Source organism: Aquimarina sp. AU474 (genome assembly GCF_900312815.1).
In the GTDB taxonomy this organism is placed as follows: domain Bacteria; phylum Bacteroidota; class Bacteroidia; order Flavobacteriales; family Flavobacteriaceae; genus Aquimarina.
Window position 1 is genome coordinate 57,672 of sequence record NZ_OMPE01000009.1, and the last position, 115,343, is coordinate 173,014.

The following is a 115,343-nucleotide window of genomic DNA, read 5'->3' on the forward strand; positions in this document are numbered from 1 at the left end:
TAATTTGTTCATTCAGATTTCTGAACTAATTGTTCAAGAACAAACAAATATCGATGCCAATTTTAAAAAACTAAAAGTAGTCAAACATAATACCAAAAAAGAGCTATATAAATTAGTAACAGAAGCTAAAGAATATATAAATGACAACCTTAATGAAGATATTTCTCTTGATATAATTAGTAGAGATATTGGGATTAGCAAATATTATTTACATCGACTATTTACTGAAATTAATGGGAAAACTCCTCTAAGTTATCTTACAACTGTGCGCTTAGAAAAAGCAATAACAAAACTTCGATATTCGAAAAATTCTATTTTTGATATTGCTATTGCTTGTGGTTTTGATAACGTTTCTTACTTCTCGAATATATTTAAAAGACATACAGGATTTTCTCCTACTCAATTCAGAAAAAATTTATAAAATCCGCAAGATTTTGTAAATCCATCATAAAACTCAACATTATTTTTGTTCTTGATAGAATCAAAATAAATGATTGAAACAATAGCTCATATTACAGACTTACATTTGGATGAATCGTATCCTTTTAACAATTCTGTTTCTGCAAGAAAACGATTTGACCTTATTTTAAAAGATATTGAAGCCAAAAACATAACTCAAATTATATGCACTGGAGATATTGGAGAAAATAAAGGGGTTCAATATTTTTTCAAAAAACTTAAAACAAAAACTTTATCCCTTGCACTAGGTAATCATGACAAGTTTATTGAAATTTTAAAATATTACAATCACGGAGCGGATTATCATTCACAAAAAATCTATAATAGCGTTCTAAAAAAGCACCATAAATTCATTTTCTTAGATTCTTCTGAAGGGATCATTGACAATCGGCAGTTAATTTGGCTAAAAAAAGAACTCAAATACCCTAAACCTATACTTATTTTTATTCATCATCCTATCCTTGGTCTTAATTTAAAAGTTGATGAAATCGGTAAGCTTAAGAACAGAGATAAAGTACTCTCAATGTTAACAAAAACTACAAATAAGATAACAATTTATTGTGGCCACTATCACACAGAAAGTTCTTTAATTCATAAGAATATAACTCAACATATTACTCCGGCTATTGCGTTTCAAGTTAAAAAAAGTTCTAAAAAAATAGAAATAGAAACTACTACTTCGGGTTACAGAATTATCCAAATAAATAAACAAGATATATCATCAAAAATTCAACTACTTCGCAATGCAGACTAAAAAACAATCGTTGCTAGAAAGTTTGGCTAATGTGAGCATTGGTTTTTTTATTACTATGATTTCATTACACATCATATTTCCGATATTAGGTATAGAAAATCACTCTGGAAAAAATATAGTAATAACATTATACTTAACCGCTTTGAGTATTTTGAGAAATTATGTCCTAAGACGATACTTTAACAGGAAACAAAGGTGAAATTAGAATCTAAACAACATAGTATTAAAATACCTCATCTATAATCTATAAAAATTAGTCATCACCTTGACCGGTTATATATCCTCTAGCAATTAGATACTTATCTCTAATAACATTCAACTTTTCACGAGCGTTTTTATCCCTAAAAAAATGTCCAACTCCCTCAAAAACTTGAAATTGAAAATCGTTCTTATGGGTTTCCATGGACGTCTTAAATTGAAAAAATTCATAAATGGGAGCCAAATAATCTTCTGTAGTATGAAATGAAAGAAAAGGCGGTAAACCTGTTTTTACATTTTGAAGTAACGATATAGATGTAGCATGCCCTCTAGAAACCCCATCAAACCAACCATCTCCTTTGGTCAAATCATAACTAGAGGATTGAGTAATCACTAGATTTGGTATAGAACTGAAATCTTTGTTATCTTCTGAAACGAAATCATTAATTATTGCAGTCGAAGCTGCCAAATGAGCCCCTGCCGAAAAACCTGCTGCCACAATTTTATCCGGATTTATGCCTAATACCGAAGCCTGTGATCTCACCCATCGTATTGCCGATTTTGCATCTTCTAAACTTTTCTGAATATCGTTTCCATAAACATCAATTAACCTGTACTCAAATGAAATAGCAACCATCCCTTTCTCAGACATTCTTTTACAAGTGTTATATCCAGATTCTGCCATACCCAAACTCCAACCCCCTCCGTGAAAATAAATATAAACAGGACTAGCATTATCTTTTTGATGTTCTTTTGGATAGAAAATATGAGCGTCAAGATTAGTATCATTCACTTGTTTATATTTTCTAATATCGTTAGGTTCCTTCCTTAGTTCACTTGATTTCTGATACTGTTTTTTGATTTTTGATACTAATTTTATGTTCTTGTTAGATTTTTCAAGATCGTCCAAAATACCTTTCCAATGTTTAGAGCTATAGTTTATAGCACATATTTTAAAATGTTGTTCAAACAAATAGTCCTTAATCTCATCATTTACTGAAAGGTTTTTAATTGTGTAATAACGTGCACGTATTTTTTCTGTTGGCAAATTATCATACCTTCTTTCTTTTAAATCGCCCGCAGACATCACCTCAACATATTTATCGAGATAAGTAACATACTTTTCATCGTTTAGAAACTGAAACTTATTCAACCCTTCAGACATTTCATTAAGGTAGTTCTTAGGTAAATTAGCCTTTTTACCGGTTACAATTTCATGACCCGATGGATACAGAAGTTGATAATATTTATAGAGGTAATTAATGTTAGCCATACAACGTTCTTTAAACTCTGAAGGAACATTTTCATAACCATTAATGAACGTATGATACTGTCTTATATTAGATTCTTTTAAAGAATCCAATTGCTTTCTAAAATTAATTTCATCCAAGGCATATATACTAGCCAGGTTTTCTTGAACATAATGTTCTGATATATCCAATTCTTCCTTTTGTTGTAGAAAATAGTTGTTCAAATGAGCATTAGAGCCATTTATACGTATTACAGAATCTAGGGTTACTGATATACTATCATTGGGGCTTAAATAAAGTGGTATTGTTCTATCCCCAAATATTATCCTTTGAAAGTTAGGTTTATCGACCTCTATTTCAAATCTAAAATCCCCTTCTTTATCAATGATCGTAGCAATCCCTGAAGTATCGGTGGCCACGGACCATTCGTTTTGTATTGGGATTGGCTTATTTGTCAATCGAATTTTGTTGTAATGCGATGAACTCACATTACCGGTAATAATCACTCTGTTTTCTTTTGTTGTTGTTGATTCGTAACAACCAGAAACAAATACTAAGAGTACTAGAACTAATCCTTTAATTATTATTCTGTTCGTCATAACATAAACTTGATTGATGTACTATCTTTTTTGGAGAAACAAAAAAAAGAGAAATCCATAAACCAATCGCTCCAATTTATAATATGACACTACATTTTTTTAAGTTCTTCTTTGTATGCTATAGGCGTTTTACCCTTTGCTTTTTTAAATACTCTATTAAATGTTGTTTTAGAGCTAAACCCACAATCAAATGCTATTCCTAATAAGGTGATTTTGTTATACTGGGTATCGCTCAACTTTTGAGTTACTGCATCAATCCTATATTCATTCACAAAATCTGAAAAGCTCTTTTGCAATCCTTCATTAATGATACGAGAAACATTGTTTGGATGAAGACTTAATTCCTTAGCCAAAATACCAAGGGTTAATTCAGAATTTAAATAAAATAGATTTGTTTCCATTTGTTCCTTTAGCCATTTTGCCTGTTCTATTATTTCATTAGAGCGAACGACATCTTTTCGTAGCGATTTTCGTAACGAATCTAATAAAATAACCTCGGGACGTAAAAAACCCTCGGCACTTATCCATATGGTGATTATGGCCATTAAAATATAGAGTGGATAATAATGTCGTACTCCCAAACCATAATCAAAAACAACATAATCAACAATGGTATATGGAACCCATAACAGCCACAGGATAGAAAAAATACTGATTAATCTATATAACCAATTTAGATTGTAACCATGGCTATTACTGTAATTATTATTTATCCAGATGTGATAATTCCGAATAGCCTTTAACGAGTATAAACTATAGAGAACTACAGAGATTATTGAAGCTAATTGCAATAATGGACTGAAAATAAAGAAAGTGGCTGTCTCATAATTAGGTATACCTTTTTTTATGCTTTCAAATCCTTGCACTATTGAGACAATTACTTCAATCAATACCGGAGTAAAATGGAATAAGTATTTTTTTTTGAATTTAAAACTTTGATCCGTAATGTATTTGGTATAATAAAATATACAAGGACCAAGAGCCAATGAATATTGAAATGGTATTAAATTTAAAGACGGAAAAGACTCATAGAGTTTAAAATCTATTCCTAATACCCAACAATTCCACAGCGCGATAATGATCGGTATGCATCCTAAAAATCGATTCCCTTTACGGTTTATTCTCTTTACTAAAATTAATAGTAATCCAAAGGTGAGACCAATGATTAAAGAGGAAAAAATTATGAAATTAAAAATATTGATTGGTAATTCGATCATAAGATAACTAGAACTAACTCTTAGTAAAATTACATAATTAGTTTGGGTAAACACCAAATTAACATCATGACAAACAACAACATACTTATTTGGTCATAAACGGATCTATGTAGTAATTAAATAAAATACAGAGGTATTAACATCACTGTCTTTTAAAAAAATTTATAAAGCGTAGTAACTATTACCTCTTTATCATCATTTATGAGAACAGACAATAATTGTTTTTCTTCTTTTACTTTTAAGCTAAATGGCGGAGCTACTACATCTAAACCACTTTGTTTTTTTAGTCTAATTCCTTGCCCCGAAATAATATCTTTATTGGGTATAAAATCTCCTTCTGGCATATGTTCTGTTATAATCACATATTTAAAATCACTTAACTTTTTTAATATACTTTGTACTTCCGTATTTGATAAATGTTGTAGCACTTGCCTTAATACGGCACAATCTCCAGAAGGTAAATTATCTACAGCAATATCCAAACAACGAAATTCTAAGTTTTCTACTTTAAATTTTTCTTTATTATAATCTATAAGATCTGTTACAATATCTACAGCTATATATTTTTTGGTATGTTGCACCAGTTCTTTCCCAACATTAAAATCTCCACAACCTAAATCACATACTGTAAGAGGCTTTTTAAAAGACATTAAAAACGATGTTAAAACATCTACATATGGATTTACCATCTCGGGATGATGTGAGCCTGTTCCTGAATAAAATTTGGATGTATTACCTCCCCAAAGTTTTTTTTCGTAAACCTGTTCCATAGCCTCTTTAGTGGGCCAAGGCTTTTTTACTCTTTTATTTTCATTTTCTTTCTTCTTCATAAATAGCTTATCCTTTTTCTAACTTAGCAAAACCTACTGTTTTTCTATAAGTATCAGGTGATACACCAACTTTTTTCTTAAAAAATCGACTAAAATAAAACTCATCCTCATATCCAAGGGCAGCAGCTATTTGCTTTACAGGCTTGGAGGTTAAATAAAGTTCTCGCTTGGCTTCTATTACAATTCTATTGGTAATTAAAGATGTTGGAGTTTGATTAAGATATTTTTTTACGATTCCGGCAAGTGTTTTGGAACTCACACATAACATATCGGCGTATTCTTGTGGTGAGTGTATCCTAAAATAATTACTCTCGATTGTATCTACGAGATGTTGTAAGACTTCTGATTTTCTATTTGTGGACTTCGGCACGGTATCCTTGTCGAATTTCTTCTTTTGTCTCACAGATTCTATAAGAAAAACTTTCAGAAACGCTACAAGAACTTCATGTTGAGCAATAGATTCTCTATTCATTTCTCTAGAAATTTGATCTATTAAGTTAGAAAACAATTCTTCCTCGAATATTTTAAAAAAAGGACGAGAATGGAAATTACCAAAAAGAACACCTTCTGTTTCAATTTCATTCTGATGCCTATAGGTACAAAAAAAATCTGGATGAAAATTTAATAAAAAACCAGAGCATTCTTCTTCTGACGCTAGCATAAATGGTTGATAAGGAGATAGGCAGATCATGTGATGCTCTTTGAGTTGATATTCTGAAAAATCTACCACCAACTTAGATAGGTTACTTCTTAGTAATATAAGAGAGTAGTAATTTTTTCGCTGTAAATGATCAAACTGATTAAGCCCATTAAACTGCTCTAATCTAAATGCTAATTCTCCATTTTGCTTATCAATAATAATCTGTGTCATAGGTCGAGTATTGTAAGTATATCTTTCTTAAAATAATTTAGAATTCAGAATTAAAAAAGAAAGGAGTGTTGCTGCACTCCTTTCTAAATGTAAAAAAATTATTTCGAAGCTAAAACATCTATTTTTTGTATAGCGGTTGTTTCAAAACCTTCGAGAATTGTTGGAGCATTTTCCATAAGAGCAGCAGCCACTTGTCCATTTAAGTGTTCATTTCTTCCTTTATCATTAGCAAATGTGTCGAATATTGCAAAGGTATTATCATCCAACTGGATTGCATACCAAGATATAGTTTTGGGTTCATCGTTTACCATTTCCTTTCCTGCTAATAGAAAATTTTCAACATCTGCTGATTTACCTTCTTTAGATTTCATGATCACAAGTAAACCTTTATGTTCCTCTCCATTAATTAATTTAGAAGCTAGCAAATTAAACGGTTGGATATTAGTGGTTACTTCAAAATGCTCTAATAGGCTGTCGGCATTTGCCAAAAGTGCTTTAGCTACCTCTCCAGATAAATGTGCCTGTCTTCCTTTCTCATTTTCAAAAGTGTCAAATATTCCAAATGTTCTATCGTCTATCTGAAATGCAAACCAAGATTCTGTTTGTAACTCTTGGTTAACTAATGCCAACCCACCAATTAGAAAATCTTTAACTTCTTGTTCTTTTCCCAATTTGGCTTTCATTGTTACTAATAATCCGATTTTTTCTTTTGTTGTCTCTTTCATGTTGTTGTTTTTAGATTTAGAAAATGTTTGAGTCGAAAGTCCTATAACTAATCCTAGGGCTGTTAACTGTAAAGGGATTTTTGTTTTCATCATTTCTTATGTTTTGTTACAGTGCAATTTTAGATAGAAATGAAAGACTGTGGAATGGATATTTATTACTAAGGCATGGACAATTTTCTCATTATCAAAACAACACTTAATTATAAAAAAATAAAAGAACTTCTGGGTACCTATCAAATGGCAAATCATTCTAAAGTCGTAGAAATAAGATTATTTGAAGACATTTTAATGGTATATTTTCCTGAAACACAAGGAACAGAAGTGCAAATAAAAGCGATTGATCAAGACAAATTTAAATCAACTGAGGCCAATATAGAACCTACATTTTTGCGCAACGACAAAGATGAAGTTATAGGTATTACGGCGAACCAGAACGGAATTACTAAATGGTTGAAAATAAAATAACACCTCATATTAAAATCCGATATCAAAAATGATTATAGTTCGAGGTTGAACCAGAATAACTAGATTTAATTTTTATGAAACTATAAAACTTGTTTTCTGCTTTACTTGCCATATATTTAACGCAACAGGACATTCAAAAATGTAAAAATGACTGCTAGCAAAAAAAGATTAATCTATTCGTTTTTAATTGCCTAATACTTTATGAAAAAAATACTCCTATTCTTATTATTTTTTGTTTTTGCTATATCGTTTGCTCAAAATGATAACATTTTTGAAAGATTACAAGCCATCAATACTACTGGATTGACTTTATACAACATCGATGGATATACAATAAGCAGTCAAACTTTAAACTATCCTTTTACTGAAAAAAGCTTAAAAAAAGTATATCGTAAATATGCTATAAAAAAAGATGAAACTAAAACTCAAGACGAGCAATTGAATTATAATAACTACTATGTAGGCAATGATAAAAAACTTACTGAGGATTTGGTTCAAAACAATTCACATTATTTTATAGAAAACCAAGAGAAACGAATTACAATTATTCAATTTAGTTCTATTAATAAAAGGAATAAAGAATTAGAACGAACAATTATCAATTCTATAATTCAAAAAAGAATACCAAAAGAAAATTATGCGTCAAAAAACATGGACAGTATCAATTTTGCTGGTAGAAAAATTAAATTAGGGATGAGTTGTAATTGGACCAATGTAAATGCAGTACAATGTCCTTATAAAGGAGAAATGAATTGGTCTGTACATAAGGGCTTAGAAGATGCGAAAAATACCATAGAACAACAATTAACGATAACAAAATCAAGAAAAAACGGAAAAGTAATTTCGGAAGAAACTGTAGAAATAGAATTTGAAGGAACACAAACTAAAGCCAAAAAAGTGATTTATGATTTTACAGGAATAACTTCTCTTTTGGCAAGTGCATCTGGAGGAAAAACATTGACCATTTACTACGTGGCTACTCAAGTGAGAAATAATTATGTTAGTTGTGTTTTGAGTTTTTGGAATAACGACACCGTAACAGAAAACGAACTTGCTCCATTGTTAGAAAAAGTAATGAAACTAAAAACATAAATCCCGATGTAGGCTTATTTATGTAAACGCTCATAGGTTTTTTATTCTGTTCGTATGTAGTACATTAGATGTTTATACACCTCAACTAAGCTTACAAAAATATAAGTAACATCTAATCAAACTTGAAAAATGAACAGGAGTGAATTTATTGCAAATAGATTACAAGAAGTATTACTAAATGGACGTTGGGTTGCTAATACCAACATAAAAGAACAAGTAGAAAGTGTAACCTGGAATCAGGCTATTCAAAAAGTTGAATCTCTAAATACAATAGCAGCACTAACCTTTCATATCAATTATTATCTAGGTGGATTAATAAATGTATTCGATGGTGGAGAACTCGAGATTAGAGACAAATTCAGCTTTGACATGCCTCCAATAAATTCAGAAACAGATTGGAAAAATCTAGTTGCCGATTTTTTATTTAACTCCGAAAAATTTGTTCAATATGTTCAAAAAATGCCTGACTCGAAATTTGATGAGCCATTCGTTGATAAAAAGTATGGAACATATTTAAGAAATATTGAAGGGATTATAGAACATAGCTATTATCATCTCGGGCAAATATCACTTATAAAAAAAATGATCAAATCGAAAGTTAAAAAATGAAATTAAAGCCTGTTGAAAAAATCATAAAAACATTACTTCTTAGCACATCACTAATAACATTTATGGGATGCGCTTCTTTTAAGGAGAAATATAGTGTTGATAAAAATATTGGATTAACTAAAAATAACATACAATTAATAAACAAAAACTTTGCTATTACCGCTTCAAAAGAGGTCCGGAAATATCAAGATTATAACCTGGAAATAATAGAAAATGACACTGTATTTAATCTCTTTGCTCGTTTAAAAATTATTGATACTACTTTTAGAAAAGAGATAGCTAAGTATAGGAATAATTACGTTGTTAATCTTAGGGTAAAAGAAAAAAATACTCTTGTATGTTCGTTAATTAAAAACACTAAAATAGTCGATAGCACTTCTCTACGCTACAAGTTAAAAAATGGATACCTCTACATAAAAAATTCTAATGTTACCATTAATGATATACCACTAATATATGGAGGTTTTGAAATTGATAGATTAAGATTGGGCATTAATAAAAATGGGGATTTAATTACAGATTCTTCTCATTATTTTATAGCCACAGCCATGATTGTACTTGGTGATGACAGAAAATTCTATAGTAGTTCATTATATAAACAAATAATAAAACCAACCTCTGATTAGTCACTTTATCATGATGTCTTTGTTCGACTTAGATTCATATATTTGAATCAAGAACAATTCAACTTATTAAAAAAAGGTGATATATATTATGGGAATAACATTAGAATATTGGAATACTTTGGCTAATCAAACAATTTTGATTAGTGCTCTATTAAGTGGTTTTTCTATTGCTATAGTGGCCAATATATTAGTTTCAGATAAAAATGATAAACTAATAAACAGGATTTTAAAACTCGGAACTATATCTGCAGGATGTTTTCTTGTTTCTGTTTTTGCGATGACACAAATTTCAATGATAACGACTCCAGGAGGGTACATAAAAAACGTGACTATCAACGATTTTTTAATACCACGAATAATAGGCCTGTTTACTTTTATGATTGGACTTTTGGCTTTATCAGCCATTATATCATTATCCGGCTGGGTAAAATCTAAAAGAACAGGAATCTTTACAAGTACCATTGGTATATTGACACTTATATTGATTTTGTTAACGATGGTTAGGGTAAACTTATAGGCAGTAAAAAAAGTATGGGGTTTTTCTAATGACTCCATTTTTCATTTTTGGAGTTTCAAGAATCCAATTATACTCCTCCTGTCATTATAATTCTTATCGTTAGCATATTTCTAATCAATTAAAAAAGTAAAAAATATTTGCGTAACTGAATAGTTACATTTATATTTGTAACCAATTGGTTACATTAAAATTATGAGAAGAGATGTTTTTCAGGCCATTGCCGACCCTGTGCGAAGGGATATAATTCAATTAATATCAAAAGAATCTTTAACGATTAATGATGTAGCCGAAGAATTTGATATCAGTAGACCTGCAATATCAAAACACATTAAAATACTTAATGAATGCGGCATAATTGAAATTTATCAAAAAGGAAGAGAACGGTTTTGTAAAATTCAACCACAAAATTTATTACCTGCATTTTTGTGGATAGAACAATACAAGAAGTTATGGGAAGATAAAATCGATTCCTTCGAAAATTACCTAATAGAATTACAATCAAAAAATAAAAAAAATGGATAAATCAAACAGAACAATAACGATTAACCGAACATTTAACGCACCAATAGAACTGGTTTGGGAGGCATGGACAAAAGCTGAGCATATTGTTAAATGGTGGAATCCTCAAGGCTCGAATACAAAAATAATAGCGCACACTTTTAAAGTTGGTGGTAAATGGAAATATGCAATGCCAATGCCCAATGGGCAAGATTTTATTGCCGAAGGAGAATACATTGAAATCGTCGAACTAGAAAAAATTCTTTCGCTTGCAAATTTTAGGCCCATGACAGAAGGAGTTGAAATAGAATCATTGTTCAAAAAAAAAGGAGATAAAACCGACTTTACGTTCAATGTCATTCATCCAACTGAAGCATACAAAATAGAACAAGAAAAAATGGGCATTTTAAATGGTTGGGGTTCTGTATTTAATAGATTAGATGAATTTCTAAAACAACAGTTGTAGTGCCACCAATTGATCACGGTAAAAAAACTAGTAACTTTGGTTTTATAATAATTCGCTTTTACCCAAAAGTATTATTAAGAGTATACCAAAATAAAACCAATGATCTATAAAGGAAAGTCACTAGAATATTTACAGTTAGAAAAAATTCATAGTAATAATTGTTATTCTCAAACAGAAACACTCGAAAATCCTTTGACATTTCTTTGGTTTGAAACAAATAACAATAGTATTACTATTGACAATATCGAAATTAACCCTTTGGCTAATCAAATTATTTGTTTAACAGAGTTTCATAAAGTAGATATTTCAAAGGTTTGTAATGCAAAAATGCTTAGATTTAATAGACCTTTTTATTGCGTAGTTGATCACGACAGTGAAGTAGGCTGTAAAGGAATATTGTTTTTTGGAGCTTCTCAATTACCAATATTTTCCATACCTAATGAAGAATTAGAGACATTCCAAACCGTCTGGAAAATGTTCGAAATAGAAATACAGTCAAATGATGAATTACAACAAGAAATGTTGCAGTCTATGTTAAAACGTTTTATTATTCTTTGTACACGTATCTACAAGTCTTCTCATAATTATGATAAGCTAGAAAATAATAAAACAGATATCATAAGAGAATATAATTTTTTGGTAGAACAGCATTTTAAAACCAATCATACGGTAGCTGAGTATGCCGCGATGTTGCACAAATCTCCCAAAACTCTTTCAAATTTATTTTCAAAACTATCTCATAAATCACCTTTGCAATATATTCAAGATAGAAAAATGCTTGAAGCAAGAAGGTTATTGACCTATACCAGTAAAAGTATAAAAGAAATTGCCTATGAAATAGGTTTTGAGGATTTACAGACTTTTGGGAGATTCTTCAAAAAAAAACAAGGAATATCTCCTACAGAATTTAAAGAAAAAAAATAAAGGGAAGAATTACATACTCTTGAGGTATTGTTGTCTACCCAACTGCTCCATTATCGTTGCAACTTTGTATTGTTAAAATTAATTAATAATAATTTAAAATATAAAGACTATGACAACGACAACAAATTTTACAGTTCCAACAAAAGGAGAAGTTTCTGAAAATAATCAAACTATTTTTGATAACCTTCAAAATGCCCTAGGTTTTGTACCTAATATATATGCGGCAATGGCTCATTCTAATGATGCTTTAAAAAACTACCTAGAATTTTCTAATGCCAAAACTTCCTTTTCTAAAAAAGAAAAAGAAGTAATCGATTTGGCTGTAAGTCAAGTTAATGATTGTAGATATTGCCAATCAGCCCATACAGCTATAAGTAAAATGAACGGTTTTAATGATGATCAAATCATTGAACTAAGATCAGGGAAAGCAAGTTGGGATCATAAATATGATACGTTAGCTAGTATTTCAAAATCCATCGCAATATCCAGAGGAAAAATCAGTGAAGAAGAAACTGCAAAATTCTATGAAGTAGGATATACAAAAGAGAATTTGGTAGACTTGGTAATGGCTATTGGTATTATAACCATTACAAATTTATTTCATAACATCACCCAAGTTGATATTGATTTCCCTGTGGCACCAAAATTATAATCAATAGGCAAAATTGCATATATGTAAGGAAATTAAGTCTATCTATTCCCTCCTTTGCATTCGCATTTTTGTAATACAAATTAGTAATAACTTCAAAATTAGAAAAAATGAAAAATTTAAAATTAGTAGTAGTTGCAATGGTATTTGCAATAACAAATCAAACATTTGCACAACTCCCTGTACCAGGTTTTACTTTTGATGATAAAACTGCAATCGTAATAACGGATCCTCAAAATGACTTTTTAAGCGAAAAAGGTGTTGCATGGGGAGCAGTTGGAGAAAGTGTTGTGGCAAATAAAACAAGAGAGAATTTAGAAAAGATATTTAATATGGCCGCTGAGAAGAACATTACAGTTTTTGTTTCTCCTCACTATTATTATCCTCATGATCACCAGTGGAAATTTGAAGGTACTCTAGAAGTACTTATGCATAACATTAAAATGTTTGATAGAACAGATGCGTTAAGCTTAGAAAAATTTGAAGGATCAGGTGCAGATTGGTTACCTAGGTATAAAAAATATATTGATGGTAAAAATGTGATAGTAACATCACCTCATAAAGTTTACGGCCCAGAGAGTAATGATTTGTCTCTACAGTTAAGAAAAGCTGGTTTCGACAAAGTAGTACTAGCTGGGATGTCGGGTAATCTTTGTGTTGAATCGCATTTAAGAGAACTTTTGGAAGATGGTTTTGAAGTAGCTGTTGTTAATGATGCTACCGCCTCTGCAATACTACCAGGATTAAACGGTGCAGAGTCGGCTTTGGTAAACTATACAATGTTATCTAGTAAAGTATACAATACTGAAGAATTTATTAATTCTATAAAATAACTAGAATATCAAAATATAACAAGCCGCTATAGTTAAAAATATCTATAGCGGTTTGTTCTTTTGTACAAACCAAAAAAAGAAATATCTAAAATGATCGTATAGATTTTTAAAATTTCAATGATAAATTATAGAACAACTTATTGCATAAAATACAGAGTTCAACTATAAAAATTAACAAGTACGTATAAGTTATATTAAATTTCAAATCGGTTCTGCCTTACATCAAAAATGTAGTATCTTTTTGTACCTTACATTTTTCAGGTATTAGATTATTAATTTTGAAAATCATTACAAAAGTGTAATCTATTAACACAACCGTGTTTTATGACTCGAGATTTTATCCATATCAATGACTTTATCATTTTGGTAGAAGAAGCTAGTGCAACTACTCCCGAAATTGATGCTTGTTGCTTTGAAGAACCGTTGATTGCTATAGCTTTTTATGGTTCTGGAAATGTAGATTTAGCGGTTAAGTATGATCAAAAAAAGAAAAAGTTTCATTACACCAAAGGACTTGCACTCTCGTTTTATGCTAATGAAAAGGTAGAATTTGAACATACCGTTTCGCCAAACAAAAACCTAGAATGTATTGTAGTAGCTACTGCATTGCGAAACCTTAATCAATTACCCAATCAGGAAGGAGAAATTTTTAAGGATTTACTTAAAGAATTAGTCAACCCAAAAGATCACTATGTAGAAGGGGCTAGTTTCTTTATGACCCCAGAGATGGTACGCATTGTTGATGCTATTTTTGCAAACCAATATTCTGGAAAGACTAAGATGATGTTTTTTCGTAGTCAAATTACAGCTTTACTTTCTCATTTTTTTGGGCAATTAGCTATATTACATGATACCGATACAAAACCTCATCATAGAGACAAACTTAACGAAGTCAAGGAAATCTTATTAGCTAACTTAGAAAACCCTCCTTCTCTTACCGAACTTTCTAAACAAATTGGTCTTAACACAACCAAATTAAAAAAAGAATTTAAAGCTGTTTTCGGGGTTCCTGTATTCAAATACCTTCAGAATGAGCGATTATCATCGGCACACAAACTAATACGCGAAAAAGAAGCTACTGTACAAGAAGCAGCTTGGCAAGTAGGCTACGATAGCCTTAGTTCTTTCTCTAATGCTTTCGCAAAAAAATTTGGGTACAGGCCTAGCCAAATCAAATAACGCACTTTTCGAACAAATCGAACTTCTTCTCGAATAAATGATTCGGGTTACTATACCGCACCTTTGTTTCATCAAATTATAAACTTTATAAATGGATAACTTCCCTAGTAAAATTCATAATTATGAATAGGGATTATTTCCATCAAAATTATACACTATGGAACTCTCAATTAAATCTTGGGTGCTTTTTACGAGTATCTTGTGTACAGGTCTAACCGCTGGTTTATGTTTCACTTGGTCAAATTCTATAACACCTGGTATAGGAAGATTGAATGATCTTGCATTTTTACAATCATTTCAAGCAATGAATCGGGTCATTATCAATCCTAGTTTTTTAATCGTATTTTTTAGCCCCATCCTATTACTTTTTCTAAACACTTATTTTTTTAGAACAACTAATTCCATCACATTTTGGTCATATCTAATAGCGGCTATTATCTTTTTTGTTGGTGTAGGTTTGATTACAGTAGTTAAGAATATTCCCCTCAACGAAATCTTGGATCCTATATCTCTTGAAACACTCACTGCAATAGAGTTAAAAGATTTACGTGAAATTTTCGAAAAACCCTGGAACCGCTGGCACACATATCGAACAATTACCTCCTTTACAGCATTTGCATTACTCTTAAATGGATTAATTTTTTCAAAATAACAATTAACTAACGATCATACTTTTTCAAAAAGATAAAACTCAAAAGCTTCAATTCTTTGAAGCACAATAAATACTATTAACTAAAACATAAATAAAAATGAAATCAGAAAACATTTTAGTACTTGGAGGAACTGGAAAGACAGGAAGAAAAATTGTCGACCTCCTTGGTAAAACAAATCATAATGTACATATAGGGTCCAGATCTGCTAAGCCATCATTTGATTGGCATCAACCCGAAAACTGGTCGCACTCCCTAGTTGGCATGGACAAGGTTTACATTACATATCAACCCGATCTAGCAGTTCCTGGAGCATTGGATGCTATCGAACGATTAACCAAAGAAGCCCAAAAAGCTGCTGTCAAAAAATTAGTACTCCTTTCTGGCAAAGGTGAAAAAGAAGCTCAATTATGCGAGCAGGTGGTCATTCATTCTGGAATTGATTACACGATTGTAAGAGCTAGCTGGTTCAACCAAAATTTTAGTGAAAACTTTTTGCTAGATTCAATTTTAGATGGTTTTGTTGCGCTCCCACAAGCCGAAGTACAAATCCCTTTTGTAGACACAAATGATATTGCACAAGTAGCCGTAAGAGCGCTTTTGGGAAATGAACATAATGGGAAAATCTATGAACTTACCGGTCCCGAAACAATTACATTTAAACAAGCGGTTACTATCATTGCAGAAGTCACTAATCGTGCTATAACTTTTGTACCTATAAGCATTCAAGAATATATTGAAGGTATGAGAAGAATAGATCTTCCCGAAGATTTTATATGGCTTATTGAGTATTTATTTACTGAAGTTTTGGGCAACCCTAATAATTCAGAGATTACCAATGATATCGAAAAAATACTCAACAAAAAACCAATTAGTTTTAAAGAGTATGCCCAAAAAGCCGCAATTGTAGGAGCTTGGAATATTCCTATTAAACAACATAGTTAAACAATCTCCTTAAAGTTAGTTTATCTTGTGTAATTTCAATTTATATAAAATGAGCGCAAACCTTTTGTTTGCGCTTTTTCATTATCTTTCGGCTAATCTAAAAAGTATAATTTCTAAACCTTTTACTTTTATCACCTACAAAACTATTGTTAGTAATCATATCAAACTATGAAGCACTTTTTAAAAAGAATGACAGCATACTTAATTGACTGTATTATATGCTATTCTTTGGTAATGTTAGTCATACAATGGGCTATTTTAAGTAACATTAGAGAATCATTAGGAATAACCGAAGAATGGTTTAAAAGCAGTCTCAATATGGAATTGTATGTTCTAATTTCAATTTCAATTCCTGTTTGGGCGTATTTTGTTTATTTTGATAGTAACAAGACAAAAGGAACTTTCGGAAAAAGAATATTGAAACTTTCCGTTCGTGATCAAGAAAATAAAACGATGAGTTTAAGTAAATCTTTTCAAAGGACTATTTTAAAATTAGCTCCTTGGGAAATAGCGCACCTAGGCGTAATATTTCCTACTCCTATATATTTCGAAAATGAACCTGATATTAGAATATTGACTATTGTTGGAATTTTATTATTCTCAATCTATATGATAAGTATAGTGTTCAATACAAATGGACAATCGTTGTACGATAAATTAATTGGAACAAAAGTAATTGAAAAATAATAATGGAAAAAGACGATTTAAAAAGTAAAACTAATGAGAGATTAAACTCAGAGTTAAAAGGGCTTAAAGTAATAACAGGAGCATTAGTTGTAGTTCTTTCATTATTATTTGCGATAACTATATATGGGGTATTAACCAAAGAAGATAATACAGTATTTATTGCTCTGATGGCGGTTGCAATTTCTTTAAGCGCTATGATTCCTATTAATTATGCAAAAATTAAGGGAATTAATAAAGAATTAAAACTGAGAAAAAACAACCAAGGTTAACCATAAACATCGTCCATTGAAAAACGAAAAATCTTATGAATAAATTAATCTTAATTTTCTTTATTTCTTTCTTCATAATTTCTTGTCAACAAAATAAAAAGAAACTCCTCGAACCTCAAAAAATTAGTCTGAATGGAAATTGGGAATATAATGGATTTGGCAAAGCTATTACGATCAGTGATAGCATAATTAAAAGCTACCATATTTCGTCTGCTGGTAATGTTTCTCTATCAGATAATAACTCAAAAGAGTATTTTGATTATTACACAATCGATACACTATCAAAAGACACCATACTTTTAAAAGATGGAGTAAAAATCTTTAAACTTTATCGAAGTAACAAGGATTTTAATCAAAAGATAAATGTCAATTTAGCAAACGATCCAAAATATAATTTTGAAGTTTTGTGGACTACTTTTAATGAACAGTATTGTTATTTCAAAGAGAGGAACGTGAATTGGGAGACTCTTTATAAAAAATACGAACCACAAATCGATTCTGGAACAAAACCTATAGAATTATATCTAATATTTGAGAAAATGCTAGAAGAAATAAACGATTCTCATATCTCTATTGATGTCCCAGATGATTTAAAGGAAGACTACAAGTCGGCAAAAAACAATGTAGCCTCTGAAAATCAAAATGAAAACAATGGTGCATTAGAAAACAAGGTTAAATCGAACATTATTGAACAATACCTAGAAGAACCAAAAAGCTTTAATAAAGGCTCTCTCACCTATGGGAAAATAAATAATGATATCGGTTATCTACAAATACAAAATATGGTAGCCATGGCTCATTATAATATTCCGGATAGTTTATCGAATAAAAAATTCTGGGATAAATGGTGGGGCAATCTAAATGAAGCAAAAAACTATCATGATGATGTAAGAGAAGGTACTCGTTTGATGATGGATTCAATTATTGATGATATTGGTGATGTAAAAGCATTTATTATTGACTTACGATTTAATGGTGGTGGTTTTGATGATGCATCTGTTGAAATTTTAAATCATTTCGTATCTACTAATACTGACTTTGCAACAAAAAAAGTGCGTTTAGGTAATGGATTTACCGAAAAACAGATAATGTCATTGTATCCATCCAAAAACACATTTAATGGAAAAACATATGTTTTAACCAGTCACCAAACTGCAAGTGCAGCTGAAGTATTTGTTTTGGGTGCAAAAAAATTGTCGAATGTAAAAACTATTGGCTCTACAACAGAAGGTGTTTTTTCTGACATTCTTAGAAAAAAATTACCCAATGGATGGACTTACGGATTATCCAATATGATTTATGAAACTATGGCCGGTATTAGTTATGAAAATGTGGGTATCGAACCAGATCACACATTAAACTATCCCAAAGATTCCAAAGAATTTTATGAATACCTTTATGAAGATCTAAAGGATGGAGATGAAGCCATAGAAAGGGTAATTTCTGAAATAAAAACAATTAATAATGATATTTAAATACCCTATTAAGTCAAAGAATAAAGTTATTTATTGATTGTACGCATCGCCCTTTTAATAATATAAGTAGTCTCTTTTGTTGGTGATTCGTTTTTCCACTTATTACAAACAGATTGCACCCATTCTGGTTGTGATTTACTGGCATCATTAAGCCAATTACCAACCGAATCTCGAACATATTTAGATGCATCTGATTTTAGCGGTGTTATAAGCTGTAAACCTTTTGATGGGTCATCTTGAAAAGCAGATATCTTTTTTGTCCATACCCCTACAGGTCTTAAAGCTTCTACAACATAACGTCGTATATTTTCATCAACATCGCCAGTCCACTTTGATAATATAAGTATCGCTGTGTCTAAATCCTCGATCATTCGTTCTTTACTTGCAAAAATCACAACTTCGCGAACACCAAAATGTGTATCGGCAATATAAGGTTTCATTACATTTAACAAGTCAGGAACAGTATCTTGTTGTGTGCTTTGAGCCCAACAGGACCAACAGCGAACTATATCTGAGGTATGTGTTTTTAAGGTATTATAAATAGTGGCATCGGTGGTAAGCAAACCAAAAGTTTCTCCTATAATTTTGGTGTTACTATTCGATGTTGGTTTTTTTTGTGCATTTACGGCTATTTCAAAATCAGAAAACCATTCGTTTTTATCAATTTCTTTGAGTATTATTTTTAATAAAACTAATTGATCAGTGGCTAACCACTCCATTAGATTTTTAGTTTCAATTATACCTTTATTAAGATACTCAATAACTTCTGCATTAATATCTTTTAAACTTCTAGCGCCTTTTCGGTTGACTATATGTTCTGGTATCATAATCTATCTTTTATATTTTGTAAATTACCTTGCCACAATTTAAACATAAACGCTATATATAAAATTTGAAAAACATGAAATTGTTTAAATTCTTACTATTTCTATTATTTCCTATCATATGCATCAGTCAAAATAAAAAGCATTCATCACTTCGAGACGCTCTCAATAGTCAAGAAGAAATAAAGTGGTTAGAATTACCTTGCAAAGAAGTAACTCATTTATCTAAACAAACTGATAATCTAAAAAACCTAGAATTACTATATATAACTGGATGTGAATTAAAGGGAATTCCCTCTGGGATTTCAAATTTACAAAGATTAACCTTATTAAATCTACAAGGAAACAATATAAGTTTCCTTGGAAAGGAAATGCAAAAACTTACCCAATTAAAAGTTCTTAATTTACGTAATAACGACTTCGAAAAACTACCCGAAGTATGCGTTCAATTACCAAAACTTAGAGAAATCGACTTGGCCAATAACCCAAAACTGGACATGAAACAAACGAGTGAGGTTTTATCCCAAATTGAAAATTTAGATTTCATTTACCTGAGTAATAATGAACTCACCGAACTCCCAGAAGAGCTATCAAATATTAGTAAATTAAAAGAACTTCATTTAGATAATAATCCAGAATTAAATTTTAAGCAAGCATTTTTTGTTCTTTCCAAAATCCAAAACTTACGAATTTTGGTCTTGTCGAACAATACATTAACTGCATTACCTAAAAATGTAACTTCATTAAAACAAATTGAAGGATTTGTCCTTGATAATAATCCTAATATTTCTTTAAAACACTTAGGAAATCATTTACAAAGTATTCCTAATGTAAAGGTTCTATTGCTTAGGAATAATAAACTAGAACGTTTACCAGATCATTTGATTGGTTTTTCAAATCTAAAACTACTAGAGTTAAGCAATAATCAATTTTCTGAACAAGAAAAACTCAGAATCAAGAATGAATTACCCAAAACCAAAATCATTTTTTAATACAAAATAAGAGATTTACTGCCCGTGCTAAATATTTATATTTGCCAAATGCCAATTTAAATACTTTAGTAATAATTTAGCTTACATCATATAAACTACCCTCGGGAATAAAAAAACCATACATTGAATAAACAACCAATTAAAGGCAAAAAACGAATTGATGTATTAGATGTCTTCCGTGGGTTTGCAATTCTTGGAATTTTTGTTGTCAATATTGTAATCATGCATTCAACATTTCTTAATCAAGATGAATTTGCAAAGCAATGGACTTCAAATATAGACCAGATTTCTCAAAAAATATTACAACTTTTCTTTTACACCAAGTTCTTTCCTATCTTCTCTTTACTTTTTGGTTTAGGGATTTCTATGCAAGCATTAAAAATGCTTAATAAAAATAACCTTTCATTTTCATTTTTTGCAAGGCGTATGTTGATACTGTTTCTTTTTGGAGTTTTTCATATTGTATTTTTATGGTCTGGAGATGTCCTAAATCTTTATGCAATACTGGGACTCTTAACTACCTTGATGATAAAAAAATCAAACCAACTAATTCTATCTCTGTCCATAATTTTCTTCTTCTTTCCTTTTTACGATCAACTTCTAGAATACACATTCAATCTTTTAAATTATAAGCCCGAAATTTATTTGAGTACTCATACAGGAGAGACAATCAATCAAGTCATAACAAATGGAAGTTATCTAGATGGCATACAACTTAGATTGTTAGAGTACCTTTCCAACATACCTATGTTATTTGGTTTTTTGGCGCCAATAGCTATCTCAATGTTTCTACTTGGGCTTTATCTTGGTAAAAACAAAATTTATAATTCGTTGGATATATTTATTCAAAAAATTAAAAAACCAGTATTAATCATTGCTATAGCAACCAATATATATAGAGTTTTATTTTTATTTGTAATTCCAAAGTATGAAATATATTCTACGGATACTTTTAGATCAATATTTATCAAATTAATGATTCTTTCGGATACTGCAATGGGATTATTTTATTTATGGTTGATCGGTTGGCTTTGGTATAACTCAAAATTTAAAGCTGTTTTGTCTCCTCTTAAATATGCAGGTAGAATGGCTCTAACGAACTACATTATGCAGAGTCTTATCGGTTTAGTTTTATTTTCTTCTATTGGCTTTAAGCTTTATGAAACACTAAGCCCTTCTGCGACTTTGCTAACCGCTATTGTAGTTTTTATTTTTCAGGTAATTATAAGCAAAATTTGGTTAACATATTACCAATATGGGCCTTTGGAATGGGTTTGGCGATGCTTAACGTATAAAGAATTATTAAAGATCAAAAAACGGTAGTCTTCAAGGCACTTAAAAATAATTTATCTCTAGGATAGTAATCCGAAAAAAGAATATTGATAAAGCATAGGTTTTAACTTTTAAAAATATGGTAATAGGTAACATTTTACTACTATGTGAACATAGATACAAAGATCAAAGACAATAGTGTCTATTTAAAAAATCAAAAATTAATATGAATCGTATAATTATTTTAACCGTACTTATATTAAGTTCAATTACTTCATTTGGTCAAGAAGAGTATGATGAAGGAAAACAAATCGAAAAAATCAATACTATTTTATCTTCTAGTATTGGTAAAACAAAATATAGGTTTTCAATATCCGGAGATGATTTAGTAGTTTCTAGTAATGGTAGTCAGATTTTTCCGATCAGTAAAATTTCAACAAAAAAAATAAAGTTTAAGAAAAAAGGAGAAGTAAAGTTCAATGGTAGAAAAGGTATTTCTTATCATGTTTATTTAAATCCAAATGAGAAAGGGCTTTTTGTTTATAATTCAATATTTAAAAAACAGAAGAAATTTCTAGTATTCTTTTTTAGTCACGAAAAAACAGAAGTTGCTGAAGAATTGAAAAAAGTAATTATTGATGTAATCAATAAGCACTGAGTATTAACTACATTAAAAAAAGGTGACATCTTAATGATTCGTGACAGAATATTTAAAAACAGATATGGAGACGTAAGTGGTTTACACTTGCGTTTTTTTATTATATTTACTACACCTCATAAGACACTAATATTCAATGCCCTAATTTAACTTATAAATGATTTTGGGTATAATGATAGTCATTCTAAATATGCTGTTGTGTCGTTTATTTGTTCCCCTTTTAATAGAACTTAGTATGAAGACTTAAGAAAAGATAATGACTTTACATCCACAGGGAAAGCAAGGGGTAAACATTCTAAAAAGAAGATACGATCAGATAAAATCTTTTATTCTAGCAACAATAATAGATCGCCAAGAAATCTCATATGAAGATTTAACAGATTTAGCAATTAACAAACTCACAGATACATTTGACGGAAAAGTAGTTTGGTATATTGTGACGGTCAAACTTGACTTAGAAGCCAGAAAAATAATTGAACGAATACCAAAAACAAGCCCGCATCGATTACGAATTAAAAATAATCAAGAAGTAATACCTTAATACAAAAAACTTGTTCGAATTGATAATTCATACTACAACCTTAAGATTTCCAGAATTGTATGTGGTTTGAATAAATTAAAGCCTACACCCTCTACTCGCCATTCCTTCATTTTATTACATCATTATTTAGAAATTAATTAGAGTGCATTACAAATTTAAAAAGTACAACTCTTAGTCCTTTTTTTGTAGCATTAAAATGTGAACTCTAACCCATCTTTGCAACATAATAATTAGTAAACATTTATTGAGTAACACTCAAAATTAGTTAACCAAATAATCATCTATAAATTTAAAATTATGAAATTTGTTACAAAGAGAATACACGCATTTTTAGATTATCCAGTCGCCATTGCATTAATAATACTTCCTTTCTTAATTGGTTTGGGAAGTTCAAATCCAATAGCTTTACAGTTATCTGTGGTTACAGGGATTGCAGCTTTTATTTTAACGTTATTAACCGATCATCATTTAGGCGCTTTCAGAGTTGTACCCTACAAATTCCACTTAACAGTTGATTTTTTAGTGGCAGTAGTATTTTTAATTGCTCCATTTATTTTTTCTTTTGAAGGGATCGACGCATATTACTATTGGATTAATGGCGCTGCTGTGTTTATAGTAGTAAGCTTACACAAACCTGAAGTAATTGCTTAATTCCCCAGTAAATTAGTTTTTTACTGCATCAAGGATAGAGCTAATAGCGATATGAATTTTAATTCATATCGCTATTGTTTTTTATTTTGTAAATTACTTAACCTTAAAAGAAGTAAAAAATTACCCCAAAAGTTGCTTTATAAAAAATCGACAAAAATATACTAAAACAACATTTTGAAATGCGAATTAAAACAAACCCACAAACAAAATACGGGTCTATACAATCTAGTGCCTATTAGTAAGATTATAAACATTAATTATGTATAACAAAGAAAAAATAGTTGTTAACGGATTTGAACATATAGGTTATGAACCAGAAACCTATACCGAAGAAGAAATGATAAGCCGTAGTGCTTCTTTTTATAACTGGTTAGACAAGCGTCGATCGGTTAGAGAGTTTTCTGATAAACCTGTTCCAAAAGAAATTATAGAAAATTTAATTCTCTCTGCCTCCACGGCTCCTTCTGGCGCCCATAAACAACCTTGGACCTTCTGTGCCATATCAAATGCAAAACTAAAATCCAAAATTAGAGTCGCAGCAGAAGTTGAAGAAAAATTAGGTTATGAAAGCCGAATGAGTGACCGTTGGAAAAAAGATTTAACTCATTTGGGAACAGATATGCATAAGCCTTTTATAGAGACTGCACCTTGGATTATTGTAGCTTTTAAAAGAGTATACGAATTTGATCAAGATGGTACCAAACATAATAACTACTATGTAAATGAATCTGTAGGGATTGCCTGCGGAATGTTTATTTCTGCTATCCATAATGCTGGATTAGTAACACTAACACATACTCCCAGTCCAATGAATTTTCTTGCTCAATTACTAGGCAGACCATCAAATGAAAGGGCTTATATATTATTCCCTGTGGGATACGCAAAAAAACAAACCTTTGTACCAAAACTCGATCGGAAAAAAATAGAAGAAGTATCTCTTTTTTTTGAATAACACAAATACTAAAATAGAAATATATTCTGATTACTAATAGTATTTTAAATACATTAGATTAATGAAACGTTACACACAAATTCTGTATTCAATGAAAAAATTATACGTCTTATTATTTTTAATAGCTTTCAACTCTGTATCTGCTCAATCTAATACTGAGGTATATCTTCTTGACATTGAAAATAACAATGAAAAAATTGAACTCGTCAACCTTAAAAACATTTCTAACAACAAAGGCTATGACAACCAACCTTCGTTTTACGATGATAATACAATAATTTTTTCTTCTACTAGAGAGGGGCAAACAGATATAGCACAATATAATATAGAGGAAGGAAATATATCCTATATCACAAATACTACCTCAGGAAGCGAATATTCGCCTCTTAAAATACCTGGAAAAGAAGCAATTTCTGCTATTAGATTGGATACAACAGGATTACAACGGTTATATCAATATGATTCAAAAAAACAAAAATCCAGTGTCTTATTAGAAGATCTAAAAGTAGGTTATCATGTCTGGTATAATGAACATATAATAATTTCATCTGTCTTAGTAGATAATAGAATGGATTTGGTAGTTTCTAATTTAAAGGATAAAACCAATCATACATTACACAAAAATGTTGGCCGTTCTTTACATAAAATCCCAAATACAGATGTAGTAAGTTTTATAAGCAAAGAAAAAGATACATGGGTTATAAAATCTATCCATCCTATATCTGGAGCTATTCAAGAGATTAAACCTGTTCCATTAAAAATTGAAGATATGTTTTGGTTAAATGATGGTACTATGATAGTTGGGCTTGGAAAAATTATCGCCAAATTTAATCCCAAAAATGATAAAGATTGGAGTGTATTACATCGTTTTACTCAAGATGAAATCAATGAAATATCGCGAATCGCCGTAAGTAAAGATGGTAACCATTTGGCTATCGTTTCTGAAGAATCTCCTGCCATCATCGTTCAAAAACAAGTAGATACTTTTAATAAAGCAGATCTTGACGGTTTTGCTTCTTGCTATTCAAAAAATGTCGTGGTGTGCAACTTTCCTAGTGATACACTATATACAGGAAATGAAACATTAAAATCAAATTATAAACGGTTTTTGGCTAATAACCAATCAAAAGTAACCGTTACCAAACGTATTGTAATGGGAAACAAAGTGATTGATCAAGAAAATGCTGTAGTCAATGGAAAACAAAAACAGCAGGTTGCGATTTATGAAGTGAAAAACGGAAAAATTATTAGCATGTCTTTTATCCCCCATAACGAAGATCATCCTGAAGCCGAAAAAATAGTTCAAGAACAATTAGAAGCATATAATGCCAGGAACATAGATGATTTTGTAAACACCTTTAGTGATACAGTAAAAGCATATGATTATCCTACTAAACTAAATATGGATGGGAAAGAGCAATTACAAAAAATATTCTCTGGGTTTTTTTCACAAACCCCAGATTTACATTGTGAAATAAAAAACAGAATCGTTATCGGCAATATGGTAATCGATGAAGAATTTGTAACTGCAAATGGGGATAATTTTAGTGCTGTGGCCCTTTATAAAATTAATGGGGACAAAATTGATAAAATGTATTTTATAAGATAAAATGACATATAACATATGAGGCATACTACCCTCCTAAAATTATCAAAAGTAAAAAAATTACTATTCTGAATATCAGGTATGATAAGGCCATATAAAACATCTGACAAAGAGCAATTGATTGAGGTTTTTAATCTTAATATCCCAAAATTTTTTGATCCGAAAGAAGTTCTTGATTTTAAAGAATATTTACAAAACCATAGTGATACATACTTAACAATTGAATATGATAACAAAATTGTTGGAGGTACGGGGTATCACATCAAAGAAACTGATAAATCAGGAAGAATAACTTGGGTATTTTTTCATCCTAATTATGCTGGGCGTGGATTAGGAAAAAAGTCAATTGACTATTGTTTAGAAATACTAAAAACTAATCAATTAATTGAAAAAATAGTAGTAACTACCTCCCAATTAGCTTATGCTTTTTTTGAAAAATTTGGTTTTCAACTTATGAGTATCGAAAAAAATTATTGGGGACAAGGATTAGATTTATATGTGATGGAGCAACAACTGAATCAAGATACTACTACCACATAAAACTATTTACAAAATCAAAGTAATTAGTATACTTTTAAAACGCTAAACCCGATTAAACAAAAACATATGAACTTAATAAAAAACAAAGAAAATGCAATAGCGTTTTATAAAACAGCATACTTAGGAAATCCTAAAACTGCAATAGCTCAATATGTGGGTAATGAATATATACAACATAATCCTGATGTAGCAGATGGAACCCAAGGTTTTATTGACTATTTTGAAAGAATGCAGAAGGAGTATCCTGATAAATCAATCGAATTTGTTAGATGTATTGCCGAAGGAAATACTGTGGCACTGCATACACACCAAACTTGGCCCGGGAATGACCAATATGTGACAATGGATTTTTTTAGATTTGATCAAAACGGAAAAATATGTGAGCATTGGGATTCAATACAACAAATTCCTAAAAATTCTGCAAATCCAAATACAATGTATTGATTTACAGTAAATATTTTTTCTATATTTGTGTTATTGAAATTTAGTAATCCGCGTATTACACACTTATTTTTCAGCTTTAAGGAAGAAATTGGAAAAATAAGTGAGATTTCTACGGAGAACCTCCGTATACCTTAAATCAATTTTAATTGATTTGGTATACGGAGGTTTTTTATTTCCAATAAGCTATAAACACAATACTATTATGAGAAAAATTGGTGCAATTTTAGGAATCACTATTATCATTTTGATGATACTTGTTTTTTTCTTTCCCAAAATGCTATATAGCACTGCTTTTGGGCAACAAATCTTAATGAGAATAGAGGGCGAAGAAGTGGCCACATTTTATTACAAAGGCAATCAAAAAAACAGAGATACAATCTACATGAAAGGTGTTATTTATACAAATACATTAGAGGATCTCAAACAAGTATTATCCAAGAATCCTATGATTACCACTTTAGTGATGGAAAATGTTCCAGGTTCTATAGATGACGAAGTTAATCTTGTTGCCTCAAAAGAGATTAGGAAACATCATATCAATACGTATATTCCAAAAAATGGTATGGTAGCTTCTGGCGGAACCGATATGTTTTTGGCAGGTAAAGAAAGAGCTACACATCCTACCGCAAAATTAGGTGTTCATTCCTGGTCCGGAGAAGATCAAGTAGCTTTAGATTTCCCAAAAGATCATCAAGAACATAAAAAGTATCTCGAATATTATAAAGAAATGAATATCCCAGTAGATTTTTATTGGTATACTCTAGAAGCTGCACCTGCGGAAGATATACATTGGATGACCCCTAACGAGATTAAAAAATACGTCGTTACAACAACTAATAATGAATTTACGCAGTTGTTAGAAATTCAACAAACATTATCATCAGATATGTTCAAAGGTCGTGGTAGTGGTAACAACAAAGAAGCGCAAAACTTAATAAACACATATTTCGATAATATTGACTTATTAAAACTAGCAGATCGTTATACTATCCCATTCACTTTTACAGATCAAAAAACCAAAAAAGAAAGACAAGGCATCAATATCGTAGGATATGTAAAAGGTAAAAATTATCCAGATCAATATATTGTTATTGGTGCTCATTATGATCATTTAGGAATCGTTAATAACACTATTTATAATGGTGCCGATGATAATGCCTCTGGCACTTCAGCTTTATTATATTTAGCCAATTATTTTACAAAAAATCAACCAGAACATTCTATCATTTTTGCAGCTTTTGATGCCGAAGAACTTGGTCTTCATGGTTCTAAGGATTTTGTAAACAAATCATATATCCCATTAGCAAATATTAAATTAAACATCAACATGGATATGATTAGTCGTAATCCTCAAAATGAAATATACGTAGTGGGTACTTTCCCTTTTCCTCAATTTAAAAAGCCTATTGCAAATGTTGCCAAAAACAGTTCGCTTATGGTTTCTTACGGTCATGATGACCCTAATGATAAAACAAAAGATTATTGGATGCATTCCTCAGATAATGGTCCTTTCTTTGAAAAAAATATACCCAACATTACATTTAGTGAAGAGGACCATCCAGGTTACCATAAATCAACAGATGATATTGAGTTTACTCATCCTGACTTTTATATTAACGTTGTAAAACTTATCACAGCTTCCATTCAAGAAATAGATCAAAATTTCCCAACATCGACGCAATGATTTCTAGAAAAGACATTGAAAACACCTATAATATCATCAAAAATGATATTGATAAAACGCCTTTGGTATTCTCTTCAGAATTAAGCAAAATTTCTGGCGCAAATGTGTATTTAAAAATGGAAAATTTACAACGTACAGGTTCTTTCAAAATACGTGGTGTTTTAAGTAAAATATATGCTATCGACCCAAAAGATTATAATAGACCATTCGTAGCAGCATCAACCGGAAATCATGCAGCTGCTTTTGGATATGCTGCTTCAAAATTTGGATATAAAGGGATTTTATTCTTACCTGAAAAAACAAACACGGTAAAAATTACTGCATTGAATGAGTATCCACTAGAAAAACATTTATACGGTAAAAACAGTATAGAGACCGAGGCCAAGGCAACAGCTTATACTCAAGAAATTGGTGGCATTTTGGTCCACCCTTACAATGATATTGAAATTATAAAAGGGCAAGGAACAATAGCACTCGAAATCCAAGAGCAACTCCCTAATGTTGATACTATTTTAACACCAATTGGAGGGGGTGGATTAATATCTGGAATTGCCTCATATTACTCAAATGACACTACAAATGTCATCGGTTGCCAACCCATTAATGCAGCCGAAATGTATCATTCTATCCAAAAAGGAAAGATTGTTCCCCCAAGTATCTTGGAGACAATCGCAGATGCTTCAGCTGGCGGAATAGAAGCTAATGCCATTACCTTCGAAATTTGTAAAAACTTACTGTCTGATTTTGAACTTATCCAAGAAGAAGATATAAAAAAGGCTTTGGCTTTTGTCGTAAAGTACCATCAAACTATTATAGAACCAGCTTGTGCTTTACCTGTTTCTGCCCTACTTACTACAAAAAAATATGAAGGTAAAAATGTAGTCTTAGTACTTACCGGAAAAAAAATAAATATCGATTTACTAACCGAAATATTATGCGATTATGGTAACTATTATTCTTAAAAAGGAAATCGAACATATTATCAAGGATATCGATTTAGTTGCAACAATGGAAAAAGGGTTTATAGCATATAGCAACGGAAATGCAATAGTGCCCCCTGTTGGCGAACTACTTTTTGATGCTCCAAAGGGAGAAACACATATCAAATATGGCTACATCAAAAGTGAGGACTATTATGTTGTTAAAATTGCATCAGGTTTTTACGAAAATCCAAAACTAGGCATTTCTTCTAGTCAAGGATTAATGTTACTATTTAGCCAAAAAACAGGGCAACCTATATCTATTTTGTTAGACGAAGGTTATCTTACCGATATTCGTACTGCTGCAGCTGGTGCTTTGGTTGCAAAATATTTTGCTCCAAAAAACATTTCTTCGATTGGGATTATCGGAACCGGCATTCAAGCAAAATTACAATTACAATACCTTCAAAAATACAATCCATGCAAGAGCGTTTGGGTTTGGGGAAGAACATCAGAAAGCACTACACAGTTCAAATCAGATTTGAGCGATGATTTTAATATTCATATTGCAAAAACTCCAGCACAGGTAGCAGCAAATTCAAATTTGATTGTTACTACTACTCCTTCGCCAACACCTCTTTTATTTTCTAAAGATATCTTACCAGGAACACATATTACAGCTGTAGGTTCTGATACTTCTGAGAAACAGGAACTCGATAGTGATTTACTTCGTAAATCAGATCTACTCATTGCAGATAGTATTCCTCAAAGTAAAAGCAGAGGCGAAATTTATCGTGCCGTAAAGGATAACAAAGTACTACCCGAAAAGAGTATAGAATTAGGCACGGCCATCCAAAATAAAACATTACAAAGAAATAACAATAACCAAATTACGGTAGCCGATTTAACAGGAGTCGCTGTGCAAGACATAATGATTGCCGAAACTGTTTACACAAAATTTAAAAACAATATATTATGAATATTCCAATTTTTGAACTTGAAAGAGTACAGTCATTATTCGAAAACACTGTAGATTATAATTTAACCGAAAGTGGTTTTCATCCTTATACCTTAAACCAATTATTAAATAAGGATCAAATACATACACTCACCAATACGGTCTTAGGTTATGGGCAAACTAATGGTTCAATCCCATTACGAAAAAGAATAAGTGCAATGTATACAAATGCCAACGAAGAACATGTATTAGTCACTAATGGTTCTTCTGAAGCCAATTTTATTGCTTGCCATACACTTTTAGAGAAAGGAGATGAAGTAGTTATGATGGTTCCAAATTATATGCAAATTTGGGGTATTGCAGAAGAAATGGGGTGTTTTCCAAAGGCATTTCATTTAAAAGAAAATAATGAATGGAAACCCGATTTGAACGAATTAAAATCTTTAGTTACTCCAAAAACAAAAATGATCGCTCTTTGTAACCCCAACAACCCAACGGGATATACACTTACAAAAGATGAAATACAAGAAATTATTGCCATTGCAAAAAGTGTAGATGCATGGGTATACTGCGATGAGGTTTATAGAGGTGCCGAATTAAATGGAAAAACCATTGAAAGTTTTATTGGTATGTATGACAAAGTAATGGTTAACGGTGGTCTTTCAAAAGCATATGCTTTACCTGGATTACGTTTGGGTTGGCTTATCGGTCCTAAAGAACATATTGCAGATACATGGGCATACCACGATTACACCTCTATTACGGCTGGAATAATGAGCCATTATATCGGAGAAATTGCATTGAGAACAGAAAAAAGACAAGAAATCTTAACTCGAAACAGAACCATGTTAAACGAAAACTTAATTGCCGTTAAAGCATGGTTAGATCAATACGGAGATTTGTTTGAGTATACATCTCCTAAGGCAGGTGGAATGCTTTTTATAAAGTACAATCTGGATATTAATTCTACTGAGTTAGCTAATTGGTTACGTACCGAAAAAAGCGTGTTCATTTTGGCAGGTGATTGCTACGGCATGGATTATCATTTCAGAATTGGAATAGGTGAACGCAAAACTTATATCCTAGAAGGCTTAGAGCGTGTAAAACAAGCGTTAAAAGAAAGATTTAATGTATAAAAACATTATGTTGAATGTTATTCTCTACACTCGACAAGTACCAACTATTTGTATCTTGCAAATACATATCTTTAAACAAGAGATGCAGAAGCGATGAAAAACATGCAAATAAAAACAAATCCTGAAGTAGAGATCGTTTTCGATAAGTATCCTCCTCATGTTAGAAAAAAAATAACTCATCTTCGTAATTTAATTATCCAGACAGCCAATGAAACTAAAGGGGTTACTACTATAGAAGAAACTCTAAAATGGGGTGAACCTAGTTTTTTAGTTAAAAAAGGCAGTACAATTAGAATCGATTGGAAAACCAAAAAACCTAATCAATTTGCTATTTACTTTCAATGTACCAGTAAATTAGTTCCTACATTCAAAATGGTATACAGAGATACATTTACTTTTGAAGGAAATAGGGCGATAATTTTTCAATTAGAGGATGCTATACCAGAAAATGAATTAAAAAACTGTATTACCGCTGCACTAACATATCATACCATAAAGCATTTACCAACATTAGGAATTTAAAAAATGGCAGGAGAAACAAATTTAGCAGTATTAATAAAAGAAATGACTCCTCGACTCAATGCGGGAGAATATGTTTTTATAACCGTTAAGGATACGAACAAAATTGATAGAGAAATTACGCTATTTGAATTTAAAGAAAAGGAAGGAACTACCGTGGTATTAGAAAAAAACAAAGCAGATGCATTAAATTATTCCTATGAATATATCACTTCATGGATTACATTAATGATTCACTCTTCTTTAGAAGCGGTAGGCTTGACCGCTGTATTTTCTACAGCTTTGGCAAAACATAATATTAGTTGTAATGTTATCGCCGGATACTATCATGATCACATTTTTATAGATAAAAAAGATTCAAAAAAAGCAATTGAAGTTTTAACCAATTTATCAAATAATCAAACTTAAAATATGATCAAATTTTGGAAATCATTAGCCTACACTACAAAATTTTCTATTATTGCTTTTATAATAACATTTGTCTTAGGTCTTGTTAGTATAGGAGTTTTAGGTATTGCATTATACTATGCAGTTTCTTTTCTTTTTATCTCTTATCCATCACTTAATGATTGGCATGGGGATTGGGTATGGCCAGCAGTAATACTAGCAGGAATGACATGGTCTTTTGGTTTTGTATTGGGAGGGTTCGCTTGGCACTATCTTTCTAAATCAATTATATCTAAAATAACGCTCCGAATAGTTTATGTATTTATACTTTGGGTATGGGCCGCTTTTATCTGGCACATAATTCTTAGTAACAACTTAGGGTCATAATTACAAAAAATTAAAAATCATTCATCAATCAAATATGCAGCATAAAACAATACTAAACACACAAAGGCTCTCTTTACGTGAATTCGATCTACATGATTCCGAATTCATATTGAAACTAGTTAATTCAGAAAATTGGTTGCAATTCATAGGAGATAAAGGAGTAAGAACGGATAACGACGCAAAAGACTACTTAAAAAACGGACCTCTAAAAAGCTATAAGGAAAACGGATATGGCCTTTGGTTAGTTGCAATAAAAGAGTCCCAAACTCCAATCGGCATGTGTGGTTTGGTAAATAGAGCAACACTAGATCATACCGATATTGGATTTGCAATGCTCCCTAATTATATGGGACAAGGTTATGGATATGAAATAGCTAATGCAACAATGAATTTTGCAAAAAACAGCTTAAATCTAAAGAAAGTGATAGCCATTACTGATCCCAATAATCATGCTTCAATTAAACTATTGAATAAAATCGGATTGGACTTTGAAAGAACATTAGATTTATCAGAAAATGATAGTGTTCTTCTTTTTTCACCAAACACTACAACACAAGATAGAGATGAAATCAATACGATAGCCTCTTCTTTTTTTAACCTTTTCACGAATGTTGAAGGAAACATACCCAATCTTGGAGAAATCAAAAACATGTTCATTTCTAACGGAATAATTACAAACAATACATCTGGATTACCTATATATTATGATTTAGAGAATTTCATCGATTCAAGAAAGCAAATGCTAATTGACGGGACTTTAACCAATTTCATCGAAGGAGAAATTTCGCATAAAACGGAGGTCTACAGAAATATTGCACATCGATTTAGTTTTTACAAAAAATCAGGTACTTTAAAAGGTGTACATTTTGAGAATATAGGTATGAAAACCATTCAATTCATAAAAGCTAATGGAAAATGGAAAATCTCTTCGGTGGCATGGAGTGATGAACATTAAAATCTAAGCTTCATAGTCCTAAAATACTTTATGGCAAATACAAGAACCTTACTTTGAATTTACTGCTGGGCATTTACAGTTCCAACGTTCTTTTTGTTTTCCAAAATCATAACCCAAAGTTATCTGATGAAATCCGCCATCGCTTAGCACTATAGAATTAGACTGATAGCTATACGTATACCCAACCATCCATTTTTTATAATTCACACCCAAAAAAGGGGTAATATATTGCAATTGTTGATTTTCGACAGAGGTTCCGTCTTGAGAAAACTCAGCTCCATCCAAACTACGTCTATATGATAATCCTCCCCATAAAGTAGTTACTTCTCCCAGGTCTTTATATACCTTTACATTACCGTCGATAGTACTTTCTTGAGTTTCATCTGTTGCTTGATACAATAGCGAAGGTTCAAGACCCCATTCTCCATCTCCATTACCTAAACTAAATAAATATCCTAGAGAGAAAATATATCTACGTTGATTATTTGATTCTCGAATAGGAGTATTATTATCAAATATATCCCGTACTGTAGGTAAAAGATTCTTTATCGTAAAATGGGCGTACCATTCTAAGTAATTATAGGATAACCCAATATCTACATTATAATAAAAGTCTTTTTGTACTCTATCCAAAATCACAGGGTCTGGATCAAAAATATCGTCTAGTCCTCGTAGATCTACATTAGATTGAATAAATCCTGTACTTGCTCCAAAAGAAAGCATATTTAAATCTGTTCTATCTCTTGAGAATAAAAGGTGGTAGGCAAAAGTTAAATAAACTCCAGTTTGAGAAAACCGACCGTTTTCGTCTCTGTAAATCACCGCTCCAAGACCAGTTTTTTCACCTGCTCTAAAATTGATATTCATGGTTTGTAAATTGGGTGCATTATCTACATCAAACCATTGTTTTCTAGCAGTTAGTCTTATTTTATTGGCGTTTGCAGCTCCAGCCATGGCTGGATGTACCAAATATAAATTATCAGAAAGATAATCGGCAAATACTGGAATTCCCTCTTGCGAAATAACCAATTGGGAAATAAACAGTAAACATGCTACATAAATTGTTTTTAAGTTCATTTAGGTACTGTCATTTTTTATGGGGACAAACAGATTTTGTGAATTTAATCTAAACTATTAAAAACAGTTTATATTGTGGGGCTTCACTATTAATTTTCGATAACATCATAAAACATGATCGTTCCAAAGATATAAATTTTTGCTAGAATCCAATATTTTAGAGTTTTTAAGTAAAATTCGTTAAAAAGTGTTACGAGATTCAAAACAGTAATGATATCGCATTGCTTTTTAGTAAATTTGCCAAAAAATTAGAGCATGGAAAAGAATTTTGAGATAAAGATAGAAGCTACTTCAAATCCTGGTATTGTAAAGTTTGAGGCTAATTATTTTTTAACACAACATACAAGTTATGAATTTGAGAATATTGATCAAGCCAAAAACTCTCCTCTAGCACAGCAGTTGTTTCACCTTCCTTTTGTAAAAAGGGTATTTATTGCTCAAAATTTTGTAGCCATAGATAAATATGATATTGTAGAATGGGCAGATGTCGAGAAAGAAGTAGCAGAACAAATCAAAAACTACTTAAATACTGACCAACCTATAATAATCGAAACTGAGTCTTCTAACAAAGTTGCAATTACTATTTATGCAGAAAGCACTCCCAATCCTGCAGTTATAAAATTTGTTGCCAACAAAAAGTTAGTGACAAGTGGGCATGAGTTTAAAAATATTGATGATGCTAAGGAATCACCTTTGGCTCAAGAACTTTTTCATTTCCCGTTTGTAAAAGAGGTATACGTAGATGAAAACTATATCTCTATTCAAAAATATGATATGGCTGATTGGAATGATATCACCTTAGAGATTAGAGAGTTTTTAAAAACCTATTTAGAACAAGGAAAAGAAATATTATCAGCCAATGCTACAGTATCTAAGAGTGAAAAAGAAAAACAGGCAGATGTAGATTTTGATAAATTAGATGATGTCTCGAAAGATATTGTAAATATTATAGAAGAATATATCAAACCAGCAGTTGCTAGTGATGGGGGTAATATCCTTTTTGATTCATACGATCCAGAAAGTAAAGCGGTAAAGGTTATTTTGCAAGGTGCATGTAGTGGGTGTCCATCCTCTACATTTACTTTAAAAAATGGAATCGAAAACATGTTAAAAGAGATGCTAAAAGACAAAGTAGCATCTGTTGAAGCTATAAATGGGTAGTTCAACGAAAAACATTTCATTACATCGGAAATACTCTTAAAATATTCGTCATTTTTATTTAAATAAATTGAAGTATCTCGTATCTTAGAGATTCTTTTAAAATTTTAACTAAAAAAATCACAAAATGGCAATCATTAAAGTAATTGAAGTATTAGCAAATTCTGAAACAAGCTGGGAAGATGCAACAAGAAAAGCAGTAAAACAAGCTGGAAAAACAGTGAAGAATATTCGTTCTGCATGGGTATCAGACCAAAGTGTTGTAGTTAAAGACAATGATGTAACAGAGTTTAGAGTAAGCCTTAAAATTTCTTTTGAGATAAATTAAAAATAATTTATCCACCATATAAAAAGCATCTTAATTACTGTAATTAGGATGCTTTTTATATTTTTAGGTCTATTTAAATATCTAAGCTCAAACTGCTATCCAGATACTGATAATATGATCTTAAAAAATAAATCAAAAACTGTAGTACATAATATGATGAGATATTGGTCAATTCTTATAATAATTATGACTACTTCTTGCACAAGTCAAAACAAACCTCCTATGGAATATGCATATACTAATGATTTGGTTAATGAAACCAGTCCTTATCTACTTCAACATGCACATAATCCTGTAAACTGGAAACCTTGGGGAGAAAAAGCTTTGGATCAAGCAAAAAAAGAAAACAAACTTATTATTATTAGTATAGGATATGCTGCCTGCCATTGGTGCCATGTGATGGAGCATGAAAGTTTTGAAGACCCAGAAGTTGCCAAAATAATGAATAGCAACTACATTAATATTAAAGTAGATCGTGAAGAAAGACCTGATGTAGATCAAGTTTATATGAATGCCGTACAATTAATGACCGGTAGTGGTGGATGGCCTCTTAACGTAATTACTTTACCCGATGGGAGGCCTGTGTGGGGAGGTACTTATTTCCCAAAAGGAAATTGGGTTGATGCCTTGAAACAAGTTTCAGATTTATATCAAAAGCAGCCCGATAAGCTTTTAGAATACGCCGATAAATTAGAGCAAGGCATAAAAGCAGTTGATATTGTAGAAGTCAATACTGATGAAATTAATTTTGATAAAGAATATATTGCAACGGCAGTAGACCAATGGAGTAAAAATTTTGATCATCAAAAAGGAGGAACAAAGCGAGTTCCAAAATTTATGATGCCAAATAACTATACGTTTTTACTTCGCTACGCGCATCAAACTAAAGATAAGGACCTATTAGATTTTGTGACCAACACCTTAATAAAAATATCTTATGGTGGTGTTTATGATCATGTTGGAGGAGGTTTTGCTAGATACTCTACAGATGGTAAATGGCACGTTCCTCATTTTGAAAAAATGCTGTACGACAATGCACAATTGGTAAGTTTATATTCTGACGCTTATCTGGTTACTAAAGACCCTTGGTTTAAAGAGGTTGTATATGAGACTTTGGAATTCGTTTCAAGAGAACTTACAAATAAGGAAGGAGCTTTCTATTCATCTCTGGATGCCGATAGTAAAACGCCAACAGGAGAATTAGAAGAGGGAGCATATTATGTGTGGACCAAAGAAGAATTAAAAACGTTAATAGGCAACGATTATGACTTATTTGCCAATTATTATAACATTAACACCTATGGATTGTGGGAAAAAGGAAATTATGTTTTAATACGAAAAGATGACACTGAAGATTTTTGTAAAGCACATAACATAGAAGGTCAAAGTTTATCGAAAAAAATTGAAAATTGGAAGGAAATATTATTAAAGCATCGAGAAAAACGTTCTAGGCCAAGATTAGATGACAAGACGTTAACCTCTTGGAATGCATTAATGGTTAAAGGATATTTAGATGCCTATAGAGTTTTTGGAGAAGAAAAATTCCTAAAAGCTGCCTTAAAAAATGGAAACTTCATCAAAAACAAACAACTCAAAAAAGATAATTCTCTATACCACAACTACAAAGATGGTAAAAGCACCATTAATGGATATTTAGAAGACTACGCCATGGTCATCGAAGCTTTTATAGAGCTATATCAAAATACACTAGATGATGAATGGTTAGACATTTCAAAAAATCTAACAGAGTACACATTGAATCATTTTCTTGATAAAGAGAAAAATATATTTTATTTCACTTCGGATGAAGATCCTGCACTTATTGCAAGAACGATCGAATCTAGCGATAATGTAATCCCAGCATCCAATTCGGTAATGGCAAAGAACCTATTCTTGCTATCCCATTACTATGATGCCAGCGATTATAAAAAGTTAAGTGAACAAATGTTGCATAATATACAACCGCAAATAACATCCTATGCTTCGGGATATTCTAATTGGTTGGATCTTATGGTAAATTATTCTTACAATTTTTATGAAGTCGTTGTTGTTGGGGATGATGCCAAAGATAAGTTACAAGAATTTAATACAACATATGTTCCTAATAGATTATTGGCAGGTAGTACATCTGAATCTGAAAAAGCATTATTAAAAAACAGATTTGTTGAAGATGAAACTTTATTCTATATCTGTGTAAATAATTCTTGTAAATATCCTGTGGATACACCAGAGGCTGCTTTAAAATTATTGGATTGATTCTTTTTATATGAAATAGATCTGTTTTTGCAATAAAACGCAAAAAACATATGTCTTAAAACACCTTAAATTGGATAATATAAAATGATCAAAATAAGCTAATTAGAATGTTTACGTAGTCAAAATCTTACAATATTTACGGTTTTTCCTCAAAAAAAATATGTGGATTATACATTAAAAAGCCATTTTCATTGCAAAAAAAAGGTGCATAATCCTTAGAAACTAAAAGATTCGTAAAAATTTAATCAAAAATCCGACATAATTGCATTTAATTCGGTATTTGGTTACATTTATCGTACCTAAATCTTTAAGACATGAGAAAAGTACTACTATTGTTATTTCTAACAATTTCATCCACATTGTTAGCACAACTTCCGCGAAGCTTACTGAAATCTACCGAAAAAATTACCACATTTAGTGAATATGACGGTTCTATGTATATGAAAGCTAGATATAAAGAATCTAGTGTTATTAATGAGAAAACTGGAACCTACGATGTCAAGTTAAAATATAACATATATACAGATGCATTAGAGCTTACTCAAGGGTCTAAATTATATGAAATTATTAAGAGCCCTACGATTCATGCAAGAATAGATGGTGATTATTTTTATTATTGTGATTTTAAGAGTCAAAGAGGTCTTAATAGAGATGGGTATTACATCTTAGTAGAGCTAAACGATAAATATCGTATCTATAAAAGATTAACACTTAAAATAAAGGAACCTGAGAAAAAACAACACGTAAATAGTGGACTTACCGACCCAGGTGAGCTTAGAACTGTTACCTCATACTTCATTGAAGAAGGCGGTATAATCGTAGAATTACCTTTGAATAAAAAGGATATACTTGCCATATTTACCGATAAAGGAGCAGAGCTAAAAGAATATTTAAAGAAAGAAAAAATAAGACTAAGAAAAGAAGAAGATTTAATCCGGTTTGTTGCTAGATATAACGCACTTAAAAGTGCAGAGGATAATCCATCACAAAGTCTTTTGACCAATATAAGTGGACGAAATTAAATTTTCTCTATTTAAAATTTAGGATATTTAAAGAAACCATCTCTTGTGAGGTGGTTTTTTATGTTTAATCTTTTACTATAAAATAATAAAAACAAAATAAAACGAATATTCCTATAGTTAAAATAAAATTAAGTATCCATAAAAAATTACCTCTTAGATATCCATTTCATTTGCCTTTAGAATTTGTAATTTAGAGTTTCTCAAAATTGATTTACACTTCAAAAACAGGTGTTTTGATAGTATTCTGTTTTAAAAATTAAAGCAGCTTAGATTTCAACAAAGAATAACTTACTTTAAAAAAATATTAATAATCCATTTCTGCATATTCTAACCTCTCTTTTCATAGTCTTTTTGAATATTTTTGTACTGCAAAACGACATACCCTTTAATAAAATATGAGAAAACTATTACTTTTCGTAATTGTAGTAATCCCTTTTATTGCATATGCTCAATTACCAGATTCTATACTACAGTTTAGCCAGAAATTTCCGAAATATGAAGAATACGATGGTTCTATTTATCTAAATACAAAATTTATAGAATCGAGCGTAATTGATGAAGCCACAGGAACCTTTGATTCTAAATTAAGATATAACATATATACAGATGCCATCGAATTAAAAGAAGACTCTGAGTTATATGAAATAAGTAAACGCCCAACAATACAGGCAAGAATTGGCAAAAACTATTTTTATTACTGCCATTTTAAAACGCTACGTGGAGTAGAAAAAGATGGATATTATATCCTCATAGAGCTAAATGACCAGTATCGCATCTATAAACGTTATGAAGTGAACATAAAGGATCCTATAAAAATGGACGTTTATAATGGAAATCCATCTCCCGGTACTATTAAGAAAATAGTTACTTACTATTTAGAAGAAAATAACATCATTCAAGAATTGCCCCGTGATAAAAAAGTTATTCTATCCTCTACATTTGAAGATAAGCAGGATGAACTAAAGCTATACATTAAAAAAGAAAAAATAAAACTGAAAAAAGAAGAAGATCTTGTAAGACTGGTGGCAAAATATAATGCGTTAAAAAATCTAGATACAGATAGACCTACAAGTATGCTAAGTAAATTTTAATAACCAATACGTCGTCTCCCACGGTCTTTTAAAATAAAACCTCTCCTATTTGTCGTGAAGAATAGAAATAACACCTAAACTACTCATGTAGATTATGGTTTTAACGTATTTAAATTTGCGTTTAATCGTATTTTTTAATACTTTAGGCGGTATACACCCCCATTCTTATGAGAAAAATACTACAAATACTGTTTTTTTTAGCTACCCCAATTGTATCCGCTCAGTTTTCACAAGTTATAGAACCCTCAAAAAAAATGTCTGAATTAAATAAATATGTTGGTTCGGTCTATCTAAATAAAGATTATCAAAAAGCAAACGTGATCGATGAAAAATCAAGATCATATGATGCCAGGCTTAAATATAATATCTATACAGATGGATTAGAGCTTAAAGAAGGAGGGCAATTACGTGAAGTAATTAAATCATCTACTACCTATGCCCGTATTGATAATGATTACTATTACTATTGTAATTTTAAAAACACGAGAGGTGTTAAAAAAAACGGGTATTATATCCTTGTAGAGTTAAACAACAACTATCGTGTGTACAAAAAGTACAGTCTTAAGATAACAGATCCTCAAGAAATGGACCCTATGACTGGTAGTTCCGTAACCGGAAAAATCAAATTAATAACTACATATTATCTTGAAAATGCTAATGAAATCCAAGAACTACCCTTAAACAAAAAAGGAATATTATCGGCTTTCTCTGATAAGCAATCAGAACTTAAAGAATATATTAAAAAGGAAAAAATAAAACTTAAAAAAGAAGAGGACTTAATACGATTAGTTGCTAGATATAATGCATTAAAAAATATCGATCTTAACCAACCAGGAAGTCTTTTAAGTAATAGGGTTCAAAATAACTAACATCCTCGAAATCCTCTTTCAAAAATTTAGCATAACTTATAATCGCCATCTCATTTGCAGATGGCAATTTATTTTGTATAAATATTGCCTGATCATTATCGCATATGGCAGCAAACTTTTCAACACCATTTCCTATAAAATAGACTTTACTTTTTTCTAAATATTCAGAAAAAGAGCGTTCATCTAATATCTCAGCCTTCGTTGCTCTAAGCAATTTATTATCACTCGAGAATACAGCAGAATATACTTCCATTCTTCTAGCATCTATCATCGGGATAACGACAGACCCATTCTCTTTGACTTTTACTTGCAACGCAAGAGATTGCAGTGTGGGTACGGATAATAACGGCACATCAAGTGCATAGCACAGTCCCTTTGCCGCTGATACTCCTATTCTTAATCCTGTATAAGATCCTGGGCCTTTACTAACGGCAACAGCAGAAATGTCTTTTAAACCAATTCCAGCTTCTTTGATAACTATCTCTATAAAATTGTGCAGTCGCTCTGCATGAGAATATTGAGTATCATAGTCTTCTTTAAGAGCTATAACAGCATTATTTTTAGCTAACGCTACAGAACAATTTGTTGTAGAAGTTTCAATACAAAGAATATAAGCCATTCTTAAAAAAATTTGCACAAAGATAACTCAATTATACAAATTATAAACTTGTGAACTTTAAATCACAAAGAAATCCGATCCAATAAGTAATCAAAAAAGTCTTATGCTTTATTCAGGATTTTTATCTGATTCTTTTTCGCTTTCAACAGCTACTTTATCATCTGTTTTAAGAGTCTTAGTAACCAAATTATAAGGCCCTGTGATGACTTCATCTCCTTCAGATAATCCTTCTAAGATTTCAATATTGCTATCATCCTGGATACCTGTTTTAATGACTCTTAATTTTGCAGTCTCTCCTTGTTTAAGAAAAACACACTCAAACTTTTCTTCGATCGCACTTTTGGTAGTTAAAACTTTTTCTTTTGAAGTTCCTTTTTTTCGCACGTTAGAAGTATCTGTTTTAATTACTATAGCACTAATAGGCACACCAATTATACTTTCTCTCTTATTTGTAATAACATCTACTGTAGCAGTCATACCAGGTCTAAAAGGAGAGAAGTTTTCAGGTTTACCTTCTATCAAATCTTGGTACGATTCTTCAAGAATTCTCACCTTTACTCTAAAATTGGTAACTTGATCAGCACTGATAGCATTTTCGGCAGAGTTAGCAATCTCGGTCACTAAGCCTTTAAATTCCTTTTTAAGGTAAGCATCAACTTCTACTATAGTAGAGTCACCTATAGAAACCTTAACAATATCATTTTCATTTACATCAACCTCTACCTCCATATTATTAAGATTAGCCACTCTCACAATTTCTGTTCCCGCCATTTGTTGTGTCCCCACAACTCGTTCTCCTAGTTCTACAGATAGTTTAGAAATTGTTCCACCCATAGGAGCATATATTGTAGTTCTGCTCAAATTATCTTTAGCCTCATTTACTGTTGCTTGAGCGCTTCTTACACTATAATAAGCCGACTGTTTAGCAGCTTCGGCTACTTCGTAAGCAGACACTGCTCTATCCCAATCTGCCTTAGAAATAACTCCTTTATCAAATAAACCTTTATTTCGGTCATAACTCAGTTTAGCCTCTTTAAGACTTGCTTCAGCCTGTTGCAGTCCAGCTCTTACATTTTCTAACGAAGCTTGAGATCTATTCAATCCGGATTGAATAATATCTGGATTAATACGAACCAGCAGGTCTCCTTTTTGAACTTGTTGACCTTCTTTAATAGGTAGATCTATAATTTCTCCTGATACTTCAGACGAAAGTTTAACTTCTACTTCTGGTTGAATTTTACCAGTAGCAGATACCGTCTCGATAATATCTATCTTTTCTATCTTGGTTGTAGATACTTGTTTCGCATCGCTATTTTCACCAAACCAACCAGCTTTTTTACCGTAAACGAGGGTTCCAATTAGCAATACTACGACACCTAAAATAATAAGTAGTGTTTTTCTATTCATGACTTATTTTAATGTTAAAACTACGATATAAATTATAATTCTGTCACGGCAGTCAAAAATAGAAACTACTATTTATAATTTAATATCTGCGATTTTTATCCCAAAATAAAGTTCTAATACCTTTAGTTTGAATATATAATCAAATTTATTTTGTACTTCTTGACTTTGAGCATTCTCCAACCTAAACTTAGACTGACTAAAATCGAAAGAATTAATCAATCCTCCATCATACCGATCCTTAGCATAGTTATACGCACCCTCTTGTGCTTTTACCGATGCTTGAGAAGCTTCGTATGCCTTAGCAGCTCCTTTGGCATCTAAATATGCCTGATATATATTACTATCTAGATCTAATTGCGCCTGTTCTAATTGAAACTCTGCTCTTTTTACATTAATCTTACTTCTCTTTACTTGGTTTCGTGCGGTAAATCCATTAAATACTGGTACATTAAGAGATAACCCATAAGATATACCGTCGTTTAGATATAATTGTTTGATAGTTTTTTCTGGCGTAATCTCTTGATCATTTAAAAATCTTGGAACTATTACATTTTGATTAGTACCTTCTACAACCCCTATTACTCTTGTAGGGTTATCAGGATTTAAACTTCCTGGAACGAATACACTAGCACCTGATTCTCTGGTGTTATAATTAAATCCTGCACTCAAGGTAGGATAATATGCTCCTCTAGCAATTTCTAAATCCTTTTGAGCTAATAATCTATTCTGTTCTGCAATTTGTACTTCATATCTAGCTTCTCTAGCTCTAGAAATAACCTGATCTATAGGCGTACTAAGTAGTTCGGATCCTGGCACTAAATATTCTTGCTCTGCAATATCAAATTTCTCATAATCTTTAATCAATAAAGTTTGAGCCAAACTTATTAAAGAAATTTGAATTGCGTTTTCTGCTTGTATTATTCTTGTCAATTCATCTGCCGATGTTGCCTCAATATCCAATATATCATTTTCTGGCAGCACTCCTGCCTCTACCAAATCTTGAGTTCTTTTTAGTTGCTCTAAAGTAATTTCATGTTGCTTTTCTACAACTTTCAAAGATTCTTTATTTAGTAGCGCTTGTAGGTAACTGTTTGCCACAAACAATGCTATATCATCTTTGGATTTACCTAGGTTATATTGACTTAATAATTGATTTAATTTGGCTCTCTGAAATCGTTTCACGTTTCTTAAACCATCAAACAATGTTAATCCAACATCTATTCTATATGAAGAACTTCTAAAAGTTAAGGTCTGGTTTGTACCTGTAATTGGGTCCGGACTCAAACCTGAACTCCAAAAATTGGATCCTGAAGCGTTTAAAGTTGGTAAAAAATTACCAAAAGCATCATTCTTATCAATATCTGCTGCCTCAATGTCAAGTGCCGATTGCTTTATAGTAATATTATTCTCTAATGCGTATTCTACACATTCGCGCAAGGTCCATTTCTTATCTTGCGCTTGCGTGCTCAATACACTTAAAAGTGTTATTAATAAAATTGAAATTTTAATTCGCATAATGCCTATATGTATATAATTGATTATGGTTGTTACAGTTTTTTTAAAAAAAATTAATTATCAAATTCTGGTTTTTTGATTTGATTCCAAACTTTGATCTTATCATCCTTAGTAATTCCGCTTTTTATTTCCACGTTTATCCCATCACTAATTCCTAATTCAATATCTCTATTTTCAAACTTTTGCTCTCCAACTTCAATTTCTACAAACGGCTTTTGGTCATCAGGGTTATATTGGATTAATGCTTCTTTAAGAGCCATAATGCTATCAACACGAGCCAAAATGATTGAAGCATTAGCACTTAATCCAGCACGTATAAATGTAGTATCTTTTTTATTTAATGTTCCTTTGATTTCAAACTGGATGGCTCCATTCTCTTCTTTTCCTTTTGGAGCAATGTAATCTAAAATTGCATCAAACTTTTTATTTTCTATAGCTCCTACAGTAATCTCAAGCGGTAAATTTTCTTTGATTTTCCCTACTTCACTTTCGTCTACCTTACCTTCAAAAATCATTTCTCCTACATCTGCTACTGTGGCGATCGTAGTTCCGTCATTAAAATTATTTGCTTCTATCACTTGATTTCCTGCTTTTACAGGGACTTCTAGAATCATTCCTGTTACCGTAGAACGAATAAGTGTATTTGCCACACTACCCAAACCTCTCGCGGTTCCTGTTCTCACAATTTGATAATTTTGTTGAGCAGATTCATAGGTTTGTTTTGCTTGTTTATATGCTACATCTACCCCATCAAAATCATTTGCAGAAATAACACCTTTATCAAAAAGATCTTTCTGTCTATTATAAACTTTATCTTGGTTATCAAGGGCTATTTTTGCAGTTTCTACCGCATTTTGTGCGCTTTGCAATGAAGATACATTTGGTACTACTCTAATTTTTGCAATTAAATCGCCAGATTTAATTTGATCCCCTGCCTCGATATAAATTTCCTCAATGATTCCAGATATATTTGGCTTTATTAAAACTTCTTCTTTGGGAACTATGCTCCCTGTAGCTACTGCTTTCTTAATAATAGTTTCAGTAGTAGTCTGCTCGGTCTCGTAGGTTACTGGATCTTCTTGATTTTTTTGATACAAATAATATAATGACCCTCCAAATACAACAGCTATAAGAAGTAAAATAATAATCGTAACGGTTTTTTTCATTTTAATATATATTGATTAATGCTATCCCTTAAATAGGATTATAAAAATTTGATTGATTCCTTTATTCTGTTCGTAATGCATCTATTGGTTTAGTTTTGATAGCGACTTGTGCGGGAATTAGTCCAGCCAGTAAACCACTAGTTACTAATATAAAAAGCGCTACAAAAACTACTGTTAAGTCCACACTTGGATTGGCAAACATACTATCTTCACTGGGTGGCGCCCCATCCAAGATTTTATTAATTATAAAAATTATCCCTGTAGATACTGCAATACCCATCATACCAGAGATTATAGTTAAGAAAATAGATTCTAGTAATATTTGCCCCCTTACTGCCCATGGTGATGCACCTAATGCTCTTCGGATTCCTATTTCTTTGGTTCTTTCTTTAACCACAATTAACATAATGTTACTAATACCAATTATCCCCGAAAGTAAAATTAGTGTCCCCACGAAATAAGCTACTCCTTTTAGGGCTATAAATAATCCATTTATTTTATTAAACTCTTCGTACAAATCAAAATTACCAACTGCACGATTATCCTCTGGATGAATGGTGTGATTTGTTTTAACCACTTCTATAATATCCTTTTTTAAACTAGTAATAGATTGATTATCTTGAGCTGTAATAGCCATCCAACCTACACGTTCTCCATAATTAAAAGCTTGCGAAAAAGAAGTAAAAGGCACATAAATTTCTTTTTGACTTTCTTCACCATCTCCATTATTAGATTTCTTAGAATAGGTACCAATAACCATAAAATTAACTCCCTGTATTTTAATATACTCTCCCAAGGGGTCTTCTCCATCGGTAAACAATTCTTTTTTAACCCCTTCACCTATTACAGCAACCTTTCTTTTATTATCGATATCACCATAATTCATAAATCGGCCTGAAGTAATATTAATAGGATCCTGCCTTATAATCTCGGGATAATCACCATATACATTAAATGCTCCTGTATTTAATCCTCTAACCACATTATTAGAACCTCTAAAACCTCCAAGTTGATTTCTTGGAGAAACATATAACAATCCTGGCACTTGAGCCCTAATAGAGGGTACATCGCCAATTTTAAAATTATATCTTCTCCCTTTAGGCAACCCTTTATACGGTTTGGATGCAGTTTGTGTCCACATAAACATAGTATTGGTTGCAATATCTCCAAACCCTTGTTTCACTCCGTTTTCTAACCCTTTTCCTGCGGCCAATAAAATTACCAAAATAAATATCCCCCAAAACACACCAAAGGCGGTTAATAAAGTTCTAAACCAATTCGCCGTTAGGGCTTCAAGTATTTCGTTCCATCGATCTCTGTTAAACATATTATTCGTCTCTTAGTGCAACAATCGGTTTAATTCTAACAGCTCTCCATGCAGGGAAAAACCCTGCTATAGCCCCTGCAAAAATAAGTATAAAGACCGTGGTCAAAGCCACATTGAAATCTACAGAAGGGTTTGCTATAAAATCGGTTTGAATCATAGGTCCTGCAAGTTCTAGTAATGCTAAGCCCAAGACTAATCCTGCAAATCCTGCAATAGCAGTAACAAAGATTGCCTCGTGCAAAATCATCCCTATTATAGAACCTGGCTGAGCGCCTAAAGCTTTACGGATTCCAATTTCTTTCGTTCTCTCCTTTACGATAATAAGCATGATATTACTAACTCCCACTACTCCAGCAATAATGGTACATATCCCTACCCACCAAAAGAAGGCTCTAATCATAAAGATTAACTTATAGAATCGTTTTGCTCCTTCGAGAGAATTATTAACCCCAATAGCACGTTCATCTTCTGGTGCGACAACATGCTTGTTTTTGAGGTAAGTTGTCATAGATTCTACAAATTCTTCAGATTTTTGAACAGCTATTTCAAAATTAGCTTCTGGTTTCAATGTGTATGCAAAACCATCCACCTTATGACCTTTATTAAATACTTGTTGAGCTATGGGAGAAGGAATGAATACTCTATTCTCTTCTCGTTCAGCCATTTTTTCAGAAAACACACCAACAACCTTAAATGGGATGTCGTTTATTTTTATAAATTCTCCTACTGCTTCTTTATCATTTTTGAATAGCTCTTTTCTTATTTTGTTTCCAATGACTGCTACTTTGGTTCGCTCATCGATATCGTTTTGATTAATAAATCTTCCAGAAAACATTTCTTCATTTTCAAGCATCTGAAAATCTGGATGTATCCCTTCAATACCGTAACTTCCTGATTCTTTACCATAAGTAACTAACACTCCCCATCTTCGAGCTCTAGAAGATTTATACTCTAAATACTTATCATTTTTTTTATTTATAAAACTATAATCTTCATTGGTGAGTTCTATTCTTCTTCCTGGATTTAATCCCTTATATTCTACTGAAGTAGTTCTTGTCCAAACCCAAATACTATTAGATGCATCGGATTCAAATTCTTTAGCAATTCCATTTTCCATACCTTGACCAACGCCTAAGAGCAGTACAAGAATAAAAATTCCAGAAGCTACAGATACACCTGTAAGAAATGTACGAAGCTTATTTTTTCCGATTGTTTCGAATATTTCCTGCCAACGTTCTAGACTAAACATTTGCCATAGCTTTTACCTGATTAACTAATGTATCATCTATAATTACCCCGTCTTTTAGGTTTACAATACGTTTTGTCATATTGGCTATATCGGGTTCGTGTGTAACAATGAGAATTGTTTTTCCTTCGTCATTAATACCTTGTATCAATTCCATCACTTCATATGAAGTCTTAGTATCCAAGGCTCCAGTTGGCTCATCTGCAAGTAATACTTTAGGCTCTGACGCCATTGCTCTTGCAATTGCGACTCTTTGTTTTTGCCCTCCGGATAATTCATTAGGAAGATGAGTAGCCCAATCAGCCAAACCGACTTTTGATAAATAGTGCATTGCTTTATCCTGCCTTTCTTTTCGCTTAATACCCTGATAGTATAACGGCATCGCTACATTATCAACGGCATTTTTATACGTTATAAGATTAAATGATTGAAAGATAAACCCAAGAAATTTATTACGATATCTCGCGGCTATTTTTTCATTAAGGTTTTTAATGGGCATATTATCTAAGAAATAACTCCCACTATCTGCCTCATCCAGCATTCCTAAAATATTAAGTAAAGTAGATTTTCCCGATCCCGAAGAACCCATAATAGAGACTAACTCTCCTTCTTTTACACTAAAATCAATTCCCTTTAGTACGTGAAGCGAATTGCTCCCCATTTGGTAAGATTTATGTAAGTCTTTAATTTCAATCATATCAATTGATTAAGATTAACAAGGCACAATAAGTGTACCTTAAATAAAACTCAGACTCACTAAATACTATAAAAATCCCTAAGTTTTCCCTTTAAAGACTTGTGATTGGTTAGTGCAGCCTCCTACATAAGACTATGAAGGATCTATTTTTGTTACATTTTTACGTGTTATGAAAATGTTAAAGTTAAAAACCTATGTACTTTGGTTTTCAGAAACTATAGGTTTCTTTTTGTTTCGATATATAAAATATCCTACAAAAGCAATCAAAACATAGGGGATAATCATGAGGTAAACGATTCCATCATTAATACCTTTGGCCGTTTTTTGTCCTTCTTCACTTTCTAAAACAGCTCTGCACATAGAACATTGAGCTTCTACCGAAACGGTAAACAACAGAAAAAGAATACACAAATAAACAATTTTCACTTTCATCTGTATTAATTTTATTTTCTACAATTACTGAAGCAATTAAGACGATACTCAGTTACGAATAATAAGGCGATATCATAATATAAACAATTACACCACTAATAGCCACATACAGCCAAATAGGAAATGTGATTTTGGCTATTTTTTTATGTTTATCAAAACGTTGTGCAAGGGCTCGCACATAGGTTACTAATACAAACGGAATAACAACAACCGATAACACAATATGAGTTATTAAAATAAAATAATATACGTATTTAATAATCCCTTCACCCCCAAAACTTGTAGAATCACTTGTCATATGATATGCCACATACATTACTAAAAAGAGTATTGAACACAAAATAGCCGTTTTCATTAATCTTTCGTGCAACTTTATCTTTTTATTCATTACCGCCCATAATGCGGTTATCAATAAAACTGCCGTTAGTGCATTTACAGATGCATAAATTGGTGGTAAAAAAGAAAGGGGTTCTACATCAAATCCCATCCTTTTTAAATTAACTCCAAATAGCACAACAACTGCCAATGGAATAATAATAGATAAGATGATAATCCATTTGTTATACTTCTTTTCTATTTCTGATAGGCTATTCATCCTTTTTCAATAATTTTTTAATATCCTTTAATAATACCGTTATTTGTTCTTCCTCTCCGTTTTTATCTACCCTTTCTTCTACACCAATAGTACCTCTATAATAAATAATAGGGTTGCCAGAAGCATCATATCTTGACCTTATGTATCCTTCTTGATCAATTAAGGCAAAATAACCATTATGTTCAAAACCTCCAGGAACATCAGGGTTTTCGGCTGCATAGATATTAAACCCTGCATTAGCCAAATCATAAATATCTTCTCGGTCACCAGTTAAAAAATGCCAATCAGGATTAGTAACCTTATAATTTTCGGCATATTTCTTAAGCCTAGTGGGAGTATCAAACTTGGGGTTAATAGTAAATGAAGCCACCCCAAAATCTACATAATCCTTTAACTCATTTTGTAAATACACCAAATTTCTATTCATCTTTGGGCAAATGGTAGGACAGCTAGTAAAGAAAAATTCTGCTATATATACTTTACCTCTATAATCATGATTAGTAATCAAAATACTGTCTTGATCTAAAAAAGCAAATTCCGGAACTTTTTTGGGCTCTCCATTAATTTTGATATAAGCAAGTTTTTCATTAGCAATAGGATTGCTAGCACTCATTCGGTCATTTTTAACCACCGAAGTCCCTTTAACTCTGTTTACTATCTTGGGAACAAAAATAATCCCAAATAGTAAAATGATAAACGAAATACCAACGTATGAATATTTTTTCATGACTACTATTTATCTTTACGGTCTGCTTTGTATTTTTTTAAGGCCAAACGATACTCGGCTAATATTACTTTGATATCATCAACCATTACATTTGATAAATCCGCAACAGAACTAGCATCGTAACCATATACTTTTGGCTCATTTTCTTTTAAATTCTCATCCCTACCCCTTAAATTTCCATCTTTATCAATAATATAGACAAAGTTGGTTGCTAAATTAGCATCCAATCGGTGAGGTGTCTTAAGTGTAGCAAAAAGGCTTTTAATACTTTCTGGCGTACCAAAAACAAATTTCCATTGAGAGACATCAGTTATGTTATCCAACTCATCAAGGAGTTCTTTTACAGCCGTTTCACTTCCATAAGGCAATACCATTACGAATTGAAAATCTTGAAAGCCATGATTTTTTTTATAAATCTTCTGATTTAAATTGAAAGCGTTACCTTGTTTATTGTGTACATCTTTACCCAGAAATCCTAGTACGGTAATCTTATTTTTTAAAGTAATATTTTCTTTAGAAAGTTCTTCTAAATTTTCAACTCCTCCCACCTCATTATTCAATACTGGAAGTTTTGCAAAATTGTGTACTCCTGAAGCAAAAAATAAATACGCTACCAGAGGTAATACAAATAAAATACCTAAGACAAGAAACTTTTTCATTACCCGTATCTTTTTACTTTTTTAAACATGAATAAATTGCGTACAAAAATAGAAAAAGACGGTTTAAAAACCGTCTTTTTACAATGCTTTTAACTAAACATACAAAGGATTAAAAGTCCCAGGCTTTATATCCTCCTTTAAACACTTCGTATATATAATCTCCTTCGGTAAGAAGGATAAATATCAAATAACAAATTAAGAAGATTGCCGTCCAAACTACAGATCTTCTTAATCCTTTAGTTTCACCTTCCATGTGCATGAATGCCCAGGTGATATAATATGCTTTCCAAATAGTAAGAATAATGAAAATCCAATTTAGTAATTTCATACTAATTACTGTCGTTTCTATCAAAAACGCAGGTTTTATAATACCCAAAATTACTTCTACTATTGTAATTACTGAAAGTAAAAAAAATACTTTCCAGATTCTTCCTATGTTTGATTCGTGATGTGCTGTATCGTGTGCCATGTTATCTAACTACTAATTTTTATTAAACCAGGTAAAAGAATGTAAATACAAATACCCATACTAAATCGACAAAGTGCCAGTATAAACCAACCTTCTCTACCATCTCATAATTCTTTCTTCTTTCATAAGTACCAAGAATAACATTGATAAAGATGATGATGTTAATTATCACTCCAGATAATACGTGAAAACCATGAAAACCTGTAATAAAAAAGAAGAAGTTAGCAAATAACGGAGTCCCATATTCATTATGGATTAGGTTAGCACCTTCTACAACCCCTATAGCATCTGCTTTTAATCTTCTTAAAGATTCTTCTCTTGATAAAATCGTTTTCTCTCCTTTTTCGGTTAAAAGTTGAGTTCTAATCAATAAATCTTTATTCTTGGCAAAACCAGCTCTTATTTCTTCAACGGTATATGTAGGAAGCGCAGCTTCTTTATCAAACCAAATTCCGTTTTTTCTTTCGTGCTGTGTTCTATCTTTATGCGAATCTACAATAGCAATATCTTTTAATGCCACTCTATGACCGTCGGTATCCAAAAATTGTAAAATCTGCCCCCCTTTAGTCTCTACTGCACCGTACTCACCTTTAATAAAGTTTTTCCACTCCCATGCCTGTGATCCAACAAAAATCGCTCCTCCTATAATAGTAAGGAACATATATAAAATTACTTTTTTCTGTTTCATGTGGTGACCCGCATCAACTGCTAACACCATTGTAACCGAAGAAAAGATAAGTATAAACGTCATTAAAGCCACATAATACATTGGAGCATCAACTCCATGCAAAAATGGAAAGTGATTAAATACTTGATCTGCTATAGGCCATGAATCAATAAATTTAAATCTTGAAAAACCATATGCGGCAAGAAAACCTGAAAATGTAAGTGCATCTGAAACGATAAAAAACCACATCATCATCTTACCGTAACTCACTTTGAGTGGCTCGTTCCCACCCCCCCAGATCTTATCCTCTGTACCTGTTTTAGTAACAGCTGTTTCCATATAAAGAATTTGGTATTGTTAAATTTTCCACAAAAATAATCAATTTTATCATTTCACCTCCCCAAATCTATTTTTAATTAAATCAAATGTGATTCAATTTGCAAATACATTTTTATAGTACTGAATATACAGATTAAGGCTTATTTCACGAAATACAAAAACAAAAACAGATAAACCCACAGGAAATCAACAAAATGCCAATACATAGCACCGAGCTCAAGACCAAGTGTCTGACCTATTTTATATTTTTGTTTAAAATGATTATAAATTACTACTAAAAGAACTAAAAGTCCTCCTACAATATGCGCTAAGTGCGTTACCACAATGATAAACATAAAGGTAGAAATGATATTTGAAGTAGGGCCTGTAAAATGATACCCTTGATTAACAATATCATTAAAACCTTCAAACTGCAAGAAAACAAATAATACACCCAAAGCCAATGTCGTTAACAACAATGCCGTAGCCATACCTCTATTATTATTCTCTATTGCTTTCTTAACCAGATAAAATGTAACACTACTTGCCAATACAACTAATATACTATATATAAAAGGTTGAGGAAAAACCAAATCGGTAGACCAATCCTTTCTAGTTTTACTAACCACATAAGCACTAGTAAGACCGGCGAACACCATTGCCATACTAACCATAGCAAACCACATCATCGTCTTTTTCGATCTATCTATTTTCTCTTGTGTAGTTCCTTGTGTTAAATCCATACTCTAATAAATTTATCTGCAACATATATAATCTGTAACAGTGTTATATACAAAACACTCATCAACATCAATTGTTTAGCCGCTTTGGCATCTCTAATTTTATATAATCGAATTGCAGATCTTAATAAAATCAGTCCTAAAATTAAAATAATAACCCCAGAAACGGGTGTGAGATATAATTTACCTGTCACACCAAATACTGGCACTACTGAAGTTACTACGGTCCAAAGTGTATAAATAATTACCTGTACGGCTGTACCTTGATCTCTTTTACCCGTCGGAAGCATAAAAAAGCCGCCTTTTTTATAATCCTCATACAAAAACCATCCAATCGCCCAAAAATGCGGGAATTGCCAAAAGAATTGCACCATAAACAAGGTGCCTGGTTCGATTCCAAAATCATTTGTAGCAGCCACCCAACCTAACATAAAAGGAATAGCACCTGGTATAGCACCCACAAAAACAGATAGAGGTGTTTTTGTCTTTAAAGGAGTATATAAACTAACATAAATAAATATTGAAATTGCCCCAAACATTGCAGTTTGCGGATTGATAATATACAATACAATAATACCAGATATAGTAAAAACAGTTGCGATAGCAAGTGCTGTATTCACAGACATTCTCCCTGATGGGACCGGTCTGTTTTTGGTACGACTCATAAGCTTATCCAAATCTCTTTCGATGACTTGGTTAAATGCATTAGAAGCTCCTACCATAAAATACCCTCCTACTGCCAAAAGTAAAAGAGTACTCCAAGACACCGTTTCTACACCTAACAAATATCCCGCTACCGAAGAAAAAACAACACTTAACGCTAAGCGCATTTTTGTAATTTCTTTAAAATCCTGAACAACAGAAATTTTTGTAGTATCGACTTGGGTTATGCTCAAATCTTGCACGTTTTCTAAATAGCTTTTTTAAAAGTGGTGCAAAGATATATCTTAAAAGCTTTTTAGACAACTTATAACTCTCTATAATTCACCTTTTAACACCTATCATCTTTCTAATTCGTTTTTAACGACCTTACAAATAAGCAATTTCTAACAGAACAATTTGATTATCAAAAGAGTAATAGGTTGTAATTTTTGTATTTTCCTCGCGACAAAACGAATTAAAACACACAATAACATTTATGAAAAAATTATTTATCCTAGGATTATCCCTGATTTGGTTTACTTCTAGCGCACAACAAAAAGAGGTTACTATCACCATAGATCCTGTTTCTGAAAACATATATATGCTCACTGGTCAAGGGGGTAATATTGGTGTTTTTAAAAATGAAAAAGGATTATTTATTATAGATGACCAATTCGCAAGGTTATCCGAAAAAATTCTTACTGGACTTAAAACAATAAGCGACAACCCCGTAACTATGGTAATTAATACACATTATCACGGAGATCATACGGGAGGAAACGAAAATATGACCAAACAAGGCGCCACAATCTTTGCTCAAAAAAATGTACGATCAAGAATGGAGAATGCACAAAAAGAAAAAGGGAGTGTTAACTCAAACACTTTGCCTGTAATTACCTTTGATGAAGGATTGCAATTATACTTTAAAGATGAAAACGTTAAAGCATATCATGTACATAATGCACATACTGATGGAGATGCGTTGATCTATTTTGCAAACGGAAATGTCCTACACATGGGTGATACGTTTTTTAATGGTCGCTACCCGTATGTAGACTTAAACTCTGGCGGAAGTATCAAAGGATATATCAAAGCCTCAGAAAAAGCATTACTTATCGCAAATGATGACACAAAAATCATCCCAGGTCACGGAGCGTTGGCAAGCAAAAAAGATTTACAAGGTTTCTTGACAATGCTAAAAGAAGTTACAGCTAATGTTCAAAAGGAAATAGACGCAGGTTCATCTGAAGATGCAGTCGTTAAAAACAAAGCGCTAACTGCAAAATACGATGCAAAAGATTTTGGAAGCGGTTTTATAAATCCAAAACGAATGCGAAAGACAATTTATTTAAGTCTTACCAAATAAGATTAAATACGCTATAAAATTCAAAGAGCCTGTCAATACATTGACAGGCTCTTATTTTTTTAATCCTGTATTTTAAACACAATAGGCAATTGATATTTTACCTTTACAGGAACTCCTCTTTGCATACCAGGAGTCATCTTTTTAGGAAACAAATCAATTACTCGCTTTGCTTCTTTTTCTAGTTTAGGGTGCGCTGCTCTCACTCTAATATTCTTAATCACCCCATCTACATCTACTTCAAATTGCGCATAGATTCTTTGCACGCCGGTTAATCCATATTTTTGCCCTAGTTCTGTGTTAAACTTTCTAGAAACAATTCTTTTAACCTTATCAGAAAAACATGCTGCTCTTTCTTTATTAGTTTCTAAAGTTTCGCATCCAGGAAAAACAGGCACCCATTCGATCTTGGTAAAAGGAACAGCCTCGACTGGCACATCCTCTGGAGCATCAATTATCTCACTAGGATCAATCGGGTAAGATTCGGTAGGCTGCACTGCTTTGAACTCCTCTTTAGCCTCATTAATAGCCGCCTTATCATCGACAATTTCGAAATCATTTGGATTAACAACTGGTTTAGTTCGTTTTTCGGCAACTACCTTTTTCTTCGGCTCTTGATACTCAATAAAATTACCATCCCATACATAAGATGGTTCATTATCAATGGTAATAGGAGGCACATGATTCGCTATAGGCTCAGCCGTATACACCTCAAACATAAAATACGTAAATAATAGACTTGCAATAAGTCCAATCTGGAAGTTCACCAATGTACTTTTTCGTACATTAGCATCGTGCTTGTTACTCATAATATTTTGTTTTAACGTTACAATTAAAACTGAATCAACAAGCATACCAAAAAAAGAATCCCGTCTACATTACTGTAACGGGATTCTGATATTTTAAAGTATATTTTTCCTTAGTCCTGAACCTGAAAAACAATTGGTAAAGAATACAGTACACCTACTGCTTTTCCTCTTTGTTTTCCTGGAGTCATCTTAGGAAGCAACTTAATTACTCTATTTGCTTCTTTTTCTAATCTAGGATGCGGTCCTCTAGCCTGCACACCTACAATATTTCCTCCTCTATCAATTTTAAATCTCACATAGATTCGGTTTACACCTGATAATCCTAATTCACTACCAAGCTCTGTATTAAACTTACGGTTAACAAATTTCTTAACCTTATCACTCATACATTTTTTCTTTGCTGCATTTCCTCCGGCATTTTCACAACCAGGGAAAATTGGCACATTTTCGATAACTGCAAATGGTACATCTGCAATCTCTTCTTCTTCTTCAACATCTTCTACTTCTTCAACCTCTACGATTTCCTCTTCCTGATTTGTTTCAGTAGATTCGATAATAGTCTCTTCTACTTCTTCTTCATCCTCTACTACATCAATAATTTCTGGTGCAGGTGGAGGTGGAGGAGGTGGAGGAGGTGTATTCAAATTTTGAGTAATTGGCACATCTTCCTCTTCCAATTCATCAAGGTTTACTTGACCAATATCGATATTACTTCTATCATACGTTTTCCACTCTATTCCTCGCCATGTTATAAACAACACTAGAATAAGACCAAGTTGAAGGAACAAGGTACTTCTTCGGCTTAAATCGGATTTAGGATTTTTCTTTGGTTCCATAATTATATTACGTTATAGGATTGCTAAAATAGCTAATTTCTTTTGTAATTTCCAATTAAAGATTGAAATGTAAATCAAAAAATAGGTTTTTTAACTTTTACACTACCTTTTATTGAAACAAAAACTTTTTTAAAAAGTGCCTATTTAGGCTATTAGCGGCTTCTCCTTGTTAAATCTAATCAATTTATTTTCAAATACTTTCAATAAAATTACCGCAATAATTATACCGCTTGTATTTGCCAACACATCATACCAATCAGAACTTCGATAATTAGTTAGTGTTGCTTGCAATAATTCCATAAGCCCCCCGTAAAAGAAACATATAACCGAAGCTTTAACCACACTTTGGGTAAAATTCTCACTTCTTCTTTCTGAAAAAAAGAAAAACAAAAACCAAACTACAGTAAAAATAAAATAAGCAATAAAGTGACCTATCTTATCACTTCCTTTTACTTCGACATCTACAGGCACAACAAATTTTGCTAAAGATGCCCAGGTTATGACTATGGTGTATAAAACAACTTGTGCTACAAGGTATTTATGCGCCAATAATTTCTTTATACCCATCTGCAGATAATAAGTCATCGATTTGAGAAGTATCAGACATTTTGATTTTCACCATCCATCCTTCTCCATAAGGATCATTATTTACCAATTCTGGATCACTTTCTAATCCCTCATTAAATTCAACTATCTCTCCCGAAAGTGGTAAAAACAAATCTGAAACTGTCTTTACAGCCTCAACTGTACCAAAAACCTCTTCACGGTCAAGTTCTTCGTCTAACGTTTCTACCTCAACATAAACGATATCTCCTAATTCGCCTTGTGCGAAATCTGTAATGCCTACTATAGCAATATCACCATCAATTTTGATCCACTCGTGATCTTTGGTATATTTTAATTCTGAAGGAATATTCATCTGAAAAAAGTATTTATGAGTTTTTATTATTTCCGACGAAAATAATTCTATTTTATTAGATTTAAAGAAAACCGTGCTAAAAAATTATTAAAAAACAATTGTCAACAACCTTCTTGAAGAAGAAATTGCAAAAAACCTAATTTCCGAAATTATATCTTAAGGTAAATCCGCCTCTAATCGTAGTCTGCGGAAATGCTGTTGAAATTGAATATTCAGAGAACGTATGGTCATAAAAGAACAGCGCTGTAAGGTTTTTACTTAAAGCATAGTCTGCGGTAAGTTTTAACCCATAAATATCCTGACCCGCTGTTATTTGAGTATTCTCCAAATCTAAATAACGGATTAACGTTTCGTTTTGGCGCAGTGATAAATCTGCTCTAAGGTTAAGATCACTTTTGATCACTTGTTTCCTTCCGGCAATCCTTGTTGCAAAAGTAAGATCTTGTAACCTATACCCTAATCCAATAATATATTCATTACCCTGAATTTCGGTTAACAAATTATTATCGAAACTTAAAGACAATGCCCGATCTTTTTTCCACTCTGCCAAAATCTTAATCGAATTTTTCATTTCCATGTCCAATCTCACCAGAGGACTAAACTGTTCTGTAAGATTAACATTAGAGTACAACTCAGGGTTTCTAAAATTACCTGCCTGATCAACTACAGATGGGTTGTTTTGTTCAAATTCTAAGTTTGTTCTAAATTGATTTATAGTATAATTGGCTCGATATCCATGGGCTACCGAAAAACGCTTAAAACGCTTCTTAAACCATTTCAAATTCATTAAACCGGTATACTTTACGTCCCAATTTGGTAATGGCACATCTCTAAAAGCTCCTTTTCGAACTTTATCTGGACTAGATCCTGAATACGCAGATAAAAATGCAGGTAATAATACTGCCTGATTTGTTTTTCCAAACCCTACAGGATAACGATATCCATTAGGTTCTTGTTCTGCGCTTCTTGGAAACGAAGGCGTACCATAAAACTCGGTTGCCAAACGATCTGCTATCACCTGTCTGTTATCCCTAAAGTCATCAAAAGCTTCAGAAGTAAATTCGTCACTTTTCTTAAAAGCTGTACTAATAAGTAAGGTAGAAATTGTAAAGTTTCCAAACACATTAGGTGTTAATGATTCATATTCTAAATCACTATTAACCCTATAGTTTTCAGTAAAGGTTTCAGAATAGTTTCTATTGGCACTGATATCTACTTTTAGATCTTTAATCAAACCTAATGAAGCCTGGATATTAAGCTGTCTCCCTTCGACCTCTTGATATTGTTGATTAAAATCTTGATATAAGGTAAGCCAACCGTTACGTGCCGCTATATCTCTTATTTCGGCCTGACTACCAAAAGTAAATCCTACGGTAGGCTTTAAAGTACCCACAAAACCTGGTTCTCTTATATACCCTGGTAATAATATCCCATTATCCTGTTGATAATTAACATTTACCTTTTTTACAGAAGTAACCAAACCTATCAAAGTATTGTATGCCATATCTCCTATACTTAATTTACTTTTAGGTTTTTTAGTTTTTACTTTGGTTTTTGCTCCTTCTTTATTTTCTAATTTTGGTCCCTCTTTTTCTTTTGCTCCCTTTTTCGATTTGGCATTTCTTCTACCAGCTTTTATTTTAGTTAAACCAACATACTTATATAAAGTATTCATATCGAGAGAACTATTAACCGTATGCACATTTGCATTTTGAACAGTATTCCCTAAATCAGGGATTCCTTCTAATGTTTTTAAAGCTTCACTTCCTTTTACCCATTGAAAATCTGCGTTGTACGTATACGTTCCTCTTATAAACTTAAGCGCTGGGATTTTCTTAAAAGGAACTTCATAATTTACTTGCAACTGCTGGTTATGCGTATTGGGATCTCCTATCTCAAAAAATCCACTCCACACATCTATCTCATTATCAACAACATTATTCTCATCAATAAAGTTTTTTACAATCCTATTGTTTGCCGAAGTAAAACTAAAGTTTAGAGATTTTGTCAAGTTGTAATTAATCCCAAATTGCCAATCAAAAAGAAAATTACGCTGAAATAACGCTGGTAATCTAATATCATCAGGACCTAAAGTAATATCTCTAAACACCTGCTCATTATACTGTCTATTAATATTCGAATTTACAGAGATACTGGTAGGTAGTAAATTGAAATTAAAATCCTTTATCAAATCGAAATATTTACTCTTCCCTAAAAATTTAATTTTCTTGAAAGGTTCAATCTCTTTTGGCTGAAAATTAAAATCATAGGTTCCACCTAATCTTACATTTTGATCTAAAGATTTCTCTATTTCAAAATCACGATGATCTGTTTGATTATAGGTTCCCGAAAATGTAAAGTTCTCCACATCATAAGGCATAGGCTTACCTTCTCCCGTGCGTTCTTTACGTAATCCTATAAGATTAAAACTTTGTCGTTTGGTATAATCGGTAGACTGTCTTTCAACCCTTTCTTTTTCATCTGGATCGGTAATACCATCAAGTCTATCCTGAAGTTCTATATCTTGAAATTCTGGATCAAACTGCGGTGTTATTAATTCTTCTCCTCTACTATAATTAAAAGGGATTTGAACACCCCATTTTTTTGGAAGCAATTGACCAATATTAACATTTGTCGTTAAATCGTATTGCCTAAGATCTTCTCTACTTCTTTCATTAGGACCCTGTTCTATACCACCAAATCCAATAGTACTAATTCTTCCTGATGCACTAACGTTTGCAAAATCCGCAATATTAGCATCCATATTAGCAACAGCAGCCCATCCACCTCGATTTTTAAGATCTGTAAGACGCATTTCATTAAACCAAACTGTCCCAGTCTGATCACTCCCGCTATCGTTTTTAACCCCAACCATCATCACTCTTATATCACCAAAATTTGGATTACCCTTAACACCAACTCTAAGACCATTTGGCCCTGCGAAATAATTAAGTTCTCCTGGACTTAAGGCATCATCACCCAAAACATTTGACTTAATTTCCTGAAGAAATTCTAATGGAAGATTCAACCTATTTCCTTCTGGCCAAACGGCATCTTGTGATACATCACTTAAAGCCGAAACCGTAAGCGGTAATTCGACCTGGTAGAAATTATTGGTAAAATCGTTACCCATTCTAATAAATGCAGTAAGATCACCATCTTGAACCTCTAATTGATTAAGCACAGGCTCGGCATGCAAGAACATTTCGAGGTTTTCATATTGCCTCATGTCTACATTGAAATTCTTATATACTCCTCTGGCATCACCCGAACGAAGATTGTTGACTGTTAAAGCCAACGATCTTTCATCTTCTCTTATGATATTATTGTTGTTATTTAATTGCTCTCTCACTACACCTGGAGGTGTAACATAATTTGGAGTTTCCTCTTCACTAACAGAAGTTACTATAACTTCAGTATCTCCGAAAGCATTTAAACCACTGGTTGGATCGTTAGTTTGGTTCCCTTCTACCACGTATCTTCTATAATCACCTCTTACCAAATCCAAATTCCCAAATCTTAACAAAACAGGCTGATCAAAATCCGTTAAGAACATTCTCATGAAACGTATAGACCTAAAATCACTAACATTAAATTCACTAGTCGGCTCATAAATAGGCACCTTAAATCTCACCCATCTTGTTTGAATAACTCTTCCCTCTACTTCGACTTCCTGTATAGGAGCAACATCAGATATATAACCTGTACCTCCATCATTTCCTTGCGCCATTCCTTCAAAAATCGGAATCTCATATTGGAAATAACTATTGATGGTATTCATCGTGTTATCTCTATTCACATCTTCTGCAGTAGGAAAAGTTGTATTTCCTCGATCATCGTTGGTTACATCTGTTGGTGAATTTCCTTGAGTACCGTTGTAATCTTTATATCTATCCAAAATATCTCCACTACCTTGAAGAAAATATCTATAGTTATCTCCTGAAGGGTCATCAAGTGACTGGAAGTCTGCAAATTCTGGTTTCAATTTTTCATTTGCATCACTAAGCCCATCAAATCCAGCATCCTGATCGGTTCTTGCCTGACCTTCGGTATCAAATGCATAAATCAATGATTGATTTACAGGAACTCTGGCATATTCACTATCAACAGTATTACCATCAGTTCCTTGAGATGGTAATCCATTTTCATATTGCTTTCTACCATCTTTTAATACATCCTCACTAATATTACCTAAGTTGAACACTATGGTTCCGCTTGAAGATTCTGTTAATGCATCTTGATTACCTGTTCCTTCAAAAAATGGATCCATCAACCAGAATTCAATAAATTCTACATTAGCTTGTTCAAAATTAGTTGATGTTAGTTGTCTTGTTATACCTGCAAAGTTATTACTAGGGTCAGGTAAAGGCAATGAACTTCCTGGGGCATAAGCCGGGTTAAAGTTATACTGCCCTCTTTCGTTTGGGTTATAATTTAAATCCAACGTAAATAATGCCAAGGATTGCCCTTGAGCAATATCGGTATTAGGGAAAATCTCATCTATAAACACCCTTCTTGTAGCATTAGATGCTAAATCTTCATCTGTTATTCCGCTAGGTCTATTATTACTATAAAAAATTGGATCAATAGAATACCATGCTAATTTTGCACGCTGATAACCCGATTGAATTCCATCAACGACAATACCACTATTTGGAGCACCAGGATCACCAAAACCAATTGGAACACTAGATAGTTCCCAAGACAAAGGAGAACCTACATCGATTCTGGTTTGCGCACCTTCAAAATCATCGATATAAGTCGTTACTTTACCATCAAACTCAGCTCCTTTTGGCGCCCCTGCAATTAGATAGGCACCTTCTGCTCTAACAGACACATTAGAGGGCACATCTGTATCGATATTAGGTAACTTATTTACCATTCTAGTTAAGAAAGGAACTTCAGTCGAATAGCTTAAATTAAGTCCTAAAATCGTATTATTAATAGGCTCAAAATCATAACTAGATTTTTGCGTAATTGGTCTCTCATTAAGATTCAAATAGGTACCTCCAATAATAAAATCATCACTAAACTTATGCTCTATGTTAAGCCCTGTAAATCGCTTTGTTTGCTGCCCAAAGACCGCATTATTCTCTGTCGAAACTTGTATTGGGGTATTTGATGCTAATAATGCTTCATCCAATATATTCACTCTACCTAATTGATAATTCACAGAATAATCCACCCCTTCTTGCAATACTCTACCTCCTGCAGTAACAGTAACCGATCCTTGTGGCACATTAAAAGCCCCTAAAGGAATGCCATCTTGTCCAGATGACTTATACCTTCCTTTAAGCTGAAAATAGTTCTTATCAGCCGATCTTTGCTCGGCTACAACTTTAGTTTGTGTATAAAGATCTCTAAATACGTACTCGGCCTGGTTTGGGTTATATGAATCTGGATTGGTATAAATAGATCCCGCTGGACCATTATCTAATCGATCAAATAAATGCTCCCCAAAAGGTTCGATAGATGTAAAAATTATACGACCATTTTCTGTATCCACAGTTACTCCAGGAACATAATCAAAAAAACCATCCCCACCAGCTACTGGGTCATTATTTGGGTTAAGCCTATCTAAATTAAATACTTTTAGAAGTGTTGTTTGTTCTACATCATCCGGTAAAGGTAAAGTAGACCCTTCGGCTGCAGTTATATAATTTAAAGGAGAAGGGTTTGTATATAAAATGTTTAATCTAAAATCATTTTGTTCAAGTCTAAATGCACCTGTACTATAGATGTTTTTCATCATTAAATCCCAAATCGGAAGATTTACATTAGTGATTGGGCTTTTTAACATTTTAACCACCAAACTTTGACTAGAACCGACATCAACTGTACTATCCGTATTGTCACCTATTGTGGCATCTACACCATCATTAGCAAACTCCCCTACTTGGAATACCTGGCCACCTACGGTATATTGATAAGCAACTGCCAAAACCTCATCATTGTTAAGGCGCTGGTTCAAAGAAATATACCCCAATTGAGTATTTAAATTATATTCGGTAGTATTTAACTTTCGAGAATTCTCTAAGATTGCATAATCAAATCCCTCATTAAACCCAGAAATTGGGCCAATAAATCCTTGTTGAACAGTAGGGATTTGCCTAACCGCATCGGTAATAGGACCTCCTGGACCTATCGCAAATGGATTAAGATCATTGTTTTCATTATCCGGAAATGCACCAGGCCCGGTATTAAACAAAGTAGCTGGAATGGTAAAATTTCCTGTGTCTGGGGCCTCACCTAAATCTTGAAGTGCAACAATATTACGTGCATTAGTAAGTGTTTGCGCACTTGTAGCACGATTGGTAATCCACACTTCTATTCTAGTAATCTGTATATTATTATTAATAAAGGGATAACTAGCCAAAGCGTTATCGTAGTTATCTCTAAAATAATGCGAGAGGAAGAAATGCCTATTCTCATCATAATCCAATGCAAAAAGTTCGAAATCCTCTACAGTACCACCACCTTGAACATTTACAGATCTGGTTTCGGACCTTTGTTCAGAAAACACTCCCGTAATTGTGGTTCGACCAAATTGCAGTCCCATCTTTACTCCAAAAAGACTTTGCGCTCCTTGAATCAGAGAACTATTTAAAGGCATACTTACATTACCTACTTCTATACTTTGTATAATATCATCCTCGGTAGGTGTATACTCTAATTTTAATTGATTTTGAAAATCAAATGTAGATTCGGTATCGTAATTGGCTGTTATTTGCAGTCTCGTTCCTATCTTACCTATTAAACTCAAACTAATTCGCTGATCAAAATCAAAGGTGAAATTACTTCGATTACGCGGAGAAAAGGCAGGATTATCCTGTTTCGTATATAACAATCCTAAATCCATTTCTACAGATCCCTGGGGAACAATTTCAATTTCATTACCTCCAAAAACAGATTCGAAAAAACTAGAATTCACATAAAAAATGGGAAGTAAATTTTTTCGCTTTTCTTCGCTTCCATCTTTTTTACCGCTAAATGCCTCGATTTTTTCTTTAAAATAAGCTCTACGTTGCTCTTCTGCAACGAGTGCTTCAAACTCTTTAGGAGTTAAAAACAAAGGATACCTAACATTAAAATCCCCCAACATTTCTCGATATATATATCGATTAGTAATGGGATCATATTCGTACTTGGTAACGATACTATTAGGATCCGGTAGTGAGATTTCACCTAAAGAAAATGTAGTACTTGTAGAATCACGAACGGTTTCGTTTTCTTGACCAAACAACACCCCACTATAAAGTGTTATCAAACATACTAATATTCTAAAAAAATCAAAGCGTAAATAATTCGAAGAACTCAATGTTTTTATAAATTTTTTAGTGCCTGTTTAATAATATTTTCAACTGTTTCGTTTGGGGTATTTTTTAGGACCTTGTCTACGGCCTTTTCTGCGAGCTTTCGATTAAATCCAAGGGTTTCTAATGCTGATAACGCTTCATCTTTATTAGTATTGCTTTGCAACACTGAAACTTCATCAATATTATATACTTTAAGTATCTTATCTTTTAAATCAATAATTACTCGTTGAGCTGTCTTAGCTCCAATTCCTTTAATAGATTGAATTGTAGCAACATCATTAGAAGCTATTGCCTCTTTAATTTGATCTGGATGCAACGATGACAACATAGTCCTAGCCGTACTTGCTCCTATCCCAGAAACAGAGATCAAAAGTCTGAAAATTTCTCTTTCAGATTTTTCGGCAAAACCAAATAAGGTATGTGAATCTTCTTTAACCTGTAGATGCGTAAATAACTGAAGTACTTCTCCTTCTGGAATCAAAGAAAACGTATGTAATGAGATATGTAATAAATACCCTACTCCATTACATTCAATAACTACATCAGTAGGATTTTTCTCTACAAGCCTCCCTTTGATATGTGTGATCATGTGTTGAGTTGATGTTAAGCAACCAAATGTAATAAAATTATACTATATAAAAAGGATAAAAAAATAAGCTTTAAAAAATGATTTTTAAAGCTTATCTCTGTTACAATATATTTTATAGAACTTTTACTTTAAATCTTGCAAAACTCCTTTTGTAATCAATGATAAATCACGTTCTCTTTTTTCTTTTTCTTGCGCATCAATAACTGCTACAGCCGCCATATTTATCATTTCTTCAACACTTGCACCTAGTTGAAGGATGTGAACTGGTTTATTCATCCCCATCATTATCGGTCCTATAGACTCTGCGTTATTTAATTCACTAAGTAATTTATAATTACTATTAGCCGCATCTAAACTTGGGAATATCAAGGTGTTCACTTTTTTTCCATTTAGTTTCGAAAATGGAAACTTATCCTTTCGCATACGTCTATTAAGTGCAAAATTCATTTGCAATCCTCCGTCTACAACTAGATTAGGATAATATCTATGTAAATAAGCCACTGCATCCTGAACCTTTTCTGCACTTGGGTGCTTAGAAGAACCAAAATTTGCATAAGAAATCATCGCTACTATAGGCTTAACCCCAAACATCTCTACTGTTCTGGCGGTCATTTGAGCAATCTTTGCCAATTCCTTAGAAGATGGGTCAATATTAATCGAAGTATCACTAATAAACAATGGTCCCTTATCCGTCATCATCACATTCATTGTTGCGATACGAGTAGCTCCTTTTGCAAGCCCGATAAGATCTAACATTGGCTTAACTACCGTAGGGTAACTTCTAGAATATCCAGAAAGTAAGGCATCTGCATCTCCTCTATCCACCATCATAGCGGCAAAGTAATTACGCTCTCTTAATAAACGCTGCGCATCATATAAGGTTATTCCTTTTCGCTTATTGGCTTCCCAATACATTTTTGCGTAGTGATTTTTCCTTTCGCACTCTTCATCTGCTTTGGGATCAATAATTTCAATTCCTGAAGGATCGAAATCGATTTCCTGCATTAATTCTAATATAATATCCTTACGCCCTAACAATATAGGAAAAGCAATACCTTCTTCTTTTACAGTTTGGGCAGCTTTTAAAACATCTAAATGATCTGCTTCAGCAAAAACAACTCGTTTAGGGTTTGTTTTTGCTCTATCTAATAATAATCGCACTAATTTATTATCAGTACCCATTCTTTCTAGCAATTCATCTTCATATTTCTCCCAATCGGTAATAGGCTCTGTGGCTACACCACTTTCCATTGCTGCCTTTGCTACTGCCGGAGGCACCTTTGCAATCAATCTTGGGTCAAAGGGTTTTGGAATTATATAATCTTTACCAAAATTAAGTCGAGTTTCTCCATAGGCAATATTTACCTGCTCTGGCACGGGTTCTTTAGCAAGTTCTGCTAAAGCTTTTACGGCTGCCATTTTCATTTCTTCATTAATTCCTGTTGCTCTTACATCTAGCGCTCCTCTAAAAATAAAAGGAAATCCTAGCACATTGTTTACCTGATTAGGATGATCACTTCTTCCAGTCGCCATGATCACATCCTTTCTGGTTTGTACTGCCAGGTTATATTCTATTTCGGGATCTGGATTGGCCATTGCAAATACAATAGGATCATCAGACATAGTTAACAACATATCGGGAGTTACTAGATTTGCCATTGATAAACCAATAAAAACATCGGCATCTACCATAGCATCTTCTAATTCATTAAGGTCTCTATCTGTAGCAAATTCAGCCTTTTCTACGGTAAGGCTATCACGATCTTTTCGGATCACACCTTTACTATCGGTCATGACAATATTTTCTGCTTTGGCACCAAAAGCCTTATACAGTCGTGTACAAGATACTGCAGCAGCACCAGCACCGCTAACTACTATTTTAGCTTCTTCTATTTTTTTTCCGGTTATTTCTAATGCATTTAATAATGCGGCTGCAGAGATAATTGCAGTACCATGTTGATCATCATGCATTACAGGAATATCCAGTTCTTCTTTTAATCGTCTTTCGATTTCAAAAGCCTCAGGAGCTTTGATATCTTCCAAGTTTATTCCGCCAAATGTGGGTGCTATATTCTTAACTGTTTCTATAAAGGCATCAACATCTTTTGTATCTACTTCTATATCGAATACATCGATGTCAGCAAATATTTTAAACAGTAATCCTTTTCCTTCCATTACCGGTTTAGAAGCTTCAGGGCCTATATCCCCTAGTCCTAAAACTGCTGTACCGTTAGAAATTACTGCCACTAAATTTCCTTTGGCAGTATATTTATATACATCGGCTGTGTTTTTTTCTATCTCTAAACATGGCTCTGCAACACCTGGAGAATATGCTAATGACAAATCCCTTTGCGTAGCATATTTTTTGGTTGGAACTACTTTGATTTTACCTGGAGTGGGCTTAGCGTGATACACTAATGCCTCGCTTCTTTTACTTTCGATACTCATACTAAATCAAGATAAATGTGCGAATACTAAGCTTACAAAGTTACAAGTCTATATGAGATGCAGAAATTTAAAGCTCTTAATCTTTGAAAAAATAAAGAATAGCAAAAAGTAATTATCTTTTTAACATATAAATTGATGATTGTTCAGCTATCTGTTTTATTTATTAAAAATATCATCAGGGTCGACTAACTCATTTAACTTATTTTTATACTCTATATTTAATAGACTTAATCCCAATTGATACGAAGCATTCATCCAACCAAAACCGCTAGAAGTAATATAATCAAACTCTGTACCTACATTACCATACTCTGCATATACTTTGTGTGTACATTTTACAACATCATATTTTTCGGGTATAGTGCCGTTATAGTTAACTGCATTTTTGGTAATCATCCATAACCATCGATACACCAATTCTTGTGTTTCGTTTTTAAAACCATAATTATTTAGCCCTCTCCAGATCAACATTTGATGTGGTGCCCAACCATTAGGGAAATCCCATTGACGTTGAGGGGCACTGATTTCGGTATCCTGAAAAAGATTCGCTGTACCTGCTACACCGCCTTTTTGAACTAAACTTTTATACAATTTTTTCACTAATACATTTGCTTGATTACTATCGCAAATTCCTGCCCAAAGTGGATAAAAGTTAGTCGCAGCATCTATAAGCTGTTGTTCTTGAGTAAGAAAATTATAATCATAGTAAGATTCCTTTTCCTCATTCCACATCCATTTATTCATTAACTTTTTCCTTTTTTCAGCTTTAGCTAACCAAAATTCAGAGGTATCTTCCTCAAAAGAATCATTAAATATATTTTTGATCAGATAAGCAATATCTACTTCATATTTATACAATAGACTATTAAGGCCAACCGTATTAAGATTTGCACAAATATCATCTAAACGATTCGAGGTATCATGACCACTTTCGCGCAAGGAACGATCATGAGTAAAATAACTATCTAACTCTGTATCAATTAGCAACCCGTTATTATATTTTTCAATAAACTCACGAAGGGTGACCTTATATTTATTTGCAAACTTTTTTAAGATAAAATCAAAATGTCCTTCCTCTGTTTCTGGTGGTATTCCTATCCCTTCACCAAAAAACCTATTAAGGCCTGTATTTGTTAATCGTACGCCTTTTTGCATCCAGACGGTCCTATATTCTAAAATAACCATCTTAAGGTTTTCATACATCCAATCCCTTGAAATTTCTTGATTTTTTTCATAGATTTCTCTCAATAGAGAACTAAAAAAAGGAGGTTGTGTTCTTGTAAGGAAATAACTTCTATTGGCATTCAAAATTTTCTTATAATGTCTAATCTGATACGCAAAATTATCTGCCATACTAACAGCCAAATCTTCACGCCCGTCAATAAGTAACCCGATAGATTCGAAATAACTATCCCATCCATACATTTCATTAAAACGTCCACCAGGTACGACAAAAGGAACACCTTTGCCTTCCTTGATTGCCAGTGATAACAATCCTGGTTCTTTATTAATGGATTTCACGTATTGGGGTGTAATATTCTCAGGTAATGTTTTAATTTTCAAACTTGGGATTTGTTCCTGCAAAGTTTTGTAATACTCCAGTCCAAATAAATCCTTTTCGGGCACATAAATTCTTTGCATTGTATCAGATGTTTTTTCATCATCAAGAATCTTATCCAAGCCATTTTTATCAATAGTACGCGTAAGATCGGTCCAAAAATAATCTTTGATCATTCTTGAAATACGAGAAGAAGGAGGTTCCTCTATTTTTTCTAAGGGGATTATAGCTATTTCCTTACCTAATTGCTGTTCTAAAGCTAGTTCTTGAAGTAAATTACTCAAATAATATGTTCCTTTAATGCTATAAGAATTTCCTTTCACACACTTTATTTCAAAACTTTTAGGCCCTTTGTCTTCTATGGTAATTTTTTTATCGGCATCAGTATCTTCTTGATCTAATAATGCCTGAATCGTTTGAGAAATTGGTAGTTTAAAGAGCATTTTTTACAGTAACTTTTCTTAGAATGAAATAAGAAATCAATAATAATCCCATTGGTAATAATGTATAATAGAATGCATTTTCGGGTCCTTCATTTTTGAACAACCAACCAATTATCCTCGAACCCAACGTACCTCCAAGAGCAGAAAAAACAACAATTAAACCTGTCATTGGGCTATGTAATCTTTCTGGCAAAGCGCTAAGTACCACAGAACTAAGTAATGGATAAATCGGAGCTATGAATAGTCCCACAATCGGAAATGCAAAACCAATAAGAGGTATATCTGCAAGAGTATTAATAGCTCCCACATTTATATTTACAGTTTTAGGAAGGATAAAAACAACCATTGCCATTGCTAATATGGTACATATAGAAAGTACCCAAAGCCAATTAATTTTTTGAGTAATCACTCCCGCAAATATCCTACCTATTGCTAGACATATTGCAAGAACACTAGCCATCATGATACTGACATTTTCAGGAAGCTTTAATACTTTATCGTTAAATGATGGCAACCAGGTCATAATCCCTTGTTCAATCATGACAAACAAAAAAGCGCTAATTACAAAAACAATAATCAAAAGTTTTGTTAACAACTTAAACATCTGACTGAAATCTTCTTGAAGATTAGCTCCTGGTATCTCGGGTTCTTTTTCAAAATTTGTAAAAAAGAGAAATAAAAACGAGGCTATAGACATTGCCGCCAAAAGCCAATACACGTTAAGCCATGAATTTGATTTTCCTTCTATATTAAAAAGTGGAAATAAAAAATAAGCCACAGCAATACCGATCATAAAAACACCTTCTATCGAACTCATTAGGCTATTATGCTCCTTCTCTCCTTGGGTCACCATTCCTATCATCGAATACACAGAAACTTTTATTAACGCAAAAGAAACTCCCACTGTAGCGAACAATATTTTTGCTGCTGTAAATGAATTACCGTAATACATTGATAAGCAAGCTACGGATACTAAAAACAAGCTTATAAGCATTGCTTTTTTATATCCTAATCTTGGAAGAAAAGAAGCGAGAAAAAAAGAAACTATAGCAATTGGCAAATCTTTAAAGGCCTCTAACACACTTGCTTGAACCTCATCAACGCCATAGTTATTTTGAGATTTTAATATAACAATACCTACACTGTTTAATAAAATTGCAAACACAAAGTAATTGAGATATAATGAAATTTTAATTGAAAGGTTTTTCATTAGAAAAATAGAACTATTTAATAAAGAATCAATGATTTAGTATACATCTAAATGTAATGAAATTTTATGACTAGCATATTACATACCCCCTACCTTATTACAAATAAAAGCAGGGAATATGACCAATATTAACACACAAAATTTAGAAATCTAAAGCAATAGACATTCTAATTGCTCTTCCTAAAATAGGCCTTGCCAAAAACACATCATCATTAGCACTAGTTGTCCCTCTTGGATTGCCTTCTGTTAAGCCTATTTCATTAAACAAATTTGATGCATCTAAACCAAATCTTAAATTATTGATTCTATAAAAGGCTCCAGCATTAAAAACATTAAATAATGGCAATTCGATTGTATTCGCCTCATCTTGATATTTTTTACCGAAATATGACCATTGCATATATACTCCTAAACCTTCTATCAGTTCTACTTGTGGTCTAACAGTGAAATAAACATTAGGAATTCTTCTGGCTGTATTACCTTCAAAATCAAAACTAGAACCATCTGTATTAGATCCTAAAAAGTTATCATATTCTGGTTTTTGAACAGTAATATTAGCCTCTATATCAAAAGCGCCATATTTTGCATTTGCTTCAAGTTCTATACCTATGTTGTTTACATCTGCAAATCTGTTTTCTGAAGTGCCATCTGCAAGAATATCAGTAAACGCTATATTATCCATATTCATATAAAATACATTGGCATAAACACCAATATTTGATGTAGAATATTTAAACCCAAATTCGGTTTGATCTACTTCAGTAATTTCGATACCACTTAGATCCAATGCATTATCATAATAAGATTCTTCTATCGGAGATCTAAATCCGTGACTATGTCGTATATACATTGCCATGTTATTACTAAATTTATAATTCAATGCTGTTGTATAGGATAATTCTTTTACATCATAATCCCAATAGGTATATGGATTACCGTCGACCACTGTAATTGCATCATCGGCTGTATTATTAGATAATAAACCTAAATCTGTAGAAAAAAACCTCGCGTTATCCCTAAATCCAGAGTATTCATTATCATCATACCGTAGCCCAAAATTAGCCGTCAACTTTTCTGTAATATCTATTTCTGCATCCAAGAAGATTGCGTTTAACAATCCTTTGGTTTGAGCATCTCTTTCTAACCAAGTAATTCTCTCTATACCATTGTAGGTTCTAGAAATACCTGTACTCGTATCCACTAGATTTACTAATCTAGGATTATCCGACACATCCACCAAATAGTTACTCCAGTTCCAATATTGATTAGATTTCCAATTCGAATAATAATGCCCTAGAGTAACGTGTATTTTTTCAAAGTTGAAAGAAAATGAAAGATTATTCGCGAAATTTGACATGTCCTTATCAATTGCCCAATGATCAGCTCTCATCACCAATGAATTAATATCCAGGGTTTCTCCTGTATCTACATACGTATATTCTGCATTTGCAGCATCATCTAATGGAAATTGTGTTGTACTCGTAGCAAAATCAGCCTGTGTATTGGGCCCACCAGTACTAAAAATTGCATTATAATTTAAATCAATTACCGTGTTTCGAAAAGAATTTTTTATTGAAACTACATCAGATATGTCATATACAAATTCACCTCCAATTGCATCAACATTGGGATTTACTCCATCCTCTAGATCTCTTTCAAAAAATCCTCCACCAACTTGCGGAACTCTTAATCTACTAAAATTTCTGGAGGTTAAGGTTCCAAAATTAGGATCAAACCCTTCAAACTCTTCTGGGTTACCATCATTATCTCCTCTTAATGGGATAGGGAGTAAAAAAAGGTTCCTGTCTTCTAATTTTTTATAATACATACGAGCATATCCTTTATCAAATTTATAGGTAAGGTTAAATTTCATTTGCCCACCATTATTTGCTGCAAACCCAGGATCTCGAATTCCTTGATCTACTCTGTAAAAACCACCAATATTAAAAAACAATTTATCTTCTACAATAGCTCCTCCTATGTTAAGATCTGTTCTAAAAAGTCCATAATCCCCAATGCTCAATTTTGCCCTACCAATTAATTCATTTTGTCCTGTTTTAGAGATAAAATTGATAATTCCTCCTGGCGCATTGGTTGCAAAAATAGAAGCAGAACCTCCTCGAATTGCCTCCATACTTTTAACTGTCTCGTCCAAACGATACCAATTATCAGCGTTCGCAAATTGTAGTGCTCCATCTTCAAAAACTGGTAATCCATCCTCCTGAATTTGTACAAATTCATACGCTCCTGCAGATGGAATACCTCTAGCAAAAAGATTATTTCCTACTTCACCTCCTGAAGTTTCTACCAAAAATCCGGGAATCGACTGCAAAATATCTGCTGTACTCTGAGGCGCTTTTTGTTCTAATTCCTTTACTCCCATAGTAGTAATTGCTACACTGGACTCTAACTTTGTTCTTGGGTTAGAAGCACCGGTAACCACAATTTCATCAAGTGAAAGCAAATCTTCTTGTAATATAATATCTCTAGTAGTATCCCCTGTTAAAACGACAGTTGCTCTTAACGTTTTAAACCCAATAGATGACACAACTATTGTGTAGCTCACACCGGATTCTAAATTATCTATAATGTATTGCCCGTCGAAATCTGAAGTTGCTCCTCGATTAGTACCATCTAGATAAACATTTACTCCTAAAACAGGAATGTTTTGAGCATCTGAGATAATGCCCGAGATACTTACATTTTCTTGGGCACATAATTTCATAACCCCAATAAAGAGAAATGACATAAAAATTAATCGTAATTGTTTCATTTTCTGTAGTTATTTAATTCATTGCAATTTCTTAATTGTTTATTCACTCCTATAGCAAAAGTGAATTTCCTAAGCGGCCGAAAACGATTTCGAAAAAATCGAAAACGATTTCGAAACTTCTTTTTTTCGAAAAAACAATTCATTGTAACTTTTAATTCATAAAACGCTCCAAACAGTTGTAGGATTTACTGTTTTAGTGGATTTAATAGAATCGTTTTACTATAAAGTTATTCAGAATATTAATCGAGTTCATAACCACTCAATGGTTTCTGGGTAATAAAAAATTAAATGCACTTTGTAATCATACTAAACCATTAATTGTATCTTAGAAATGAAAATTATAATCATGGAAATCACCACACTTAAAGACATTGCAAATGAACTCGGTATTTCGGTGGCTACAGTATCAAAAGCATTAAAGGATTATCCTGATGTTAATAAAGAAACCAAAAAAAAGGTTCTTTATATGGCAAATAAATTAAACTACACTCCCAATCAGTTGGCAGTTAATCTTCGAACTAAGCAAACGAAAACTATTGGAGTAATTATCCCAACTACAGTTCATCATTTTTTTTCTAACGTAATAGATGGAATTATAGCTGAAGCTGAAAAAAAAGGATATTTAGTAATCATTCTACAATCTGATGAAAAATTATTTCTAGAAAAACTTCATGTCAATTTACTGATCGACAAACGCGTTGATGGAATTTTAATGTCATTATCAAACAAGACCAATGAATTTGTACATTTAAAAAAAATAATAAGTAGAAAAATACCTTTAGTGCTTTTCGATAAAGTCGAACCTAGTATTGCATGTTCTAAAGTAAGAATCGATGATAAAAAAGCAGCGTACCAAGCGGTATGCCATCTTATTAAAAAGGGCTACCGTAGAATTGCCCATTTCAGAGGTGATTTAAACCCAAAAATATCAAATGATCGTTTCGAAGGATATAAAGAAGCCTTATTAGATCATGATATTTCTTACGATCCTTCTTTAGTTTATGTATGCAACAACAACAAAGATTTTGAAGATGGTTATCTCAATGCGCAAAAACTTATTAAAGAGCACTCTAATATAGACTCTATATTTGCTATTACAGATTTAGTAGCTGTGGGGATCATCAAATATTTTAACGAAAAAGGCATTAAAATACCTAATGACATAGCCGTTGTTGGATTTAGTAATTGGTTCATGTCATCAGTTGTTACCCCTACTCTAACAACTATTGATCAACCTGCATATGAGATTGGAAAAACAGCTACAGAAATTCTTTTACAAGAAATAGAATTAACTCATCTGGAACAGCCCATTAAACACAAGGAAATAATATTACCCACACACCTTATTTTAAGAGAATCCAGTTAATAGTATTACCAAAAGAATCCTACCACAACAGTAGTTAGAATCAATAAAATAACAGATAGGATCCTGTAATTCTTATACCAAGATAATCCAACAAGTTCTTTAGACTCTTGAGCGAACATTTCTTTCTTATAGGTATACTCTTTGATTTGCTGTTCGGGTTGCGGTTTAGTGATCAAGCTCACCACAGCATGTACTATAACACAAACTACAAATAACCATGTGGCCTTTGCTAAGAAATGAAGCTCATTTATTTGAGGTATCCAATCAAAAATTTGAGAAAAAATCATCAAAATTGCTAAAGAAAATCCTGTAAGTAAGCTTACTATTGAACCTGTTCCATTGGCTCGCTTCCAAAACAATCCCAGTATAAAAGTGGATACCGCCGGTGGACATGTATAGGCTATTACTAATTGTAGATATGTCCAAAGAGAATCACTTACACTTTCTATAAATGGCACCCAAGAAATAGCCAAAACAACTAGTATAACCGTAGTAATTTGACCAACTTTAACCAGTTGCTTACTGGTCATTTCTGGTTTTAATTGTTTTACAAAATCCATAGTCACTAATGTAGATGCAGAGTTAAATGTAGCCGAAACCGAAGACATCATTGCCGCCATTAAACCCGCAACTACTAATCCTAAAACTCCTACGGGTAAAAGTTGAAAAAGCAAAACAGGATATGTAAGGTTAGGACAATCTGCCAAATCCTTGCAAATCTCTCCATTGATTAAACTATAATTAAGGCTAGAAATATCCAACTCACTAAATAAAAGTAATGCCAATACGCCAGGAACGACCATAATAAAAATCACTGGTAGTTTTAAAAACCCTGCAAAAAGCGCTCCCCATCGTCCATGATTTAAATCTTTAGCTCCAAGTACTCGTTGCACCATAAATTGATTATTAGCCCAAAAATAAAACCCTAATAAAGGTACACCTGTTAACAATCCCCACCAGGGCATAAACTCATCATTGGCAGGACGCACTAGACTAAACACCTCATCTGCATTTGATGGGATAAACTTCCCCTCGGCTGCTCGATCAGCAAAGTCCACATTTCCTGCGGATAACATTGTGTCTAATTTAGCCATCATTCCAGACCATCCTCCACCTAATTGATCAAAAGCAAAATAAGTAAGTAAACAAGATCCAAGAATTAATAAAATCGCTTGAATCACTTCGGTCTGAATTACAGAATTTAATCCTCCAGGTATTGTATATGCAGCGGCCGCTACCGCTAGAATTATCAAAATCAAAGTAGAATCCAAAGAAGGAAACAGTAAGGTTAAAACGATCTTACCCACGTATAATCCTGCAGCTGTATCTACCAAAATATTACCTACTACAGTAATAAATGAGAAATAATACCTTGATCTACTATCATAGCGTCTTTCTAAAAACTCTGGCATTGTATATACTCCTGACCTAAGATAAAAAGGCAAAAAGAATATGGCAAAAAAGATCAAAACCACTACTGCAAACCATTCGTAGTTATATACATTAATATTGGTTTGATAAGCATCAGATGCTAATCCAACCAAAGTAGAGCTTGAAATATTTGCCGAAAATAGTGCTATACCCACTATAGGCCAGGTCATTGTTCGTCCTCCTAAAAAATAATCCTCAGAACTTCCTCTTTTTGATTTTGATATTCCGTAGATAATGATTCCGATCAAATAAACTACAATAACGGCAATGTCGATATACGATAATTCGTTCATATGCAAAGGTATTTCACGCTTTAATTAAAGGCTAAGTTGTAAAGCAAAAAGGTCTAGGGGATTCTGAAATTAAAATCACATGATTTTAACAAAAAAACCTGTCGAATATACAAGATAACAGCAAGACGGGTGCGAATTTTTTAATCAAAGTTTATAAAACCGATTGTGCAAACGTTTGTATTATGAAATCCTCAATAAAAGCTTTACATATTTTTTAAAAAACGAATATTTCGTTGAAGGCCTGAAAATTTTGTTCGCTTTACTGCTGATTTCTGGAAAATTGTAGAAAAAACGTCTTGTGTAATTTCTTGCCAATCTTTTTTTGTCATTTCTAATAACTCGGGCTTTGGGTTAAATAACGGTTCATTATGTGGTTTTGAAAACCGATTCCAAGGGCATACATCTTGACACACATCACATCCAAACATCCAATCATCAAATTGATTTTGATAACTCGTAGGGATCTCCTCTTTAAGTTCAATAGTAAAATAAGAAATACATTTACTGCCATCAACAACATAAGGCTCTACAATGGCCTGCGTAGGGCACGCATCTATACATGCCGTACACGACCCACAATGATCAGTAACGGGTGTATCATATTCTAATTCTAGATCAACAATCAACTCTGCTATAAAATAAAACGATCCTACTTTTTGTGTAATCAGGTTACTGTTTTTTCCTATCCAACCTAGGCCACTTTTTGCAGCCCATGCTTTATCCAAAACAGGAGCAGAATCTACAAAGGCTCTACCATGTACTTCTCCAATTTCCTCTTGAATAAAATTTAATAACTGTTTCAGTTTATCTTTAATTACAAAATGATAATCTGTGCCATAAGCATATTTGGATATTTTTGGAGCTTCGGGATCTTGTTGACCTCGAGAAGGAAAATAATTAAGAAGCAAAGAAATTACCGTTTTCGAGCCTTCAACTAGTTTAGTAGGATCTAAGCGTTTATCAAAATGATTCTCCATATACCTCATCTCACCATGCATATTATGCTCCAACCATTTTTCTAAACGAGGAGCTTCTTCTTCGAGAAACTCGGCCTTAGAAACTCCGCAAGAAAGGAACCCTAAGCGTTGCGCTTCAGTTTTGATTAATTGGGTGTATGTTGCTTTTTGAGCCAACGAGGATTATTTTCAGAATTTAATCCAAAAATAGGTATTCATTTTTATATAAGGATTGTGCTTAGTTATCTTTTATAAAAACAAAATTATCATTTGCAGCATCAATTAAAATGAGTTTCTCTTCCCTCAACACATAAGTAAAGATATCTTTTGGTGGAGGAAAAGTCCCTTCTATCAAATTTATAGTACTTGTCGAAACTTCCTCACTTTCGCCACTCACACATATTTTCGTTCCACTTTGATTAACAACCATCCAGCTTACATTTACTCTAGTAGTAGTATTAAATTCGAGTGTAGTTTTATTTCCAGAACAATCCACTGAAGAACCATCGGTATTAAAATAATAATCCGTCTCGGTTGTGCTTTCTAAAACCCATTTTCCCAGAATAGCATTTGCATCTGCCCCCCCTCCATCATCATCATTACCACATGCCGCTAAAAAAATGATAAAACCTAGATATAAGAAAATTTGATTTTTCATAATTATTTGTTTATTAAATAGTTAATATAACATTTAATTCAATTAACTAGAGATTTCTGGACTAATTGTTTCTTTTAACTCATAAATAACATCTATGGGGAATCCTCCTTTAACAGCATGTTCTTTTATCAATTTCTTATTCATCGCTTTATATACGCAATACACTTTATTTTTAACAATATAACTATGTAACCAATGGATATTAGATCCTATTTCTCCAACTGCCTTACAAGATTTTTGAGAAATCTGCTTTAATTGTTCTTTTGAAGAATTACCTATTTCTGGGATGGTTCTTTCTATTAGATATGTTTTCATGAAATAATTTATTTAAGCTCAAATCAAGGCACTAATAAGTCCCTTGATTTGAACATATTATTAATTTTGATTACTATCGACCAGGAGCAGGTCCAAGATCACATTGTTGATAACATGTTGCAAGTGGAGAACCACTTCTCAAACACCTCTCTACACATTGATCATCTCCTTGTGGGCGACGTCCTGCATTGATTGTTTTTTGTACGATCTTTTCAATAATCTTAACCCCTTTTAATTCAAAAATTTTCATAATTGTGATGTATATGATTTTATTTCCCTGAACATTTTAGGACACTCAGGATTATGTCCTTTCTTTTCATATTAGAACAGTATCATTTTATAATAGCTCATGAAGTACTTAAGCTATATTGAATATTTAACAAAGTGAGATATACTTATGTTATTCTCATAGTAGTTGATTTGCGAGCAAATAATCTTTTAAATAAAGTTTGCCCTCCTTTATTTTGAGGTATCGTCTTAGCAATATTACCGTTGGATAAAACACGAGTAGAGACATAAGGCCAATTGTTAGATTTTCTGTGAAATATTATCACCCGAAAAACTGGCCACTTATATGGTTTCAATTTTGTTCCATCGTTACGGGCGTTTTTGATTAACTGCTCTGCAATTTTTCTTCCGCCTGGTGCATTTATCTTAGCTTTTTTTATTTGCAAAGCTTTATTAGGTTTCATATTCACCCATAATTGAATAAAAGATTCATGATACCCTCTTTTTATAGCAGAGTTTTTAACCTTAGAATATCGAATCCAAGCAAATGCAATTTTTTTGAAGGTATCCGTACCACTTAACCAACCATTTTGTCTTTTTTTATCAAGTTTTTCTATATAAGAAACTAGTTCTTCTTTATAATGAGTTTGTTGATTTTTATTCATGTTTTCGTAATCGATACGCACTTGAGTAAAGTAATCTGCCTTATTCCTTCTTAAATCAGACATAAATCTGGTTAATGCATTAATGAATTTTATCATGAAATCTCGGAAATCTGCACTATTTCTAGCTTCACTTGCCCTAGCTTGTTCTTTATTAATAGTTTCAAAGAATTTTAAAACATATGTCCCTGCCTTTAAGGGTGTTTTTGCAGCAAATGTTGCAATAAGACTTCCTTTAATAAAATTTTGGATAGTTTGAGCAAAGTTTGTACTCACCTCTGCATCAGAAGCTGATTTCATCACTATATAAAATTGTTTTAAACTAGCTTCCCAAGCTTTTAACATATCATACTTGGCTTCATAAATATCCAAAGAAAGTTCTGAGATATTTTTTAGACTATTATCTACTCCATGCGTTGGTATTTGTGTGGGAGATGTTGTCGTTGTTCTATTAGCAATATGTCCTTGAAGCGTAGACCAGGTTTTAGGCCCTATAATCCCATCTGGTTTTTTAGCATTCATAAATCGCTGCCATAGCTCTACTCCTTGAGCAAAGCTTCTATCTGATTTCATCTGTATATGAGGAAACATTTCTTGCAAGAAACTCCTTATTTTGTGCTTCTCCTTTTCCCAATTTAATTTTCTAGCCCAATATTTATTTCTTCTTATGGCTCGTCGCACATTAAAAGAATTTTCGTATTCGATTAGCTCATTATCATATTCATCTTCGAAGATCATTTCCTCATTCTCATCAACAATCTCTTCAAAATTATCCGAATACTCATCATCAAAGTCTTCATCTATCTCATCATCTATATTAAAAAGTTCTTCTTCAAAATCAATATAATCTTCATTACACTGATGATCGAACTCCTCATCAAGCTCCATTTCGTTCTCGGTTTCATTAATGAATATTGGATCTTCTATTTCTGTTTCATCAAATAACTCATTCATTAAGAAAGGGCTGTCTAATTGATTTGAAAAATTCAATTCTTGATTAGATTCCTTTTGAAAACCCAGAATTTCATTATCCAAATATGGCGTATTCAACAAACTCAACGTATTGGGATTATAATTTTTCATAAGATTTTTTTTAAGGAATTAAACTGTTATTGCTTTTTCACTTCCATTGGCTCCGATTCTTTTTATTTTAGGCATTTGTGAGGTTGTATATCCTTTATAATTGTTACGGGCAATTGTTACATTCTCTCCTCTACGCACTTTCATATCTCTTCCTGTTGCATACCCCCAATGTGTAATAATAGTACGCATATCGGTCTCAATATCTCCATCATTATACAAAGCTGGCACAGATGCTTCATCATTAAAAATCCCAGTTTCGATCATTATAAGTATACGAGACATTGGTTCTGCTAACTGGAAGAAATCATAGGATTTGGCATGTGCCGGAATACCAACTCTATCAGCAACTCTATACAATCTTTGATCTTCTCTGGTCCCTTCGGCTCTTAAAGAAGTGATAATTGGAAAATCAAATTCTAACGTAAGATGAAACCATGACATCATAGAAACGAAGAAAAATTCCTCTCTAGATATATTACCATTTAAACGCCTATCGTTTAACATATCATGAAGTTGACGTGCCAAATTTGCAATGGCAGCGTCATCTGTTCGATCAGATCCGCTAGTATTTTTTGAATTAATAATCCCGGTCCATACTTCTTGAAGAAAGTCCTCAAAAGTAGATACGAAATCACGATTAGAACCATCTGGTTTTGCAAACTTATATGGGCTATTATTTTCATTTCCATGATTAAGATCCATCCCAAACATTCTAAAATAATTATTCCTGCGAGTAGCTTCCATATCTGGTCTAATATGACTAACTACATTGTATATTGAGAATGGTGCGGGGTTGCTATAAAAAAGCTCTTCGGTATTGCGTAGCCAACTTTGAGTTTCTTCTGTGGGTACACCTAATTTTTCTCCATGAAGATATTCGAATAGCACCTTATGAAATATTTTATAAACGCAGGTGTTTTCAATAAGATAGGAATATATCAAATGATCCCATCTTGAGGCACATGCGAAATCATTTCTATTTGAAGAAGAGAAATTATTAGCATCTTTACTCCCAAACAATGCATCTATAAAATATTCTGGAAGTTGAGCAATCTCGCTACGTCTATTTGGTTGGCCAACGAACAATGCACCATCATTCCCTTTTTTCTTATGAACTCTTGTATTCCAACCTAATTCTAATAAGGCTCTTATTTCTGAAGGGTGCAAACAAAATAATTTTTTAGCCCTTTCTTCCTTATCAATTCCTCTACCTACTATTCTTCTAAACATGACTTCTTATTTTTAAGTTATTTGTTATCTATTATTTATTATTCGATTATAATCGGAACAATACATTCTACTTTATTGTTTTGAGGAGGAAGAGACCATTGCTTACTCCCTTTTCCCCCGTGTAGTGCTTTTTTGATCTCATCAAATAATTTTTCTGCTGGATCTTTAACCGCTTCCTGTATTGTCTTAGTACTAGTTACATTACTTCTTTGTGGTGTGTTCTTTGTTGCCATTTTGGTATGTATTTATAAATTATTTATTTGTTTTTATGCTACTTGCAAAGTTTCGCCAAGCCTAAGCATCCATTTTCTTTGTTGCTCTAAAATCTGAGGCACTTTTAGCGGGTATATTGCCACCTGATATCCACCTAATGCTAATAACCTTATTGCTTCATTTGATACCCAATGATTCGAAACATATAATGCATTACCTGCCTGTTTTACCAACTTTTGCAAATGATTTGGAGCAACTCTCTTAGGTGGTATCCAATAGGTAATAGGTTTTTTATCAAAAGCCATCATCGGAGTATCTAAACAAATCTTCGCAATTTTGGACAGTAGAGGGATCGATTGTTTAATTAGTGTTTGTACTTGGGGTTTAGGATTTTTATCAACATATTTCTGTTTCCAAACTCGTTCCATCTGATCCCATGGTCCTTTACCATAAGAAACTTTGCACATTTCAATCCCTAATAACACTCTTAAGTAACTTATGGGATGTGGATCCATGGGTGTATACCTAAAAACAAATTTGCTGTCTCCAGAGACTACATCATGAAGCCCAACAACCGATCCATATCCTGTATGTACAAATGCAAAAGTATCCGCAGCAATTTCTGAGGACCACCCTGACCATAGTTCTGCAATTTTTGGGGATATACTTTTCAATTGTCTTAATAATACTTGACCTAACTCCTCATTCCAATGAAGCATATGTGCTACCTGATGCCCCGCTTCATGAATTAAAGCTGTAGGGCGATATAAATTGTGTCTCACAATTTTGATAGCGGCGACCGGACTTTGTGTTTTTCCATCCCAAAGCCTTAATCCTGCTTTAAGAATAGAAGCACCTAAACCTTTATCAATATAGGTAAGCACTGGGGGGACTGTTTTGCCTAATGGTGTCAAAATAGATTTCATACTATCTCTAGCAATACAATCACAAGCTCTCATGATTGCAGATATATCTCTATTTGTTCTTGAATTAATAGCATCTGCATAAAAATCTAACATCGTTTCTGTTCTTAGATATTTTCTTTTGTAATCATCTAATCGAAGCTGAAGTTTCTCTAATTGCTCTACAGTTTTGGCTTCTGCAAGTTGTTGTTTAAGCATTTCTCCATTTTGAATAAGAGTAATTAACCCATTTCCCAAACTATTTTTTAATGCAATATTTAGGTAATGCTCCAACCCTCTCCATGATTCTGGAGAAGCAAGTTCATCCAATCTAGATAATCTAGATGCGGCTTGAGTCCAATGACCCAACTGTCTTGAAAGCTGTTCATGAATATCTTGAAATGAGTTAGACATATTGATATCCCGGTTTTATTTTTATATCTATATCCAAACTGGGCTCAGAAAAAATATTTTCTGAAATCTGAACCTTATCAGTATTCATAAGTTTTCTTAACACATTAAAACCTGAAGGAGCACTGGTTGTTATACAAATAGTCACTCCATCTGCTTCAGCATCTACAGCTTGTATAAACTCATTTTTATAATTGATTAGATAATCAGTTAATTTACTTTCTGTCCAGTTTTTAAGTTTATTTTGTAATTTTTCTTGAAGTATTATGGGTACATATTTCATTGCAATCCCTGAATTTTTACCGGGAACCACATTAGGATGAATGATCCGAATATTATCTGTAGAATGTCTTGAAAAAGCTGTTTTTATACCCAATTCAAGAGCTTTAGAAATTAGACGTGTTGCATTACCCTCTATATGTTGTCTAATTTGAGTCGCAATACCCTGAACTTCAGATTCGCTAAAGAAAAGAAACAGGTGTATCTGATTCTTAATAAAATCTAATTTAACTTTTAAACCAGTTGTTTTTCTTAAATATTGTATTCCTGAAGGCGCTAAATACATTTGTGGCCTTGCACCGGGTATCTCTAAATAGTAATATCGATGCGCCGAACTACTATTTTTACTTGTAAGGCATTGAGTGTTTGACCTACATCCAAGTGCTGGTTCGCCCATTAGTAATCCAGCTGCCACAGAAGTTAACGGATGGATTTGTTGCCCTGCTATACCATTACCAATATTAAGTTTTGGTATAACTGTTTCATTTTTTCCTATATAAAACCTATTCGAACCTGGTAAAGTTTCGAACAAATGAACCTTAACAGGAATACTCTTATTAACAAAGACCCCCATTTGATCTCTTAAGGTTTCTCCCAAAGAAACCCCTCCATAGGTTTTTATTTCTTTAGCTAAATATGGAGTGAGTTCTGTTTCTATTTGTTTATTTAATTTTTTATATCGACATCTCTTCCTTTTACCCTTACCTATCTTTTTCATTTTCCAAGCTACTTTATGTCTGGATGCCTCTCTTAAATCAGGTCTTTTTATATATGTTTCTTCTGTTAAGATATCTGGTAAATTTGCTTTTGCAGATTCTTCAAAAGCTTGTACGATATTGCTCTCTAGTAAATTTTCATTTTGTATAATATGCTCTGGGAAAGATGCAATTTGTCTAACCGTATCTTCCACCACTGCAGCTAATGCCCTATTACCCTCTTCTACTTCTTGTTCTGGTGTAAGTTCTAAGTTGAGTAACTTAAAGCCCGCTTTAACCATAAATTTGGATAACATTTTAGCTTTACTCTGTCCGACATATGGTTGAATTACTTTTTTGATTACGTTGGCTGCGAAATCCATACTTCTTTTCTTACCAATAATTCGAATTGCCCACTTAAGCCCCATTAATATTGCTGTTGCAAATTCTTCAATTGCAGGTTGCGGATCTTCATTATCTTGTAATTCTCCTAGTCTATTAATAAAAGTTTCTCTAGCAATATCTAGTTGATCCAAAGTATTCTCTACAGGGGTATCTGTTTCATACAAAAATTCTTGTTCGATATGCCCTAGTTCTGTTTCATTTGTTACCAACATAAACTCAGCTAGCATACTATCCAACTCTTGCTGGAAATCTATTTCATAATCCTCGTTTTCGCTAGTTTCTCCTAATACTCCTATTTTTTTGGCTAGACTTTTGGTTATCGAATGATATTTTTTTGGAACATATCTAAGACCATATTTTAGTACCTGTTTTAAAACTTTACGAAAACCTCTTACGATATACCCTTTTGCTCTTTTAATTAAAAAACCCATTCCTGCTTTTTTAGCAAGGCTGACTCCTTTTTTCACTACCTTCTTAGCCACTCTTGCTATTTTCTTTAATTTCTTTTTCGCTTTTTTCCATTTCTTTTTTAACCATCCTCCAAAATCTTCAAAAGCTGGAGTTTCTTCCAATATAGGAACGTACTGATCTGCTAAGGTTTCCCACTCTTCATCTGTCATATTTTGAACATCATTCTTTTCGGCAGTTTCGGCCATGTAATCCATAAATCGTTCAATTTCATTGAGAAAAGGCACAAAATGCTCATCTAAGGATTGTCTAACATTTGTTTCATGGTTTTGTAACTCATAATGTTGAGAAGTCTGACTTTCATATAACTCTTGAGCCTCCATAACCATTTCTTGAACCAGTTCTTCAAATTCTTCATCGTATAAATTATCCATCAACTCTACAAAAGCTTCATTTTTTTCATCATACCCCTGTTCTTCACCTTCTAATTCATATACAGACTTAAAAGGACTTGGTATAGCATCTTTATTTATCATTTGTGACTCACCTTTGATATCATTTTGTTTAAAACTAGTAAGGTGTAAAAAAGGAGATTCCAGTTCTTGGATCGTTCCATTTTCGTTTAATTTTTTCATGATCTTTGTATTTTATAATATCCGTTTGCAAAGTTTTGATTACTGCATTTACCTTTTATGGAAGAAAAAAAAGGAATCTTAACATTTATGATGGGAAAAAATCTTTCTTTACCTTAGAGGAATAGAAATTTATCTCAGTGAACCCATCTCTTATACATATTTTAACCAATAGTAATCCTAAGGATATTAGCAAACTATATTATAAGCATAGGGATGCTTTTTTAAATTTTGGGAAAAGATATGGTGCCGATAGTGACATTATGCTCGATATATATCAAGATGCATTTGTAGTAATACGCAAACACGCTATTCAAGGCAGATTGGATCAAGTAGATAGTTCATTTAAAACCTATCTTTTTGGCATAGGAAAACGAATGATCTATAATTATCATAAACAACATAAACATAATGTATCATTGGATCCAGAGATTCATATGATTAATGATAAGATTGAAGAAATTGATTTTGACCTTACCAAAGAACCTTCTATAGAGCAAAAATTATTACGTACATTTTTTAATAAACTAGGAAAACGTTGTCAAGAAATGTTAACATTGTTCTATTACAGAGGACTAACTATTGATGAGATTGCTGAAAAATCAGGGTATGAAAACACCAATGTGGTTAGCAGTCAAAAATCACGTTGTTTAAAACAGCTTAAAGAAATTATTAATACTGCTGAATGATGACCCCCGAAGAACTTATATCAAAATATATACAGAACTCTCTTAATTCAGAAGAGCAATTAGAATTTGAAAGATTATTAAACTCTGACGTAGAGTTTAAGAAAGAGCTTGATTTTCATATAACTCTTAAAAAAGTAACAGAAGAGAACGATGACGAAGATTTTAGAAGTTTTCTTTCAGAAATAGAGTCCAATCCCGAACCAATCGTTGAAAAAAATGGAGCTAAATGGTGGTATTTGGCTGCATCAATTATTGCTATTTTAGGGTTAACCTATTTTTTCACTAATAGAGTATCCCCTTCTAATGAGGAATTATTTGTACAATATTTTGAGCCATATAGAAATGTAACCCAACCCATAGTAAGAGGTGAAACTACTGAAAACCTAAAAACAACAGCTTTTAACTCTTATGAGAATGCCAAATTTGAAAAAGCTTTAACTCTATTTGATCAGATTTTATTAGATAAAGAAGAATCTATTATTTTGTTTTATAAAGCTAACGTTTTACTCCAACTTGATCGCACAGAAATGGCAATCCCAATTCTAGAAAAAGATACTGCCCTTACCGATTCTTTTAGCGAAAAAAGATACTGGTACCTAGCTCTTGCTTATCTTAAAGTGAATAATCCAAAAAAAACCGAAATCACTTTAGAACGATTACTAAACATCCCTAACAGCGAGTATAAAAAGGCTGAAGCCAAAGAGTTACTTGAAAAATTGAATTAATTTTTTAAAAGAGATCAGGATTAATATCAAAACGAAAATTATAATCCACCACCTATACGAATCATTAGAGTGTAATGCTTCAGTATTACCCGACACTACAAGTCCTGCCCAATAGTAAGGATGTTTCAAGAGATTGTCTTTGGTGTTCTTTAAATACTCTATTTTCGCATTTCTTAATGCCAGATCCTTAGGCTTATACTGTTTTAAATTTTTATAGAAATCATTCATAATTACAGCAGTCTCCTTGTCTGGTACTTTCCACAAACTCATGACAGTACTTCTAGCGCCTGCATATTGAAAAGCTCTGGCCATACTCATCACCCCTTCTCCTTTTCTTAATGTTCCGTAGCCTGTATTACATGCACTTAAGACTACAAGATCTGATGATAAGGAGAGCGTATAAATCTCTGAGGCTGTCAATTCATTTTTAATTCCATTTTTTGAGAATACCAGTTTGTTATACATCATATTATTTTGATGTATATCTGCGTGTGCAGCTACGTGTATTATCGAGGCATTTTGTGTTTCAGAAACAAAGTTTTTAACAGATGCATGATCTCCTAACAAAGCTTTTCCTTTCATCATTCTGGAAATACTTAAAATCTCATTTGAATTTGAAGCCAAAGAATTATTTTCTTCATATTCTGGTGCAAACCCTATCCATTTTATTTTTGTATCACGTCTAGAATTGGCTACACCTAATGGAGGTAATAATGCAGCGGCACCTATATAATTTACAGTATGATTCTCTATAAGGTATTTATCATTATTGTATAAAGTTTCAAACGGTAGGAAATTTAACACATCATCAGATATAATTATTAATCTGTTTTTGATGTTTACATGTTTCAGCAGTATATTAAATAGTTGTGCCGCCGTTTTTTTAAGTTCTTGTTGATGAATCAATTGTTCTCTATAAACTTTGACAAGTTTGTTAACTTGTTTCGCTATTGGTATTTTTTTTAGATCTACACTGTTTTTATTAATCTCAAAAACGAAAATATTTTCTTCACCAAAAAAATATTCAATTATAGAAGTGTCGGTATCTAAATAATTATTCTGTAATTGTAATACGGAAATAGCATTTTCATCATATTTTAGTTGATAATATTTGGCATGATCTTTTCGGAATTTTTGTAATAAACTCTCTAATTGAGAACTATAATCTAACCTTAAACTCATTAAAGCATCTGTATTAACAGAGTCGCTACTTTGATATATTTTTTCTTTAATTAATGATAATTTTTGTTTCAGAAAATTTTCTTTAATTAACAACGAGTCTGGTACACCTGTCATTTTCTTAAACTGTTCATCCCTAATACCCGCAACCAAAACTCTATTCCTGTTAAACTCGGATAATCTAAATGCTTTTTCTAAGTAACTTCTTTCTTGTGTTTTTTCATATAATAAATAACAAATCTCAATACTCTTATCAATATACTTGGTGTTTTTTTGAGCAGCATTAACTCTAGATATATCACTTGAATATTCTTTATTAATTTTTTGGATATTCTCTATAATCATATCTAGATTTTCATAAGCACTAATCAAAGGTTGTAATACTTGTGTATTGTTATATTTAACAATAGCTGTTTTATTAATAAGATGTAGCATCTTTACTATAACCGTTGGAGAACGATAGATTGCTTTATTGTTTCTGGCAAGATATTGTTCGGTTATCGCATTAACTTCTTCATAATTTTTATTTAAAAAAAATGCATTTGCCTTCAAAACTTCTGCTTCAATGATATATGGATGATTTACATTAAAATGTGTAGAGAAATTGGTATAGGATTTATTAAAAAAATCTATAGCCTTTTGATATTCTCCCATTTGCACAAACATTTTACCCATACCTTGATAACATTCTGCTTCTTGAAACTTTGAATTCATTTTTTTCGTTCTACGCAAAGCTTCTTCATAATATTTTTGTGCCATAGGGTACTCCTTCAATACAGTATATGTTTCTGCAATTGATGTTAAATTTTGTATCGGAAACCAGTGATACAAACCATACGATCGCTCTCTAATATCAAGAGCTTTCTTATCTATCAATAATGCTTTGTCATGTTCATTTTTAAGTTTTAGATATCGTACGTACCAGCTATATACATTTGCTACATTAAGGTGATTCTCGCCAAAAATACTAATCGCCTTTTGAAGTGATTTCTCTATGTATTCTTCTGCTTTTTCAATATCATTTTTTTTAGAATAAATGCCACTAATCGCCATGTATATATCAGCTATAAAACCTACTCTTTCTCCTTGATTTTTGAGATCATATTCTGCCGATTTTTTATAAAATTCAAGTGCATTGTCATACTCTCTCAAAGCTTCGTTTACAACCCCTAAATTGAAAGCTGTAATCGCCAAATCATAAAAATCTGCGTTATTTTCTAATTTGAGTTGATACGCGGTAGCATAGTACTCATGTGCTTTATTAAAATCATCTTTTAATAAATAAGCAGTCCCTAAATTATTAATAAGTTCTGCTCTCAATTGACTAGAAACTGACCCTGTAGGAAAATCTAATGCCTTCTTTATAATATAAATAGCTTTATCAAAATTGCCTAAGGTTATCAGGATACGACTTCGAATAGTATAAGTTTTAACCAAATTGTATTTGGTAAGAGAAGGTGTTGTTAATTGTGTGTCTAGTATTTGATCACTTATTTGTAATGCCTTATTCGCGTTACCATCTAATCTATAGATTAAAGCTTTTGTGTTCATTAATTCACTCCATATACTATCATTTGACATATGAGATGATGTATAGGTCCGAATAGAAGTATTAATAGTTTTTAGGGCAGTAGAAAAATCATTCATGTATACTGCAATATTCGAAATATACAATTGAGATTTGAGGTGGTTTTTTATATCATCGTTTTCAAAAAATTGGGTTGACGATTTTTTGAATTTGAGTAAAGCCTCGTCATAATCATAATTCTTAAATGCCATAACAGCATTATGATAAATAACATCCCTTTGTTGTGCAAAGGAAAATGTTACTGCCAAAAAAAGCAATATAAAAGCAATGCTTTTTCTCATCGAGAAGATCATTTGTTATAAAGATAATTTATTTCTCTTTATAAAATGAAAATGAAATTTTTAGTAAAGAATGACATTTACCTCAAGGTAAACGCAAGCAATGCATTTTGGGGCTTTAAAGTAATTAGAGGTTTAATTTCTATTGTATCGCATTGTGTACTGATAGTATAGTTTCTTACCATTTCGCTCACAGCTAGAACCATTTCATACATTGCAAAATTATTCCCAATACACATTCTTGGCCCCGACCCAAAAGGAAAATACCAATCTGAATATTCTTTTTTATCTGTATTAACATCAAAACGATCCGGATTAAACGCTTCAGGGTCTTTCCAAAACCCTTTATGCCTATGAATCTCGAAAAAAGAAATTAATATCATACTGTCTTTTGGCAATTTAAGTTCATTAAAATGATCATCTTCGATAGCTACTCTATCAGAAAAATAGGCGGGTGGGTATAATCGCATAGCCTCTTCTATGCATTGTTTGGTATATTGATATTTGGCAATTTGTTCTAAGGGCGTTAAATTATTAAAGTTCGTATTAGAAACTTCGCTGTATACTTTATCTTGAATCTCTGGGTGAAGTGCCAATAGAAATAGCGTGAATGTTAATGCATTTGATGTTGTTTCATGTCCAGCAGTAAACAAAATAAGAATTTCATCGATTAATTGTTCGTTACCCATTGCAGTACCATCATCATACCTAGATTCGAGAAGCATATCTAACAAATCATCATAGTTTTCGTTAGTTTTTCTTCGTTCTTCAATAATAGTATTCAAAATATCTCGGGCTTCTTGAGTAAGTTTTAATGTTCCTTTTATTTTCCCACTCAAATTAAACCACCATCTTTTATAAGGCTGTCTTATTTCTTTAATTAGTGTCTTTTGGGCGGTTTCTGTAATATATTGTAACCGTGTAATAGTATCTCCTGTATCTGTATAACTAAATAGCGATTTGGCCACCACTCGAAAAGCCAAATCGTTCATCAGAGGAAAAATGTTGACTGTTTGACCAGGTACTATTCTTGATAACTCTTCTTGTACAACCTCCTTAATTGTAAATACAATGGATTCTAGCTTCTTTTTGTGAAAAGCTGGTTGGATTAATCGTCGTTGTTTCAACCATTTTTCTCCATTTGCGGTTAACAACCCTTCTCCTATATATTTAGCCAGATCTTTGGTTTGCAGTTCTGATTTGTAGTACTTTCTATGATTTTTTTGAAGCATGTATTTTGCTAAACTAGCATCTCTAGTAAATAAAACCGTTTTACCAAATCCTAAATGAACCTTAAAAATATCTCCATACTTCTCAAAATTCTCATGATGAAAAGGTAAAGGGTTCTTAAGAATACGTTTGGCATTTTTAAGCACTTTAAAGAAAGAAACATTGACATCCTTAGCAGATTTCATATAACACAAATTAGATTCGTTAATAAAGATTATTACAACGGATATACCTAAAACAATCCTCCTTGGATTCCTCCCTTTACTCTACCTAGATGTTTATATGCTGCTTCGGTAACTTCTCTACCTCTTGGTGTTCGCATAATAAAACCTTGTTGAATTAAAAATGGTTCATACACCTCTTCGATAGTTTCTGCACTTTCACTCACTGCTGTTGCCAATGTAGTTATTCCTACGGGGCCACCTTTAAATTTATCAATGAGCGTAGTAAGAATTTTATTATCCATTTCATCCAATCCATGAGCATCAACATTAAGCGCTTTTAAGGCAAATTTTGATATTTCTATATCTATCTTACCATTTCCTTTTATTTGTGCAAAATCACGCACTCTACGCAGTAAAGAATTGGCAATTCGAGGTGTACCTCTACTTCTTCCAGCTATTTCTATTGCCGCTTCCATTGATATTGGAACTTTTAAAATATATGCACTTCTTTGCACTATAGTAGATAGTAATTCTGTTGTATAGTACTGTAAACGCGATTGAATCCCAAAACGTGCTCTCATAGGTGCCGTAAGCAATCCAGAACGTGTAGTAGCACCCACCAGTGTAAATGGATTTAAATTAATTTGTACTGTACGTGCATTAGGCCCACTTTCGATCATGATATCGATCTTATAATCTTCCATTGCAGAATAAAGGTACTCTTCGACTATTGGGCTAAGTCTATGAATTTCATCAATAAAAAGTACATCTCTATCATCTAGGTTAGTTAATAAACCAGCCAAATCTCCTGGTTTATCTAATACAGGTCCTGATGTTACTTTTATACCTACACTTAATTCATTTGCCAAAATATGAGCCAATGTTGTTTTCCCTAACCCTGGAGGTCCGTGAAACAATGTATGGTCCAAAGCCTCATCTCTAAGGTTTGCCGCTTGCACGAATACTTGTAAATTTTCTAGAACTTGATCTTGCCCAGAAAAATCCTCAAATGTAAGTGGTCTTAAGGCTCTCTCGATATCAAGATCTTCATTAGAAAAGTTTTCGTTTGTTGGATTTAGATTTTCGTTCATCTGCGCGGTATCTTTTAAAAAATCTACTAACTCGTTTTACTCATTTATAGTAGATAAAAACAAATATACTAGAAAAAGAAAAAGCCTTTTCATTTTTATGAAAAGGCTTTTTAATATTTTTAAACATCCTCTCTAATGATGCATTTCTTCTTCACCTTCTTGTAAAGGAGTAATTTGAGATACGAAATCCTGTCCTGCGATTACATATTCACCATTTTCATTGGTTTTACTATAATCATAAGGCCATCTATATACGTGAGGAATTTCACCAGGCCAGTTACCATGCATATGCTCCACAGGCGTAGTCCACTCCATAGTATTAGAGTTCCATGGGTTTCGTACTGCTTTTTTACCATAGAAAATAGAACTAATAAAGTTATATAAGAATACCAATTGTGCCGCTGCAGTAATTAAGGCAAATACCGTAATTAATACATTAGTATCTGCTAAATCATCAAAATATGGAAAATTAGAGTTTGTATAATAACGACGTGGTAATCCTGCCATACCTATAAAATGCATTGGGAAAAATACTCCATATGCTCCAATTGCAGTTACCCAGAAATGTACATAACCTAAGTTTTTGTTCATCATCTTACCATACATCTTCGGGAACCAATGATATACTCCTGCAAATAAACCATACAGTGCAGAGATACCCATTACCAAGTGGAAATGTGCTACTACAAAATATGTGTCATGCACATTAATATCTAAAGTACTATCTCCTAGAATAATTCCTGTAAGACCTCCTGTAATAAAGGTAGATACTAATCCTATAGAAAATAGCATTGCAGGATTAAGCTGCAAATTACCTTTCCATAAAGTGGTTATATAATTAAATGCTTTTACCGCAGAAGGTATTGCAATCAATAATGTTGTAAATGTAAATACAGAACCTAGAAATGGATTCATCCCCGAGATAAACATATGGTGCCCCCATACTATGGTTGATAAGAAAGCAATAGCTAAAATTGAAGCTACCATCGCCCTGTATCCAAAAATTGGTTTACGAGAGTTTGTTGCTATAATTTCAGAAGTTATTCCTAATGCTGGTAATAATACAATATATACTTCAGGGTGTCCTAAGAACCAGAATAAATGTTCGAAAAGAACTGGAGAACCTCCCTGGTTATGTAAAACTTCACCTTGAATATAAATATCACTTAAATAGAATGAAGTACCAAAACTTCTATCCATTATCAATAACAACGCTGCCGATAATAATACTGGGAAAGATACAATACCAATAATAGCAGTCACAAAAAATGCCCATATTGTTAATGGCATCCTTGTCATTGACATTCCTTTTGTACGTAAATTGATAACCGTTACTACATAATTCAAAGAACCTAATAATGACGAAGCAATAAATATTGCCATAGATACCAACCATAATGTCATACCCATACCAGATCCACCAATAGCTTGTGGCAATGCACTAAGCGGTGGATAGATAGTCCATCCAGCAGATGCAGGTCCTGCCTCTGCAAATAGAGACAATACCATGATCACACTACTTAGGAAAAATAACCAGTATGAAATCATATTAAGGAAACCAGACGCCATATCTCTAGCACCGATTTGTAACGGAATAAGTAAATTACTAAACGTACCACTAAGCCCAGCAGTTAGTACAAAGAATACCATTATGGTACCGTGAATTGTAACCAATGCAAGATAGATACTAGGATCCATTACTCCATCCTCACCAAACTTACCTAATAATATTTCATAAATTGTAAATTGATGATCTGGCCATGCCAATTGCATTCTAAATAGAATCGACATTGCTATACCAATAATACCCATGATCAAACCAGTAATTAAATACTGCTTAGAGATCATTTTATGATCTTGACTAAATATATACTTAGTTATAAATGTCTCTTTATGATGCCCGTGATCGTGATCGTGGTTATCTCCGTGAGTTGCTGACATAAAGCTATTTCTTTTTAATAAAATATATTAATTCTTTCTTTTCCTTCTTAGTTACTCGCTTGAGCTGATAATTGCTCTCCAAATGTTTGTTGTGTCTTCAACCAAGCTTCGTAATCTTCTTCAGATTCTACAACAATTTTCATTTGCATATTATAATGTGAAACTCCACATATTTTATTACACAGTAAGTAATAATCAAATACATAAGTTTCTAAAGCTTCGTCACCTGCGGCAACTAATTTCTTGCTTTTTTCTCTTCTAATCTTATTGATTGTAGCCACCTTTTCTACCATAAATTCGCTATTCCTCATTTCCTCAGAAGTCATTGTAGGCGTATATGAAAACTCAGTAATCATACCTGGAACAACATTCATTTGAGCTCTAAAAAATGGCATATATGCAGAATGAAGGATATCTTGAGATCTCATTTTAAAGATCACTTTTCTATTAACAGGTAAATGTAATTCGGTAGTAATTTTATCATCTTTACCATAGTTATCCGAAGCATCAACACCTAAAGTGTTAATCCCTTCTATATAACGCACATTGGCTTTACCTAACACATTATCTTCTCCAGAATATCTTGCTCTCCAATCAAATTGATAAGCATATAATTCTACAATTAATGGATCTCCTTCTTTCTCATCGATATTCATAATATCCGTCCAAGTGAACAATCCATAAATAATCAATCCAGCTAATACAATAACAGGAATAATAGTCCAAATAAATTCTAGCTTATCATTATCTGCAAAAAACAAAGCTTTATTCTCTTTTTTACCTCGATACTTATAGGCAAAAAAGTGAAGTAATCCTTGTGTTAAAAATTGTACTATAAAGATTAAAACCATTGAAATTACCATCAATTGGTCATAATCTACCCCATGCTCAGAAGCCGATTCTGGAAGAAAAAAGGTATGATATTGCACAAAACAGTATATGGTTAATAAGTACATAAAGATTACAAATGCAAGCATTAACTTACCTTGTAAATTATTGTCTTTATCATTAGCTACTTGAGAATCATCCGCATTTTTCAATTGTGACAACTTTAAAATCTTTGACATTTGCCACAATGTGATTCCAAAAAGTGCTATTACTACTATGGTTAAGAATACAGTCATTTTTATCTATCTTCTTTTTTACAATTCAAATTTTAATAATGGAAACGTTTACTTTCCTCTAAATATGGATTTCCTTTTGCCAATAACGGTGCTTTTGTGAGTGCCCTGAACACAACGAACAAGAACAATCCTAAAAACAATAACACAGCACTTATTTCGCTAATTCCTATGAACCAGGATTTACCAACAGTTGCAGGCATTATCATGTTATACACATCTATATAGTGACCACAAAGGATAACAACTCCAGCCATTACAACAAACCAGTTTACTCGTTTGAAATCACTATTCATTAACACTAGCAATGGGAAAATAAAGTTCATCACTAACATTCCAAAGAATGGTAATTTATAATCATCGATACGTGTAATAAAATAAGTAACTTCTTCAGGAATATTAGAGTACCATATTAACATAAACTGAGAGAACCACAGGTATGTCCAGAATATACTAATCCCAAACATAAACTTAGCCAAATCATGAATATGACTATTATTTACAAATTCTAAATATCCTTTAGACTTAAGATAAATTGTCATTAATGCTATAGTGGTAATACCTGAAACAAATAAACTTGCAAATACATACCATCCAAACAATGTACTAAACCAATGAGGGTCAAAACTCATAATCCAATCCCAAGACATCATTGATTCTGTATATATAAAGAATACCAAAAATCCTGCAGATATTTTAAAACTCTTTTTATACCACTTATTCCCTTCAGAATCCTCATCTTGTTTTCTTGAATATTTTACTGCAAAATGACGATATAACAACCATCCTCCTAAGAAAATTGCTGCTCTGATAATAAATCCTGTTCCGTTTAACCAACCTGCTTTACCTTGAAGAAGTTTATCTCCTGCAACAACTTCTGGATCTGCCCATACAAACAAATGATTTACATGAAATCCTGATAAAGCTAAAATTACAAAAAGAATAAGTCCTCCTGGCACTAAATATGCTGTAATAGCTTCCATAACTCTAAACAATACCGGTGACCATCCTGCTTGCGAAGCAAATTGGATTGCATAAAATGCTAATACACCTAAGGCAATCATAAAGAAGAAAAACGCTGCGGCATATAATGAAGCCCAAGGTTTGTTTTGTAATTGGTGTAATACATGTTCATAATGAGCATCACCTCCATGAGCATCTTCCTCATGTTCTCCTCCATGACTTTGAGTTGCCGCTTCTGCATGACCTCCTCCATGAGCGTCGTGCGCTGCCATCATTTCTTTTACCTCTTCTACAGATCCTGGTCTACTTGCAAATCCAATAATAAGACCTACAAGACCCACAACCATAAGAATGATAGAAAATAATCTTAATCTATTTGATAGCGTATACATATCTTTATAATATCGTTATTCTTAACTTTTTAAACTATACTGGCACTAGTGTGCGTTACCGTGATCTTCCGTTGATTCGTGATGTTCTTCTGTTTCTGTCTTCACTGGCACTTCAGCAACATCTGTATCGATTCGAGCTGTTTTACCTTCTAGGTCCGCCTTAAGTTTTTCTACATATTGAACAATTTGCCAACGCTCATGTTCATTAGTTTGAGCGGCATAAGATCCCATAGAATTGATCCCGTAGTACATTACATGATAAATACTACCCTCGGTAATTGCTCTACCTATGTCATCATAACTCGGCACCCCTAGAATTTTTTCTCTTTTCACCAAAGTTCCTTTTCCATCTCCTTTAGCACCATGACATATCGCGCAATAGACATCATATAACGCTTTTCCTTTTTCTTGGTTCTCAACGGTATATTTGATTGGGTTCTTTAAAGAATCTTTTGCAAACTGATAGCCTTCATTAGAGTTCTCCAATTCGTATGGTTTCCATCCTCTAGGAATAGAACCTTCGGCCGGCAACATCGCTTCCTGACCACCAGGAAACACACCATATTCTCCATAAGGTTCATACCCTACCGATTCATACATATTTGGCATATACTGATAATTAGGCCTTGAATCTTTTTGACAAGAAACAACACTAATTATTATCGTTACTGCTACTAATATTTTTATAGTATTCTTCATTATTACTAATGGTTATCGTCTTCCTTATCTATTACTTTTACTTCTACCGCTCCTGTATCACTTAACAAATTTGTTAAGGTGTTTACATCATGATGTCCAGCATCTACTTCCATTAAGAAGTGATCATCTGTAGTTCTTACATCAGGATTTTCAGCTTTCTTAAATGGCCATAATCTACTTCTCATATAGAAAGTAATTACCATCAAGTGTGCTGCAAAGAATACCGTAAGTTCGAACATAATTGGTACAAAAGCAGGCATGTTTTCGATATAGCTAAAACTTGGTTTACCTCCAATATCTTGAGGCCAGTCTTCGATCATGATGTAATTCATCATTAAAACCGCCACTGTTAGACCAACACATCCATACATAAAAGATGTAATTGCAAGACGTGTATGTGGTAAACCCATGGCTTTATCAAGCCCATGAACAGGAAAAGGACAAAACACCTCTTCTATATGATAATGTTCTGCACGAACTTTTTTTACTGCGTCCATCAGGACATCATCATCTGTATATAATGCATGTATAACTTTAGATGCCATACTTCTAATTATTTTTAAGTTTTTCGGCTTGACCAGCCCAATCATCACGTTGTGCTCTTCCTGGGAAAGATCCTGTGATACTATCTAATAAATCGTATTCTGTTGTAGTCATTTTACTTACTTGATCAAAAGTAAATATTCCGATCTCGTTAAGTTTCTTTTCCATCACAGGTCCTATTCCATTTACTTTCTTAAGATCATCTGCAGTTTGACTAGTAGGATCAAATGTTCCTAGATTCCCTAGTAAACTTTTGATATCTTCCTGACTTGCCTCAACTTTTGTTTCAGTTTTCTTAGCAGGCTTCTCTTTAGTTACTTTAGGTTTTCCCTTAGGAAGTTCGTCTCTATGGTCAATTCCTGCTTCTCTTAATTTTTTATACTTTTCACCAGAAGCTTTCAAAATTGTTTTAACCTCTGCTTGTGCAATCACAGGGAATGTTCTAGCATATAAAAGGAACAACACAAAGAAGAACCCAATAGTACCTATAAATATCCCTATATCTACAAACGTTGGAGAGAACATTGTCCATGAAGATGGTAAGTAATCTCTGTGTAATGATGTTACAATAATTACAAAACGCTCGAACCACATCCCTATATTTACTACTATAGAGATAATGAAAGAGAACATTATACTTCTTCTTAGTTTTGGGAACCACATAAATTGTGGAGAGAACACATTACATGTCATCATTGCCCAATATGCCCACCAGTAAGGTCCAGTTGCCCTATTTAAGAATGCATACTGTTCGTATTCTACTCCAGAATACCAAGCAATAAACAACTCTGTAATATAGGCCACTCCAACTATAGAACCTGTAATCATAATTACAATGTTCATTAATTCTATATGTTGAATAGTAATATAATCTTCTAGGCTAGACACTTTTCTCATAATAATAAGAAGTGTATTTACCATTGCAAATCCAGAGAAAATTGCCCCTGCAACGAAGTACGGAGGAAATATTGTTGTGTGCCATCCAGGAATCACCGAGGTAGCAAAGTCAAAAGATACAATCGTATGTACCGAAAGTACAAGTGGTGTTGCCAAACCTGCAAGTACCAAAGACACTTCTTCGAAACGTTGCCAATCTTTAGCTCTTCCACTCCATCCAAAAGAAAGGAGGCTATATATTTTTTTAGTAAAAGGAGTTATAGCTCTATCTCTAATCATAGCAAAATCAGGCAACAATCCTGTCCACCAAAACACTAATGATACCGATAGATACGTAGAGATCGCAAATACATCCCAAAGTAATGGAGAGTTAAAGTTAACCCATAACGATCCAAATTGATTAGGAATTGGCAATACCCAATATGCCAACCATGGACGTCCCATGTGAATAATTGGAAACAAACCTGCTTGGATAACCGAAAATATGGTCATCGCTTCTGCAGATCGGTTAATTGCCATTCTCCATTTTTGACGGAATAATAATAATACCGCAGAGATTAATGTTCCAGCGTGACCAATACCTACCCACCATACAAAGTTGGTGATATCCCAGGCCCATCCTACTGTTTTGTTTAATCCCCAGGTTCCTATACCTGTAGAAACTGTATATAAAATACAACCTATTCCCCAAAGGAAAGCAACAAGTGCGATAGAAAACACAATCCACCAAGATTTATTTGCTTTACCTTCAACCGGTGCGGCAACATCCACGGTTACATCGTGATATGTTTTATCGCCAGTTACTAAAGGTTTTCTTATAGGTGCTTCGTAATGAGACATAATCCTTTATAATTGAATTGATTCTTTATTTAGTTAATTAAGCTTCGGTAGTATTTCTTACTTTCGTTTGATACATCACATTAGGCTTAGTCCCAACATGCTCAAGTAAGTGATACATACGGTTATCATGTTCTGATTTAGAAATTTCACTATGCTTATCGTTAGCATCTCCAAATATCATTGCTCCAGATGAACACGCAGCAGAACATGCTGTTTGAAATTCTCCATCCTTAACAGGTCTTCCTTCAAGCTTAGCGTCCAAAATTGTTTTTTGTGTCATTTGGATACACATAGAACATTTTTCCATAACCCCTCTAGAACGTACAGTAACATCAGGATTAATAACCATTCTACCTAAATCATTATTCATATAATAATCAAACTCGTCATTGTTGTTATACAAGAACCAGTTAAATCTACGTACTTTATAAGGGCAGTTGTTTGCACAATATCTTGTACCCACACAACGGTTATACGCCATCTGGTTTTGCCCTTGTCTACCATGTGATGTAGCCGCAACAGGACATACAGTCTCACAAGGAGCATGATTACAGTGCTGACACATTACCGGCTGAAATACTACCTGAGGATTATCAGATGGATTTTCCATCTCTCCAAATTCAGATAAAGAACTACCTAAACCAGCAATATTATCTTTTTTCTCGTTATCATTTTCAAAACTATCTTCAGAAGAGTAGTATCTATCAATACGCAACCAGTGCATATCTCTTGATCTACGTACTTCTGATTTCCCAACTACAGGAACATTATTTTCTGCATGACAAGCAATTACACATGCACCACAACCAGTACAAGCATTTAAGTCAATTGAAAGTTTGAAATGATGCCCTACAGAACGATCAAATTCTTCCCAAAGATCAACCTCTGGAGAAGTTACTGCATATGGATTATGATCTTTACTAACCATTGGCATAACATTCCAATCCTTAGCATCTTCTGTATTAAATATTTCAAGAGTCGTTTCTTTTACAATATCGCCACGACCCATCAGTGTATTATGCAACTGTACACAAGCAAACTCATGCACACCTTCAGCAGCTGCTACAGAAACATTTTGCACAGCATTTAGGTTTTGATATAATGGATACGCATTAACACCCACTACCATCTCTTCTTTAAGCCCTTTCGACTTACCATATCCTAACGCCAATCCAACCGAACCTTTTGCTTGTCCAGGTTGAATTATCACCGGAACAACAACTGTAGATTCTCCAACTGTAACCTTAGCATAACTTCCATTAAGCGCTCCATTAGCAACATTTTCGTTAGTCAATCCAAACTGCTCAGCATCTGCCTTAGACACAGTAAGGTAATTATCCCATGATGCTCTAGTGATTGGGTCTGGCATCTCTTGTAACCAAGGGTTATTTGCCTGTTGACCATCACCTAATGAGGTTTTTGTATATAAAGTAAGTTCTAAACCATTTGATTTTGCGACCGAAAGTCTTCTCGCTGCAGCACCAACATTTGGCCCTGCACTAACCGGAGCCGGAGCAGCTGCATCTTCCAAATCCCCTTCAGGAGTTTCAAGAGCGTCAACCAATTCTTGTTTTGCAAGCGCCGGTCTTACCAACACTCCATCATGCAATGCTTGATTCCAAGAAGTACCCCCTAGAATACCTGTCCAAGTTTCTTTTATATAATCGTGATACGAAGCTGCATTTCCAGTCCACTTCAATAAAGTGTCTTGAAATTGTCTTGTATCAAACAATGGTCTGATCGTTGGTTGCATAAGGCTATAACTTCCTTTTTTCAACTCAACATCTCCCCATGATTCTAAATAATATGGAGTAGTTGCTATATAGTTACAAAGTCCAGCGGTTTCGTCATCATGCATACTAAATGCAACCGAAAGATCTACTTTCTCTAAACCACTCTTAAACTCTTCTCCATTTGGTAATGAATACACTGGATTAACTCCTGCAATCAAAAGACCACCAACACGTCCAGCATTCATATCTTTCACAAGTTGTGCAACTGCCTTAGCATTTCCTTGACGAATCGTACGTGGTGTGTCTTGGCTAAAAGCTTTACTACGTATCGCTTTATTTATTGCTAAAACTACTAATTGCGCATCAACATCCTGAATACCACTTACCACAACCGCATTACTCCCAGCTCTCTGGATTTGCTTAGCAGCCTTAACTACCTGAGCATCCAAATCCGCACCTAACGAACTTTTAGAACCAGAACCTGTAACATATGCATATAAAGCAGCTAATACCTGCTTTTGTTGCGTAGGCGTAACTGCAACTCTTTTATCAGCATTAGCACCAGTTAATGACATATTAGATTCAAAATGGATATGTTTAGACATCTTTCCATTTTTTGGAACACGACCTTGCGCATAACCACCATCATAACCACCACCTTGCCAGTCTCCTAAAAAGTCTGCAGCAACACTTACTATAGTATTTACTTTTGAAAAATCATAATCCGCTAATGCTCGTTCACCATACATCATTTGATACGCATCCAAAGCTTCACTTTGCGATACTGCATCATAAACCACATGCTTAACGTTTTGATACTTTGCTTTAAACTCAGCAATCAATCTTGATGTAGATGGACTAGCAAAGGTTTGAGTAAGCACAACTATTTGCTTACCTCCCAAACCATTAAGCTTAACACCTACTTCTTTATCCAAAGCCTCCCAACTAATATCCTCTCCACCTTTCTTTGGACCTTGTAAACGAGAATTATCATACAACGACAAAACCGAAGCATGAACCCTTGCATTAGCATCTCCATTAGATGAAGCAAGGTTGTTATTTTCTACTTTAATAGGACGACCCTCTCTAGTTTTAATCAAAATACTAGCAAAATCATACCCATCTGCAATTGTAGTAGCATAATAATTGGCAACACCAGGAACAATTCTTTCTGGCTGAACTACATAAGGTATTGATTTTTTAACAGGCCCTTCACAAGCTGCCAAAGATGCAGCAGCTGTACTAAAACCTACATACTTAAGAAAATCTCGACGAGATGTCGAAGAACTCTCTAAAGATGATTTATCTCCTAAAAACTCATCCGCAGGAATTTCCTTAACGAATTCATTTTGCTGTAGCGCCTCAACAATAGAGCTATTCTCATTTAGCTCTTCAACACTTTTCCAGTATTTCTTGTTTGATGACATATATAATTGATATTAGCTTCTTACTATTTTCCGAATAATCGGATAACAAATTTTTATTAATAATGACACTTACCACATTCCAGACCACCCATCTGAGCAGCTGTTAGTTGATCTACACCATATTTCTTCGAGAGTTCTTTATGAATTTTCTCATAATACTCATTATCTGCAACCTTAACATTAGTCTCTCTATGACAGTTAATACACCAACCCATAGTTAAAGGAGCATGTTGATACATAACTTCCATCTCCTCTACAGGGCCATGACATGTTTGACACTCCACCCCCGCAACACTAACATGCTGTGAGTGGTTAAAATATGCGAAATCAGGAAGGTTATGAATACGCACCCATTTTACTGGCTCCGTTTCACCTGTATACGATTGCGAACTAGCATCCCAACCTACAGCCTTATATAGTTTTTGAATCTCTCCATCATAAAATTCTTTAGAATACTCTTCTGTTGCAGTACCATCAGCCACTTCACTAATAGATTTATGACAATTCATACACACATTAAGTGAAGGAATACCTGACGTCTTACTTACTCTAGCAGAAGAATGACAGTACTTACATTCTATTTGATTATCACCAGCGTGAATTTTATGCGAATAATGAATCGGTTGAATCGGAGCATAACCCTGATCAACTCCTACTTGCATAAAGTAACCGTAAACAAAATACCCACTAGCTAGTAACAAAAATATAGCTGTCACTAAAACCAGAAATTGATTCTGAATAAAAGCTTTCCAGATCGGAGTTCGTTCTTCAGCTTTTGGCAACTCTACATTACTAGCTTCAGCAAAGCTTCTTAATGTTTTGTTGACTAAAAACAACACCACCATCAGCATCAAAAACACCAATGCCAATATGCTTAGAATAACATTTGTCGAAACTCCAGAACCGCTTCCGGCTGCTACAGCATCACCAGTACCCGGAACAGAAGCCGGAGGATCAGCCTTAGGCTCCATCACATAAGCTAGGATATTATCGATATCCGTATTCGTTAACTGCGGAAAAGCATTCATTGCAGTTTTATTATACTCTTCATAAATAGCTACAGCTTGAGCATCTCCCGAAGCTACCATTGCTGCACTGTTTTTTACCCAAGAATATATCCATTCTCTTTCGTACTTATCAGCCACTCCAAAAAGAGCAGGACCTGTCATCTTCTTATATCGCTTATGACAAGCAGCACATAGAGATTTAAATAACTCTTCTCCTTTAGCTACATCTCCTCCAGATGAAGCTTCTGCAACTGCAGTATTATCCGCAACCACTTCTTCCTGTCCGAAAACAGGGTTAAAAAAAGTAAATAAAAAAACAGTTCCTAGAATTAGGATTTTAGAGGCTGAATTTCGGTGTTTCACCTGTTTCATATTATCAAGTAGAATTATCGTCTTAATTTTGGTATGGTTTTTTCTATAGTCTGTTAAAAAAGACTTAAAAACCACCACCTTTAATTCGACGACAAAAGTACTATAATAAGTCGATTTTGGAAATGTTAGAGAAGCGTTAAGTATTAATTTATAATAATTCTAAATAATATTTTTAAACAATTATGAGTTATTAAACTTTACCTTTGCCCTAAATTAATTTGTAATGAGAATGTTAAACATTAGACACTATATATTTTTTGCAAGTTTTCAAGCCTTGGGATTATCAACTATAATTGCTCAAGAAGACCCAAATTCAATCCCTGAAACGCCAAATGACAACAATTTTGTAGCTATAAACATAGCTCCTCCTCCAGAAGCAACTGTTACAATTAACCAAGATCCCAAAATTACTACGCTTTTAGACATGAAGTCAAAAATGGAAAAAGATGGTGATTTTAGTGATCGTTATAAGGTTCAATTATACAATGGAAATCTTAATCAGGCGAATAAAATCTTGAATTCTGCAAAAGAACTTTTCCCTAAATGGAGCTCATCTTTACAATATGAAACTCCTAACTATAAAGTTTGGATCGGAAACTACAGAACCAAACTAGAAATGGATAGAGCATTATTAGAAATCAAAAAGGAATTTCCTTATGCTTTTCCATTTAAACCTGAAAAAAAATAGAACACTTTATTAGTCATATAAAAAAAACCTCTACAAAATGTAGAGGTTTTTTTTTATTTATATCACTGTATATTATTACTTACAGTTTTTTCTTAACTGCTACTTCTTGATAAGCTTCTACAACATCACCTTCTTTAATATCATTGTAGTTTTTAACTTGCAAACCACAATCATATCCTTTACCTACTTCTTTCACATCGTCTTTGAAACGTTTTAAGGAAGCCAATTCACCTGTATAAATCACCACTCCCTCTCTTATCAATCGGATACCTGAATTTCTATAAATCTTACCGTTCTGAACCATACATCCAGCAATAGTACCAACTTTAGAAATCTTAAATGTTTCTCTAATTTCTGCAGTACCAGTGATTTCTTCTTTCATTACTGGAGAAAGCATTCCCTCCATTGCATCTTTCAGGTCATTAATAGCATCATAAATAATTGAATATGTTCTGATATCGATTTCTTCTTTATCAGCAACCTGTCTAGCATTACCAGCCGGTCTTACATTAAATCCAATTATAATCGCATCTGATGCAGAGGCTAATAACACATCACTTTCTGTGATTGCCCCTACTGCTTTATGAATAATATTTACATGAATCTCTTCTGTAGATAATTTCTGGAAAGAATCTGTTAATGCTTCTACAGATCCATCCACATCACCTTTAAGAATAATATTCAATTCTTTGAAATCTCCAAGAGCAATTCTACGTCCGATTTCATCAAGCGTAATGTGCCTTTGTGTACGTACAGATTGCTCTCTATGTAATTGAGCACGCTTAGAAGCAATATCTTTTGCTTCACGCTCATCTTCTAACACGCTAAATTTATCTCCAGCTTGCGGCGCTCCATCCAAACCTAATATAGAAACTGGTGTAGAAGGCCCAGCCTTCTCCACGTTATTTCCACGTTCATCCTGCATCGCCTTAACTTTACCACTATTTTTACCAGCTAGAACATAATCTCCCACACTAAGGGTTCCTGTTTGCACCAAAATAGTAGAAACATATCCACGCCCTTTATCCAAAAACGCCTCTACCACTGTACCAGACGCTAATCGATTAGGATTTGCCTTAAGCTCTAATATCTCTGCTTCAAGCAATACTTTTTCGAGTAATTCTTTGACCCCAGTACCTGTTTTGGCTGAAATATCGTGAGACTGTATTTTACCACCCCAATCCTCTACTAATAGATTCATTGAAGCAAGTTTCTCTTTTATCTTTTCAGGATTTGCCTCTGGCCTATCCACTTTATTAATTGCAAAAATTATTGGTACTCCAGCTGCTTGCGCATGACTTATAGCCTCTTTAGTCTGAGGCATTACATCATCATCTGCAGCGATCACAATAATTGCTAAATCTGTTACTTGAGCACCACGCGCACGCATTGCCGTAAAGGCTTCGTGACCAGGAGTATCTAAAAACGCGATTTTTTGTCCGCCTTCTAACTGCACTCCGTATGCACCAATATGCTGGGTAATCCCACCACTCTCGCCTGCTATCACATTTTCTTCTCGAATATAATCCAGTAATGACGTTTTACCATGATCAACATGTCCCATTACAGTTACAATTGGCGCTCTAAAAACCAAATCTTCTGGAGCATCAACTATCTCTTCTATAGATTCTTCAATATCCGCAGTTACAAAATTAACCTCATAACCGAACTCATCAGCAACAATAGAAAGCGTTTCGGCATCCAAACGTTGATTCATGGTCACCATAATACCAAGTGACATACACGCAGATATCACTTCTGTTGTTGACACATTCATCATAGTAGCAACTTCAGAAACCGTTACAAATTCAGTTACTTTTAATACTTTACTTTGTTGTTCTTGCTGAGCAACATCATCTTCAGCCTTTTGACGGTGCTGATCTCTTTTATCTCTACGATATTTTGCTGCTTTGGACTTATTAGATTTACCCTGAAGTTTTTCTAGAGTTTCTCTAACTTGTTTTTGCACTTCTTCTTCACTAGGCTCTTCCTTAACTATAGGGGTTCTTTTACCTTTTGCAGGTCCTCTACCTCTATTTCCTTGGCCGCCGCCTCTATTTTGGCCACCTCTATTACCGCCGGATTGACCACCAGGTCTTCCGCCTCCAGGGCCACCACTTTCCTTACTAATTCTTCTACGACGTTTCTTTGGATCACCTCCAGCCGCATTCTTATCAGATTTCTCGTCCTTCTTTTTTGCAGGCTTTTTAAATTGAGTTAAATCAATTTTTTGTCCTGTAAAATTAGGTCCATCTAATTTTTTATACTGAGTCTTTACTTTATCTGAAGCAACAGGTTTTTCAACCTCAGTTTTATTTTCTTTAGGCTTTTCAACAACAGGTTTTTTAGCCTCAACTGGCTTTTCCTGCTTTACTTCTTTTACCTTTTCTACAGGAGGTTTAGGAGCTTGTTTGGTTATTTTCAACTCTTTTTTCGCCGGTCTATTAGAAACCACTTCTGGTTCTTTTGGCTTAACCTCTTCTTTTTTAGGAGTTTCATCCACCTTTTTTTCGGGCTGCGGTGTTTCTTCTTCCTTCTTTTCTAATTCAATTTTCCCTACTTGTTTAGGGCCACTTAATTGAGCTTTAGCTTTAACAACTTCACGTGCCTCTGCAAGCTTACGTTTTTCTTCCTGCTCATTTTCAATCTGCACACGCAATGCCTCTTTCTCTTTTCTCTTTTCTTCCCCCACTTCTTTTGAAGCTACCTTCTTACTCTTATCGGTCTGAAATTCATCAAACAAGAGCTGGTAAATATTAGGAGAAATTTTTGTGGTAGGACGCGCGTCTATCTCGTGACCTTTTGAATTCAAAAAGTCAACAGCCCGATCAAGCGAGATATTGAATTCGCGTAGTACCTTATTTAATCTCATTGTTTTTGCTTCAGCCATAAATGCCTTTTATTTTATGCTCAAATATAAATTAATTGTGATTATTAATCCTCAAATTCTGATTTTAATATTTTGATCACTTCACTTACCGTCTCTTCCTCGAGATCAGTACGCTTTACAAGATCTGCCATATCCTGTTCTAAAATACTCTTAGCTGTATCTAATCCTATTTTAGAAAACTCCTCAATAATCCAAGAATCAATTTCATCAGAAAATTCTGTAAGTTCAACATCCTCTTCTACTCCCTCTCTAAACACGTCAATCTCGAAACCAGTTAACTGCCCAGCTAATCTAATGTTATGACCTCCACGACCAATCGCTTTAGAAACTTCTTCTGGCCTTAACATCACCTCTGCACGACTACCTTCTTCATTAAGTTTAATAGAGGTTACTTTTGCAGGGCTTAATGCCCTTGTGATATATAGTTGCACATTATTAGTATAATTAATAACGTCTATATTTTCATTACCCAATTCTCTAACAATACCATGTATACGCGATCCTTTCATACCTACACACGCTCCAACAGGGTCTATTCTATCATCATAAGAATCTACAGCTACTTTTGCTTTTTCTCCTGGGATTCTAACCACTTTTTTAACGCTAATCAATCCATCAAAAACTTCCGGAATTTCAGATTCGAAAAGTTTTTCAAGAAATAATGGCGATGTCCTAGACATAACTATAGCAGGCTTATTTCCTTTAAGCTCTACAGATTCTATTACTCCTCTTACGTTTTCTCCTTTTCGGAAAAAATCAGATGGTATTTGTCTATCTTTTGGTAAAATGATTTCATTACCCTCATCATCAAGCATAATAATCGCTCTATGACGAATATGATGAACTTCTGCTGTATAAATCTCTCCTTCTAATTCTTTAAATTGCTTATATATATTGGTATTATCGTGTTCATGGATTTTTGATATCAAATTTTGACGTAAAGCAAGAATAGAACGTCTTCCTAAATCAATTAGCTTTACTTCTTCTGATACATCCTCACCTACTTCAAAATCTGGTTCAATTCTTTGAGCCGCAGTTAACGATATCTCTTGGTTATCATCTTCTACTTCCCCATCTCCAACAACAATTCTATTTCTCCAAATTTCTAAATCCCCTTTATCAGGATTAATAATGATATCGAAATTGTCATCACTACCAAACTTCTTCTTTAGAGCATTTCTAAATACATCTTCTAAGATCGCCATTAACGTAACACGATCTATCAACTTATCATCTTTAAATTCTGAAAATGATTCTATTAATGCGATATTTTCCATATCAATATTATAATTAAAATGTTATCATAACTTTTGCTTCTACAATATTTTTATAAGCTACATCAGCCTCTTTGGTAACTGTAACCTTACCTTTTCCAACAGGCTTAGGCTCTCTAGCTTTCCAAGTTAAGGAGATAGCCTCTTCTGTAACAGAAATCAACTCTCCTTCAATAGTTTGATCTTGAGTTTTTATCTTGAGTTTTCTCCCTATATTTTTTTTGTATTGACGAATATGTTTCAACCCCTCAGAGACTCCCGAAGACATCACCTGCAGAGAAAAATCTTCTTCTTCTCGATCAAGATTATGTTCTATCGCTCTACTAACAGCAATACAATCCTCAACTTTGACACCATCGTCTCCATCAATAATAATTTCAATACTGTTATCAGGATGAATTTTAAAATCGATCAAAAACAGAGACGTATTTTCTTTAAGCGCCTCTTCTAATAAATTTTGAACTTTGTCTTTCAATGACATAACTAGATAAAAAGAGGGGACTTCTCGTCCCCTCAACTTGGTTTTTTAATTTCAACGGTGCAAAGATAGCAATAATATCTTAGATACAAAATATGTGAAAGAATGAATTTATTCGTAAATTTAATATATCTAAGATCAGGGTAGTTTACTTAGACTTAATGCATTGCAAATCCCCAATAAAAATCTAGCCACTATCCTTCTGAGTGTTTAAAAATTCTGAGATTACCTTATTACTACATTACTCATTCAAAAAAGCAATATTATGATTAAAAGTATACTAGTACCTACCGACTTTTCTGATCAAGCAGAAAGCGCATTAAAAGTTGCCGCTCAAATTGCAAGAAAAAACAATGCTTCAATCTATTTGTTACATATTTTAGAGTTACCAATGCACCTAAGTGATCTAATGTCTTCTGGAACCACGGCCGCAGCTCCTCAAGCCGTTTATTTCATGAAGCAAACCCACAATAAATTTGAAGAGTTAATAGAAAAAGAATACCTGAAAGATCTCGAAGTTGTAGAAACAGTAAGTTTTGAAGACATCCATACAGGAATCAATAGTTCTAGCGAAAAAAACAATGTAGACATTATTGTCATGGGCTCTCATGGGTCAACCGGTTTTGAAGAATTGTTTATTGGATCTAATGCCGAAAAAGTAGTGCGCACATCAAAAAAGCCAGTACTAGTTATCAAAGAAGATTGCGAAATATTTGAAATAAGCGATTTTGTATACGCTACAAATTTTGATAACGAAGACAAACCTTCATTATTAGCAGCACATGATTTTTCAAAGTCAATAAACGCGAAACTTCATTTAGTTTGGGTAAACACAGCTAACGGATTTAAAACCACGTATGAAACCGAAGAAAAAATGAATTTAATGATATCTGGACTCGATATTAGTAACTACACACTCAACATCTACAATGATATCACTGTAGAAAAAGGAATCCTAAACTTTGCAGGATCGGTTAATGCGGGGATGATCGGTATTAGCACACATGGCAGAAAAGGGATTTCTCATTTTATTAATGGCAGCCTAGGAGAAGATGTTGTAAATCACGCCAAAAGACCAGTATTAACTTTTAAAATTTAAAAAGCATACCCCAATTACCCCCCTTAACCACACCTCATTTTCGTTCTAAAACAGAAAAAGAGTAACATTAATTTGTTACTCTTTTTTGTATATTTCACATAATCATTCTTTTGCTTTTTAAAGCTAAATATCATTCAAAAAAAAAGAAGGAACTAGATTATACTAATTCCTTCAATTTATGTTGGTCTACTAGGGCTCGAACCTAGACTCTTCTGTACCAAAAACAGACGTGTTGCCAGTTACACCATAGACCAGTATTTTTAATACGGGTGCAAATTTAATACTTTCTTTTGGGTATGCAAACATTTTTTTCAAAATTATTTCCTCCAAATAGACATTATTAATGTAAAATCAACAAAATCAGACTAAAATATAAACTTCTGTTAAGCGTTTGCTAAAAAAACAAAGGGGAAAGTATTTTTATCACTAAATTCGCCTCACGTTATATAAACGAATAAACTCTATGAGCACATTCAACTTTACCAAGTGGAATAAAATAACTGGATGGGTCGTTTTTGCGATCGCCCTATGTGTATATGCAATGACCGTAGAACCAACGGCAAGTTTTTGGGATGCTGGCGAGTATATTGCCACCTCATCAAAACTACAGGTTGGTCACCCTCCTGGAGCTCCTTTATTTCAAATGATCGGAGCTTTTGCAAGTACTTTTGCTTCAGACCCAACTCAAGTTGCGTTAATGGTAAATATGACTTCTGCAGTAGCAAGTGCTTTTGCCATATTATTTATGTTTTGGTCTATTACAATCTTGGTTAAGAAACTAATTGTAAAAGAAGAAGAATTTACTCAAAGTAAAGCCATGGCTGTTTTGGGTAGTGGTATTGTTGGAGCATTATCATTTACTTTTACCGATAGTTTTTGGTTTAATGCCGTTGAAGCCGAAGTATATGCAATGGCCTCCTGTATCTTATCTGTTCTTTTTTATCTGGGCTTACTTTGGGAAAGAGACATGCACAAACCAAGAGGTAATAAATGGCTCTTACTAATTTCATTTATTGTCGGGCTATCTTTTGGAGTACACTTTATGGGATTACTATCTATACCAGCAATAGGATTACTATACTACTTTAAGAATTATAAAGAAATTACTATAAAAAACTTTATTGCAGCAAATGTTATTGTTGTAGCCATATTGTTATTTATTTTCAAATTACTACTTCCTTCTACTCTCAAATTTTTTGGAGCTGCCGAAGTATTTTTTGTTAATTCTATCGGTCTTCCATTTAATTCGGGAACAATTATCGCTGGACTTTTAATCGTAACGGCCTTTTATTTTGGAATAAAATATACTCGTAAAAAGAATTACCCCCAACTAAACACATTACTACTATGCGTTGTTTTTATTCTAGTAGGGTTTTCGAGCTGGATTATGCTTCCTATTAGAGCTAATGCCGGCACCGTAATCAATGAAAACAATCCAAATAACGCAAGAGAGTTATTAGCATATTATAATCTAGAACAATATCCCGAAACGCATTTGTTTTACGGGCCTCAATTTTCAGAAATATATGCCACCTTGGATCAAGATAATCCTTACGAAGATGATAAACCAAAGTACGAAAAAGATCTAAAAACAGGAAAATACATTATTGTAAACGATTGGAAAAATGCTAAACAAAATCTAGATAATGCTCATAAAGCATTTTTACCTAGAATGTGGAGTACAGAGCACATTGCCAATTATATGGATTTTACCGGCCCAATAAAATTCACCATTAAGCCAGAATATCAAAGCGAAGAAGAATTACTCAAAGCCGTTTCTGATTTTAGAAGAGAATACGCGGTAGGCAAGCTAGACAATGAAGATTATCATAAGTTTTTACAATCCTTTGGGAATTATATAGATGTGCAAAAACCTTCTTTCATGGATAATGTAGCCTATATGTTTGATTATCAAATGGGTTATATGTACTGGCGTTATTTTATGTGGAATTTTGTTGGTCGACAAGATGACAACCAAGGGAATCTAACGGATCTAGAAGGTAATTGGTTGAGCGGAATTAAGTTTATTGACGAATTACACTTAGGTTCTCAAGACAATCTACCTACAGACACCTTAAAAAACAAAGCACGTAATACCTATTATTTCTTACCATTACTGCTAGGGTTAATCGGTTTTGTATTTATGCTACAGCATGATAAGAAAAATTTCTGGGTGTTATTTATATTTTTCCTTTTTACAGGACTAGCATTAAAAATATATTTAAATGAACGCCCATTCGAACCTAGAGAACGTGATTATGCATTGGTAGGGTCATTTTATGTGTTTGCTATCTGGATAGGTTTTGGCGTATATGCATTATTTGATTTATTAAAGAACAAAGTAAAACCCAAACTTCTTGCACC

General features: G+C 33.0%; 104 protein-coding genes and 1 tRNA gene (2 of these 105 cut by a window edge). 47 read left to right on the forward strand and 58 right to left on the reverse strand.

Features of this window, described 5'->3' with window-relative positions; translation table 11 throughout:
* Together DK508_RS13985 and DK508_RS13990 are read left to right on the forward strand one after the other, a co-directional pair.
* On the forward strand, window positions 1-421 hold the 3' end of the coding sequence (locus DK508_RS13985; protein WP_160114718.1) for an AraC family transcriptional regulator. The gene continues 431 nt to the left of window position 1, outside the view; 421 of the gene's 852 nt are visible here — the last part of the coding sequence; its start codon lies off the left edge, out of view; the stop codon is at window positions 419-421.
* A 69-nt stretch (window positions 422-490) separates the two neighbouring features.
* The gene (locus tag DK508_RS13990; protein WP_109301415.1) at window positions 491-1,213 is read left to right on the forward strand and encodes a metallophosphoesterase; all 723 of its coding nucleotides are present in this window, start codon (window positions 491-493) and stop codon (window positions 1,211-1,213) included.
* A 253-nt stretch (window positions 1,214-1,466) separates the two neighbouring features.
* On the opposite strand, the gene DK508_RS14000 is transcribed toward DK508_RS13990, so the two are convergent.
* The 5 genes from DK508_RS14000 to DK508_RS21480 form a co-directional block, all read right to left on the reverse strand.
* Window positions 1,467-3,260 carry an alpha/beta hydrolase gene (locus DK508_RS14000; RefSeq protein WP_109301417.1) on the reverse strand — a complete coding sequence of 598 codons (1,794 nt, stop codon included), beginning with the start codon at window positions 3,258-3,260 and terminating at the stop codon, window positions 1,467-1,469.
* Between the two features lie 89 nt (window positions 3,261-3,349).
* Window positions 3,350-4,477 (reverse strand): AraC family transcriptional regulator, encoded by a 1,128-nt coding sequence (locus DK508_RS14005; protein ID WP_109301418.1) that lies wholly within the window; start codon window positions 4,475-4,477, stop codon window positions 3,350-3,352.
* Between the two features lie 152 nt (window positions 4,478-4,629).
* Window positions 4,630-5,307 (reverse strand): class I SAM-dependent methyltransferase, encoded by a 678-nt coding sequence (locus tag DK508_RS14010; RefSeq protein ID WP_109301419.1) that lies wholly within the window; start codon window positions 5,305-5,307, stop codon window positions 4,630-4,632.
* A 7-nt stretch (window positions 5,308-5,314) separates the two neighbouring features.
* Window positions 5,315-6,178 carry a helix-turn-helix domain-containing protein gene (locus tag DK508_RS14015; RefSeq protein WP_109301420.1) on the reverse strand — a complete coding sequence of 288 codons (864 nt, stop codon included), beginning with the start codon at window positions 6,176-6,178 and terminating at the stop codon, window positions 5,315-5,317.
* Window positions 6,179-6,276: 98 nt separating this feature from the next.
* On the reverse strand, window positions 6,277-6,993 hold the full coding sequence (locus tag DK508_RS21480; protein ID WP_109301421.1) for a putative quinol monooxygenase: 717 nt from the start codon (window positions 6,991-6,993) through the stop codon (window positions 6,277-6,279).
* A gap of 75 nt (window positions 6,994-7,068) precedes the next feature.
* Here DK508_RS21480 and DK508_RS14025 point away from each other — a divergent pair, with 75 nt between their 5' ends.
* From DK508_RS14025 to DK508_RS14040, 4 genes are all read left to right on the forward strand, one after another.
* Window positions 7,069-7,368, forward strand: a complete 300-nt coding sequence (locus DK508_RS14025; protein ID WP_109301422.1) for a hypothetical protein — start codon at window positions 7,069-7,071, stop codon at window positions 7,366-7,368.
* Between the two features lie 201 nt (window positions 7,369-7,569).
* The gene (locus DK508_RS14030) at window positions 7,570-8,460 is read left to right on the forward strand and encodes a hypothetical protein (RefSeq protein ID WP_109301423.1); all 891 of its coding nucleotides are present in this window, start codon (window positions 7,570-7,572) and stop codon (window positions 8,458-8,460) included.
* A 129-nt stretch (window positions 8,461-8,589) separates the two neighbouring features.
* Window positions 8,590-9,069: a DinB family protein gene (locus tag DK508_RS14035; RefSeq protein WP_109301424.1), complete on the forward strand. Its 480-nt coding sequence runs from the start codon at window positions 8,590-8,592 to the stop codon at window positions 9,067-9,069.
* Window positions 9,066-9,695 carry a hypothetical protein gene (locus tag DK508_RS14040; RefSeq protein ID WP_109301425.1) on the forward strand — a complete coding sequence of 210 codons (630 nt, stop codon included), beginning with the start codon at window positions 9,066-9,068 and terminating at the stop codon, window positions 9,693-9,695. Before DK508_RS14035 ends, DK508_RS14040 begins: the two co-directional genes overlap by 4 nt.
* Window positions 9,696-9,821: 126 nt before the next feature.
* Here DK508_RS14040 and DK508_RS14045 read toward each other — a convergent pair whose 3' ends face one another.
* Window positions 9,822-10,250, reverse strand: a complete 429-nt coding sequence (locus tag DK508_RS14045; protein WP_109301427.1) for a hypothetical protein — start codon at window positions 10,248-10,250, stop codon at window positions 9,822-9,824.
* Between the two features lie 154 nt (window positions 10,251-10,404).
* Here DK508_RS14045 and DK508_RS14050 point away from each other — a divergent pair, with 154 nt between their 5' ends.
* From DK508_RS14050 to DK508_RS14100, 11 genes are all read left to right on the forward strand, one after another.
* Entirely contained in the window at window positions 10,405-10,734 is a 330-nt protein-coding gene (locus DK508_RS14050) for a helix-turn-helix transcriptional regulator (RefSeq protein ID WP_109301429.1), read from the forward strand.
* The gene (locus DK508_RS14055) at window positions 10,727-11,176 is read left to right on the forward strand and encodes an SRPBCC domain-containing protein (protein WP_109301430.1); all 450 of its coding nucleotides are present in this window, start codon (window positions 10,727-10,729) and stop codon (window positions 11,174-11,176) included. The genes DK508_RS14050 and DK508_RS14055 overlap by 8 nt, the downstream gene beginning before the upstream one ends.
* Window positions 11,177-11,275: 99 nt before the next feature.
* On the forward strand, window positions 11,276-12,100 hold the full coding sequence (locus tag DK508_RS14060) for an AraC family transcriptional regulator (RefSeq protein ID WP_109301431.1): 825 nt from the start codon (window positions 11,276-11,278) through the stop codon (window positions 12,098-12,100).
* Window positions 12,101-12,209: 109 nt separating this feature from the next.
* Window positions 12,210-12,752 carry a carboxymuconolactone decarboxylase family protein gene (locus DK508_RS14065; RefSeq protein WP_109301432.1) on the forward strand — a complete coding sequence of 181 codons (543 nt, stop codon included), beginning with the start codon at window positions 12,210-12,212 and terminating at the stop codon, window positions 12,750-12,752.
* 107 nt (window positions 12,753-12,859) lie between these two features.
* Complete coding sequence (locus tag DK508_RS14070) at window positions 12,860-13,582, forward strand: isochorismatase family protein (RefSeq protein ID WP_109301433.1); 723 nt, start codon at window positions 12,860-12,862, stop codon at window positions 13,580-13,582.
* A gap of 324 nt (window positions 13,583-13,906) precedes the next feature.
* Window positions 13,907-14,761, forward strand: a complete 855-nt coding sequence (locus tag DK508_RS14075; RefSeq protein WP_109301434.1) for a helix-turn-helix transcriptional regulator — start codon at window positions 13,907-13,909, stop codon at window positions 14,759-14,761.
* Between the two features lie 157 nt (window positions 14,762-14,918).
* A complete protein-coding gene (locus DK508_RS14080) occupies window positions 14,919-15,413 on the forward strand; it encodes a DUF1772 domain-containing protein (protein ID WP_109301435.1) in 495 nt (164 codons plus the stop codon).
* A 97-nt stretch (window positions 15,414-15,510) separates the two neighbouring features.
* Window positions 15,511-16,356, forward strand: coding sequence for an NmrA family NAD(P)-binding protein (locus DK508_RS14085; RefSeq protein WP_109301436.1), 846 nt, complete (start codon window positions 15,511-15,513; stop codon window positions 16,354-16,356).
* A 189-nt stretch (window positions 16,357-16,545) separates the two neighbouring features.
* A complete protein-coding gene (locus DK508_RS14090; RefSeq protein ID WP_160114719.1) occupies window positions 16,546-17,043 on the forward strand; it encodes an RDD family protein in 498 nt (165 codons plus the stop codon).
* Window positions 17,044-17,045: 2 nt separating this feature from the next.
* Window positions 17,046-17,312 (forward strand): hypothetical protein, encoded by a 267-nt coding sequence (locus tag DK508_RS14095; RefSeq protein WP_109301438.1) that lies wholly within the window; start codon window positions 17,046-17,048, stop codon window positions 17,310-17,312.
* Between the two features lie 35 nt (window positions 17,313-17,347).
* The gene (locus DK508_RS14100; RefSeq protein WP_109301439.1) at window positions 17,348-18,787 is read left to right on the forward strand and encodes a S41 family peptidase; all 1,440 of its coding nucleotides are present in this window, start codon (window positions 17,348-17,350) and stop codon (window positions 18,785-18,787) included.
* Window positions 18,788-18,813: 26 nt separating this feature from the next.
* Here DK508_RS14100 and DK508_RS14105 read toward each other — a convergent pair whose 3' ends face one another.
* Complete coding sequence (locus tag DK508_RS14105) at window positions 18,814-19,614, reverse strand: DNA alkylation repair protein (protein ID WP_109301440.1); 801 nt, start codon at window positions 19,612-19,614, stop codon at window positions 18,814-18,816.
* 74 nt (window positions 19,615-19,688) lie between these two features.
* On the opposite strand from DK508_RS14105, the gene DK508_RS14110 reads away from it, so the two are divergent.
* The 17 genes from DK508_RS14110 to DK508_RS14190 all read left to right on the forward strand — a co-directional run bounded on the left by DK508_RS14110 (window position 19,689) and on the right by DK508_RS14190 (window position 34,213).
* Entirely contained in the window at window positions 19,689-20,603 is a 915-nt protein-coding gene (locus tag DK508_RS14110) for a leucine-rich repeat domain-containing protein (RefSeq protein WP_109301441.1), read from the forward strand.
* A gap of 123 nt (window positions 20,604-20,726) precedes the next feature.
* Window positions 20,727-21,926: a DUF418 domain-containing protein gene (locus DK508_RS14115; RefSeq protein WP_109301442.1), complete on the forward strand. Its 1,200-nt coding sequence runs from the start codon at window positions 20,727-20,729 to the stop codon at window positions 21,924-21,926.
* A gap of 175 nt (window positions 21,927-22,101) precedes the next feature.
* Window positions 22,102-22,533, forward strand: a complete 432-nt coding sequence (locus DK508_RS14120) for a hypothetical protein (protein ID WP_109301443.1) — start codon at window positions 22,102-22,104, stop codon at window positions 22,531-22,533.
* Window positions 22,534-22,789: 256 nt separating this feature from the next.
* On the forward strand, window positions 22,790-23,074 hold the full coding sequence (locus DK508_RS14125) for a hypothetical protein (protein WP_109301444.1): 285 nt from the start codon (window positions 22,790-22,792) through the stop codon (window positions 23,072-23,074).
* A gap of 297 nt (window positions 23,075-23,371) precedes the next feature.
* Window positions 23,372-23,725 carry a hypothetical protein gene (locus DK508_RS14130; protein WP_109301445.1) on the forward strand — a complete coding sequence of 118 codons (354 nt, stop codon included), beginning with the start codon at window positions 23,372-23,374 and terminating at the stop codon, window positions 23,723-23,725.
* Window positions 23,726-23,984: 259 nt separating this feature from the next.
* Window positions 23,985-24,677: a nitroreductase family protein gene (locus DK508_RS14135; protein WP_109301446.1), complete on the forward strand. Its 693-nt coding sequence runs from the start codon at window positions 23,985-23,987 to the stop codon at window positions 24,675-24,677.
* A gap of 91 nt (window positions 24,678-24,768) precedes the next feature.
* Window positions 24,769-26,286: a nuclear transport factor 2 family protein gene (locus DK508_RS14140; protein WP_109302723.1), complete on the forward strand. Its 1,518-nt coding sequence runs from the start codon at window positions 24,769-24,771 to the stop codon at window positions 26,284-26,286.
* Between the two features lie 78 nt (window positions 26,287-26,364).
* Window positions 26,365-26,823, forward strand: a complete 459-nt coding sequence (locus DK508_RS14145; RefSeq protein ID WP_109301447.1) for a GNAT family N-acetyltransferase — start codon at window positions 26,365-26,367, stop codon at window positions 26,821-26,823.
* A 66-nt stretch (window positions 26,824-26,889) separates the two neighbouring features.
* Window positions 26,890-27,267: a nuclear transport factor 2 family protein gene (locus DK508_RS14150; RefSeq protein WP_109301448.1), complete on the forward strand. Its 378-nt coding sequence runs from the start codon at window positions 26,890-26,892 to the stop codon at window positions 27,265-27,267.
* A 202-nt stretch (window positions 27,268-27,469) separates the two neighbouring features.
* Entirely contained in the window at window positions 27,470-28,951 is a 1,482-nt protein-coding gene (locus DK508_RS14155; protein WP_109301449.1) for a M28 family peptidase, read from the forward strand.
* Window positions 28,948-29,913 (forward strand): pyridoxal-phosphate dependent enzyme, encoded by a 966-nt coding sequence (locus DK508_RS14160; RefSeq protein ID WP_109301450.1) that lies wholly within the window; start codon window positions 28,948-28,950, stop codon window positions 29,911-29,913. Before DK508_RS14155 ends, DK508_RS14160 begins: the two co-directional genes overlap by 4 nt.
* Window positions 29,894-30,850, forward strand: a complete 957-nt coding sequence (locus DK508_RS14165) for an ornithine cyclodeaminase family protein (RefSeq protein ID WP_109301451.1) — start codon at window positions 29,894-29,896, stop codon at window positions 30,848-30,850. Before DK508_RS14160 ends, DK508_RS14165 begins: the two co-directional genes overlap by 20 nt.
* The gene (locus DK508_RS14170) at window positions 30,847-31,965 is read left to right on the forward strand and encodes an aminotransferase class I/II-fold pyridoxal phosphate-dependent enzyme (protein WP_109301452.1); all 1,119 of its coding nucleotides are present in this window, start codon (window positions 30,847-30,849) and stop codon (window positions 31,963-31,965) included. Before DK508_RS14165 ends, DK508_RS14170 begins: the two co-directional genes overlap by 4 nt.
* Window positions 31,966-32,067: 102 nt before the next feature.
* Window positions 32,068-32,487, forward strand: coding sequence for a DUF1801 domain-containing protein (locus tag DK508_RS14175; protein WP_235016413.1), 420 nt, complete (start codon window positions 32,068-32,070; stop codon window positions 32,485-32,487).
* Between the two features lie 3 nt (window positions 32,488-32,490).
* Window positions 32,491-32,892 carry an ACT domain-containing protein gene (locus DK508_RS14180; RefSeq protein ID WP_109301454.1) on the forward strand — a complete coding sequence of 134 codons (402 nt, stop codon included), beginning with the start codon at window positions 32,491-32,493 and terminating at the stop codon, window positions 32,890-32,892.
* A gap of 3 nt (window positions 32,893-32,895) precedes the next feature.
* On the forward strand, window positions 32,896-33,258 hold the full coding sequence (locus DK508_RS14185) for a hypothetical protein (RefSeq protein ID WP_109301455.1): 363 nt from the start codon (window positions 32,896-32,898) through the stop codon (window positions 33,256-33,258).
* Between the two features lie 34 nt (window positions 33,259-33,292).
* The gene (locus DK508_RS14190) at window positions 33,293-34,213 is read left to right on the forward strand and encodes a GNAT family N-acetyltransferase (RefSeq protein ID WP_109301456.1); all 921 of its coding nucleotides are present in this window, start codon (window positions 33,293-33,295) and stop codon (window positions 34,211-34,213) included.
* Between the two features lie 48 nt (window positions 34,214-34,261).
* On the opposite strand, the gene DK508_RS14195 is transcribed toward DK508_RS14190, so the two are convergent.
* The gene (locus DK508_RS14195; RefSeq protein WP_109301457.1) at window positions 34,262-35,290 is read right to left on the reverse strand and encodes a type IX secretion system membrane protein PorP/SprF; all 1,029 of its coding nucleotides are present in this window, start codon (window positions 35,288-35,290) and stop codon (window positions 34,262-34,264) included.
* Window positions 35,291-35,545: 255 nt separating this feature from the next.
* On the opposite strand from DK508_RS14195, the gene DK508_RS14200 reads away from it, so the two are divergent.
* From DK508_RS14200 to DK508_RS14225, 6 genes are all read left to right on the forward strand, one after another.
* Window positions 35,546-36,451 carry a NifU family protein gene (locus DK508_RS14200; RefSeq protein WP_109301458.1) on the forward strand — a complete coding sequence of 302 codons (906 nt, stop codon included), beginning with the start codon at window positions 35,546-35,548 and terminating at the stop codon, window positions 36,449-36,451.
* A gap of 124 nt (window positions 36,452-36,575) precedes the next feature.
* Complete coding sequence (locus DK508_RS14205; RefSeq protein WP_109301459.1) at window positions 36,576-36,776, forward strand: dodecin family protein; 201 nt, start codon at window positions 36,576-36,578, stop codon at window positions 36,774-36,776.
* A 114-nt stretch (window positions 36,777-36,890) separates the two neighbouring features.
* The gene (locus DK508_RS14210) at window positions 36,891-39,032 is read left to right on the forward strand and encodes a thioredoxin domain-containing protein (protein WP_235016414.1); all 2,142 of its coding nucleotides are present in this window, start codon (window positions 36,891-36,893) and stop codon (window positions 39,030-39,032) included.
* Between the two features lie 314 nt (window positions 39,033-39,346).
* Window positions 39,347-40,054, forward strand: a complete 708-nt coding sequence (locus DK508_RS14215; RefSeq protein ID WP_109301460.1) for a hypothetical protein — start codon at window positions 39,347-39,349, stop codon at window positions 40,052-40,054.
* A 395-nt stretch (window positions 40,055-40,449) separates the two neighbouring features.
* Window positions 40,450-41,145: a hypothetical protein gene (locus DK508_RS14220; RefSeq protein ID WP_109301461.1), complete on the forward strand. Its 696-nt coding sequence runs from the start codon at window positions 40,450-40,452 to the stop codon at window positions 41,143-41,145.
* 254 nt (window positions 41,146-41,399) lie between these two features.
* Entirely contained in the window at window positions 41,400-42,014 is a 615-nt protein-coding gene (locus DK508_RS14225; protein WP_235016415.1) for a hypothetical protein, read from the forward strand.
* Here DK508_RS14225 and tsaB read toward each other — a convergent pair.
* From tsaB to cyoE, 15 genes are all read right to left on the reverse strand, one after another.
* Window positions 41,968-42,633: a tRNA (adenosine(37)-N6)-threonylcarbamoyltransferase complex dimerization subunit type 1 TsaB gene (gene tsaB / locus DK508_RS14230; RefSeq protein WP_109301463.1), complete on the reverse strand. Its 666-nt coding sequence runs from the start codon at window positions 42,631-42,633 to the stop codon at window positions 41,968-41,970. The two genes, DK508_RS14225 and tsaB, sit on opposite strands and share 47 nt — an antisense overlap.
* A 108-nt stretch (window positions 42,634-42,741) precedes the next feature.
* Window positions 42,742-44,040 carry an efflux RND transporter periplasmic adaptor subunit gene (locus tag DK508_RS14235; RefSeq protein WP_109301464.1) on the reverse strand — a complete coding sequence of 433 codons (1,299 nt, stop codon included), beginning with the start codon at window positions 44,038-44,040 and terminating at the stop codon, window positions 42,742-42,744.
* Window positions 44,041-44,112: 72 nt separating this feature from the next.
* Window positions 44,113-45,555, reverse strand: coding sequence for a TolC family protein (locus tag DK508_RS14240; protein ID WP_109301465.1), 1,443 nt, complete (start codon window positions 45,553-45,555; stop codon window positions 44,113-44,115).
* Between the two features lie 53 nt (window positions 45,556-45,608).
* Entirely contained in the window at window positions 45,609-46,721 is a 1,113-nt protein-coding gene (locus tag DK508_RS14245; RefSeq protein ID WP_109301466.1) for an efflux RND transporter periplasmic adaptor subunit, read from the reverse strand.
* Window positions 46,722-46,782: 61 nt separating this feature from the next.
* Complete coding sequence (locus DK508_RS14250) at window positions 46,783-48,048, reverse strand: ABC transporter permease (protein WP_109301467.1); 1,266 nt, start codon at window positions 48,046-48,048, stop codon at window positions 46,783-46,785.
* 1 nt (window position 48,049) lies between these two features.
* Window positions 48,050-49,297 (reverse strand): ABC transporter permease, encoded by a 1,248-nt coding sequence (locus DK508_RS14255; protein WP_109301468.1) that lies wholly within the window; start codon window positions 49,295-49,297, stop codon window positions 48,050-48,052.
* Window positions 49,290-49,991 carry an ABC transporter ATP-binding protein gene (locus tag DK508_RS14260; RefSeq protein ID WP_109301469.1) on the reverse strand — a complete coding sequence of 234 codons (702 nt, stop codon included), beginning with the start codon at window positions 49,989-49,991 and terminating at the stop codon, window positions 49,290-49,292. Before DK508_RS14260 ends, DK508_RS14255 begins: the two co-directional genes overlap by 8 nt.
* Before the next feature lie 192 nt (window positions 49,992-50,183).
* Window positions 50,184-50,423: a hypothetical protein gene (locus DK508_RS14265; RefSeq protein ID WP_109301470.1), complete on the reverse strand. Its 240-nt coding sequence runs from the start codon at window positions 50,421-50,423 to the stop codon at window positions 50,184-50,186.
* A gap of 52 nt (window positions 50,424-50,475) precedes the next feature.
* Entirely contained in the window at window positions 50,476-51,018 is a 543-nt protein-coding gene (locus tag DK508_RS14270; RefSeq protein ID WP_109301471.1) for a DUF420 domain-containing protein, read from the reverse strand.
* Complete coding sequence (locus tag DK508_RS14275) at window positions 51,011-51,745, reverse strand: SCO family protein (RefSeq protein WP_109301472.1); 735 nt, start codon at window positions 51,743-51,745, stop codon at window positions 51,011-51,013. The genes DK508_RS14270 and DK508_RS14275 overlap by 8 nt, the downstream gene beginning before the upstream one ends.
* Before the next feature lie 5 nt (window positions 51,746-51,750).
* Window positions 51,751-52,404: a hypothetical protein gene (locus tag DK508_RS14280; RefSeq protein WP_109301473.1), complete on the reverse strand. Its 654-nt coding sequence runs from the start codon at window positions 52,402-52,404 to the stop codon at window positions 51,751-51,753.
* Window positions 52,405-52,513: 109 nt separating this feature from the next.
* Window positions 52,514-52,873: a cytochrome C oxidase subunit IV family protein gene (locus tag DK508_RS14285; protein ID WP_109301474.1), complete on the reverse strand. Its 360-nt coding sequence runs from the start codon at window positions 52,871-52,873 to the stop codon at window positions 52,514-52,516.
* A gap of 22 nt (window positions 52,874-52,895) precedes the next feature.
* The gene (locus tag DK508_RS14290) at window positions 52,896-53,879 is read right to left on the reverse strand and encodes a cytochrome c oxidase subunit 3 (RefSeq protein WP_109301475.1); all 984 of its coding nucleotides are present in this window, start codon (window positions 53,877-53,879) and stop codon (window positions 52,896-52,898) included.
* A gap of 140 nt (window positions 53,880-54,019) precedes the next feature.
* Complete coding sequence (locus DK508_RS14295) at window positions 54,020-54,601, reverse strand: cytochrome c oxidase subunit 3 (protein WP_109301476.1); 582 nt, start codon at window positions 54,599-54,601, stop codon at window positions 54,020-54,022.
* The gene (gene cyoE, locus DK508_RS14300) at window positions 54,592-55,494 is read right to left on the reverse strand and encodes a heme o synthase (protein WP_109302725.1); all 903 of its coding nucleotides are present in this window, start codon (window positions 55,492-55,494) and stop codon (window positions 54,592-54,594) included. Before cyoE ends, DK508_RS14295 begins: the two co-directional genes overlap by 10 nt.
* Before the next feature lie 242 nt (window positions 55,495-55,736).
* Here cyoE and DK508_RS14305 point away from each other — a divergent pair, with 242 nt between their 5' ends.
* Window positions 55,737-56,606 carry an MBL fold metallo-hydrolase gene (locus tag DK508_RS14305; RefSeq protein WP_109301477.1) on the forward strand — a complete coding sequence of 290 codons (870 nt, stop codon included), beginning with the start codon at window positions 55,737-55,739 and terminating at the stop codon, window positions 56,604-56,606.
* A gap of 59 nt (window positions 56,607-56,665) precedes the next feature.
* Here DK508_RS14305 and DK508_RS14310 read toward each other — a convergent pair whose 3' ends face one another.
* The 10 genes from DK508_RS14310 to DK508_RS14355 all read right to left on the reverse strand — a co-directional run bounded on the left by DK508_RS14310 (window position 56,666) and on the right by DK508_RS14355 (window position 75,504).
* Window positions 56,666-57,412 (reverse strand): energy transducer TonB, encoded by a 747-nt coding sequence (locus DK508_RS14310; protein ID WP_160114720.1) that lies wholly within the window; start codon window positions 57,410-57,412, stop codon window positions 56,666-56,668.
* A 110-nt stretch (window positions 57,413-57,522) separates the two neighbouring features.
* Window positions 57,523-58,248 carry an energy transducer TonB gene (locus tag DK508_RS14315; RefSeq protein ID WP_109301479.1) on the reverse strand — a complete coding sequence of 242 codons (726 nt, stop codon included), beginning with the start codon at window positions 58,246-58,248 and terminating at the stop codon, window positions 57,523-57,525.
* Window positions 58,249-58,392: 144 nt separating this feature from the next.
* Entirely contained in the window at window positions 58,393-58,815 is a 423-nt protein-coding gene (locus tag DK508_RS14320) for a VanZ family protein (RefSeq protein ID WP_160114721.1), read from the reverse strand.
* Window positions 58,787-59,167 (reverse strand): glycine cleavage system protein GcvH, encoded by a 381-nt coding sequence (gene gcvH, locus DK508_RS14325; protein WP_109301481.1) that lies wholly within the window; start codon window positions 59,165-59,167, stop codon window positions 58,787-58,789. The genes DK508_RS14320 and gcvH overlap by 29 nt, the downstream gene beginning before the upstream one ends.
* A 136-nt stretch (window positions 59,168-59,303) precedes the next feature.
* Window positions 59,304-66,434, reverse strand: coding sequence for a cell surface protein SprA (gene sprA / locus DK508_RS14330; RefSeq protein WP_235016416.1), 7,131 nt, complete (start codon window positions 66,432-66,434; stop codon window positions 59,304-59,306).
* 56 nt (window positions 66,435-66,490) lie between these two features.
* A complete protein-coding gene (ruvA, locus tag DK508_RS14335; protein WP_109301483.1) occupies window positions 66,491-67,072 on the reverse strand; it encodes a Holliday junction branch migration protein RuvA in 582 nt (193 codons plus the stop codon).
* Between the two features lie 123 nt (window positions 67,073-67,195).
* On the reverse strand, window positions 67,196-69,520 hold the full coding sequence (locus DK508_RS14340) for an NADP-dependent malic enzyme (RefSeq protein ID WP_109301484.1): 2,325 nt from the start codon (window positions 69,518-69,520) through the stop codon (window positions 67,196-67,198).
* Window positions 69,521-69,676: 156 nt separating this feature from the next.
* Entirely contained in the window at window positions 69,677-71,521 is a 1,845-nt protein-coding gene (locus DK508_RS14345) for a trehalase family glycosidase (RefSeq protein ID WP_109301485.1), read from the reverse strand.
* The gene (locus DK508_RS14350; protein ID WP_109301486.1) at window positions 71,511-72,731 is read right to left on the reverse strand and encodes a sugar MFS transporter; all 1,221 of its coding nucleotides are present in this window, start codon (window positions 72,729-72,731) and stop codon (window positions 71,511-71,513) included. The genes DK508_RS14345 and DK508_RS14350 overlap by 11 nt, the downstream gene beginning before the upstream one ends.
* Window positions 72,732-72,873: 142 nt before the next feature.
* Complete coding sequence (locus DK508_RS14355) at window positions 72,874-75,504, reverse strand: TonB-dependent receptor (RefSeq protein WP_109301487.1); 2,631 nt, start codon at window positions 75,502-75,504, stop codon at window positions 72,874-72,876.
* Between the two features lie 331 nt (window positions 75,505-75,835).
* On the opposite strand from DK508_RS14355, the gene DK508_RS14360 reads away from it, so the two are divergent.
* A complete protein-coding gene (locus DK508_RS14360; RefSeq protein ID WP_370443849.1) occupies window positions 75,836-76,870 on the forward strand; it encodes a LacI family DNA-binding transcriptional regulator in 1,035 nt (344 codons plus the stop codon).
* A gap of 5 nt (window positions 76,871-76,875) precedes the next feature.
* On the opposite strand, the gene DK508_RS14365 is transcribed toward DK508_RS14360, so the two are convergent.
* The 10 genes from DK508_RS14365 to DK508_RS14405 all read right to left on the reverse strand — a co-directional run bounded on the left by DK508_RS14365 (window position 76,876) and on the right by DK508_RS14405 (window position 87,674).
* Window positions 76,876-78,594 carry a sodium:solute symporter gene (locus tag DK508_RS14365; protein ID WP_109301488.1) on the reverse strand — a complete coding sequence of 573 codons (1,719 nt, stop codon included), beginning with the start codon at window positions 78,592-78,594 and terminating at the stop codon, window positions 76,876-76,878.
* A gap of 203 nt (window positions 78,595-78,797) precedes the next feature.
* Window positions 78,798-79,727, reverse strand: coding sequence for a tRNA epoxyqueuosine(34) reductase QueG (gene queG / locus DK508_RS14370; protein ID WP_109301489.1), 930 nt, complete (start codon window positions 79,725-79,727; stop codon window positions 78,798-78,800).
* A gap of 61 nt (window positions 79,728-79,788) precedes the next feature.
* The gene (locus tag DK508_RS14375; protein WP_109301490.1) at window positions 79,789-80,208 is read right to left on the reverse strand and encodes a hypothetical protein; all 420 of its coding nucleotides are present in this window, start codon (window positions 80,206-80,208) and stop codon (window positions 79,789-79,791) included.
* Window positions 80,209-80,250: 42 nt separating this feature from the next.
* Window positions 80,251-80,523: a DUF4242 domain-containing protein gene (locus DK508_RS14380; RefSeq protein WP_109301491.1), complete on the reverse strand. Its 273-nt coding sequence runs from the start codon at window positions 80,521-80,523 to the stop codon at window positions 80,251-80,253.
* Window positions 80,524-80,596: 73 nt separating this feature from the next.
* Window positions 80,597-80,773, reverse strand: a complete 177-nt coding sequence (locus tag DK508_RS21195; protein WP_160114722.1) for a hypothetical protein — start codon at window positions 80,771-80,773, stop codon at window positions 80,597-80,599.
* 145 nt (window positions 80,774-80,918) lie between these two features.
* Entirely contained in the window at window positions 80,919-82,496 is a 1,578-nt protein-coding gene (locus DK508_RS14385; RefSeq protein WP_109301492.1) for a hypothetical protein, read from the reverse strand.
* Between the two features lie 18 nt (window positions 82,497-82,514).
* Window positions 82,515-83,726, reverse strand: a complete 1,212-nt coding sequence (locus DK508_RS14390) for a hypothetical protein (RefSeq protein WP_200831876.1) — start codon at window positions 83,724-83,726, stop codon at window positions 82,515-82,517.
* Between the two features lie 38 nt (window positions 83,727-83,764).
* The gene (locus tag DK508_RS14395; RefSeq protein WP_109301493.1) at window positions 83,765-83,959 is read right to left on the reverse strand and encodes a hypothetical protein; all 195 of its coding nucleotides are present in this window, start codon (window positions 83,957-83,959) and stop codon (window positions 83,765-83,767) included.
* A 33-nt stretch (window positions 83,960-83,992) separates the two neighbouring features.
* Window positions 83,993-85,255 (reverse strand): hypothetical protein, encoded by a 1,263-nt coding sequence (locus DK508_RS14400; RefSeq protein ID WP_109301494.1) that lies wholly within the window; start codon window positions 85,253-85,255, stop codon window positions 83,993-83,995.
* Complete coding sequence (locus DK508_RS14405; RefSeq protein ID WP_109301495.1) at window positions 85,248-87,674, reverse strand: hypothetical protein; 2,427 nt, start codon at window positions 87,672-87,674, stop codon at window positions 85,248-85,250. The genes DK508_RS14400 and DK508_RS14405 overlap by 8 nt, the downstream gene beginning before the upstream one ends.
* Window positions 87,675-87,811: 137 nt before the next feature.
* Here DK508_RS14405 and DK508_RS14410 point away from each other — a divergent pair, with 137 nt between their 5' ends.
* On the forward strand, window positions 87,812-88,360 hold the full coding sequence (locus DK508_RS14410) for an RNA polymerase sigma factor (protein WP_160114723.1): 549 nt from the start codon (window positions 87,812-87,814) through the stop codon (window positions 88,358-88,360).
* The gene (locus DK508_RS14415) at window positions 88,360-89,085 is read left to right on the forward strand and encodes a tol-pal system YbgF family protein (RefSeq protein WP_109301497.1); all 726 of its coding nucleotides are present in this window, start codon (window positions 88,360-88,362) and stop codon (window positions 89,083-89,085) included. The genes DK508_RS14410 and DK508_RS14415 overlap by 1 nt, the downstream gene beginning before the upstream one ends.
* Here DK508_RS14415 and DK508_RS14420 read toward each other — a convergent pair.
* From DK508_RS14420 to DK508_RS14470, 11 genes are all read right to left on the reverse strand, one after another.
* On the reverse strand, window positions 89,065-92,133 hold the full coding sequence (locus tag DK508_RS14420; RefSeq protein WP_160114724.1) for a CHAT domain-containing protein: 3,069 nt from the start codon (window positions 92,131-92,133) through the stop codon (window positions 89,065-89,067). The two genes, DK508_RS14415 and DK508_RS14420, sit on opposite strands and share 21 nt — an antisense overlap.
* A gap of 77 nt (window positions 92,134-92,210) precedes the next feature.
* Window positions 92,211-93,545: a cytochrome P450 gene (locus DK508_RS14425; RefSeq protein WP_109301499.1), complete on the reverse strand. Its 1,335-nt coding sequence runs from the start codon at window positions 93,543-93,545 to the stop codon at window positions 92,211-92,213.
* Between the two features lie 47 nt (window positions 93,546-93,592).
* A complete protein-coding gene (ruvB, locus tag DK508_RS14430) occupies window positions 93,593-94,615 on the reverse strand; it encodes a Holliday junction branch migration DNA helicase RuvB (RefSeq protein WP_109301500.1) in 1,023 nt (340 codons plus the stop codon).
* Between the two features lie 132 nt (window positions 94,616-94,747).
* Window positions 94,748-96,556, reverse strand: a complete 1,809-nt coding sequence (locus DK508_RS14435) for a cbb3-type cytochrome c oxidase subunit I (RefSeq protein WP_109301501.1) — start codon at window positions 96,554-96,556, stop codon at window positions 94,748-94,750.
* Between the two features lie 47 nt (window positions 96,557-96,603).
* Complete coding sequence (locus tag DK508_RS14440; RefSeq protein WP_109301502.1) at window positions 96,604-97,680, reverse strand: cytochrome c oxidase subunit II; 1,077 nt, start codon at window positions 97,678-97,680, stop codon at window positions 96,604-96,606.
* A gap of 32 nt (window positions 97,681-97,712) precedes the next feature.
* Window positions 97,713-99,032, reverse strand: a complete 1,320-nt coding sequence (locus tag DK508_RS14445) for a quinol:cytochrome C oxidoreductase (protein WP_109301503.1) — start codon at window positions 99,030-99,032, stop codon at window positions 97,713-97,715.
* Window positions 99,033-99,077: 45 nt separating this feature from the next.
* Window positions 99,078-99,731 carry a cytochrome c gene (locus DK508_RS14450; RefSeq protein WP_109301504.1) on the reverse strand — a complete coding sequence of 218 codons (654 nt, stop codon included), beginning with the start codon at window positions 99,729-99,731 and terminating at the stop codon, window positions 99,078-99,080.
* A gap of 5 nt (window positions 99,732-99,736) precedes the next feature.
* On the reverse strand, window positions 99,737-100,276 hold the full coding sequence (locus tag DK508_RS14455; RefSeq protein ID WP_109301505.1) for a DUF3341 domain-containing protein: 540 nt from the start codon (window positions 100,274-100,276) through the stop codon (window positions 99,737-99,739).
* Window positions 100,277-100,280: 4 nt separating this feature from the next.
* Window positions 100,281-102,014 (reverse strand): NrfD/PsrC family molybdoenzyme membrane anchor subunit, encoded by a 1,734-nt coding sequence (gene nrfD, locus DK508_RS14460; RefSeq protein WP_109301506.1) that lies wholly within the window; start codon window positions 102,012-102,014, stop codon window positions 100,281-100,283.
* Between the two features lie 34 nt (window positions 102,015-102,048).
* Window positions 102,049-105,171: a TAT-variant-translocated molybdopterin oxidoreductase gene (locus DK508_RS14465; protein WP_109301507.1), complete on the reverse strand. Its 3,123-nt coding sequence runs from the start codon at window positions 105,169-105,171 to the stop codon at window positions 102,049-102,051.
* Between the two features lie 56 nt (window positions 105,172-105,227).
* Window positions 105,228-106,550 carry a c-type cytochrome gene (locus DK508_RS14470; RefSeq protein ID WP_109302727.1) on the reverse strand — a complete coding sequence of 441 codons (1,323 nt, stop codon included), beginning with the start codon at window positions 106,548-106,550 and terminating at the stop codon, window positions 105,228-105,230.
* Window positions 106,551-106,773: 223 nt separating this feature from the next.
* Here DK508_RS14470 and DK508_RS14475 point away from each other — a divergent pair, with 223 nt between their 5' ends.
* Window positions 106,774-107,238, forward strand: a complete 465-nt coding sequence (locus DK508_RS14475) for an SPOR domain-containing protein (RefSeq protein WP_160114725.1) — start codon at window positions 106,774-106,776, stop codon at window positions 107,236-107,238.
* Window positions 107,239-107,317: 79 nt separating this feature from the next.
* On the opposite strand, the gene infB is transcribed toward DK508_RS14475, so the two are convergent.
* The 3 genes from infB to rimP are packed head-to-tail and all read right to left on the reverse strand — an operon-like array spanning window position 107,318 to window position 111,883.
* The gene (gene infB, locus DK508_RS14480) at window positions 107,318-110,128 is read right to left on the reverse strand and encodes a translation initiation factor IF-2 (RefSeq protein WP_109301509.1); all 2,811 of its coding nucleotides are present in this window, start codon (window positions 110,126-110,128) and stop codon (window positions 107,318-107,320) included.
* Between the two features lie 44 nt (window positions 110,129-110,172).
* Window positions 110,173-111,405 carry a transcription termination factor NusA gene (nusA, locus tag DK508_RS14485; protein WP_109301510.1) on the reverse strand — a complete coding sequence of 411 codons (1,233 nt, stop codon included), beginning with the start codon at window positions 111,403-111,405 and terminating at the stop codon, window positions 110,173-110,175.
* Between the two features lie 13 nt (window positions 111,406-111,418).
* The gene (gene rimP, locus DK508_RS14490; RefSeq protein WP_109301511.1) at window positions 111,419-111,883 is read right to left on the reverse strand and encodes a ribosome assembly cofactor RimP; all 465 of its coding nucleotides are present in this window, start codon (window positions 111,881-111,883) and stop codon (window positions 111,419-111,421) included.
* A gap of 262 nt (window positions 111,884-112,145) precedes the next feature.
* On the opposite strand from rimP, the gene DK508_RS14495 reads away from it, so the two are divergent.
* A complete protein-coding gene (locus DK508_RS14495) occupies window positions 112,146-112,979 on the forward strand; it encodes a universal stress protein (protein WP_370443850.1) in 834 nt (277 codons plus the stop codon).
* Between the two features lie 181 nt (window positions 112,980-113,160).
* Here DK508_RS14495 and DK508_RS14500 read toward each other — a convergent pair.
* A tRNA-Gln gene (locus DK508_RS14500) sits at window positions 113,161-113,233 on the reverse strand.
* 209 nt (window positions 113,234-113,442) lie between these two features.
* Between DK508_RS14500 and DK508_RS14505 the strand changes: the two genes are divergently transcribed.
* Window positions 113,443-115,343 carry the 5' portion of a DUF2723 domain-containing protein gene (locus DK508_RS14505; protein ID WP_109301512.1) on the forward strand. Its footprint extends 1,402 nt past the window's final position, so 1,901 of the gene's 3,303 nt are visible here — the first part of the coding sequence; it begins with the start codon at window positions 113,443-113,445; its stop codon lies beyond the right edge, outside the window.

Bases quoted from the DNA above. Each gene is read 5' to 3' on its own strand.
- DK508_RS14130 (WP_109301445.1), top strand. From the start codon at position 23,372: ATGAAATTTGTTACAAAGAGAATACACGCATTTTTAGATTATCCAGTC.
- DK508_RS14405 (WP_109301495.1), bottom strand. From the start codon at position 87,674: ATGAAAAAATTAAACGAAAATGGAACGATCCAAGAACTGGAATCTCCT.
- DK508_RS14160 (WP_109301450.1), top strand. From the start codon at position 28,948: ATGATTTCTAGAAAAGACATTGAAAACACCTATAATATCATCAAAAAT.
- DK508_RS14400 (WP_109301494.1), bottom strand. From the start codon at position 85,255: ATGTCTAACTCATTTCAAGATATTCATGAACAGCTTTCAAGACAGTTG.
- DK508_RS14175 (WP_235016413.1), top strand. From the start codon at position 32,068: ATGCAAATAAAAACAAATCCTGAAGTAGAGATCGTTTTCGATAAGTAT.
- DK508_RS14250 (WP_109301467.1), bottom strand. From the start codon at position 48,048: ATGTTTAACAGAGATCGATGGAACGAAATACTTGAAGCCCTAACGGCG.
- DK508_RS14290 (WP_109301475.1), bottom strand. From the start codon at position 53,879: ATGGAAACAGCTGTTACTAAAACAGGTACAGAGGATAAGATCTGGGGG.
- DK508_RS14265 (WP_109301470.1), bottom strand. From the start codon at position 50,423: ATGAAAGTGAAAATTGTTTATTTGTGTATTCTTTTTCTGTTGTTTACC.
- DK508_RS14305 (WP_109301477.1), top strand. From the start codon at position 55,737: ATGAAAAAATTATTTATCCTAGGATTATCCCTGATTTGGTTTACTTCT.
- ruvB (WP_109301500.1), bottom strand. From the start codon at position 94,615: ATGAACGAAAATCTAAATCCAACAAACGAAAACTTTTCTAATGAAGAT.
- DK508_RS14440 (WP_109301502.1), bottom strand. From the start codon at position 97,680: ATGACTGTATTCTTAACCATAGTAGTAATAGCACTTTTTGGAATCACA.
- DK508_RS14170 (WP_109301452.1), top strand. From the start codon at position 30,847: ATGAATATTCCAATTTTTGAACTTGAAAGAGTACAGTCATTATTCGAA.
- DK508_RS14320 (WP_160114721.1), bottom strand. From the start codon at position 58,815: ATGGGTATAAAGAAATTATTGGCGCATAAATACCTTGTAGCACAAGTT.
- DK508_RS14350 (WP_109301486.1), bottom strand. From the start codon at position 72,731: ATGAAAAACCTTTCAATTAAAATTTCATTATATCTCAATTACTTTGTG.
- DK508_RS14425 (WP_109301499.1), bottom strand. From the start codon at position 93,545: ATGAAATCTGCTAAGGATGTCAATGTTTCTTTCTTTAAAGTGCTTAAA.
- DK508_RS14030 (WP_109301423.1), top strand. From the start codon at position 7,570: ATGAAAAAAATACTCCTATTCTTATTATTTTTTGTTTTTGCTATATCG.
- DK508_RS14435 (WP_109301501.1), bottom strand. From the start codon at position 96,556: ATGTCAGCAACTCACGGAGATAACCACGATCACGATCACGGGCATCAT.
- DK508_RS14195 (WP_109301457.1), bottom strand. From the start codon at position 35,290: ATGAACTTAAAAACAATTTATGTAGCATGTTTACTGTTTATTTCCCAA.
- DK508_RS14055 (WP_109301430.1), top strand. From the start codon at position 10,727: ATGGATAAATCAAACAGAACAATAACGATTAACCGAACATTTAACGCA.
- DK508_RS14145 (WP_109301447.1), top strand. From the start codon at position 26,365: ATGATAAGGCCATATAAAACATCTGACAAAGAGCAATTGATTGAGGTT.
- DK508_RS13990 (WP_109301415.1), top strand. From the start codon at position 491: ATGATTGAAACAATAGCTCATATTACAGACTTACATTTGGATGAATCG.
- DK508_RS14065 (WP_109301432.1), top strand. From the start codon at position 12,210: ATGACAACGACAACAAATTTTACAGTTCCAACAAAAGGAGAAGTTTCT.
- DK508_RS14355 (WP_109301487.1), bottom strand. From the start codon at position 75,504: ATGAAACAATTACGATTAATTTTTATGTCATTTCTCTTTATTGGGGTT.
- DK508_RS14310 (WP_160114720.1), bottom strand. From the start codon at position 57,412: ATGAGTAACAAGCACGATGCTAATGTACGAAAAAGTACATTGGTGAAC.
- DK508_RS14105 (WP_109301440.1), bottom strand. From the start codon at position 19,614: ATGATACCAGAACATATAGTCAACCGAAAAGGCGCTAGAAGTTTAAAA.
- DK508_RS14280 (WP_109301473.1), bottom strand. From the start codon at position 52,404: ATGAAAAAGTTTCTTGTCTTAGGTATTTTATTTGTATTACCTCTGGTA.
- DK508_RS14040 (WP_109301425.1), top strand. From the start codon at position 9,066: ATGAAATTAAAGCCTGTTGAAAAAATCATAAAAACATTACTTCTTAGC.
- DK508_RS14360 (WP_370443849.1), top strand. From the start codon at position 75,836: ATGAAAATTATAATCATGGAAATCACCACACTTAAAGACATTGCAAAT.
- DK508_RS14220 (WP_109301461.1), top strand. From the start codon at position 40,450: ATGAGAAAACTATTACTTTTCGTAATTGTAGTAATCCCTTTTATTGCA.
- DK508_RS14205 (WP_109301459.1), top strand. From the start codon at position 36,576: ATGGCAATCATTAAAGTAATTGAAGTATTAGCAAATTCTGAAACAAGC.
- DK508_RS14150 (WP_109301448.1), top strand. From the start codon at position 26,890: ATGAACTTAATAAAAAACAAAGAAAATGCAATAGCGTTTTATAAAACA.
- DK508_RS14255 (WP_109301468.1), bottom strand. From the start codon at position 49,297: ATGTTTAGTCTAGAACGTTGGCAGGAAATATTCGAAACAATCGGAAAA.
- DK508_RS14125 (WP_109301444.1), top strand. From the start codon at position 22,790: ATGACTTTACATCCACAGGGAAAGCAAGGGGTAAACATTCTAAAAAGA.
- DK508_RS14045 (WP_109301427.1), bottom strand. From the start codon at position 10,250: ATGGAGTCATTAGAAAAACCCCATACTTTTTTTACTGCCTATAAGTTT.
- DK508_RS21195 (WP_160114722.1), bottom strand. From the start codon at position 80,773: ATGAAAATTTTTGAATTAAAAGGGGTTAAGATTATTGAAAAGATCGTA.
- DK508_RS14380 (WP_109301491.1), bottom strand. From the start codon at position 80,523: ATGAAAACATATCTAATAGAAAGAACCATCCCAGAAATAGGTAATTCT.
- infB (WP_109301509.1), bottom strand. From the start codon at position 110,128: ATGGCTGAAGCAAAAACAATGAGATTAAATAAGGTACTACGCGAATTC.
- DK508_RS14185 (WP_109301455.1), top strand. From the start codon at position 32,896: ATGATCAAATTTTGGAAATCATTAGCCTACACTACAAAATTTTCTATT.
- DK508_RS14225 (WP_235016415.1), top strand. From the start codon at position 41,400: ATGTCTGAATTAAATAAATATGTTGGTTCGGTCTATCTAAATAAAGAT.
- DK508_RS14240 (WP_109301465.1), bottom strand. From the start codon at position 45,555: ATGCGAATTAAAATTTCAATTTTATTAATAACACTTTTAAGTGTATTG.
- DK508_RS14140 (WP_109302723.1), top strand. From the start codon at position 24,769: ATGAAAAAATTATACGTCTTATTATTTTTAATAGCTTTCAACTCTGTA.
- DK508_RS14270 (WP_109301471.1), bottom strand. From the start codon at position 51,018: ATGAATAGCCTATCAGAAATAGAAAAGAAGTATAACAAATGGATTATC.
- DK508_RS14000 (WP_109301417.1), bottom strand. From the start codon at position 3,260: ATGACGAACAGAATAATAATTAAAGGATTAGTTCTAGTACTCTTAGTA.
- DK508_RS14315 (WP_109301479.1), bottom strand. From the start codon at position 58,248: ATGGAACCAAAGAAAAATCCTAAATCCGATTTAAGCCGAAGAAGTACC.
- DK508_RS14120 (WP_109301443.1), top strand. From the start codon at position 22,102: ATGAATCGTATAATTATTTTAACCGTACTTATATTAAGTTCAATTACT.
- DK508_RS14100 (WP_109301439.1), top strand. From the start codon at position 17,348: ATGAATAAATTAATCTTAATTTTCTTTATTTCTTTCTTCATAATTTCT.
- DK508_RS14070 (WP_109301433.1), top strand. From the start codon at position 12,860: ATGAAAAATTTAAAATTAGTAGTAGTTGCAATGGTATTTGCAATAACA.
- DK508_RS14420 (WP_160114724.1), bottom strand. From the start codon at position 92,133: ATGAGAAAAAGCATTGCTTTTATATTGCTTTTTTTGGCAGTAACATTT.
- DK508_RS14015 (WP_109301420.1), bottom strand. From the start codon at position 6,178: ATGACACAGATTATTATTGATAAGCAAAATGGAGAATTAGCATTTAGA.
- DK508_RS14210 (WP_235016414.1), top strand. From the start codon at position 36,891: ATGATCTTAAAAAATAAATCAAAAACTGTAGTACATAATATGATGAGA.
- DK508_RS14470 (WP_109302727.1), bottom strand. From the start codon at position 106,550: ATGAAACAGGTGAAACACCGAAATTCAGCCTCTAAAATCCTAATTCTA.
- DK508_RS14285 (WP_109301474.1), bottom strand. From the start codon at position 52,873: ATGGCACACGATACAGCACATCACGAATCAAACATAGGAAGAATCTGG.
- DK508_RS14465 (WP_109301507.1), bottom strand. From the start codon at position 105,171: ATGTCATCAAACAAGAAATACTGGAAAAGTGTTGAAGAGCTAAATGAG.
- DK508_RS14365 (WP_109301488.1), bottom strand. From the start codon at position 78,594: ATGAACGAATTATCGTATATCGACATTGCCGTTATTGTAGTTTATTTG.
- DK508_RS14245 (WP_109301466.1), bottom strand. From the start codon at position 46,721: ATGAAAAAAACCGTTACGATTATTATTTTACTTCTTATAGCTGTTGTA.
- ruvA (WP_109301483.1), bottom strand. From the start codon at position 67,072: ATGATCACACATATCAAAGGGAGGCTTGTAGAGAAAAATCCTACTGAT.
- DK508_RS14345 (WP_109301485.1), bottom strand. From the start codon at position 71,521: ATGCTCTTTAAACTACCAATTTCTCAAACGATTCAGGCATTATTAGAT.
- DK508_RS14190 (WP_109301456.1), top strand. From the start codon at position 33,293: ATGCAGCATAAAACAATACTAAACACACAAAGGCTCTCTTTACGTGAA.
- DK508_RS14415 (WP_109301497.1), top strand. From the start codon at position 88,360: ATGACCCCCGAAGAACTTATATCAAAATATATACAGAACTCTCTTAAT.
- gcvH (WP_109301481.1), bottom strand. From the start codon at position 59,167: ATGAATATTCCTTCAGAATTAAAATATACCAAAGATCACGAGTGGATC.
- DK508_RS14085 (WP_109301436.1), top strand. From the start codon at position 15,511: ATGAAATCAGAAAACATTTTAGTACTTGGAGGAACTGGAAAGACAGGA.
- DK508_RS14455 (WP_109301505.1), bottom strand. From the start codon at position 100,276: ATGGCATCTAAAGTTATACATGCATTATATACAGATGATGATGTCCTG.
- nusA (WP_109301510.1), bottom strand. From the start codon at position 111,405: ATGGAAAATATCGCATTAATAGAATCATTTTCAGAATTTAAAGATGAT.
- DK508_RS14050 (WP_109301429.1), top strand. From the start codon at position 10,405: ATGAGAAGAGATGTTTTTCAGGCCATTGCCGACCCTGTGCGAAGGGAT.
- DK508_RS14090 (WP_160114719.1), top strand. From the start codon at position 16,546: ATGACAGCATACTTAATTGACTGTATTATATGCTATTCTTTGGTAATG.
- DK508_RS14035 (WP_109301424.1), top strand. From the start codon at position 8,590: ATGAACAGGAGTGAATTTATTGCAAATAGATTACAAGAAGTATTACTA.
- DK508_RS14340 (WP_109301484.1), bottom strand. From the start codon at position 69,520: ATGAGTATCGAAAGTAAAAGAAGCGAGGCATTAGTGTATCACGCTAAG.
- DK508_RS14215 (WP_109301460.1), top strand. From the start codon at position 39,347: ATGAGAAAAGTACTACTATTGTTATTTCTAACAATTTCATCCACATTG.
- DK508_RS14375 (WP_109301490.1), bottom strand. From the start codon at position 80,208: ATGAAAAATCAAATTTTCTTATATCTAGGTTTTATCATTTTTTTAGCG.
- DK508_RS14495 (WP_370443850.1), top strand. From the start codon at position 112,146: ATGATTAAAAGTATACTAGTACCTACCGACTTTTCTGATCAAGCAGAA.
- DK508_RS14060 (WP_109301431.1), top strand. From the start codon at position 11,276: ATGATCTATAAAGGAAAGTCACTAGAATATTTACAGTTAGAAAAAATT.
- DK508_RS14200 (WP_109301458.1), top strand. From the start codon at position 35,546: ATGGAAAAGAATTTTGAGATAAAGATAGAAGCTACTTCAAATCCTGGT.
- DK508_RS14260 (WP_109301469.1), bottom strand. From the start codon at position 49,991: ATGATTGAAATTAAAGACTTACATAAATCTTACCAAATGGGGAGCAAT.
- DK508_RS14080 (WP_109301435.1), top strand. From the start codon at position 14,919: ATGGAACTCTCAATTAAATCTTGGGTGCTTTTTACGAGTATCTTGTGT.
- DK508_RS14180 (WP_109301454.1), top strand. From the start codon at position 32,491: ATGGCAGGAGAAACAAATTTAGCAGTATTAATAAAAGAAATGACTCCT.
- DK508_RS14005 (WP_109301418.1), bottom strand. From the start codon at position 4,477: ATGATCGAATTACCAATCAATATTTTTAATTTCATAATTTTTTCCTCT.
- DK508_RS14475 (WP_160114725.1), top strand. From the start codon at position 106,774: ATGAGAATGTTAAACATTAGACACTATATATTTTTTGCAAGTTTTCAA.
- DK508_RS14155 (WP_109301449.1), top strand. From the start codon at position 27,470: ATGAGAAAAATTGGTGCAATTTTAGGAATCACTATTATCATTTTGATG.
- DK508_RS14395 (WP_109301493.1), bottom strand. From the start codon at position 83,959: ATGGCAACAAAGAACACACCACAAAGAAGTAATGTAACTAGTACTAAG.
- DK508_RS14450 (WP_109301504.1), bottom strand. From the start codon at position 99,731: ATGAAGAATACTATAAAAATATTAGTAGCAGTAACGATAATAATTAGT.
- tsaB (WP_109301463.1), bottom strand. From the start codon at position 42,633: ATGGCTTATATTCTTTGTATTGAAACTTCTACAACAAATTGTTCTGTA.
- DK508_RS14025 (WP_109301422.1), top strand. From the start codon at position 7,069: ATGGACAATTTTCTCATTATCAAAACAACACTTAATTATAAAAAAATA.
- DK508_RS14095 (WP_109301438.1), top strand. From the start codon at position 17,046: ATGGAAAAAGACGATTTAAAAAGTAAAACTAATGAGAGATTAAACTCA.
- rimP (WP_109301511.1), bottom strand. From the start codon at position 111,883: ATGTCATTGAAAGACAAAGTTCAAAATTTATTAGAAGAGGCGCTTAAA.
- DK508_RS14385 (WP_109301492.1), bottom strand. From the start codon at position 82,496: ATGAAAAATTATAATCCCAATACGTTGAGTTTGTTGAATACGCCATAT.
- DK508_RS21480 (WP_109301421.1), bottom strand. From the start codon at position 6,993: ATGAAAACAAAAATCCCTTTACAGTTAACAGCCCTAGGATTAGTTATA.
- DK508_RS14295 (WP_109301476.1), bottom strand. From the start codon at position 54,601: ATGGATTTAACACAAGGAACTACACAAGAGAAAATAGATAGATCGAAA.
- DK508_RS14075 (WP_109301434.1), top strand. From the start codon at position 13,907: ATGACTCGAGATTTTATCCATATCAATGACTTTATCATTTTGGTAGAA.
- DK508_RS14390 (WP_200831876.1), bottom strand. From the start codon at position 83,726: ATGTTTAGAAGAATAGTAGGTAGAGGAATTGATAAGGAAGAAAGGGCT.
- DK508_RS14235 (WP_109301464.1), bottom strand. From the start codon at position 44,040: ATGAATAGAAAAACACTACTTATTATTTTAGGTGTCGTAGTATTGCTA.
- DK508_RS14445 (WP_109301503.1), bottom strand. From the start codon at position 99,032: ATGTATACGCTATCAAATAGATTAAGATTATTTTCTATCATTCTTATG.
- DK508_RS14010 (WP_109301419.1), bottom strand. From the start codon at position 5,307: ATGAAGAAGAAAGAAAATGAAAATAAAAGAGTAAAAAAGCCTTGGCCC.
- DK508_RS14165 (WP_109301451.1), top strand. From the start codon at position 29,894: ATGGTAACTATTATTCTTAAAAAGGAAATCGAACATATTATCAAGGAT.
- DK508_RS14275 (WP_109301472.1), bottom strand. From the start codon at position 51,745: ATGAAAAAATATTCATACGTTGGTATTTCGTTTATCATTTTACTATTT.
- DK508_RS14135 (WP_109301446.1), top strand. From the start codon at position 23,985: ATGTATAACAAAGAAAAAATAGTTGTTAACGGATTTGAACATATAGGT.
- DK508_RS14110 (WP_109301441.1), top strand. From the start codon at position 19,689: ATGAAATTGTTTAAATTCTTACTATTTCTATTATTTCCTATCATATGC.